We start from the raw sequence: 115343 nt of genomic DNA, 5'->3' as shown, positions 1-115343 counted from the left end.
GCGGCTGGGCCAATCGATGTTTGCGACGGTGGAGACCCAGGTGGCGCGGAATTCACGTGGTGTCGGTGGCGTTTCGCGACTCAGGGGCAGTGAAGGCGGTGGTGCGTTGGCAATGATGGCCGACGGTGCTGGCGGAGTTTTAACGCTGACGGGCGGCGAGCTGCAGGCGCTCAGAACCGCGATGAGCAAGCCAGCCAGCACAGTGCGCACGATGTCTTGGTGATTTTTTTTGAGAAAAGAAAATGAGGCTTGAAGCGAGATCATGCGTCGATAACGGCGAAAACGAAAAGAGCTGTGATGCTACTGCATTCGCCCTGCACAAACCAGCGTTAATCCGCCGCATATGCATACTCCCACCTGTTTTTTCAAAAACAACGGAATGTCCTAATGAAATAAAGGGTGTTTTTACATACTCCGGGGAGTATCTAAATGTCCCTGAGGTGCCCCTGAGATGCTGCCGGAATACCGTTCCGCGATAGCGGCTGGTATGGCGGCAATCCAGATGGGGCATTGTGGCAGACAGGCTGGGGCGAGAGGCACAGGATGGGGTTAATCTCAGCGGCACCATTGTTGCGACAGCACCAATATCAGAACCAGCGAAATCACAGCAGCCGATGCGCTGATAATCAGGCTGATATGTTCTATCGGCAGACCGCGGCGGCGTTTATCGGCGAAGATCATTAACTCGCCGATGGTCGTCAGGCAGCTGACGGCAGCGATAAAGATCGTCATCAGCATCGCAAACGCCTCTTTGTCGCTGAGCTCGCGACAATGCGCCGAATACAAATGCGCCAGCTTAAAAATTCTGTCGTAGCTGACCAATTCAAACAGCAGACCTGCCACGAACAGGGCAATAACCATCAGCGGAATAAACCAGGTCAGGAAATACTTATCGCAGACAGCATCGACGACAATGTTGATACGGCGCTTGATGAAAGCAATCATGAGAGTCTCGTTGTTGACCGGGCTGGTTCGGATCGGAGTAGTTTTACGCGTTCTTTATTCGTCTTCTTTATTCATTGTTGACGATGCTAACATTTTTCAGTCAGTGCCTAATGTTTCTATGGTGAAATGTTCATGTTCGCGCTATGTTTGTCGCTGTTACAACAACACATACGCATGGCGATAAAGAAGTGTTGCCGTCAGCGGAATAGAAATTCTATTAAGATAGGCGACTGAGCAATGAATTCAGACAAGAAATTCAGACAGGAAATCATGATGTTAACGACGGAACAAATCACCCAATTTACACAAGACGGCTACGTCATTGTCCCGGATTTTAAAACTGCAGCCGAGATCGCTGCGCTGCGTGAACGTGCGGCGCAGATTGTCGATGCCTTCGACCCAGCGCAGTCCCGTTCCATCTTCACGACCAAAGAACAGGAACAACATATCGATCACTATTTCTTAAATTCAGCGAATAACATCAGCTGTTTTTTTGAAGAAGAAGCTTTCGATGCGCAAGGCAATCTGCGTCAGGATAAATCGCTGTCGATTAATAAAATCGGCCATGCGATGCACGATCTGGACCCGGTGTTCAGCGCCTTTTCGCGCGGCCCGGCATTGGCACAGGTGGCGCAGCAACTGGGCTTGCAGCAGCCGCAAATCTGGCAGTCGATGTATATTTTTAAACAGCCGGGCATAGGCGGCGAAGTGCGCTGGCATCAGGATGCAACGTATTTTGAAACTGACCCGGTCAGCGTCACGACTTTCTGGTTTGCGCTTGAAGACGCAACGCTGGATAACGGCTGCCTGTGGGCCGAACCGGGCGGCCATCGCACGGCGATGCGCGAGCGTTTTGTGCGCGAAGGCGATCTGGTGCGCGTAGAAAAACTCGATGCCACGCCGTGGCCGGATGACAGCACCGCCGTGCCGCTCGAAGTCAAAGCCGGCAGTCTGGTCTGTTTTCACGGGCTGCTGCCGCACTACAGCGCGCCGAATCGCTCGCCGGTATCGCGTCATGCCTATACCTTGCATGTCACCGATGGCGCAACGCATTATTCGCCACAAAATTGGATACAGCGCGATGCCAGTTTTCCGGTGCGCGGCTTCTGATCAGCATCAACAATCATCAACAAAAATCAAAAACGAGAGACTATGACGACCGCAAATACGATGCACCCGTTTGACGAAGCAATACAACTGACGCCACAGGGCGATCACTACCGTGGCCAGACATCAGCGAAATACGCGAATATGGTCGGCCCGTTTGGTGGCATCACGGCGGCAACCTTGCTGCGCGCCGTGATGGATCACCCCGAATCTCAGGGCGAGCCGCTGGCGCTGACCGTGAATTTCGCGGCACCTATCGCCGATGGTGAATTTGATCTGTTACCCAAGCTGATCCGCACCAACCGTTCGACGCAACACTGGAGTATGGAGTTGCTGCAAAACGGTCAGATCGCGGCGACTGCCACTGCCTTGTTTGCGACGCGACGTGAAACATGGTCGGCGACAGAAGCGCAGTTTCCCGATCTTAGCGATGCAGGTGAGGGCGTGGCGATGCCTGCAACCGGGTTGCCGGTCTGGGTGAATCGCTACCATATCCGCACACTGCGTGGCCATCTTGGTGTGGCCGCAGCGATGCAGGAAACGGCCAGCGACACAGTGACGCAGCAATGGATACGCGATGAGCCGCCACGGGTGATGGATTTCTGTTCGCTGACAGCGATTGCCGATGCGTTTTTTCCGCGTATTTACATCAAACGCAAGCAAGCAGTACCCGCAGGAACAGTTTCACTGACAGTGTATTTTCACGCGGATGCGGCAACGCTGACCGCGCATGGCACACAGCCTGTGCTGGGTTATGCGCGTGCGAATCGTTTTTACAATAATTATTTCGATCAGATTGCCGAACTCTGGACGCCGGACGGCGCATTACTGGCAACGACAACCCAGGTCGTGTATTACAAAGAGTAATTCTGCGTGTGCAGAAAAAAAGGCGGCGCCGCGAGAAATCCGGCGCTGCCTTTTTTATGGCGGTGTTGATTGTTAAGGTTGATGCTGAAATCAGTGCAGTCGTTGGCGTCTCAGGGGCGGCCAGCGGCAACCCAGTTCAGCAATTCATCGAGTGCCGATCTGGCTTTTGCGGCGTCGTCATGGTTAATCATGGCAACAACGATCCACTGCTGATCACGGATATCGCGCACATAGCCGGCAATCGCCGTGGTGTTTTTCAGTGTGCCGGTTTTGATGCGGGCACGCAGCTCGCCAGCGCTGCCTTTCAGGCGTTTGCGCATGGTGCCATCGAGTGCTGCGACCGGCATGCTGGAGCTGAATTCAGGGTTCCATAAACTGCGCGCACCGACCGCTAAAATCGCCGCCATCTGATTCGCGCTGATACGCTCCGTGCGTGATAAGCCTGAGCCGTTTTCCAGCACCAGTCCGGCATCATTGATACCTTGTTTTGCCAGCCAGTTTCTGACGCGGGCATCGGCGGTTTGCACGGTGTTGCCGTTGATTTTGTCGGGGGATTCTGCGCCCAGCGTCAGAAATAAAATCTTTGCCATCGCATTATCGGATTGCTTGTTCACGATACGCAGCGTGTCAGCCAGCGTTTCCGATGCACGTTCATGCAAGAGCGTGGCGTTCGCCGGTACCTGCCCGTCGCGCACTTGTCCTTGCCAGCTGCCGCCCATTTCCTGCCACAGCGTGCGGAACATGTGTGCAATGTATTGATTGCGCTCGATGATGTTCAGGTGCGTGGTGATTTTGCAGCGACGTGGAAAACCGCCGCTGAGCATGATCTCGATCTGGTCTTTACGTTGAAATTCAATGACCGGCGATTTCCATTCGCTTTCCCACTCGGCGCAGGATTTTTCATTGAAATGCAGATGATTGGAAAATTTGATTTTGTCGAGTGGCGTCAGTAAGCGGGTATCGATTTTTTCTGTGGTCGATTCGATGGCGAATGAAAGCAGATTACTGTGGATCAGCAAGGCATCGGGGATGACGTTGTAATACGCGTCGGGATGCTCATCAAACGGTGGCGCGCCGATATCGAGGCGTTCAGGTTGAAAATAACTGCGATCCAGAATCAGATCGCCATTGATTTTGCGTATGCCTTGTGTGCGTAAAGCGCGCAGCATGACGCTGAATTTTTCCCAGGTCAGATTCGGGTCGCCGCCACCGCGCAAATACAGATTACCGTTCAGTACCTCTTTTTTGAGCGGCTTATCGGCAAGAAATTGCGTCTTCCAGCGAAACGTCGGCCCCAGTTCTTCGAGGGCAATCAGGGTCGTCAGCAGCTTCATCGTCGATGCCGGGCTGAAGCTGGCATCGGCATTTTGTTGTAACACCGGCGTGGCGGTTGCAGAAGAAAGCGGTACCACCACAGCACTCATCGCCGCAGACGGCACCGGAGAATTGCGGAAAGCGTCTTCTACTTTGAGCGGCAGCGCCGTTTGTGCCAGCAGGCTGGCTGAATACAGCGTTGAAGATATTATTCCCAGCAAGCATGTCGTCAGTTTCAGCATGGTGATCCTCTTTCTTCGATGCTGCATTGTAGAGGAATGCAGCAGGCAGCAACAGTCTGCGGACGGCCTGCAAGCTATGACAGATTCGCTCTGACCTATGCCAATTCCTTATCGTTAGCTGCGAAAAAACGCTGCTTCAGGACATAAGCCCTTGATTTCGTTATAATTTCGCCCTTCCTTCGTCACCGGTCACCGCCATGAGCTTGCTCGTTAATCAAACTGAACTTTTATCCCCCGCCAAGAATGTTGATATCGGGCGCGAGGCGATCCTGCATGGCGCAGATGCGGTGTATATCGGCGGCCCGTCGTTTGGTGCGCGCCACAATGCAAGTAATGAACTCAGTGATATCGCCGGGCTGGTGCAATTTGCCCATCGCTACCATGCACGTATTTTTGTGACCATGAATACTATATTGCATGAATCCGAACTCGAGCCGGCGCGCAAACAAATCCATCAATTGTACGACGCGGGTGTCGACGCGCTGATCGTGCAAGACATGGGCATACTCGAACTTGATATTCCACCGATACAGTTACACGCGAGTACCCAGTGCGATATCCGTGGTGTGGAGAAAGCAAAATTTCTCGGCGATGTCGGTTTCTCGCAATTGGTGCTGGCGCGTGAACTGACGATAGAACAGATCAAGGCGATCAAAGCCGAAGTGAAAACACCGTTGGAATATTTTGTACACGGCGCTTTGTGCGTCGCTTTTTCCGGCCAGTGTTATATCTCGCATGCCGACAATGGCCGCAGCGCCAATCGTGGCGATTGTTCGCAAGCCTGTCGTTTGCCTTATACCCTGACCGATGGCGAGGGCAGGGTGGTGGCGTATGAAAAACATTTATTGTCGATGAAAGACAATGACCAGAGCCGTAATCTGGAAGCGCTGCTGGATGCGGGTGTGCAATCGCTGAAGATTGAAGGCCGCTACAAAGACATGGGCTACGTCAAAAATATCACCGCGCATTATCGTATCTTGCTTGATGAAATTTTAGAACGCCGCCCGGAATTTACCCGCAGTTCCAGCGGCCATAGTCAGATCGCGTTTACCCCGGATGTTGATAAAAATTTCCATCGTGGTCACACCGATTATTTTGCCAACGGACGCCTCGATAATATCGGCGCGTTTGATTCGCCGAAATATGTCGGCCTGCATCTCGGTTATGTGACGCGCATCGGCACCACCTGGTTTGAGATCGAAGCGAATGAGCCCATGGCGAACGGCGATGGCTTGAACTACATGCACAAACGCGAAGTGATGGGCATACAGGCGAACACCGTCGAGCACATGGGCAAAAATGAGAATGGCGACGTCTGGCGCATTTCTCCGAATGAAAAAGTCAGCGAGCTGGTCGGCTTGAAGGTCGGCATGCTGATCAATCGTAATCGCGATCAGCGCTGGGAACAGGCACTGACCAAAAAATCAGCAGAGCGCCGCGTGCCGGTCTGGCTGACGCTCAACGATGATGCGGATGGCCTGACGCTGACGATGCATGATGAAGATGGTGTCACTTCATCAGTGCACACGGTGCTGGCGCTGGAACCGGCGCAGCAGGCTGACAAAGCTGAAGCATCGCTGCGCGACAGCCTCGCCAAATTGGGCAACACCATGTTTGAAGCGGCGAATGTTGATCTGCGTTTGCGCCAGCCGTGGTTTGTTCCTTCCTCTGTCATCAATGCCTTGCGCCGTGATGCGGTTGCTGCGCATGAGGCGGCGCGGGTCGCGGCATGGCCACGCCAGCCGCGCACACCGGCAGTGGAGCCGCCGGTCGCTTATCCTGAAACCACGCTCAGTTATCTGGCGAATGTGTATAACAGCAAAGCGACGGCATTCTATAAAAAGCATGGCGTACAACTGATCGCTGCCGCGTATGAAGCACATGAAGAAGCAGGCGAGGTGTCGCTGATGATCACCAAACATTGCCTGCGTTTTTCATTTAATCTGTGCCCGAAACAGGCGAAAGGCGTGAAGGGCGTGCAGGGTCAGGTTAAAGCTGAACCGATGACGCTGGTGACGGGCGATGAAAAATACACGCTCAAATTTGATTGCAAGCCCTGCGAAATGCATATCATAGGCGCGATGAAAAAACACATACTGCAATCGCCGCCACCATCGTCTGTGCCCTACAGCCCTATGGTGTTTCACAAAACCCGGCCAGCGGCAAACTAGTCTTTACGGTATGCATTAAGGCTACATTAAGCGTAAAAAAAGGCTGAACATGTTCAGCCTTTTTTTATACCTTTGCTGGATCAGCGCATATCAAATAATTCCTGATGGAAGTCATTACCAGACAGGCCTTTTGCCAGCATATCCTGGCGCAGCGCTTTACCGAAATTTTTCGGTCCGCAGAACCAGATGCTGGCGGATGTCCATGCCGGAACCGTTGTGCAAAGTCGATCCGCGTTCAGTCTGCCATCGGCATCCGAACGTAAGACATGCAAATGCACGCCAGCTTTGTCGGCACTGGCCTGCACCTTGGCAATGAAGCCTTCATCCGGTGCTGCCGTGCTGTAAAACAAATCGATCTCACGTGCGTCGGCCTGCTCTGCCAGTGACTGCATACGGGCGATGAACGGGGTGATGCCGATGCCACCGGCAACCCAGATCTGGCGCGATTTATTATCGTCAAAGGCGAAGCGTCCATACGGGCCTTCCACTTTGACCAGATCACCGGTTTTCAATGTTGCCGGTAAGCTTGCGGTGTAATCGCCTATGCCTTTAATCAGAAACGTCAGCCTGCCATCGTCATTCCAGGCCGAAGAAATTGTGAACGGATGCGGGCCTTCACTCGTGTTAAACGTCAGGAACGCAAACTGACCGGCAACATGGCCACTCCAGCGGTCTTTCAGATTGATCACCACTTTCAGGACGCGATTATCGGTGTGATACTGAATCTCTTCGATCGCACCGACTGCCTGCCGTTGCGCGCCAACTTTACGGAACAGCGACATCAATGCAGCGATGGTGCCACCCGCCATCAGGACTGCCATCAGCGGCGCGATCAGGTGATCCCAATAGGTGTACTTCATCAGTACCGTGGAATGGAATACCAGCACCAGATATGCAATCGCCAGCAAGCGATGCGTTTTAAAGAAATAGCGATACGGGAAACGTTTGATCAGTGCCAGAGCTATCAACAGCACCATCGCGTAAAACGCCCATTCACCGATCTCTTCAGCAAAGTGACGCTGGCTTTGAAAAAACTGAAATAAGGGCACGGTCTGCTCTGCTGCTGGTTTGCGCGCTGGCCGCGTCAGCCAGCCCCAGCCGACCATCCACTTCGGCCCCTTTGCCCACAGCCAGTGGATAACGGCAATCACTAACGCCGTGATGCCCAGCCATTTATGCAGGCGATACGATTTATCCAGGCCGCCCAGCAGGTTTTCCGCAATCGCCGGTCGTATCGCCAGCAGCATGCCTATACTCATCACACCGATGCCGATAATGCCGGTGTAATTCATGACAGAAGTACGTAAGGTAAAGAAATTATAAGGGTCGCTCAGCACCGTATCGGCGAGCAGCCACAAGACGCTCAACAGCGCGATGAGCAGCAGATATATCCTTTGAATATTTTTCATTGTTAACTTTCAGCATCAGACTTTCAGCCAGCCCTGCTTCATAGAAAAGCCAAGAATCATCAGCAACGTTGCGCTGTAATACATGGCTTTCCAGAGCAGGCCGGGCTTCTCTTGCGATGCGTCACCGGTACGGGTTGAAAACTGGAAAATGCCGCGATGCCTGAACGTGCAAATGGCAAACAGGATAAAGGCGGCACCGGTGAGCGCCTGCGGCAGTAACTGCATTTTCCAGGCATTGTACAAATCGTAAGCGCCGAGCAGGCCGAAAAAAATAAGCCAGACCCACGCATGCGGTGAGCCATCTTTTTTTGCTTGAGGTGTAGCCATGAAGAGTGCCTTGAATTTTTTTAATACCAGTGGCGACGCCGCTAAAGCGGGCTGAAGGTCGCCGGATTTTGCCGGACATTGATGCCTGCGTTGATGCACGACGCTGAGCATTGCAGCATCTCGCCAACGACATCGTCTGCGGCATTGTTGGCGCCGGCAGCGGCGGTTGTTACTGTAGATTGTTGCTTCAATATACTACTGGGGAGTATATTTTGACGCCCTTATTCTACGCTGAGAATAAGGGCAAAATCGAAGATACTCCCCCGTTTTTACTCTATGCCGGGCATTCAGCACGACATATTTATGTCTTTTTATCGATGCCGTTGTGTTCTGCTTCACTTTTTCCACGGCAGCATACGCAGCATCGTGCCATCTTTGACGATGAAGTGATGCCACAATGCCGCCAGAACGTGGAAGCCGACCACAAAATAAATCGCTTCGCCCACGGTTTCATGGAGTTCCTTGATGCTGCTTTTCAGTTCAGGATTCGGTGCGATCAGTTGCGGCAACAGCATGCCGAAGAAACTGACATCGCGTCCGCCCGCCTGATAAAACAGCACGCCGCTCAAAGGCAAACCCAGCATCATCAGATACAGCACCAGATGCACCAGATGTGCACTACCGGTTTGCCAACGCGGTCCCGGTAAAGCGGCCGGTGCTTTGAAGGTTAAGCGCAGCGCCAGACGAACCAGTACAAATAAAAACACCAGTTGTCCTGCCAGCATGTGCACCGACTTCAACGTGTCGCGCAAAGGCTCGCCTTTCGGAATATCTTCTCTGACCTGAATTGCTGCGAGCGCGACGGCGATCAGAATGAACATCAGCCAATGTAAGGCTGCCGAGAGTGGGTGATAACGTGAAGTTTGCATATTCTTTGTACCTGGTGAAACACTGTGAAAACACAGCGGGTTGGGGAAAAGAAATGGAATGAAAGCATAGCGCATGGCATCCAGTCAACCCGGCATCATGCGGCGGTGATTCATACTAACCGACCCGTCAGCGGTATGACCAGTACAAAGCTATGATCTGCATCAATACATGCGGAGTAAAAAGCCCTTGATGAATGAGAAGTATTCGCGTAGCCAATCGTTATAACGTATGTAAAGCGGCGTCGTTGCGCCGGCCGTCTGCACCGACGACCAACCCAGCCGACGCGCAATCATGCGTGCCCGCAGCACATGAAAATCACTGCTGACGATGATTATTCCATCGTGCGGTGTCACCGCATTTTTTTCCAGCAAAGGCTGGCTGAACAACAGATTTTCATACGTCGTGGTGCTGCGTTCTTCCTGAATGATGCGTCCGGCCGCCAGCCCATGCGCGCGCAGGTAATCGCCCATGATCTGCGCTTCGGCACACGGCAGCGTCCAGTTTTTTCCACCCGTCACCAGCACCTTCGCCGCAGGCAAACGCCGCGCCCATTCCAGCCCCAGATCCAGCCGCGCCGACAGCGTTGGCGATGCACTGCATTTCAATGAACCCGAGCCCAACACCATGATGGCTTTGACCGCCGCCGTATTTTTGTTGGTCAGCCCGGTGGCATCATTGGTGCGTTGTAAAAAAATGAAAAACAGAATCAGGCTCAGCAACCACGCGCCAGCCAGCAACTGCGCCAGCGTCCAGACTTTCTGTCGCCACACACCTTGTGAACGCCAGCGCCCGAATTGCTGCCATTTCCAGCGTAAGACCATCAGCCCGCAACCGATGCACAGGGGCAGCACCACGCCGAAATTCACCAGCCCGGTGGACATCAGAAAAACCGCATCAACGACGAGCAGCGCGGCGATCAATAAAGTGAAGACGGAAAATAACTGACGTAGAACACTGGCAGACATGGCGTATTTAAAAAAGACAACAGCAGAGGTGTGAGACCTTAGCACGCCGCGTCGATTATTTCATCCGGAACAAATTTCGTTCGCTTGTCAAACATTCGCGTGCTGCTTGGTCGTTGCAAGCAGCCTGCAGTTGTCGAACCGACGGAACGTATTCTTATCTTGATTTACTCACTGTCGTCTTTGCAAATTCTTTCACACCTTTCTTTATCGTCTAGCTCCTTCATACAGCGTTTGTAGCAATCTTTTTTGATTCCAAACGCATAAGACGATAATGCAGACAGGAAGGTAAAACTAATGAATACGAGAATATATTTTTTCATGCTTTCTCCTCATTAAAAAATGAAATAACGATAGATGTAAATTAAAAAATCAGATGTTTATCTATTGAGCAGTTTATTTATCAGTGAGTTGACTCTTGATTATCGCGTCAAAAGCCTTCTCATCAAAACCAGCAACTAATTTATTTTTTGAAACTAATACCGGCACACCTTCTTGTTTTAACTTTTTAAAACTCGTCATTGCCTCTGCAGATTGATCAATAAGTATGTCGTTGTAAGCGATGCCCGATTGCTTCAGAAATGCACGGGCTGAGTGACAATGCGGGCACGTACTTGTCCCATATAAAGTCAGGCGATAAGGCATGTTCTCTATATGGGATGAAAAATCGCCACTTTTAACAGGGCCGCGCCAAGTGTTGATGAGATGCGGTAAATTGCTTCCTATTGCGACCGCAGCGGTTGCAGTGAGCGCCATTAGCACGATATTGACAATCCAATTCTTGATTTGTTTTTTCACTTGTTCATCCTTTTCTGCAGAGTGCCAATAATTACAATTTAATTTCCAAACGCGCGCCAATCTTGGCGGGCGTTCTTTTATTTGTTTGGAGCCTTACTAATTCATCATTGATGGCGTATTCATCGACACGTGTCGATGTTCTGTTCAATAGGTTATCGAGAGTGATAAAAAATCTTACGTTGGAGGTAAATTTCCACGAAGCATTAGCACTCAGATTCATTTTGTTGGCGTAAAAAATGCGCTGAGATATATTGCTACGCACCCAATCGCCCGGCGTCCAGTTAATGTCTGCGCTGAGTTTTAAGGGCCATTCTTTTGCTGAATACGTCAACCCAAATTTTGCGCGCCATGGCGATTGATCTACTAAACGATTATCCGGGGAGGGCAAGCGATCGATTTGTGAACGTGCAAAACCGAGACTGCCTCGAACTTCAAGCTTAGGCGCCTGCTGCCAAATGTCGCGCATCGATAATTGCATTTCCATATCAACACCTTGTACTGTTGCACTCCCGAGATTCGCCGGACGGGCGACATATCTTGGCATGGTCGACCATGGTACCGTTTCTAGTGCGATGTCAGTGCCAATCAGGCGTTCAATTGCACGAGAATAGAGTTCGACACTGAACTGGCTTTCAGCACTAATGCCATGTTCGTAAGATAAATTGAATCCAAGTGCTCGCTCAGCTTGTAAGCCGGGATTGCCGGCAGTATCTGGCGTTTCTATGCCGTTCATGCCGCAAAATCCTTTGGCGACACACATTGCTAATGGATTTATCGTTGGCCTCAGGCTGAGCTGATCCGGGGTCGGTGCTTTATATGTACGTGCAAGGCTGATCCGGAATTGCCGCGATTCATCGCCATCGATTTTTTTTGCGATGTGAACTGATGGCGAAAACAAATGATAGTGTGCCTCGCTATGGAATTTGCCTTCGTTAATGTCGATAGTGCGATCTTCAAATGATAAGCCAGCATTCAGTGCAAGTTCATTGCTCAGGTGCCAGTCATCTTGCATGAAAAGGCGGCGTTGATTTTGCCGGATGTTGCGCCGTTGTCCTAATGCGTCGAGGCTGGCGTCGGGAGCACCATTGATCTGATTATTAAATTCATTGCTGTTTCTGCCGTAGCCAATGTGCCCGCCTGCCTTGAAATCGTGTTGATCCGGCAAACTGACTTTGTAGTTGATACGTAAAAAGTCTGAATCAATGTCTTTGGTTTCATTCCTTTGGCGGAACGTCGTTGCTTGCTGAGAGATCGTTTCTGACTGATGCATTTCTGAGCGGGAGCGTATGCGATTGGAATTCCAGTTCAGCACCAGTTCACTATTGTCGGTTGGTGTATAAGTCCAGTTGAGCGGCAGACCGAGAAATACGAAGGGGCCGGTTGTTCGCTGTTGCAAATGGCGTGAATTTCCATCCGCATAGTTTTTGTATTCCGCACTACCCTGATCAAAATTAGTGCTGCTGATGCCGGGGGAGAAGGTAATTGTGTTACGTGTATTTGCCTTCCATTCGACAGCGCCGTTCGCAGAAAAGTCAGAATTCTGGTTGTAATTAAACACGGAAGCTTTGTAATTAGCCGGCGTCGCCAGCCCAGAACGGCGAATGGTTTGTACCAGCTTACTGTCGGTTGCCGTGGAACGGCGATACGCAGAAATTTGTGCATTGAAACTCAGCGGCGAGCCAGTTTCGTTTTGGTTGATTGAATAAGAAAAATCGCCACTAAGTCTGCCATCGGCATTGTTTGTACCGATGCGTAATTGTTCTGTCTTTTTCCGCTCTATTTTTCGGGTAATTACATTAATCGTGCCGGCAATGCCGAATGGTCCGAACTCCGCGACAGCCGATTTAATAATTTCAATTTTCTCGACACGAACCAGATCCAGTTCATTGATATCTTTCCCCGTTGTCGGCGGCATGCCATCAACCAGTATCTGAGTGTAGCCGGGCAAGCCCATCAAGCCTATGCGACCATCTTTACCAACAGTGATGACGGGTTCACGTTTTAATAGATCTTCGACATTCTGTAAGCCACTTTCTTGAATGCGTTTACGTCCAATAATGATTTTGCCCGCCACAAAGTCACGTCGTGCTTCAATATCAGTATAACTGCCATTGATGATCACATCTCCAGATGTCGGCGGTGTTGGCGGCTCACTCGCCCAGATTGGCGTTGCGTACGGAATCGCAGAAATGATTGCGAGCGAAAATAGTGCTGGTGTTTTTATGATGCGACCTTCTCAACTAGGTGGTTTTTATGGACTATCAGCAGCGAAGAAACGCTGATAGTCCAGCAAAATTCAATTTAAAATCTTAACAGCCACAGATACGTTTGCATTTTGCTTGGGAGATGCCCTCCAAACCACAAAGGCCGTAGCAACCAGCGTCACAAGTAACGTAATCGTTGTATTCGTTTCCTTCGGCATAAGCCGCAGACACGCCAGTAAAAAATACAAATATTATTGCCAAACGACGAATCATTTGATTTTTTCTTATATTAGTTAATAGAAGTTAAATATTGTCGCATGAATAATAAATTGCTTTAATGTTAATTTTTGTGAGAATAATCACCATAATTTATAAATGAACTGAGTCTACGATAATTAATAGTTTGAACTATGTCTTGTGTGCTTAGTTTTACTAGCCAATCGTGCAGGTTTCTCCGTAAATACATAGCGAATAACAATGATGCATCCAGCAGGTTTACTAAGGTTTTTGCTTGGTGTTGCCGTCACTGGCGATATTTCCTGCAACGTCAACATTTGGCTATCTCTCAAAGGAATTGAACATGATTTCCCGGCGGGCATTTACACTTTCGACGCTGGCTGCGGTTGGCGGTTTGACGACGTTGGCGTCGTGTTCTTCGGGAGCAGAGGGGCGTTACGACGTTGCGAGTCGCGAACTCTGGCGGCACAGTGCGGCGATGTCGAATGAAAAAGCGGCGCTCTTGCGTGAGCTGGTGCGCTATGCGACGCTGGCACCGTCGAGTCACAATACGCAATGCTGGAAATTTCATATCGACGACAACGCGATTTCGATACTGCCGGATTTTTCGCGCCGATGTCCGGCGGTTGATCCGGATGATCATCATCTTTTCGTCTCGCTTGGTTGTGCCGCAGAAAATCTGGCGCAGGCAGCGTTGGCGCATGGGCTGATGGCGCACAGCAGCGTTGATGCAGCGGTGGGGAACGCACTGCGCTTATCGCTGGAACCGAGCTTCTCCGCTGTTTCAGGCTATTCCTGCGCGTCAGAGTACCCGTACTGATTACGATGGCAAACCCTTGACGACACAGGAACTCGATTTATTGCAGCGCGCTGGCAGTGGCAACGGTGTGCGCCTGATCTTGCTGACGCAGCGGGCAGCGATGGAGAATGTGCTGGAATACGTTGTTCAAGGCAATACCGCACAGATGCAGGATCATGCTTTCATTGCAGAACTGAAGAAGTGGATGCGTTTTAATGCGGATGATGCGATGCAAATGGGCGATGGGCTGTACTCGGCCTTGTCCGGCAATCCATCGCTGCCTTCGTCGTTGGGCAGCGTTTTATTTGATTTGTTTTTCACGCCCAAAAGCGAGAACGATAAATATGCGAAACAGGTGCGCAGTTCAGCGGGGATTGCGGTGTTCGTTGCCGATGGCAGCAGCCCTGCCGATTGGCTGGCAGTGGGGCGCTGCTATGAACGCTTTGCGCTGCAATCTTCTGCGCTGGATATACGTAATGCATTTTTAAATCAGCCGGTCGAGGTGTCTGCATTGCGCCCCCAGTTTGCCAATTTCCTTGGTATCGCGCCGCGCAGACCTGATCTGGTGGTGCGTTTTGGCCACGGCCCCAAAATGGCATCGTCGATGCGGCGGCCAGTGCAATCGGTGCTGATCTGAGATAATTGAACGCCGTGAATGGCATCATTTCATGACGACGGCACGTTTTTCAAGGACTTGTTTTTTTGATTGCTCAGCGTTCAATTCGTCGCCTATGAAAAATCTCTGCCTCATATTTCTCATACTGTTTCCCCCGTTCTGACTACACGCATCAGCGTCGACGATGAGGGTGTTTTGTGCCAACATCACAGTTACTTTTGAAGTTCGCTTGCTACCCTTTTTGAAAGCTTGCCTCAACATGATCAAACGTATTGTGCTTGTGATCGCTGGTTTCAGCGTTTCTGTTTCCGCGCTGGCGATGTGTGAATCCGAAGAAAAATCTGCTAAATATCATGGTGTCTTGTTTGATGCGATGGCGCAGATTGATCGTGGAATGTACGATCAGGTATTGGCGAAGATGGATAAATCGGGTGTGCAGGGGATGGCACTGTTCGGGCGCATCACAGGTAAAAGCAATGGTGACGGCGATGTTCTGGCGCTGAAGAAAAATTTTCCGCAGAAATTTATTATCGGTACGCCCAAATGGTTTGATCTGAGGGGCGATGTGTCAGCGTTGTATCAGCGTCAGACTTTGTCCGGGTTACGGGACGGGCCGTATCAGTTTGTCGGCGAAATCATGTTTGCGCATGGCGATAAATCTCATGGTGAACAAACTGCCAGCGGGGAGCGTTACGTTTCCGCTGACAAACCGAATGTCTTGCAACTGATGCAGGAGCTGCAAACATTGCAGGCACCGGTGATGACGCATTGGGAAGTGTATAACTGGAACCGCGACTGGCCTGCGTTTCACGCCTTATACAGAAAATTTCCGCAACTGACATTTATCTGGCCGCACGCTGGCTTTGGCTCGGCGGCGCAGGTAGAAACGGTGTTGTCACAACATGAGAACCTCATCATCAGCTTGTCGAAAACAGAAAAAGACCAGCGCAGCCTCAGCAGCGAAGAAAAATCTGCGCAACTTGGCGGCGCGATGATTGATGATTGTGGCGTGATTCTTCCTGAATGGCGCGCCTTGCTTGATCGTTTTCCGACACGCTTTATGTTTGCCACCGATGCCCACAAAGATTTTCGCTGGGATAAATACGGCCACATCGTCAGTCGCTGGCGTCATATTCTCGGCCAACTGCCAGATGAACAAGCGCAAATGATCGCCTGGAAAAATGCAGAACGCGTTTATGGCAAGCCGCGCTGAACGATGCGTTTAGATAGACGGGTATAAACAAAAAAAGTGTGAATAAAGAGGTCATGCAACGGAACGACTTAGGTCGCTCGTGAGCAATGATGTATGCCGGAATTGGTTTTGATGCCTTCAATATACTCGGGGGGAGTATATTTAAAACCCCTTGTTTTACGCTGACAATAAGGCGAAAAACGCAGATACTCCCCTGAAAATGCTGATTACGGGAGTATCACCAGCCCAGAATGCTGATGGGAATTGCGGTCGCCGCGACGGTAGCTGCGATACAGGAATTTGCCATCGGTATGGCTGCTGCATAGTGTGCAGGAATGGCCTTTGTCGATATGCCGCAAACCTGCTTTTTGTAATTCGATGACGGCAATCGCATTCAGATCCAGATGGCAACTGCATGTTTCCCCGAAGACGCTTCCTTTATTTCCTGTGAGCTGCATGGGTGAAGCACGACTGCTTTTCGTGACGTACGTTGATAAAGTCTGGATGTTACTCAGCAAAAACGCTGGAAGGTAGATACGGTCAGGCCAAGTACTCATCTTGCAGAAGTTGATATTGATCAATAACCCAGTTTTGCTTCGCTAGTCGGAATTAGCTAATAGATAATCCAATAAGTCAAATTAATTTCTAAAGTGAGTCAAAATTGTAACTATTACCACAAAAAACTTAAATTTAATTGATTTTGTGCAACAATAAAAATGTGTTTTTGGTAATTGTAAATATCAAATGATCACTTTTATTGATTAACTTATTTTAAAAAATAAGTCTATTTTGCATAAAAAGAGATGCCGCTAAGTAGCCGCATTCCTGCAATGGTATCGTCAGCGCTGTTTGTTTGCGTCATTCAATACGCACCAGGCGCATGGGCAAATGTTGGAGGCACGGTGGTTATCTCCGATCAGACAGACTGCTCTGACGGTCACCAATCTGCTGCATGCGGGTGGGATGGGATGCCCGATCTCTCGCCGTCAAATGGCGATGGCGGCGGCGGTAGTGACGGCGGTCGTTCGGAAGCGCCAGCGAAGCGTACAGCAGAACAAAAGGCCGCGGATGCCGCAAAATGTAAGGAACAGAAAACAGAAAACAGAAAGCGAAGGGCAAGCCAGCCGCATGTACGACTCGTTGATGCAAGTGTGTGCCAGCGCAAATAGTAGCGCGCTAGGCAATTATCTTCAGCTATGGTTGAAATTCGTTCCTGAGTTACTTGGTTATCCAGGGCGAGACTGCGCAACCGTCAACACAAGAGCTTATAGCGATGCGCTAGATATCTTTTCTAAAAAATATGATATGTGTTACACGAACGGACAGAGAGACTAATTATGCCCATCCGACGACTCTATTTAAGCCTGTTTGCTATTCTTTTAGCGGTCAGTGCACTTTTATATGTCACAAGGCAATCAAGGGATGCATCGGATACTAATCTGGCACCCGAGATCCGGCCAACAATCCGTTCAACCTATACAGAACCGAACCAAGCCAGTGCTGGTGGCTTGGCGAATGTGACAGTCGACAATGCGCAGAAGAAAATTCCCGTCAATCCACTCATTGGTCGAGTCTTAGATTGGAACAAGTATCCCGGCACACTGGATAGCCAGATTCATCGTGTACTTGATAGCCATAATGGAGAAATGGCGCTTGATGTCGCTGCCAAGCTGTGGAATTGCAAGTTTGTAGCTGGCGTGTTGGACTCGGCGTATGCTTCGCAGAAGTCGTCATCGGAAGATATGGCGATGCAGGAATCAAGGCTTAGAGTGATACAAAATACTCAAAGGGAGAACGCTGATTGTCAAACGGTGGCAGGTGACCGGGATCAATGGCGATTGCGCGTATTAGATGTGGCAATAGAGCAGAAAATGGCTGGTGCAGCGATCGAGAGTTTTAATCAAGGTGTGCGCCGACCGGAAGTAATTCAACGTGTCGTGCAAGATGCGCAGGCTGGCGACATTAAATCGCTTACCGATGTGGCTTACCACAAAGCTGCAACTTTTGAGATATCTGCTGATACGCAACGTGCGATACGGTATGCATTGGTACTCGCTTCGCAAGACCCGGTTGTCGGAAAAATGGTACACCCCTATCTGAACATCGCAGAAACGACCTCTGTGCCAGTCGGTGGGGAAGCGAAACCAAAATTTGACGACGCTAATCTGAGTGATGATGTGCACAAGGAAGCGAATGCGATCGCAGAACGCCTGGTCAGTCGCATCAAAAGAAGAGAGCAGTAACATCAAGCAAGGCTCCTTTTCACCTGAGCTTTGCTTATCCGTTCAACTGACCACGATATCGCAACGTATCTAATTCAAAGAAAGAAGAATGATCACTATCCAACGACCTTGCTTAGCCATATTGGCGATCTTATTGGCGAGAAGTGCGCTTCTTTTTATCACTCGGCAGTCGGACGACGTATCGGTGACTACGCAAATACCTGATACTCGGTCTGCCGCTACTTTCGGAAATACAGCATCTCCTTCGACCAATACCAGAACTATCACGGCAGAAGACGAAAGTCGAAATAAACCGCAAGCCCCACTCCCTGGAACTGGTCGACACTTAGACTGGAACAAGTACCCCGGCACACTCGACAGTCATGATGGACAACTGGCTATGGATGTCGCTGCGAAGCTGTGGGAATGCAAGGTCGCGACTCTGATGCTCGATCCAGCATATTCCTCGCCATCGGAAGATCCTGGGATTCGTGCTGCAACGGTTGAACGCACTCAAAAATATCAAAGGATAAATGCTGATTGTCAAACCATCGCCGGGGATCGGGATCAATGGCGATTACGTGTTCTGGATGTGGCAATAGAACAGAAAATAGCGGGTGCGGCGGTGGAGAGTTTTAATCAAGGTGTGCGCCGACCAGACGTGCTGCAAAGTGTGGTGCAAGATGCACAGGCTGGTGATATTAAATCGCTTACTAATATCGCTTACCATAAGGCTGAAACTTTTGATATATCGGCTGATACGCAACGTGCAAGCCGATATGCGCTGGAAATCGCTTCGAAAGACCCGGTTGTCGGAGAAATGGTACGACCATATTTGCGGACAGCCGAAATAATTTCCGTGCCGGTTGGTGGAGAAGCAAAACCAAAATTTGACGACTCCAATCTGAGCGACGAAGTGCGCAAAGAAGGCAAAGCGATCGCGGAACGGCTGATCAGTCGTATCAAAAGAGGTGGACAGTAATAGCAATCCGGGCTCCATTTTTAATGGAGTCTGGGTTGTTTCTGCTAACTTGCCATGTTACCGATTGTATTGAGTTCTGATTACGGGAGTATCACCAAACCAGAATGCTGATGGGAATTGCGGTCGCCGCGACGGTAGCTGCGATACATGAATTTGCCATCGGTGTGGCTGCTGCATAGCGTGCAGGAATGGCCTTTATCGATATGCTGCAAGCCAGCTTTTTGTAATTCGATGACCGCAATCGCGTTCAGATCCAGATGCTGGTACGACGGCGTGATCAGTTCTGCCGGATGATCGGCAAACGCGCCGACAAATTCCTGTGCGAGTTCTTCGCTGACTTCAAAACAACAAGCGTTGATATGCGAACCGATGGCGGCAACCCAGTCTGCCGGGTCTTCCCCTTCGGCGCGCAGTCGTTGCCACAACGCGCCAATCACGCCATAACGCAGACCGCGCCAGCCCGCATGCACAGCGGCAATCGCTTTACCGTCGCGCCGCGCAAACAGCACGGGCACACAATCGGCGGTAATTACGGTGACGGGAATGCCCGGCTGGCGGGTATAAAAGCCGTCGGCACCGCCGCACATTTGTTGTCCGGTGGTGATCTCAACGATCTCCGTTCCATGCACCTGCGTTTTCTCCGGCACGTGATGCCAATAGGGGCTGAGCGCGCTGGGCACCAGATGGCGCGCCGTGCCGAAACCATATTGAATACCGGGAATAGCAGCGAGCAACGGAGAGGTCAGGGACATGATCTAGGTGAATAAAAAGTACGACACAATTCAGCGAATTCGGTTCTGTGCACGGTGATATAGCGATAAGGCCATTGTCGTGGCGAATTCACGCATTGCATGTTTGTGAGTTTGCTGGTCGCCGCTATTTTAATCCAGGCACAGCATTTGCAGACGCCCATTATTTTTTTATGCGGCTATGCGCGCGCAAAAAAAAGCCTGGTTGCGCATCACATACCCCTGAAACGGAATTGATAACGCTGGCTTACCGGCAGACGGGCACTGTGCTCACGCAGACTGAGCCATAGTGCATCATTCACATCGCGGTTAACGCTGGCAATGCGTTTCACTGCGACGAGGTAGCCACGATGAATTTGCCAGAATCCGGCATCGTCCAGCGTGCTGGCGAGCTCTTTCAAAGGAGTGCGTATGTGCGCCTCGATAGTATCTGTCACCACGCGGGTATATTTCAATTCGGCACAAAAATAGATGACGTCGCTGAGGTCAATAAAGTGGATAGTATTGCCGACCGCTGCCTGCAACCAAGCTGGTGGTGCTGTCTTGTGCTGCTGACGTTCCTGAATGTTTTGCATGACACGGCTGATGTCTGGTGGCGGTGTCGTCAGGCGTTCGCGTACTCTGGCAATGGTACGCGCCAGTCGGGCCGGGCTGCTGGGTTTCACGACGTAATCGAGTGCGCCTTCTTCAAAGGCAGCAATCGCATGTTCCTGAAATGCAGTGACGAATACCACGTGCGTGCGGTTCGCAAACGTCTTTGCAACGTCTAACCCGTTCAGGCCAGGCATACGAATATCCAGAAAGGCGACATCCGGCAACATTTCTCTTGCCATGTGCAGAGCTTCAAATCCATCGGCAGCTTCAGCGACGATCTCCGCTTCCGGCCATAGCAACGCAAGCGACTCGCGTAATTCTGCCCTGAGCAGCGGCTCATCGTCCGCGATCAGCACACGTGGTTTTTTCTCAGAATTGTCAGGACTATTCATGATTCATTTTTACTTGCAGACATAAGAACGCTATTAAACCATTAGCAATGCCGGCGCTCATGTTATGGATGAAACGCATGGCACGATCAGTTCCGCCACCGTGCGCTGCTCAGGTGTCATGCGTAATTCAAATTGTGCCTGGTCGGCGTATAGAGCATGCAGACGTTCACGCAAATTCCGTAAGCCTACACCATGCCCCATGATGGTTTGTTCCAGTCCTGCGCCACTATCGCTGACGATCACGTGCAGGTAGCCGTTCTTTTGATGTGCTTGCAGCAGAATGTCGACTTGCCCGGGCTGGCGTTCGACACCATGCTGCACGGCATTTTCCACCAGCGACATCAGCATCATCGGAGGCAAGGCGATGTCGGTGATCTCTGGCACATAATCGAGTTGAAAACGCATGCGCTCGCCAAAGCGGATGGCCATCAGTGCCAGATAGTTTTCAGCCAGTTTAAATTCTCTGCCGACGGTTGACATCGGTTGGCGTAAATCGGGAAGTGCGCTTTGCAGATAGGCGATCAGATGATCCAGCATCTGCACCGCCTTATCCGGATCGTGGCGAGCCAGATAGCGGCTATTCGCCAGCGTATTATAAAGAAAGTGTGGTTCCACCTGCGCCTGCAAAGCTTTCAGTTCAGCGGCTAAAGCTAGTTGTTTTAAATTTGCGATCTGAACGTCACGCGATTGTGTCTGGGTTCTCCATAAAGGCAGACCGAGTAACAGGCAGGTGAACATCTGAGCGCTGACGAATGCCTGAAGGGAAGTCAACCCTTCGGACTCATTCATATTGACCCACCATTCATAGGCTTGTACCGCTGCCCATGATGTCAAGCAGGACAGTGACAGCAGCCCGAACCATACCAGCAGCCAGTTACGTCCTTTTTTTAACAGCCGCATACTGAGCAACAGTGTCCACGCCGTTAAACACAGGGGAAACGCCAGCAATCCGAATAATCCCAGCCAGGCCTGCGCATGCCATTGTATCGCCAGCAAAATCACGGCAGCCAACATCAAGATACTCAGAATTAGCTGTGGTAATGAAAAACCCAGTAGTGCTACTACTGCCGATCCAGCATCGTCAGCAATGTGCTGGGCGCGTCTTTTCGATGGGCTGTGCCACAGCAGGCGCTTGCCTGCAGTGACCAGAGTTGAAAACGATGTTAACTTCACAGCACAGGTTTGGTTGGCAATGATTTGACTGGCTTCATTTTATCCACAGGTATATCAGTACTGACAATTTCCAGTTGTAAATCGTCTAACCAGACCTGACCTTTTCCTTCATCAATGACGCCAAACGCAATCGCTTTTGCATCAGCAGGCACGTCCAGCACCACGCTGCGTAATTGCCAATCGGTCGTGCCTTTGATGGGTTTATCCTGGCTATTGTAAAAAGGGGAATCTTCTCTTGACGTTGTATCGATACGCATCCACAAGCCAGCCCAGTTATCGACATCTTTTGTTTTTATTCTTGCCTGAAAACGTATCCGCTTGCCACGATACTGATCAGCCGCAATCATTTGCATCAGCGTTCCCCAACTGCTTTCATCGCCGCTGACATAGCGGATAAATTTACTGCCTTTACCAGAGATGGTCTGGTTATGGTCGATTCCTATCTGGTAGGACTTCGGCGTCTTACCAGCCAAATCCCAGGGGGCTGCCAGTTTTTCTACTGATTCTGCTGCGAGTGCATATAACGATGAGGCGGCGAGCACTGACAAAATAATATATCCGGGTTTCATGTTTTCTCCTTTTCATGACGACATGTCATGGAGTGACTGTGCCAGAGCTAAGTACAGTCATGGCGGGCTTGTGACAGGCGCATGATTTTAACGATAAACGCGGTCACTGGACGATAAATGAACTCCGGGTAATCTCATCTATTCTTATTTGCCCATTATTTTTTCTTTATCACGGTCATCAGCTCACTGAAATAAGTCTGGTTCGCTTCTTGCATGTTCGCTTTCTGTTTAGTTTTTTTAAAAGCATTCCGCTGACCATGCCATTTTCTAAGTCTGATCCCTTGCCAGAACATAGCAGCCTGAAGATCGTGGTCGTCAATACTGTGAATTTGCAGGATGACGCGCACCAGCCGGATGCGGATGCACGCGCGGCGCTGGAGGCACAGCTGGCGCGGTCGCGGGCGCTGCGTATAGGTTTGCTGCAGGCGGGGTACAACATCATCGCCTCGATTCCGGGTGATATTTACATGATAGAGCGCATTGCGCAGTTGCAGCCGGACATGATCATCATCGATGCCGAATCCGATGCCCGCGATGTGCTGGAACACATGGTCTTTGCGACGCGCGATGCGCCGCGCCCTATCGTTTTATTTACTGAAGACGGCAATCCTTCGCAACTGGCGGCGGCGATGGAAGCGGGCGTGTCGGCGTATGTGGTGGCGGGTTTGCAGACGGAGCGCGTGAAGCCGGTGCTCGACGTGGCGATGGCAAGGTTTCATGCAGATCAGAAGCTGCGCACGGAATTATCCGACACCAAAGCCCGGCTGGCGGAGCGTAAAACCATAGAGCGTGCCAAAGGTTATCTGATGGAGCGCCATCATTTATCTGAGAACGATGCTTACCAGCGTTTGCGTAAGCAGGCGATGGAAAAAAACATGAAACTGGTTGATCTTGCCCAGCGTTTGCTGGATGCCTCGGATTTATTGGGATAGCGTCGCAAGGATGTTCTGCTTTGGTGCGCCGCACAACTAAAGTGCGTTGGGCGTTGCTGGCAACCTTGCTTTTTCACCTTATTTCACTCTGGGCGCTTGCTGGCACAGCAATTGCTCATACAAAGTCAAGCGCCAACGATGGCGTCAGTAAAATGCAGGACCAATCAACCGGCGAACGAAATTGCCGGGAATACAGCGTTCACCGCTAACGGCGGCGGTGTCGTTCAGACAAAGGTGTCTTTCCATCTGTTTTTTAAAAACGGATGGCAGGCACCTTTTTTGTTTTTTGATTAGGACTTACGCAAATTTGTCCCGGCAAGGCATGGCGATGAAGACAGTACGAATAGTACGGCTAAGAGCCATAACGCAGCTGGGGCGGTTTTGCGTAAATCCTGTTGGGATTAATTTTTATTCGCTGGAGTGCACATGACTAAGCCGCAACAACCTCAGAATCAGGAAGCCCACCATGAAGAAGCAACGATTAATTTGCCGCGTCGCAGCTTGTTGCAAAGCGCGGGCGTGTTTGCGGGAGCCAGCATGATGGGCTTATCGACCGGCGGTGTCTGGGCGGCGGGCTCGGATAAACCAGAAAAAACAGAAGTACGCATAGGCTTTATTCCGCTCACGGATTGCGCTTCCGTGGTGATGGCATCGGTGCTGGGCTTTGATAAAAAGTATGGCATCAAGATCGTGCCGACCAAGGAATCATCCTGGGCGAGTGTGCGCGATAAGCTGGTCAATGGCGAGCTGGATGCGGCACATGTTTTATACGGTTTGCTGTATGGCGTGCAGATGGGCATCGGTGGCGCGAAAAAAGATATGTCTGTGCTGATGACGCTGAATAACAATGGTCAGGCGATCACTTTGTCGAAAAAGCTCGCGGATCAGGGTGCGGTGGATGGCGCTGGCCTGGCCAAACTGATGGCACGCGAAAAACGTGAATACACGTTTGCCCAGACTTTCCCTACCGGCACGCATGCGATGTGGCTGTATTACTGGATGGCAGCCAATGGCATTCATCCCTTGAAAGATGCCAAGGTCATTACCGTACCACCGCCGCAGATGGTGGCGAATATGCGGGTTGGCAATATGGATGGCTATTGTGTCGGCGAACCGTGGAATCACCGCGCGATTGCCGATGGCATCGGTATCACGGCGGCAACCACGCAGGATATCTGGAAAGACCATCCGGAAAAAGTGCTCGGCACCACCGATGAGTTCACCAAAAAATATCCGAACACTGCGCGCGCGATGACGGCTGCGATACTGGAAGCGAGCCGCTGGATCGATGCGTCCTTATCGAACAAAACCAAAATGGCAGAAACGATCGCCGACAAATCCTATGTGAATACGTCGGTCGATGTGATTAATCAACGCATTTTAGGGCGTTATCAGAATGGTCTGGGCAAAACCTGGGATGACCCGAATTACATGAAATTCTTTAACGATGGTGCGGTGAATTTCCCGTATTTGTCAGACGGTATGTGGTTCATGACCCAGCATAAACGCTGGGGCTTGCTGAAGACTGATCCGGATTATCTGGCGGTGGCAAAAGCAGTGAACCGGATTGATATCTACAAAGATGCAGCGGCGATGGCGAAAGTGAATGTGCCTAAAGACGTGATGCGCAGCAGCAAGCTGATGGATGGCACGGTGTGGGATGGTAAGAATCCTGCAGCGTATGCCGCCTCGTTCAAAATCAAAGCCTGACACGCGGTTTCGGGAGGAAAGTATGACGACCTTAGTTCATGATGCAATCAGCACTACAGAGAAACTTGCCGCTACCGCGCCAGCGGCTGCTACTGAGGTGAACAGTATCACCACGACGGCAACCGCAGTAGCAACAGCGGCCACTGCGCCAGCGAAGCCACAGCCGCAGCCGCGGTCATTCCGGCCTTTGTTACTCAAAGTATTGCCACCTTTGTTTGGCATCGCACTGATGCTGTTGATCTGGTCAATTATCGCGGTGAAAGATTCTTCTTTTCCTTCGCCGTGGGTGACTTTGCAGGAAGCGATTAAAGTTTTTTCTGATCCGTTTTATCAGAACGGGCCGAATGATCAGGGCATAGGCTGGAATATTTATGCCTCGCTGAAACGCGTCGCGGTGGGCTTCGGGCTGGCAGCCATCGTCGGTATTCCGCTGGGTTTTCTGATCGGGCGTTTTCCGTTTTTATCCGGCATGTTTAATCCTGTCATCAGCTTGCTGAAACCCGTCTCGCCGCTGGCTTGGTTGCCTATCGGTTTGCTGGTATTCAAGTCGGCGCACCCGGCAGCGATCTGGTCGATTTTCATCTGCTCGATCTGGCCTATGGTGATCAACACCGCGATCGGTGTGCAACGTGTGCCGCAGGATTATATGAATGTGGCGCGGGTACTGAATCTGTCGGAATGGAAAATCGTCACCCGCATTTTGTTGCCCAGTGTTTTGCCTTACATGCTGACCGGTGTGCGGCTCGCGATCGGCACTGCATGGCTGGTGATTGTGGCAGCAGAAATGCTGACCGGCGGCGTCGGTATTGGCTTTTGGGTCTGGGATGAATGGAATAACCTGAATGTACCGCACATCATTATTGCCATCATCGTCATCGGCTTGGTTGGTCTGATACTCGAACAGATACTGGTTGCTGCGGCACGCGCATTCACCTACGAAGATACGGGAGCATGAACATGGAAACGATGAGCAATGCCGCAGGCAATAAAATGCGTGAAATCGATCAGAAGTACATAGAAATCAATCAGGTCGAGATGCGTTTCGATACGCGCAAAGGCGGCTTTCATGCGCTGCGCGAGATTAATCTGAATGTCGCTAAAGGGGAATTTGTGACCCTGATTGGTCACTCCGGTTGCGGTAAATCGACCTTGCTGAATCTGATTGCCGGTCTGACCAAAGCCAGCTCCGGCACCTTGCTGTGTGCGCACCGTGAGATTGCCGGGCCTTCACCGGAGCGCGGCGTGGTGTTCCAGAATCATTCGCTGCTGCCGTGGCTGACCTGTTTTGAAAATATTTATCTGGCGGTCGAACGTGTATTCGGGGCGACAGAAAATAAGACCAAATTGATCAAGCGCACCATGCATGCCTTGTCGCTGGTGGGGCTGACACATGCGGAAAAAAGACGTCCGAATGAAATTTCCGGCGGCATGAAACAACGCGTTGGTATCGCACGCGCACTGGCAATCGAACCCAAAGTTTTGCTGATGGACGAGCCTTTCGGTGCGCTTGATGCGCTGACCCGCGCGCATTTGCAGGATGAATTGCTGAAGATCGTTGCCAAGACCGAATCTACGGTTGTGATGGTGACGCACGATGTAGATGAAGCTGTGCTGCTGTCGGATCGCATCGTCATGCTGACCAATGGCCCGGCGGCAACGATAGGCGAAATTCTGCATGTCGATCTGCCACGCCCGCGTGATCGTGTGGCGCTGTCACAGAATCCGCAATATGCCGCGTATCGCAGTGAAGTGCTGGAATTTTTGTATCACCGTCAGTCGCATCCTGCCAAAGATGTGGCGTAAGCCCGGCAATCAAAACAGAACAGGGACATATAATGAAAAAGCTCAAACTGGTGATGGTTGGGAATGGCATGGCGGGTGTACGCACGCTCGAAGAATTACTGAAGATCGCCCCCGATCTGTATGACGTCACGGTCTTCGGTGCCGAACCTTACGCCAATTACAACCGGATTTTGTTGTCGCCGGTACTGGCCGGTGAGCAGACCATCAAAGACATTATGCTCAATGACGTGGATTGGTATGAAGAAAACCATATCACGCTGCATCTGGGGAAAAAAATCGTTCGTATCGATCGTGTGAAACGGCTGGTGATTGCGGACGATGGCACGCAGACCGAATACGACAGACTCTTGCTGGCAACCGGCTCCACGCCGTTCATGCTGCCGGTGCCGGGCAAGGATTTGCAAGGCGTGATCGCCTATCGCGATATCCATGACACGAATGCGATGATTGCCGCTGCCGAGCAGCATACGCATGCAGTGGTGATCGGCGGTGGATTGCTCGGGCTGGAAGCAGCGAATGGCCTGAAAATGCGCGGCATGCAGGTCTCGGTCGTACATTTGCCGGGCTGGCTGATGGAAAGGCAGCTCGACCCGGTAGCAGGCAAGATGCTGCAAAAGTCACTGGAAGACCGTGGCCTGAATTTTTTACTCGAAAAAAATACCGAAGCCATACTCGGCGATGAACAAGGTCAGGTCAAGGCAATACGTTTTACCGATGGGCTGGAAATTCCGGCACAACTGATCGTGATGGCGGTGGGTATACGTCCGAATACGGCGCTGGCCGAATCCGCAGGCTTGTACTGCAATCGCGGCATCATCGTCAATGACACCATGCAAACCTATGACCCGCGTATCTATGCCGTCGGTGAATGCGTGAATCATCGTGGCACGGTGTATGGGCTGGTCGCCCCTTTGTTTGAAATGGCCAAGGTGTGCGCGAATCATCTGGCGAATTTCGGCATCGGTCGTTATCAGGGATCGGTGACATCCACCAAACTCAAAGTCACCGGCATTGATCTGTTTTCCGCTGGTGAATTCATGGGTGGCAACGATACCGAAGAAATCATTCTATCCGACCCGATAGGCGGCGTTTACAAAAAGCTGGTGCTCAAAGATGACAAACTGATCGGCGCTTGTTTGTATGGCGATACGGTGGATGGCAGCTGGTATTTCAAACTGCTGCGCGACGGAAAAAATATCGCAGAGATTCGCGACACGCTGATGTTTGGCGAATCGAATACCGGCGATGTCGGCCACGAAGGACATACCAAAGCCGCAGCGATGCCGGATAACGCCGAGGTCTGCGGCTGCAATGGCGTGTGCAAAGGCACTATCGTCAAGGCGATCAAAGAAAAAGGTTTATTCACACTGGAAGATGTGCGCAAACACACGAAAGCCTCGGCTTCCTGCGGTTCCTGCACCGGGCTGGTCGAGCAGATCATTATGTTCACGGTGGGCGGCGATTATTCATCAACGCCGAAAGCCAAGGCGATGTGCAGTTGCACCGATCATTCACACGCTGTAGTACGGCAAACGATTAAAGAACAGCATTTACTGACGGTGGCAGCCGTGCAGCAATTCATGAACTGGCGCACGCCGAATGGTTGTGCGAGCTGTCGCCCAGCGCTGAATTATTATCTGATTTCGACCTGGCCGCGCGAAGCGATTGATGATCCGCAATCACGATTCATCAATGAACGCTCGCATGCGAATATTCAGAAAGACGGCACTTACTCTGTGATTCCGCGCATGTGGGGCGGCGAAACCAATGCGTCCGAATTGCGCCGGATTGCCGATGTGGTCGATAAATATCAGATACCGACAGTCAAAGTCACCGGCGGTCAGCGGATAGATTTACTCGGTGTGAAAAAACAGGATTTACCGGCGGTGTGGAGCGATCTTGGCATGCCGTGCGGCCTGGCGTATGCCAAAGGTTTGCGTACCGTGAAGACCTGCGTCGGCAGCGAATGGTGTCGCTTCGGCACGCAGAATTCCACCCTCATGGGACAACAACTGGAGCGCGAACTGGCACGCATGTATGCGCCGCATAAGGTCAAGCTGGCGGTATCCGGCTGCCCGCGTAACTGTGCCGAGGCGGGGATTAAAGACGTTGGCGTGATCGGCGTCGATTCCGGTTGGGAAGTGTATGTCGGCGGCAATGGTGGTATCAAAACCGAGGTGGCGCAATTCTTTGTGAAGCTGAAAACGCATGAAGAAGTGATGGAATACACAGGCGCGTTTTTGCAGCTGTATCGCGAGGAAGGCTGGTATCTGGAACGCACCGTGCATTATCTGGCGCGGGTCGGTCTCGACTATGTGAAGAAGATCATTCTGGAAGATGAAGAGCGTCGTCAGGAACTTTACCAGCGCTTGTTGTTTTCTCTGGAAGGCGAGAGCGATCCGTGGCATGCACCTGAAAAAGCGCAAGTCGATACGCGCCAGTTCACCGCATTGACGGTGTGATTCATTCCGCTGATCGCAAAACAGATAAAGGAAACAGCATGTCAGAACAATGGAAAATGGTGTGCCGGGTTGAAGATATTCCTGTGCTTGGTGCGCGTGTTGTCGAGCGCCAGATTAAACCGGATGTGGCGATTTTCAGAAACAGTGAAAACAAGATTTTTGCCTTGCTGGATCGCTGCCCGCATAAAGGCGGCCCTTTGTCGCAGGGGATTGTTTTCGGGGAGCGGGTCGCCTGTCCTTTGCATAACTGGAATATCGAATTGCCGACCGGCTGTGCGGTATCGCCGGATGAAGGTTGCACCCAGCGCTTTCGTCTGAAAGTCGAAAATGAGCAGGTATTTCTGGATGCCGAAGAGTTGCGTACGGCAGCGCCGGAATAAAGAAATACAGATACTCCCCCCTATTTTTTAATATTTGTGCTTAATGTCCTTATAAATAAAGGGCGTTAAAAAATACTCCGGGGGAGTATATTTATAGAGTGCAGGCAGCAAGGGGCAAGCATGACGGAAATAAAATCGACCTGTTGCTATTGTGGCGTCGGCTGCGGCGTGCTGATTGCGACCGATGGCGCGCAGATCACCGGTGTTCGCGGCGACCCCGAACATCCGGCGAATGCAGGAAAATTATGCAGCAAGGGCAGCACTTTGCACTTGTCAGCACAGCCTGTGATTCAGCAGCAAGTGCGGGCGCTGTATCCTGAAATCCGTACACAAAAAAATCTACCGCGCGTGCGCAGCGACTGGGACAGCACGCTGAATCTGATGGCAGAAAAATTCGCCGCGACGATACGCGAGCATGGGCCTGACAGCGTCGGCTTTTATATCTCGGGACAACTGCTGACGGAAGATTATTACGTCTTCAATAAACTCGCCAAAGGCTTGATCGGTACGAATAATATCGACAGCAATTCACGCCTGTGTATGTCGAGCGCCGTTGCAGGGTACAAGCAAACGCTGGGGGCCGACGCGCCGCCGTGCAGTTACGAAGATATCGATCACGCCGAAGTGATTTTTATCGCCGGTTCTAACACGGCTTTTGCGCATCCGGTTTTGTACCGCCGCATCGAGGAAGCACGTAAAAATAATCCGCAGCTTAAAGTTATCGTTGCTGATCCGCGCCGCACCGATACCGCGCGTGACGCCGATCTGCATCTGGCGATTTTGCCGGGTACCGATGTGGCGCTGTTCAACGGCATGCTGCATCTGTGTCTGTGGGAAGAATTGACCGATACCGCGTTTATCGCAGCGCATACCGAAGGCTTTGCCGAGCTGCGGCAAACCGTGCGCGATTACACTCCGGCGATGGTGGCGCAAACCTGCGGCATCAAGGAAGCCGATTTGCTGCAGGCCGCACGCTGGTTTGGCGGCTCGGCAGCATCCTTGTCTTTGTATTGTCAGGGCTTGAATCAGTCCTCATCCGGCACTGCAAAAAATGCCGCGCTGATCAATCTGCATCTGGCAACGCGTCAGATAGGCAAACCCGGTGCCGGGCCGTTTTCGCTGACCGGACAACCGAATGCGATGGGCGGGCGTGAAGTCGGTGGCATGGCGAATCTGATGTCAGCGCATCGTGATCTGAGCAATGCCGCTGACCGTGCCGAGGTCGCGCAATATTGGGGTGTGGATGAGGTGCCGGCAGCGCCGGGGAAAACGGCCGTTGAATTATTTGAAGCCGTGCGCGCAGGGCAGATCCGCCTGCTCTGGATCGTTTGTACCAATCCCGCGCAATCCATGCCCGAGCAAAATCTGATTCGTGAAGCGCTGCAAAAAGCCGACATGGTGATCGTGCAGGAAGCCTATACAACGACGGCGACGGTGCCTTATGCCGATGTGTTGTTACCGGCGACTACCTGGGGCGAAAAATCCGGCACGGTGACGAATTCTGAACGACGTATTTCGCGTGTGAATGCTGCGCTGGCGGCACCGGCAGAAACGAAACACGACTGGCAGATTGCGACTTTGTTTGCGCAAAAACTGGCGCTGTTGCTGGATAAAAGCAAACCGGATTTTGCTTATGAAACGCCGGAACAAATCTGGAATGAACACCGCGACAGCACGCGTGGCCGCGACCTCGATATCACGGGCTTATCGTATGCCTTGTTAGAAGAACAGGGGCCGCAGCAGTGGCCATATCCGCAAGGTGCCAGCGCCGGTAAAGCAAGACTGTATGAAGATCATATTTTCGCGACGCCGAATGGCCGTGCGCGTTTTGTGAATACGACGTATCAGGTGACGGCGGATAAAGTCGACCCGCGCCATCCGTTTGCGTTGATGACAGGGCGTTTGCGCGATCAGTGGCATGGCATGAGTCGCACTGGCACTGTGCCGCAACTGTTTGCCCATGCCGCTGAACCCGTGATCAATATGCATCCGCAGGATATGCAGCGGCGCTTTTTGAAAAACGGCGATCTGGTGCATGTCAGCAATCGTCGTGGTACGCAGATTTTTGCCGTCAGCGAGAGCGATGATCTGCGCGCCGGGCAAACCTTTATTGGCATGCATTGGGGTGAAGAGTTTATTTCTGGTCGCGGGCACGGGCAACATGTGGCGTATGGCGTGAATGCCCTGATGTCGCCAGCGACAGATCCTGTGTCGCGCCAGCCGGAACTCAAACATGCCGCAGTGAAAATTATCAGAGCCGAATTGCCCTGGCGCTTTGTGGTGTTTGGCTGGATGGAGCAGGCGCAGGTCTTTGCCTTGCAACAGGCATTACACCCGTATCTGCGGCAATTTGCGTATGCGAGTTGCGTGCCTTTCGGTCGTGACAAAAGCGGCTTGCTGTTTCGTGCGGCCGATGATGTCGCACCCACTGCTGAACTGGTACAGGAAATCGAAAAATTATTCGGCATCGCTGGTGCTGCCGTGCTGCGTTACGACGATCAGCGGCGCGGCACCGGGCGACATATCGCGATTCGTGACGGACAGTTGCAGGCAGTTGCGCTGACGGGCGATGTCTCTGCCGAAAGCTGGCTGAAACCTTATCTGATGGAGCAGGAACCGGTGGCAAAACTGGGGCGTTTGCTGCTGATGCCAGGTGCGAATACACCGCAAGGTTTTCAGGCAAAAGGTAAAGTGATCTGCACTTGTCTCAATGTCGCGGAAAGCCAGATTGAAGATGCTCTGAACGATGAACTGATGCAGATTGCCACGACGCCTGCTGATGTATTGGCTGGCCTGCAAAGCCGCCTGCGCTGCGGCACCAGTTGCGGCTCATGTGTACCGGAAATCCGCCGCATGATTGCATTGAAAAAAGCGGAAGAGCTTAGCGTGTAAAAAACACCGCGTGACGACGGAGTGCGTCATGCGATGTTTTTAAAACTAATGAACAGATGAATGGTGTGCTGTTGTTAACGAAAACGACGTGTCGTTTCGCGTACGATGAGTTCCACCGGCGGTAGTTCGACATCGACAGGTTTGCCGCCGATCAGACCGAGCAGGGCGGTGGTGGCGATCAGACCCATATCGTACAAAGGTTGGCGTATCGTTGTCAGCGGCGGCGTGGTGTAGAGCGAGCCGGGTAAATCATCGAAACCGATTAAGGAAATGTCTTCCGGTACGCGTATGCCTTTGCGGTACAGGCTCAGGCGCACACCGTAAGCGATCAGATCATTACCGGCGAAAATTGCGCTGAATTGTTGTTGCGTATCAAACAGGCGATTGACGGCCATCAGACCGCTGGCTTCATGGAAATCGCCTTCGACCACGAGGCCGGGTTCAAATGGAATATCGGCACTTTCCAGCGCTTGTTTGTAGCCGGTAAGACGTTCATTCGCATCGGTATTATTCGAGGGGCCGGTCACAAAGGCGATGCGACGATGACCCAGTTCAATCAGATGGCGTACTGCCTGATAGGCGCCGTTTTGGTTGTCCAGTTTGAAACCAATAGCGGTCGAGCTTTTCAGGGAACGCCCGGTCGCTACGATGGGGCGTTGGGTGGCAAATTGCAATACGGCTTTATCTTCGATACGGCCGGATAACAGGATCAGGCCATCGACTTTGCGCGCCAGCAGCAATTTGATGCGTGCCGCTTCTTCACTCGCGTTCCAGTGCCCGCTGACGATCACAGAGGCATAGCCTGTGCTGTTCAGACCGTCATCAACCCCGCGCAGAATTTCAGAGAAAAACGGGCTGGAAATATCCTGCACCACAATGCCGACGGTCATGGAGCGGCCGCTTTTCAGGCTTTGTGCTAAAGGGTTGGGTTCAAAGCCCATTTTTTTGATCGCATCTTCGACCGCTTTACGTTTTACGGCAGAAACCGTTGCGGTGCCATTTAAAATGCGTGATACCGTACTTGGCGAGACGCCAGCTTCGCGCGCAACGTCGAGCAGGGTAACGGGATTGCTGCTAGTTTCATTCTCAGGCACTACTGATTTCTCCATACTAAAAATACGATAACTGAAACTGCAAGCTGAAAAAACAAGTGAAACGACAAGCTTAATGATGATCGCAAGCCGGTTAAAACGGTACCGGCTGGTCTGACTTCACGCCAGAAACAGCCTTGATCAGCCACATTATCATCTGAAATGCGCCGCAGATAGTGAAGTTTTCTGCGGGTACTGTCAATGTGGTTTCAGGCGACTTTGCTATGCGGCGTTGCCATCGCATTCTTGTTGCACAAATGCTCAACCAGCATGCGATGGTCTGGCAGGTTGCCCAATGCCCGTTCCGCCATTTGGGCGATGGTATGAAATTCCCTGCGTGCTTCTTCAAAGCGCGGATGCGACACGGGGTTGGCGTACATCTGCGTCTGAAATTCCATGCCGTACAAGACATATTGCCAGCTCGAAGGCGGATACATTTCAAGATCGGTGACGAAGTCCATTCTGCCTGGTGGGCGGCATTTCCACATCGCCAGTTTTTCCTGCAGGCTTTCCGGTATCGATGCTGCGGCAGCGTTGTCACGCCAGAAAGCGTGATCCTGACGTTGGGTCAGACAATAATGTATCTTGATAAAATCGATGACGCGTTCGTAACGCGCTTTCATATGCGCGTTAAACGTCTTTGCGACTGGCGCAAGATCGCCGTTAAACGGAAACAGATAGCCGATCAGGTAAGCGGCGGTTTCTATCAGTCCGACACCGGACGATTCCAGTGGCTCCAGAAAGCCACCGGACAAACCAACCGCAACGCAATTTTTTATCCATTGTGTTTCGCGATAACCGACATTCAGCTTTAACAGGCGCGGCTCCAGATTGTCGGATGCCGCCCCTAAATAATTGCGCAGGATGTGTTCTGCCCGCTCTTCGCTGGTGTGGCGGCTGGAAAAAACATAACCGGTGCCACGTCTTTGTTGCAGGCCGATATCCCAGGTCCAACCCGCTTCATGCGCAGTGGAAATGGTGTAAGACGGAATAGGTGTGGTTTCCGTTGCATACGGAATCTGCATCGCAAGCGCGCGGTCAACAAACAGCACGTCGCTGAGTGAGCGAAACGGGGAACCCAGCGCATCACCGATCAGGCTGGCGCTGAAACCGGTGCAGTCAATATACAGATCCGCGCTCAGGCGCTGGTCATCGGTAGTGACAATGGCGGCGATGGTGCCATCAGCATCGAGTTCGGTATTTTTTACGGTGGCCAGCACATGCCTGACGCCAAGCGAGCGGGCGTGTTCACCGAGCAAACGGGCAAAACTGCCAGCGTCAAAATGATAGGCGTAATTCATGGGGCCGAGGAAATCTTCATCGCTGAAACGCTTCGGTGCGCGGAACGCATCGGCAACCCGTTTTTGCATACTGACCGCCTGCGCAAATGGAATGTTGCTGCCGGCAGCGCCTTGCAACCAGTAGCTTAATAATTCAGGCCCGCCGGGGCGCTGACTCGGACTATTAAATGGATGAAAATAATGATCGTGTCCGGGAGTTCCGTGCGGGCGTACCCAGTCTACGAATTTGACACCTTGCTTGAACGTCGCATTGCATTCGCGCACAAAACGCGCTTCATCGATACCTATGGCGGCAAGGGTGCCGCGTATCGAGGGAAAACTGCCTTCGCCGACACCAATGATGCCGATTTCCCTGGATTCGATCAGTGTGATCTGTATGCCGTTCTGTGCCTGACTACCCAGCGTGCGTGCGAGAAATGCTGCAGTGAGCCAGCCTGCTGTGCCACCGCCGACGATGAGGACATTTTTGATTGGTTTCATCCTTGTCTCCTGTAAATTTATTCACGCACTGCTGCGCATTATTGTTGTAATAACGTCATACTGAATTGATTTTACGGTATTTTTGAAAACGTTACCATTTTTGATTTGACACCGATTTAAAACGATAGGTATTATGAAAACGATTTCAAATTAATTCAGCTTAACTAGAAATCACGGCCGGATAAATTACATCGATCGACGAGTTCATCGCGACAAACATTAATATCAGGAGACATATGAAAAACCGCATCCATCAAGCCCCGATGCCCGTGGGCAGTCCTATCCAATTGGCGATCCTTACCCTGATAGCGAGCATAGGCTCGGCACAGGCGCAAGAACAAACGCCAAGCGCTGCAGAGAAAAAGGCAGCCAGCGACAGTACGGCAATTTCTGAAGTGATCGTGACAGGCACCAAGCGCGCCACATCCTTGCAGCGCACGCCAGTGGCAATTACCGCCATCGGTGCGGCAGCGCTGGATGATGCGCACGTACAGACGATTCAGGACGTGGTCAATCTGGTGCCTGGCTTTCAGGCAACCTCGCAGGGTGACCATGGTGTGATTACGATGACTTTGCGTGGCGTCGGTAACGACAGCGCAAAGACAGAGTATGCAGATCCTGAAGTCGCATCCTTCGTCAACGGCGTGTATTCACCACGTCCGGAAGGCGCAACTTCTTTATTGTTTGATCTGGAAGGTATTGAAGTGTTGCGCGGCCCACAAGGTACGTTGTGGGGACGGAATGCGACAGTTGGTGCGGTTAATATGCAAACAGCAAAACCGGTTATCGGGCAGTCTTCCGGGACTTTTGAAGGCGGTCTGGGTAGCTACAAACGCACAGGTGTGCGTGGCGCGTTCAACGTGCCGGTCAGCGACACCATGGCGTTGCGCTTTGCTTTCGTGAATGAAAAGCATGATGGCTATGTCGATTATCAAGGTGTGCCAAATATTCCGCTGGCAAGCCAGCAGGCCGCGTTTCTGGCGGGCGGCGGCAAATTAGCCGATTTCAAACCTATCGATCCTAATCTGTTTGTACAGGATGGCGCCAAATATGGTGCACAGGATCAGAGTGCAGCGCGGATCAGCGTATTGTGGAAACCGATGCCAGCGCTGAAAATCGATGCGTCCTATGAGAAGTTTATGGATCGCGGCACACCATCCATGAATCTGTTGCAAACACCACGCGCAGGTTACTCATTGTGGTCGGCGTTGATTGACACTGCACCGGCGCTGAAACGTGATACCGACGCGGTGCGCGGCCGTATCGAATATGCGCTGAATGATTCTATGAATGTGGTCTATGTCGGTGGCTATTCGAAATTCAGTGGCTCGTCGAAATTCGATCAGGATGGCGGCGCGAAAGTTCCGACCAGCTTCACCACCAACGGCGTGTATCAGGCGAATAACACGGTGTCGTCCAACTACACCAATTACAGCCATGAACTGAATCTGCAATCGGTCGGCAAACGCGATATCGATTGGCAGCTTGGCTTGTACTATGGTTCAGAAACGAACGACATGCGCTTCGACATTCCTATCATGAATGGTACGCAACAGGGGACGGTCAGCTGGCAAGGTTCTTTCATCCAACCAAAAGAAACCGTGGAATCTTCTGCGGCATTTGGTCAGGCAACGTGGAATGTTTCCGATGCGCTGCATCTGACCGGCGGATTGCGTTACACCTCTGATAAGCGTGCGAACATTGGCGGCCGTGGTTATGGCTGGACTGGTAATGCTGCGCTGACACAGGCAGCGATCACACCGAATGTTGATCCACGTGATCCTAATAGTAACTTCGCTGTCAGCTCTCTGAACGACGGTAATTACAGCAGCAACAAAGTCACTGGTTTGTTACGTGCAGCTTACGATGTCAATCAGGATCACATGATTTATGGCAGCGTTTCGACTGGCTATAAATCTGGTGGCCTGCAAGACGGCGGCAAACCTTACGGCCCTGAGACGCTGACCAGCTATGAATTCGGTAGTAAGAGTTCGTTCCTGGGTGGCAGCGTGAAATGGAATAACGCGCTCTACTATCAGGACTTCAAAGACTTCCAGTTCAGCGCACCGATCACGAATCCGGATGGTTCGCATGGCCTGGCAACCAGCAATGCAGAAGGGGCGAAGATTTACGGTTTCGAATCTGAATTGGCTGCAAAGCTGACGAAAGAAGATAAGCTGCAGATTTCGCTGGCAATCACCAAGGCAAAACTGGGTAATCTGATCGGTGGTTCTAACGACTACTCTTTGCCAGTGTGTAAAGTGCCAGGCATCAGCAACTGTCTGGACGTCAGCAACAATACCATGCCGCATGCACCAACGTTTTCAGCGCAGGTCATGTATCAGCACACATTTAATCTGAGCCATGGCACTCTGACACCACGCATCAGCCTGCATTATGAAACCAGCAGTTGGCTCAGCGTGTTCAATCTTGGTGAGGGCGACAAGCAAAATGCTTACACTCGCACCGATCTGGGATTGCGCTACGCCGCTTCTGGCAAAACTGCGTGGTATGTCGATGCGTTTGTTCGCAATGCTGGCGACGGCAACGTCAAGACCAGTGCATTGAATGGCTTTGGCCCATGGATGGCGCAGTATTTGCCACCACGTACTTACGGTATCAATGTCGGGCTTGATTTCTGATTGATTTCTGATCAGTGAAAATCTGGGAAAACCTCGCAAGTACTGGCGAGGTTTTCTTTTTTTTATTTATGTAAAAATAGCGTTCTTTTACGTATTGAACGGCGTTTTTTCTGACGGGAACTGGTTCCCGCCCGCAATACCCCATCGCTAGGATCACAAATGAAACCCGGCCAGACTTCAAAGTAAGCTCGCCATAGCAAAGATAATTTCGCAGATGACTTCGCAGATAACATCACCAACCCCATCGTTTTTCCCAGCCTCATCCTTAGCAGAAAAATCAACCCGTATCGCATTTTTTATCGCAGGCTTCGGCACTTCTGCCTGGGCACCGATGGTGCCCTTCGTGAAGGAGCGTCTGGCGATTCATGAAGGATATCTGGGTCTGTTATTGCTGTGTCTGGGCGCAGGTTCTATTCTGACGATGCCAGTCGCGGGTGCACTGACATCACGCATAGGCTGTCGCAAGGTGCTGCTATTCGCGACACTGGTGATGTGTGCTGCCTTGCCTTTGCTGACGCAGATGTCATCCGCCATCGGCTTGGGATTGATCTTGTTTATTTTCGGCGCCGGTGTCGGTGCCCTCGATTGTGCGGTGAATATTCAGGCGACGATACTGGAACGTGGCATCAGTCGCCCACTGATGTCCGGCTTTCACGGTTTATTCAGTCTTGGCGGCCTGATTGGGGCGGGCAGTGTCAGTGCTTTGTTGAGTCTGGGCTGGTCTTTGTTCAACGTGACCGTGGCCGTTGTGGCAGTGATGGCGGTGTTGTTGAGCATCAGCGTCAGACATTGCTTGCCGTATGGCGGAAGGAAGAACGGTGCTGCCTTTGGATTGCCGAAAGGCGTCGTGTTTTATATCGGTGTTGTCTGCTTTATTTTATTTCTAACTGAAGGTGCAGTGCTGGACTGGAGCGCCGTATTTCTGGCAGATGTCCGCGAGATGTCGCCAGCGCATGCCGGACTTGGGTACGCAGCGTTCGCGGCGACGATGACGGTAGGGCGCCTGACCGGTGATCGTCTGGTTCAATTTCTGGGTGCCCGAATTACGGTGGTTGCTGGTGCTTTACTCGCAGCGGCAGGCCTGATCTGCGCCACAGTGTTGCCATCGTGGGAGTTTGCTTTGCTGGGTTATGCCTTGCTGGGAATAGGTTGTGCGAATATCGTTCCGGTGATGTTTTCTCTTGCAGGCAAACAGAGCGTCATGCCTGAGAGCGTTGCTGTACCGGCTGTATCGAGTATGGGCTATGCTGGCATATTAATGGGGCCAGCCTTCATCGGTTTCGTCGCACAAGGGATCAGCCTGTCGATTGCTTTGCTGGCATTGTCTGTTTTGCTCATCGGTGTTGCTGCTGGCATTCGCATGTTGCGTATGTTGCCGTAACGGCTTTATAACGGCAGAGAAAAAAAGGCAGTGCATCTGAATTCAGTGCAGTAAAGATGTTCAGCGTAAAAAAAAGCATCAGATACCAATTTTCCGGGGCGGTATCTGATGCTAAAAGTCAGCATCGTTGCAGTGAGTAATTTGCTGCGACTGGAGTGCTCGCTCAGGTAAGCTTACTCAGTTTTCTGCAACTGTTGACTCACAAAATTCCGATACCAGTGGGCGCTGGCTTTTAGGGTGCGTTGCTGTGTCGCGTAATCGACATAGACCAGCCCGAAGCGTTTCGCGTAACCGGAATTCCACTCGAAATTATCCAGCAGACTCCAATAAAAATAGCCTTTGACGTTGACGCCTTGTTCTATTGCCGCATGGATTGCATCCAGATGCGCATGAACATAGGCAATGCGAGGCTGATCATCGATCTCGCCATCGATGAGTTTGTCCGCGACTGCCATACCATTTTCAGTGATATAGATCGGTGGCAAATTCGTATAATCATTCTTATGGCGCAGCAGTATGTCCGTTAACCCCAACGGGTAAATCTCCCAGCCCATATCCGTGACACCCATCGCCGCTTGTGGTTTCTTTGGTGGTGAATCGGTGCTGATAAATTCCCGTGTGTAGTAATTTACTCCCAGAAAATCGATAGGCTGGTGAATGATATTCATATCCTCTGCTTCGGTATGAAATTGCGACATGTCCATGCGATCCAGTGCTTTTTGTGGATAGCGACCTTTAAATATTGGATCCATGAACCATTGCACTGAGCGTGCGTATTCCCATTCCGCCTCTGCCACATCACGTGCAGAATCGGTCGCCGGCATGGCTGGCCATTGATTCAGCACGATGCCTAGTTTTGCAGAGCTAGCCACGCGACGCATGGCTTTTATCGCCAAACCATGTGACAGTAATAAGTGGTGGGACACCTGTATAGAGAGGGCTTTATCCGCAACGCCCGGCGCAAATTGCGCATTGCCAAAACCCAGATTTGCGGTACACCACGGTTCATTATGCGTGGCAATCGAAGCGACTCTGTTACCAAAACGATGGGCGATTTCTGCTGCATAGTCGGCAAAATGAGCGGTCGTATCGCGATTCAGCCAGCCACCCTGATCTTGCAACGCTTGTGGTAAATCCCAGTGATACAAAGTCAGATGGGGCGTGATGTTTTTTTCGGCCAGCTTATCTAATAAATTGGAATAGAACTCAAAGCCCTTTTCATTCCATGCGCCATAACCCAAGGGCTGCACACGAGACCATGAGACCGAGAATCGATAGGCTTTCACCCCGAGTGAGGCGATGATGTCCACATCTTCGGGATAGCGATGGTAGTGATCACAGGCGATGTCGCCATTGCTGCCGTCAATAATTTTTCCGGGAGTATGCGAAAACGTGTCCCAGATCGATGGGCCGCGGCCATCTTCTGCTGCTGCGCCTTCAATCTGGTAAGCACTGGTCGCCACGCCCCATTCAAAGTCATGGGGAAAGTGATTCATTGGATGGGCGTTTGTCATATAAGTGTGTAGATAAATCGGTTATTTGAAAACGTTTTCTTTTACTTGTCTGCATGGGTGAAACGTAGAACCTACATGCGTTTTTCATCGTAAAACCGGAAAAATGTATCGATATGCGGTGTATTTGCCGCCGGGTGATTGTAATTGAAAACGATTTCAAGTCAAATAAATTTTTCGCAAAACGATATTGATCGTGATGCGCGCTCTGGTGACAGGTCTCGGAACGAAGAAAGTAAGGTATTTGAGCTGAAACAGGGATCTGTACGATCCATTGTCGAAAAGATGTCCAATTTAGCATCTGCTCAGAAACGGGCTTCAAACATGCGGATATGCAAGATTTGCGGTCAGAATATCGATGAAATGGCCGTGATGCGGGACGTTAGAACGGTTTTTCGTCTGTACGAGGAGAGCCGTGATTATTTTGTGCGGTTGTCAGCCCTTAACAAACTTGAATGATGCCGCGTGCTAAAAATGATTTTTAAAATAAAAAATTATGTTATTCTGTTTATGAAAAGGTTTTCATGGAATTGAATTTCCTTTTTAAAATATAAGAAAACTGCAGCAATTTCTCGTTCCAAACGGCGGTCCGACAGAGCTACCGCACGGTATCAGATGAAATTGGTGACAAGTGAATAAAATGAGAAAGCAGACATGCTAGAGACAAAGTCAAAAAAATCCCCTTTACTGTGGGTGCCAACGACGTATTTCACGATGGCACTGACCTACATGACGCTGACCAGCGTTACGGCCATCATGTTCAAAAACATGGGCATGGACAACGGCAGAGCGGCTGAATATGCGAGTTACCTGATTCTCGCTTACACCATCAAGCCGCTGTTCGCCTCATTCGTCGAGATGTACCGCACCAAAAAGGCTTTTGTGATACTGACAGAAATCGCGATATTTTTTGGCTTTCTGGCGGTTGCACTGGCGATGGCATTACCGAACTATATGGTGTTGCTGATGGGCTTATTCTGGGTCATCTCGTTTCTTGGCGCGACCCAGGATATTGCCGCTGACGGCGTATACGTCACTTCTCTCGATAGCAAAGCCCAGTCTTTATATTGCGGCGTGCAGAGCCTCAGTTGGAATCTTGGTCCTATTATTGCATCCGGTGGCCTGGTGTATCTCAGTGGCAAATTGCATGCAGAATATTTTCATCATGATCCTGCGGTTTTTGGTGCCGATTGGGTGGATGCCTGGCGTGTGATTTTCTTTATCGTTGCTGCGATCACGGTGTTGATGGCGCTTTGGCACTGGCGGGTGATGCCGGATGGCGCACGGGCTGAAAATACTCCCACCAATTTTTCTGCGGCAATGGATATTTTGAAAGATTCTTTCGTCAGTTTCTTTCAAAAGAAAGATGTCTGGCTGATGATTGCCTTCGCTTTTCTATTTCGCCTCAGCATAGGTTTTCTGGAAAAAATCGGGCCTTTTTTCATGGTTGATCCTGTCGCCAAAGGCGGGCTAGGGCTCAGTAACGAGCTGCTTGGCATCATCTACGGAACGTATGGCTTACTCGCTGTATTACTTGGATCGTTGTTAGGTGGCTGGTTTGTAGCGCGTCGCGGTTTGCAGCCTACCTTGTTCCTGTTGTGTTGTGCCGTGAATATCCCGAACGTGACTTTCCTGCTCATGAGTATTTATCAACCAGAGAGCTTACTGGTCGTTACTGCAGGTGTCGCGATAGAGAAATTCTTTTTTGGCTTTGGCTCTGTCGGCTTCATGATTTATCTGATGCAGCAATTAGCACCAGGAAAATACACCACAACGCACTACGCATTCGGCACAGGCCTGATGGGACTTTGCATGATGTTTACCGGTGTGATCAGCGGTCATTTACAGCAAATGCTTGGATACAAGAGTTACTTTGTTTTTGTAATGCTGGCGACGATTCCTTCGTTTATTGTCTGCTGGCTGGCACCTTTTCATCAGAAGGAGAGCGGTGCAACCGATTGAATAAAGCGTCGTATGCAGGTTGTTCGTCGCTGTTAATGAAGTTTCAGAGATTATAAAAAATGAAAAACGTCTCGTCCCAACCGGGTCGTTTTAACGCTTCAATATCCCCTCTTTAAGCCGCCTCTGAGCGGCTATTTTTTTTGATCGATGCCCTGCCAGGCGACGATCACTTTACTCTTTAAAGATCACTGATTTAAATTGTTTCAGCTTCGGGTGCACCATGGGCACAGTCAGCATCGTACTGCCTATCGCCATCAGTAACAGCGCGGTAAATGTTTCATTGGTGATGATGTGTTTATCCAACAGGATGTTGGCGAAGATAATCATGATCAGTGCTTTGGTTTGCAGCAGCCAGCCAATAATGGAAGCCTCTCCTTTTTCCCAGCGGAGTATTTTTCCCGCAAGGTGAATACCGGCTAATTTACCGCCAACCGATGCCAGCAATAACAATGCTGCCGCAATGAAGACCGCTGTTCCGCCAAGATCCCAATTGGTGCGTAAACCCGTACTCAGGAAAAATACTGGCATGATGGTCAGTAACACATGCTCACGCAACAGATCCATCTTACTTTGCTCAAACCAGTGTGCATCCATGACCGCACCGGAAAGAAATGCGCCGACCATGAAATGCAAACCTGCCCAATCCGCGGCAAAACTACAAGCGGCGAGCCAGATCAGGCTGACATACCAGCGATCACGTTCAGATAGCTTCACCATCAATTTGCGGAAGCCGATCATGGCCAAGGCAAACAGCAATAGAAATCCCAGTTGGCGGCCGACGCGTGTCCAATCCATAAGAATAATCGCGAGGACAGCCCAGATCGCAATATCGTCCAGACTGGCGTAACGCAAGATGCGCTGACCGATTGCTTGTCGCAAAATCGTTAACTTTTCCATGAGCAGAATTAGTATCGGCAGCGCTGTCACAGCGCAAGCCATTCCGATACCCAGAATAAATTGCCATGCATGTGCATTTGCGCCTTGCCAACCGTCAAACTTCAGTAAGCCGATGGCTGCAATGCTGCCAAATAAGAGTGGCATACCGAGCGCCAGACTGCCGGTAACGAAGCTTTCCCGTCTGTGTTCCCAGACTTTCTTCAGATCGAGTTCGATACCGGCGATCATGACAAAAATCATCACCGCCCACCACGCAATGCCGTTCAGCGACTGAATGATTTGTGCATTAAAAACGAATTGATAATAGTCGGGAAAAATCCGACCAAGAACACCCGGCCCCATCAGTATGCCGGCGATGATTTGTATGACGACCAGCGGCGCATAATAATCTGTTTTGCCAAGACGCCAGATTAAATATGGAAGGCTGAAAATGAGCAATATCGCGATTAAAAAAATCTCTGTCATGCTCATAGGTGTATTCATTTTTATCCTGAAATTGAACGGTGTCGGAGATTTGACGTAGCGTATTTTAATCGTGAAAAAATATTAATAAATTGTACTGGAAAAAAACAAAAAAGCCGCAGTCTCATACAGAGAACTGCGACTTTCTATATTCCTTTGACCTACTTAAAGCAATTTTCTGCAGGACTTGGCCGAGCCATCATTCTAGTTGGAAAATGCGCTAAAACGCTTAGTGTGCGCGACTTGAACTCATATTTTCACCGTGTCCAGCGGGAACGTTACCATCAATCAAAAAATAAAAAACCACCCGATGAAGCTGGGTGGTTTTACATATTCTGGTGGAGTCGGCGGGAATCGAACCCGCGTCCAGAAGCACTCTACAGACAGTTCTACATACTTAGTGCTGCCATTTAATTTAATCCAGACGACGCGGACGCACACGCTGCGGCTGGACGAGTTACCTTTGATTTAATCCCGAGCCAAGTAACCCGATTCAGGACGATTCCCTATGAATGACTCTACTGCTGTTGCCAGCCCACCCTAGGGAAGAGGCGGTGTAGAGTTAGCAAGCAATTAAGCTGCTAATGCGTACGAGTTATCGTTTGCAGTTATATAGTTCAGATTGTATTTACGAGGTAGTCTGGCCTCGGTATGCCCTGCGCTGCTTTGCAACCCCTGTCGAAACCAGGTCGACCCCAAAGCTTTACTAGTATAACCCATATGCGGTGTTGTACGAAGAATTCAAGAGGGGATGACCTGTAAATGTTTAGCTCTGATTAATTCCAGTAATTCCAGCGGACTGTCGATGATGGCATCTGCTTTCCATTGCTTCGGCTCGGAGGCACCACAATATCCCCAGGCAGCGGCGATACTGGTCATGCCAGCGGCTTCAGCAGCCTGAATATCCCGCAAATCATCACCGATGTACCAGCAATGTTCTGAGCGTATGCCTAGTCGTCTTGCACCTTCCAGTAAGGGAGCCGGATGTGGTTTCGCATGAGGTGTGGTATCCCCGGAAATCACGCAGCGCGCTTCCTGAAGGTCAAGCAAAGAGATCAACGGTTTGGTAAAACGCGTCGCTTTATTTGTCACTATGCCCCATGTCAGGCTCAGGGCGTTCAACCCATGCAGCAGCGTCGTGACATGTTCAAATAAGCGGCTATGTACCGCCATTGCAGATTCATATTGATTCAGAAATTCAATGCGCATCGATTCATAATTCGCATCTTCAGGCGTGATATTAAAACCTGCCGCCAATAAGCCACGGGCACCGGCAGAAGCAAATGGTCTTAGGCTGAGATAATGTATTGGAGCTAAGCCGCGGCGTACGCGCATCGCATTAATGGCAGCAGCCAGATCTGGCGCGGTATCGGCTAAGGTACCATCGAGATCGAATAAAATTGCTTGAGGATTGTGCATAGGCGAATTGGTAAACGTACAAACGGAACTCGGTGTCCGTTTGTACATGATCAGATTTAAGCTGGTTTGGTGCAGGCAATCATGTAGTTGACACTGGTATCGTTATTCAATGAATAGATTTTTGTCAGTGGATTGTAGCTCAAACCTTTCATGGCATTTAATTCAAGACCCGCATTACGAACATCTTGCGAAAGTTCCGCCGGAGTGATGAATTTTGCATAGTCGTGCGTGCCTTTTGGCAATAATTGCAAAACGTACTCAGCACCAAGAATTGCGAACAGATACGATTTAACATTACGGTTCAGGGTGGAGAAAAAGACATGCCCACCTGGTTTCAATAGTTTTGTGCAGGCACGAATGATGGATGATGGATCAGGGACGTGTTCCAGCATTTCCATGCAAGTGACAACGTCGTACTGACCTGCTTCCGCTTCGGCCATCTCTTCGGCGGGGATATTTTTATAACGTACGCTGACGCCTGATTCTAAACCGTGCAAGTCGGCCACTTTCAGTGCTTTTTCTGAAAGATCGATGCCAGTAACAATGGCTCCCTTTTTTGCCATCGATTCGGCGAGTATGCCGCCACCACAGCCGACATCAATGACATTTTTACCTGATAGCGGAACCCGTTGATTAATCCATTCCAGACGCAGCGGGTTGATTTCATGTAAAGGGCGGAACTCTGAACTTGGATCCCACCAGCGATGAGCTAGGTCACTGAATTTCTGAATTTCTGCTGGATCTGCATTTAGTGTCGGCATGATGTGTGCGGATATTTCTGTGTTGAGAGGGGATAGATTAATGGCGTATTGTAGGCGATCCGGGTATTTACCGCACTTAGTCAGATCAAGACAAGTACAGTTTCAGGATATTCTCCGGTAGCTGTAGTTGTTGCAGGGGTATTGAGTTTCTATTTAATCTATTCTTATGGCGTATTTTTGCGGGGTAAATGCAGATTTGGTACGAGAAATAAAAAGTAAAAAACCCCGCCGAAGCGGGGTTTTTACATAATTAAAACGGAGTTTAATTATTTGTTGCGTGTACCAACAACTTCGATTTCTACGCGACGGTTTTTAGCGCGGCCTTCTGCTGTTTTGTTATCAGCAACTGGTTGTTTTTCGCCTTTGCCTTCAGTGTAAACACGGTTAGCTTCGATACCTTTGCTTACGAGGTAAGCTTTAACTGCTTCTGCGCGGCGGATAGACAGTTTTTGGTTGTATGCATCTGTACCAACGGAGTCAGTATGACCAACAGCGATAACAACTTCCAGATTGATCGATTTCAATTTAGAAACCATATCGTCAAGCTGTGTTTTGCCTTCAGCTTTCAATACTGATTTGTCGAAGTCAAACAATGCGCTGGCAGCGAAAGTAACTTTTTCAGATGTTGGAGCAGCAGGAGCAACAACTTTAGCTGGTGCTGGAGCAGCAACAGGAGCTGGAGCAGCAACAGGAGCTGGAGCAGCTTCTTTTACCAATGGAGCGTCGCAACCTGGCACTGCATCAGCAGGTGTCCAGTAGCCAGTACGCCAGCACAGGCCGAATGCATCACGAACAATGACGCCACGACCATCTTGTACATAAGCACTGTGTGGAGTGTTCGCTTTGATGTCTTGTTGTGCGGATGCAGAAAAGGAAGCAACTGCGGACGCTGCGATAACGAGCTTAACTAGAATTTTCATATTTATCCTCTCGACTGAGATTTAATTATCGCAGATAAACTGCGCAAATTACTGCTTAAAACCTGATGATACCACGCGCTTGATGACATTACTATTTCGTCAAACGAACAACGCTGTTATTAATCAATATTTTGCCATAGATGACGTCAATCCGGCATGACTTGTTAAATCGCTAAAGTAACACTTCGTTAAATATGTCGTGCATGGGCAACAATTGCACAGCGGTTTTCAGGTGAAATCCACTTAAGAAATTGCAAAAAAATAACTTGCTTTGATGAGCTAACTTATTGAAGTTATCGATTTTGCGGTGTTTTTGATTGTCAGAGTCAGTTTGTTGGTTTCTTATTGATAGTCGAGATGGTGAAAATTATTCAAGTAATTTGCCTTGTGTTGCTTTCAGGTTGTTTATTGGTAATGAATCCTCAATCTCATACGAATATTTTCTCGGACACGATCTGACGCCAGAGCGTAGGCTCTGCTATTGCTTGCGGGTATTTGTGTTTTGCTATTTTGTGACGTTTGACCTGTTGAGCATGGTAAAATCAAGAGCTAAACATTCGAAAAAACGTGTACCTGACTTTCGTATTGCCTCTGTGAAAGCGATGTTTTGCTGACATGGTGCATTACGGTACTACGATTAGCGGCAGCTGTTTTTCGTGATGTTATCATTTAACCAAGCTCTAATTTGCCGGCATGCCAATGGATCAATTCGCAAAAGAAACACTCCCGATTTCCCTTGAAGAAGAAATGCGCAAGAGCTACCTCGATTACGCGATGAGCGTGATTGTTGGTCGAGCCTTGCCGGATGTGCGTGATGGCTTGAAGCCTGTGCATCGACGCGTTTTATTCGCGATGCATGAGATGAACAATGTCTATAACCGTCCATTCGTCAAATGCGCGCGCGTTGTCGGTGAAGTCATGGGTAAATACCATCCGCACGGCGACGCTTCTATTTATGACACGCTTGTACGTATGGCGCAGGATTTTTCCTTGCGCTACACACTGGTCGATGGTCAGGGTAACTTCGGTTCTATTGATGGCGACAGTGCCGCTGCGATGCGTTACACCGAATGTCGCTTAGATAAAATTGCTAACGAAATCCTGGCGGATATCGAAAAAGAAACGGTCGATTTCGTACCGAACTATGACGGTAAAGAAAAAGAACCGTCGGTTTTGCCTACCCGTATCCCTAACTTACTGATCAACGGTGCCTCTGGTATCGCGGTCGGTATGGCGACCAATATTCCACCGCACAACATTACCGAAATTATCAACGGTGCCCTGCACTTGTTGCGGAATGATGATTGCACGATAGATGAGTTGATAGAGATTATCCCTGCACCGGATTTCCCGACTGGCGGCATTATCTATGGTGTTTCCGGTGTGCGTGACGGTTACCGCACTGGTCGCGGTCGTGTCGTGATGCGTGCGAAAACGCATTTTGAGGAGTTTGGCAAAGAGAATCGTACCGCGCTGATCATTGATGAGCTGCCGTACCAGGTTAATAAGAAATCTTTGCTTGAGCGTATTGCAGAATTAGTGCGCGATAAAAAGCTCGACGGCATTTCAGATATCCGCGACGAATCCGATAAATCCGGCATGCGCGTGGTGATTGAGCTCAAACGTGGTGAAGTGCCGGATGTGGTATTGAACAATCTGTATAAGCAGACGCAATTGCAGGACACTTTCGGTATGAATATGGTGGCGCTGGTCAATGGCCAGCCTAAGCTGCTGAATCTGAAAGAGATGTTGTCGTGCTTCCTGTCACATCGCCGCGAAGTTGTCACGCGTCGTACCGTGTTTGAGCTGCGCAAAGCGCGCGAACGCGGTCACGTGCTCGAAGGTCTGGCAGTAGCATTGGCGAATATCGACGATTTCATCGCTATCATCAAAGCGGCGCCGACACCTCCACTGGCGAAACAGGAATTGATGACGCGCGCCTGGGATAGTTCCATGGTACGTGAGATGCTGACGCGCACTGCTGCTGATAATCCTGGTGGTATTGACGCTTTCCGTCCTGAGAGTTTGCCTAAACATTACGGTATTCAGCCGGATGGCCTGTACAAATTATCCGATGATCAGGCGCAGGAAATTCTGCAAATGCGTTTGCAACGTCTGACTGGTCTGGAGCAGGATAAGATCGTCAACGAATACAAAGACGTGATGGCTGAAATCGCCGATTTGCTCGATATTCTGTCTAAGCCTGAACGTGTCACAACGATTATTACGGATGAACTGACACTCGCCAGAAATGAGTATGGTGAAGGAAATAAAGACGTTCGCCGTTCTGAAATTACACACAACGCGACCGACCTGGAAACCGAAGATCTGATCACGCCGGTAGATATGGTGGTGACCTTGTCGCACACCGGCTATATGAAGTCGCAACCCTTGTCTGAATACCGTGCGCAGAAACGTGGCGGCCGTGGCAAACAAGCGACTGCAACGAAGGATGATGACTGGATTGAGCAGTTATTCGTTGCGAATACCCACGATTACATCCTGTGCTTCAGTAACCGTGGCCGTCTCTACTGGCTCAAGGTATGGGAAGTACCGCAAGGTTCGCGCAGTTCACGCGGCAAACCTATCGTGAATATGTTCCCGCTGCAGGATGGCGAAAAAATTACCGTCATTCTGCCTTTGTCGGGTGACAACCGCAGCTTCCCTGAAGACCGTTATATTTTCATGGCAACCAGCCTTGGTACTGTGAAGAAAACACCGTTGGCGGATTTCAGTAATCCACGTAAAGCCGGCATTATCGCTGTGGATCTGGATGACGGCGACTTCCTGATCGGTGCGGCGCTGACCGACGGCAAGCATGATGTGATGTTGTTCTCCGATGCGGGTAAGGCTGTACGTTTCGATGAAAATGATGTGCGTCCTATGGGGCGTACTGCACGTGGTGTGCGCGGCATGAATCTCGATGAAACGCAACAAGTCATCGCCTTGCTGGTGGCGGAAAACGAGCAGCAATCGGTATTGACTGCAACAGAAAATGGCTTTGGCAAACGTACACCGATTACTGAATATACCCGTCATGGTCGCGGTACCAAAGGCATGATTGCGATTCAGACTTCTGAGCGTAACGGCAAAGTTGTTGCTGCGACTCTGGTTGAAACGACCGATGAAATCATGCTGATCACGACCGGTGGCGTTTTGATCAGGACCCGTGTCTCTGAGATTCGTGAAATGGGACGCGCAACACAAGGTGTCACACTGATCGCGGTTGAAGACGGAACTACCTTGTCCGGCTTACAGCGTATCGTTGAAACGGATGCTGATCAGGATGAAACTGAATCAGGCGCAACGACTGTCGATGGCGACACTAATGCCGCTGATGATGCGACTGGTGATATAGCGGAGTAAAACCATGACCACCATCTACAATTTTTCGGCGGGCCCGGCAGTTTTGCCTAAAGAGGTTTTGCAGCAGGCTGCTGCAGAAATGCTGGATTGGCATGGCAGCGGTATGTCGGTCATGGAGATGAGTCATCGCGGCGCGGAATTCATGTCGATCATGGATGCCGCCCAGCGTGATTTACGTGATTTGCTGGCGATTCCGGACAATTACAAAATCTTGTTTTTACAAGGTGGTGGTCTCGGTGAAAATGCCATCGTTCCCATGAACCTGATGGGGCGTCGTCCCGATGCGCCGGTGGATTTCATTCATACCGGTTCATGGAGCGGTAAGTCAATTAAAGAAGCGCAAAAATACGCCACAGTGAATGTGGCGGCATCCGCTGCCAGCAATGGTTTTACGGCGATTCCTGCAAGGGACAGTTGGCAGTTGTCGAAAGACGCGGCCTATGTACATCTCTGCACCAATGAAACGATAGACGGTGTTGAATATCATTTCGTGCCCGATGTAGCGGAACAGACCGGTGGCGCACCGATAGTGGCGGATATGTCTTCCCATATTTTGTCGCGCGTGATCGATGTGTCTGCCTACGGTGTGATTTTTGGCGGCGCGCAAAAGAATATTGGCCCGGCTGGCCTGACGCTGGTGATCGTGCGCGAAGATTTGCTCGGACATGCTTTGCCTGTATGCCCATCCGCCTTTGACTGGAAAATTGTTGCCGACAACGGCTCCATGTACAACACGCCACCAACCTATGCGATCTATATCGCTGGTCTGGTATTTCAATGGTTGAAACGCCAGGGCGGCGTGGCAGCGATGGAAGCGCAAAACATTGCGAAGGCAACGTTGTTGTACGATTACCTTGATTCCACTGATTTTTATGAAAATCGTGTGGCGAAAGAATGTCGTTCGCGTATGAACGTACCATTTTTTCTGAAAGACGAATCTCTGAATGCAGAATTTCTGGCTAGTGCAAAAGCGCAGGGTTTGTTGCAACTGAAGGGGCATAAATCGGTCGGCGGTATGCGTGCCTCAATTTACAACGCGATGCCGCTCGCCGGAGTGCAGGCACTGGTTGGTTTCATGCACGAGTTTGCCAGCGCGCATTCCTGAGTGTAAAAGTAGTAGCGTGTAGTCTTCTCCTCAAGCGGCAGCCCTTTCTGAACATGGCATAACCCATCACCTGGAAACCGTGGCGCTGTCGAACCAGATCAAAAGCCTGGTGAGGAATCAAATAATGTAAAGCGGCAGGCGCGACTATTCACGGTCGTGCACCGCTGTCACAGTGTACAAAAACGGTTTTTAGGTTAGTTATGAGCGACAACAAATTACTTCCCCTGCGCATTAAGATTGATACGATCGATGCCCAGATTCTCGATTTGCTGAATCAACGTGCCCGTGTGGCTGAAGAAGTCGGTCACGTCAAAGCCGAAACCAATGCACCGGTGTTTCGCCCTGAGCGCGAGGCGCAGGTATTGCGCGGAGTCGCTGAGCGCAATCCTGGCCCTTTGCTGAACGAAGATATCCAGCTGATTTTCCGCGAAATCATGTCCGCCTGCCGCGCATTGGAACGACGCGTGGTGGTGGCATTTCTCGGCCCGGTCGGCACTTTCAGCGAACAAGCCGTGTACAAGCAGTTTGGTCATGCGATTCAGGCTTTGCCTTGCGTTTCAATTGACGAGGTTTTCCGCGCCACGGAAGCGGGCACGGCTGATTTCGGCGTCGTGCCGATTGAAAATTCTTCCGAAGGTGCGATCAATCGCACACTCGATTTATTGCTGCAAACCAGTCTGGCGATCAGTGGCGAACTGGCGATTCCGGTGCAGCACAGCCTGATGAGCAAATCCGGCAACATGGAAGGCGTGAGCCGCATCTGCGCTCACTCGCAGGCATTGGCGCAATGCCAAGCCTGGCTGAATCAACATTATCCGCACATCGAACGGCAGGCTGTCGCATCCAATGCCGAAGCGGCGCGCATGGCAAGCGGTGATTACACCGTTGCTGCGATCGCCAGTGAAATCGCTGGTACCCAATATAACCTCGGCATCGTCAGTGCACACATTCAGGACGATCCGCATAACCGTACGCGCTTTGCGGTGATTGGCCGTCTGCATACAACACCTAGCGGCAAAGATCAGACCTCGATTGTGCTGGCGACGCCGAACAAAGCTGGTGCTGTTTATGATTTGCTGGCGCCCTTATCCAAACACGGCGTTTCGATGACCCGTTTTGAATCGCGTCCCGCCCGCACCGGTAACTGGGAATATTACTTCTATGTCGATGTCGAAGGACACGTCATGGATGAAAGAGTTGCAGCGGCGATGGCAGAGCTCGATGCAAAAGCGGCGTTCTTCAAAGTCCTGGGTTCTTATCCTTGTACGTTGTGAGATCGTGATGCCTAACGTGTCGAATGTTTTTAAGCGTGTTGCGATTTTTGGCGTTGGTCTGATCGGTGGCTCATTTGCGCTGGCATTGAAAAAAGCTGGCGCTGTGCAGCACATCGTTGGCGTCGGGCGTAGTCATGCATCGCTGGAACGAGCATTGCAGCTCGGTATTATCGACAGTATCGCGACCTCGCCTGAAGCAGCGGTCAAGGATGCTGATCTGGTGCTGATTGCCGCGCCAGTCGCGCAAACCAAAGCGATTCTGGATTCAATACAGCCGCATTTATCACCAACAACCATTGTTACCGACGCTGGCAGTACCAAATCTGATGTCGTCGAGGCGGCAAAAGAAGCGCTGGGTGCAAAGTTGCGCCAGTTTGTACCAGCGCATCCGATTGCCGGTCGCGAGTTGAATGGGCCAGAAGCAGCACTCATTGATTTATATGTCGGTAAAAAAGCCGTCATCACACGCCTGCCGGAAAACAGCGATGCCGATGTGGCGCGGGTTGCCTGGGCCTGGCAACAATGCGGCGCGATAATTCATTATCTTGATCCGGCCGGGCATGACGCGGTGTTTGCGGCAGTCAGTCATTTGCCGCATCTGCTTGCTTATGCATTGGTGGATGATATCGCCCGTCAAGAACATGCTGACACGCTGTTTCAATACGCAGCGAGCGGCTTTCGTGATTTCACCCGGATTGCCGGTTCGTCGCCGGAAATGTGGCGCGATATCACGCTGGCAAACAGGCACGCGATGTTGCAGGAATTAGACTCTTACACCGCGCGTCTGGCGGTGTTGCGCCAGCATTTAGTCAATGCTGATGCAGCGGGCATCGAAGGTATTTATGCGAACGCGCAACGCGCCCGCCACAACTGGATTTCCGCGATCGAAGCCGCTGAAAAACAGCAACGTGAAGGTGGCGATTAACATCGGCTCTGTTCTCGTTTTCATCCTGGATGACGACGGACGAATTCTGATCTGTTTAGATTGCCACTGATCGGAGTTCATCTGTCATTCGTCTGTTATTCTTTTGGATGGATGCAAAGTTGTCCCGGCAAGGCATGGCGACGAAGACAGTACGAGTAGTACGGCGAGCAGCCATAACGCCGCTGGGGCGGTTTTGCATCAATCCTGTCTTTGTCGAAAATAAATTATCTGCATTCCGGATCAGATTCCGGATGTTTTCCGAATAAGTTCATCACTATGACCCAACAAAGCAAACACTATCCGCCATACATTGATTTGCAGCCAATAATGCAGGTGCAGGGCACGGTGCGCTTGCCCGGCTCCAAGAGCATTTCCAACCGCACCTTGCTGCTCGCAGCACTGGCGCAGGGGACGACGGAAATCAAAGATTTACTGGCATCCGACGATACGCTGGTGATGCTGAACGCCTTGCAGCAACTGGGCGTGCACTGGGAGCAAGAAGGTGACAGCCAGAACTACACGGTCCGCGGTGTTAACGGTCAGCTTCCTCGCCATCAGGCCGATCTTTTTATGGGAAATGCGGGCACTGCGATTCGCCCATTGGTCGCAACGCTGGCAGTGCTGGGTGGTGATTACACAGTGCATGGCGTCGCGCGTATGCATGAGCGGCCGATTGGCGATCTGGTCGATGCCCTGAATACCGCTGGTGCGCAGGTCGAGTACACCGGCAATCCCGGCTATCCACCTTTACACATTCGTCGTGGCCATATTCATGCGCAGCGTTTGCAGGTGAAAGGCAATGTCTCCAGCCAGTTTCTGACGGCCTTGCTGATGGCGGCGCCATTGATGGCGAAAGAGCACGACATCGTGATTGATGTCGTCGGCGAATTAATTTCCAAGCCGTATATTGAAATTACCCTGAATCTGATGCAGCGTTTTGGTGTAGCCGTCGAACGCGATGGCTGGCAGGCGTTCACCGTCAAACGTGGGCAGCATTATGTGTCACCGGGCGTGGTGCATGTTGAGGGGGACGCTTCGTCTGCTTCCTACTTTCTGGCGGCTGGCGCCATCGCCGGCGGCCCGGTGCGGGTCGAAGGCGTAGGGCGCGACAGCATACAGGGCGATGTCCGTTTTGCCGAGGCGCTGGAAAAAATGGGGGCAACCATCACCAGCAGCGATAATTGGATAGAAGCCACGTCGAATGGCGCATTGCAGGCGATAGACATGGATTTCAATCATATTCCCGACGCCGCAATGACGATCGCAATGGCAGCCTTGTATGCAAATGGCACCACGACGCTGCGCAATATTGCGAGCTGGCGCGTCAAAGAGACGGATCGCTTGTCAGCGATGGCGACAGAATTAAGAAAACTCGGCGCAACCGTGGAAGAGGGCGCGGATTACATGCGCGTCACACCACCGGCGCAGATATTGTCCGCGACCATAGATACCTATGATGATCACCGCATGGCGATGTGTTTTTCTCTTGCCAGTCTGGATGGTAAGGCTCGGCGCGGCGCAGCGATGCGGATTAACGAACCACATTGTGTGGCCAAGACTTTCCCTGATTATTTTGAGGTTTTTGCCAAAATTAACCATCAGGAGCTGTTTTAATACTCCCCCCAGTATATAAAAGCGGCCTTTGTTTATGCCGACAATAGAGCAAAATTGAAGGATACTCCCCCAAAATGACAAATAAGTATGCCGTAATTACGATTGATGGGCCGACTGCTTCCGGTAAAGGAACCGTCGCCCATCGCGTTGCCAAACATCTGGGTTTTCATTACCTCGATTCTGGCGCGTTGTACCGTTTAACTGCCCTGATGGCGCAACGAAAAAATGTCTCGCTTGACGATGAAACCAGCATTGCTGCATTTGCACGCGCCTTGCCCTGTCGTTTCGTTCACGGCCACGTCATGCTGGAAGACGACGATGTGACTGACGATGTGCGCGCCGAAGCGATAGGCGTTGCCGCATCACGCATAGCGGTGCTGCCGGAAGTCCGTAAAGCTTTGGTGGACTTGCAATTGTCATTCCGCAATGCTCCCGGCCTGGTGGCGGACGGGCGTGATATGGGCAGTGTGATTTTCCCCGATGCCAGTCTCAAAATTTTCCTGACAGCAAGTGCAGAGGCACGCGCGAGTCGTCGATATAAGCAATTGATTGAAAAGGGAATTTCTGCTAATATGGAAGACTTGGTGAAAGATTTGATGGAACGTGATGCGAGAGACAGTACCCGCGCAGCCGCCCCACTCAAACCTGCATCAGGTGCAATTATTCTGGATACCTCAGAACTTACTGCTGAACAAGCGGTGAATCAGGTGCTGGAATGGTATGCAGAAGCACAGGAAAGCAAGCCGTTGTCATAGTAGACGGTTCGATTGCTAAATGTGCAGTAAGTCCCTTTGATAAAGCAAGTTTATTGAAGGGTTGTTCAACCTAACCCGGTAAACAGCGCCTTTGTTCTGTTCCGGCTAACTCAAAAATATTATGTCTACTGTATTCATGTCCCAAGATTTCGCAACCGGTGCAGACAGCTTCGCAGCTTTGTTCGAAGAGTCCCTGTCACGTCAGGATATGCGTTCCGGTGAAGTGATTTCTGCTGAAGTCGTTCGTATCGACCACAACTTCGTGATCGTGAACGCAGGCTTGAAGTCTGAAGCCTTCATCCCTGTTGAAGAATTCAAAAACGACCAGGGCGACCTGGAAGTTAATATCGGCGATTTCGTTTCCGTAGCGATTGATTCGCTGGAAAACGGTTTCGGCGACACTATCCTGTCCCGTGACAAAGCAAAACGTCTGGCATCCTGGCTCGCGCTCGAAAAAGCGCTGGAGTCTGGCGAGATCGTTACTGGTACAGTTAACGGCAAAGTTAAAGGTGGTCTGACTGTTCTGACGAACGGCATCCGCGCTTTCTTGCCAGGTTCTTTGGTTGATACACGCCCAGTGAAGGATACAACTCCTTACGAAGGCAAAACTATGGAATTCAAAGTCATCAAGCTCGACCGCAAGCGTAACAACGTTGTGCTGTCCCGCCGCGCTGTTGTTGAAGCGTCTATGGGCGAAGAGCGTCAAAAACTGATGGAAACCCTGAAAGAAGGCACAGTGGTTACTGGTATCGTTAAAAATATCACTGACTACGGCGCGTTCGTTGATCTGGGCGGCATCGATGGCTTGTTGCACATCACTGATCTGGCATGGCGTCGTGTACGTCACCCTTCCGAGGTGTTGACGGTTGGTCAGGAAATCACTGCAAAAGTATTGAAATTCGACCAAGAGAAAAACCGTGTGTCCCTGGGCGTAAAACAATTGGGCGACGACCCATGGACAGGCTTGTCCCGTCGTTACCCAGCGAACACACGTCTGTTCGGTAAAGTAACTAACCTGACCGACTACGGTGCGTTCGTTGAAGTCGAACAAGGTATCGAAGGTCTGGTTCACGTTTCCGAAATGGACTGGACTAACAAAAACGTGGCACCAAACAAAGTTGTTCAATTGGGCGACGAAGTTGAAGTTATGGTTCTGGAAATCGACGAAGAACGTCGTCGTATCAGCCTGGGCATGAAACAGTGCAAAGCTAATCCTTGGGATGATTTCGCGATCAACCACAAGAAAGGTGACAAAGTTCGCGGCGCGATCAAGTCCATCACTGATTTCGGCGTATTTATCGGTTTGTCTGGCAACATCGACGGTCTGGTACATTTGTCTGATCTGTCCTGGAACGAAACAGGCGAAGAAGCAGTGCGTCGCTTCAAGAAAGGTGACGAACTGGAAGCCATCGTTCTGGCTATCGACGTTGAACGCGAGCGCGTTTCCCTGGGTGTTAAACAACTCGAAGGCGACCCATTCAATAACTACTGCGCAATGAACGACAAAGGCGCAATCGTTACTGGTACAGTGAAATCTGTTGAGCCAAAAGGCGCAGTGATCCAACTGGCTGACGACGTTGAAGGCTACCTGCGTGCATCCGAAATCTCCCGCGACCGCGTGGAAGATGCTGGTACACATCTGAAAGTCGGCGACAGTGTTGAAGCGTTGGTGTTGAACATCGACCGTAAAGCACGTGGTATCCAGTTGTCTATCAAAGCAAAAGACAGCGCTGAAACACAAGAAGCAATGCAAAAAATGTCTACTGCTGTAGATTCCAATGCAGCTTCTGGTACTACCAGCCTGGGCGCGTTGTTGAAAGCTAAACTCGACAACAAAAACTAAGCTCAATCTCAGTCATAAGGTTTTATAAATATGACGAAGTCGGAGCTGATAGCTCGTCTGGCGGAGCGATATCCACAACTGGTTGCAAAAGATGTGGATGTCGCTGTCAAAACCATCTTAGATGCAATGACCGATGCTCTGGCAACAGGGCAGCGGATAGAAATCAGGGGTTTTGGCAGTTTTTCTCTGAACAGTCGTCCACCACGGATAGGTCGTAATCCTAAATCTGGTGACAAAGTGATGGTGCCTGAAAAACGGGTACCACATTTCAAACCGGGTAAAGAATTGCGCGAACGTGTCGATGCCATGGTTGGGCAGCCGATACACGATGACTAGACGGGTCATCGGGCCTCGCGATTGATGCAAATTAAAAAACGGTATATCGGTTTTTCCGGTATGCCGTTTTTTTTCAGTACAATGGTCGCTTTGCAGACACAGTAAAGCAACAGCGTTCGTTAATGCCGCTTTTACTCATTAGGATGTAACCATGAAATATATTTCCAGATTGCTTGCTGCGATACTTTTCATCATCTTTTTTGGCTTTGCCTTAAAGAATGATCAGATCGTCACGCTTCAGTATTTCTTCGGTTATCAACAATCAGCACCTTTGGTGATTATGCTGTTGGTTTTTTTCGTAGCGGGTGCCGTGTTGGGCGCTCTGGCGATGGTTCCTATGGTGTTCAGACACCGTCGTGATCTTTCTCGTCACAAGAAAACGCTGGCGGAAATTGAGAAAGAGCGTCTGCTTGCCGAGCAGGCAAGTATGCAGGCACCACAACCAGATAGTGTCCGGAACGATTAGTCTTCACGTGCCGGCTTTACCCTGAAATGTGAATGCAGAGAGGAACGAAGCTTGTCTCTCGCTGACATTATTCAGGCAGATACTTACTATCTTGAAAAACATTACAGAAAATAAGAAAAATGGAATTTGAAATTTGGTGGTTGCTTGGCATCCCCTTGTTTTTTACTCTTGGCTGGCTGGCTGCCCGGATCGATATCCGCCAGTTGCTTTCCGAGTCGCGCAGTCTGCCGCGTGGCTATTTTAAGGGGCTTAATTTTTTACTCAACGAACAGCCCGATAAAGCAATTGATGCGTTTATCGATATTGTTCGTCTTGATCCTGAAGCTGTTGAATTGCATTTTGCGTTGGGAAATTTATTTCGCCGCCGTGGTGAAACCGAGCGCGCAATTCGTGTGCATCAAAATCTCGTCCAGCGCCCTGATTTGCCTTCCGATCAAAAGACGCAGGCAATGTTCGAGCTGGGGCAGGATTACTTAAAAGCAGGCTTATTAGATCGTGCTGAGGAAACATTTAATCAGCTTGTTTCCGGACCTTTTGAAGTTCAGGCTCGCCGTGCTTTGCTCGAAATATATCAGCGTGAAAAAGAATGGGCGCGTGCGATCGATGCCGCATACGCGTTGCAAGAAGCAGGTGCGGGTGGCAGACAAAAAGAGATCGCGCAGTTTTATTGTGAAATTGCGCAGGATGAGCTGGCGCGCTGCAATACTGAGGCAGCGCTTGCCGTATTAGAAAAAGCGCTGGCGATAGACCGTTTGAGTGTCCGTGCCGTGATATTGATGGGCGACGTCTATCAGTCAATAGGTGAAACAGAAAAAGCCGTTACTGCCTGGTTGCGTGTGGAGCAGCAAAGTGTGCCGCACGTGGCGCTGGTTGCGCAACGCCTGATGGATGCATATCGTAAGCTGGAGCGCCCGCAGGAAGGCCTGAATCTGTTGAAAAATTACCTCGAAGAAGCACCGTCTGTGGATTTGCTCGAGGTGGTCTTTAAAGCGACGATAGAGCTTGATACGGTAGCGGCAGCAAATCAGCTGGTTAGTGACGAATTACGCAGAACACCAACTTTGCTCGGGCTGGAAAAATTACTGGACGCCCGTTTGATTGAGGTTTCTCCGGAGTTCCGGCCAGAACTGTCGCTGGTCAAAAATCTGGTACATGGTTATGCGCAGAAATTGTCACGCTATCAGTGTTCTCATTGTGGCTTTAAGACGAGGCAGTTTTACTGGCATTGTCCAGGTTGCAGTCGCTGGGAGACTTATCCGCCGCGACGTACAGAAGAGTTAAATGTAATGAATTAATTGTATTCCTCTGCATGCGGCATCTTGTTCGTATCAAGGAACGATGGCTCTCGCAGGAATACGGCACTATTTATTTGGGACTGAGATCGCAAAATGAAAATTACTATTATTGGTACTGGTTATGTTGGCCTCGTGACGGGTGCCTGTCTCGCGGAATTGGGAAACGACGTATTTTGTCTTGATGTTGATCAGCGCAAAATCGACATCCTGAACAATGGGGAAATTCCTATCCATGAACCGGGACTGGAAGAAGTGGTAGCGCGTAACCGCGCGGCTGGACGCATCCGTTTTTCGACTGATGTCGAGGCAAGCGTAGCGCATGGCGATATCCAGTTTATTGCGGTCGGTACACCTCCCGATGAAGACGGCTCCGCTGATTTGCAATATGTGCTGGCAGCGGCACGTAATATCGGTAAATACATGACTGGCTTTAAAGTCATCGTCGATAAATCGACCGTTCCTGTTGGTACCGCTGACCGCGTCAGCGTTGCTGTGCAAGAGGAGTTGGCTGCGCGCGCAGCAACTGCAACTTTTTCGGTTGTGTCCAATCCTGAGTTCCTGAAAGAAGGTGCTGCAGTTGAGGATTTTATGCGTCCTGATCGTATTGTGATTGGTTGCGATGCGACGCCTCAGGGTGAAAAAGCGCGCGATATGATGAAAAAGTTGTACACGCCATTTAATCGCAATCGCGAACGCACTTACTGGATGGATGTCCGTTCTGCTGAATTCACGAAATATGCAGCAAATGCGATGCTGGCGACGCGTATTTCGTTTATGAATGAACTCGCCAATCTGGCTGATCATGTCGGTGCTGATATCGAAGCCGTACGCCACGGGATAGGCTCTGACCCCCGTATCGGCCATAGTTTTTTATATGCGGGCTGTGGTTATGGTGGATCTTGCTTTCCAAAAGACGTACAGGCACTGGAACGTACCGCGCAGGACTATGGTCTGAACCTGTTGATTTTGCAGGCGGTTGAAGAAGTGAATGCGCGCCAGAAGCAGATTCTAGGTGCCAAGATCATGCAGCGCTTTGACAATCAGATTGTCGGTAAACATTTTGCAATCTGGGGTCTCGCATTTAAGCCAAACACGGATGATATGCGTGCTGCCTCGTCGCGCGTGTTAATCGGCGAATTGCTGCGCAATGGCGCGACGGTGGCTGTTTATGATCCGGTTTCTATGGAAGAAGCTAAACGCGTGTTTGAACTCGATTTTTATGACGCACCGGAATTACTCGTGTCGATCCGTTATGCTGAAAATCCTATGGATGCGCTGAATGGTGCAGATGCCCTGGCGATTGTTACGGAATGGAAGGCTTTCCGCAGCCCTGATTTTGATCAGGTTAAGCAGCGTTTGAAACAGGCAGTGATTTTTGATGGTAGAAATCTGTTTGAACCCGCGGTGATGACGGAGTTGGACATTGAATATCACGGCATTGGCCGCTCTGTACTCACGCGTAAGTGAGGTCGTTTTTGATGAGTGAGCAAGTGAAAAAGCAAATTCTGATCGCTGGCGATGTCATGCTCGATCGTTACTGGTTTGGTGAGGTGAACCGGATATCGCCTGAAGCCCCGGTGCCCATCGTTCGCGTCGAGCGTCGTGAAGAACGTCTTGGTGGCGCTGCAAATGTGGCTTTAAATGCAGTTGCTCTTGGTGTGAACGCAGGACTAATGGGCATCATCGGTGATGATGAGGCGGGCAACAGTATTGAAAATCTGTTGAAAAAAGCCGGTATTTCCAGTTACCTCAGCCGCGACAAACAAATATCAACGATCATCAAATTACGTGTGATCGGTCGCCAGCAACAACTGATACGTATTGATTTTGAGGAAAAGCCAACAGAAATTGTTCTCAGAGACAAACTGAATCGTTTCAATGCCTTGCTGAGTGCGTATGACGTCGTCATTTTTTCGGATTATGCCAAAGGCGGTCTGATGAATGTGAAGGCGATGATACAAGCCGCAAAGGAGGCTGGTAAGCTTGTTCTGGTGGATCCTAAAGGCAGTGATTTCGCCCGCTATGCAGGAGCAACATTATTAACGCCGAATAAATCAGAACTGAAACTGATTATCGGCGAATGGGCGAACGAGGCTGAACTGACTGAAAAAGCACAAAATTTACGGCGCGAATTAGATTTGCAAGGTTTGTTATTGACGCGTTCTGAAGAGGGAATGACCCTATTTACCGAAGAAGATGTCACGCATGTGCCTGCAATGGCTCGCGAAGTTTTTGATGTTTCCGGTGCCGGAGATACTGTCATCGCGACGATGGCAGTGATGATGGCGAATGGTATGCGTATGCAGGATGCCGTAGTGATCGCTAATCGGGCTGGCGGTATCGTGGTTGGTAAACTGGGTACAGCGACTGTGACAAAAGAAGAATTATTCTCAGGGGTGTAGTTTTCTCTCAATCTGCTGAAAATAAGTCAACCCTTATGTGCTTTTACCGTTAATAATTATGTTTCGTTTTCTGGCATTTTAGAAAATGAAACATGATCATTAAAGTTCATCACTTTTTGGGGAGTCTTCATATGTTCAAAAAATTATTATTAGCAGTGGCTGCAATGGTTGCCACCATGGGTTTTGCGTTTGCCGACGTTGATGTCAATAAAGGCGATCAGGCTGCTCTGGATGGAATTAAAGGCATAGGTCCTGCCAAATCCAAGGCGATTATCGAAGAGCGCACAAAAAATGGCAGTTTCAAAGACTGGGCTGATTTCGAAGCACGTGTGAAGGGAATTGGCGATAAAAATTCTACCAAGCTGTCCGAAGCTGGGCTGACCGTGAATGGACAGGCAAAGCCAGGCGCACCAGCTAAACCAGCTGCTGCAGACAAGTCAGCAAGCAAACCTGCAAAAGCAGCAAAAGAACCTAAAGCGGATGCTAAGCCTGCGGATGCACCTGCAAAAGCAACAAAAGCCGATGATAAGGCGACAGAAAAAACACCGGAAAAACCAGTAAAAGCATCAAAAGCAGAGAAAAAAGCAGCGAAAGCAGAAAAAGCGGATGCTACTGAGAAAGCGGCCGCCAGTGCAAAAGAAGGCAAAGCAAAATAATCTGATTAAATAGTCTTATTTTCAGATCTCGATCTTCACCGTCGTCGCCTGTGTTTTACGTAAAAGCCTCCGATTTTGAATCATCGGAGGCTTTTTTATTAGCTTATGCGAATTATGTATAAGGAATATATCTGTTTCTGAATGCTGTCAGCTGCGATATTTACCTGTGAAAACAGTGAGATAGCGCTGTTTTGTGGTCTGACACGCCGCAATAAGCGCCATGCGTCAGAATTCAAGTGCGTTTAGAATAAGCCTGTGTTTCACGACTATTGATAACTATGTCTTACCTGACTATTGAAGACACGATTGGTAACACCCCTTTAGTACGTTTACAAAGAATACCGGGTGAGGAAAATCGGCGTCGCAACAACATTATATTAGGCAAACTGGAAGGTAATAATCCAGCTGGCTCAGTCAAAGACAGACCCGCATTAATGATGATCAGGCGCGCTGAAGAGCGGGGTCAACTGAAACCTGGTGATACCCTGATTGAGGCGACCAGTGGCAATACTGGTATTGCACTGGCAATGGTAGCCGCCATGCGTGGTTACAAAATGATTTTACTGATGCCGGAAAATCTGAGTATCGAGCGTCGTCAGAGTATGGCTGCATACGGTGCCGAGATCATACTGACACCAAAAACCGGCGGCATGGAGTATGCGCGGGATCTGGCCGAACAAATGCAAAAAGAAGGCAAGGGTTTGATTCTAGATCAGTTCGCGAATCCGGATAATCCTCTTGCGCATGTTGAAGGTACCGGACCGGAAATCTGGCGGGATACGAAGGGAAAAGTCACTCATTTTGTCAGCGCAATGGGGACGACCGGAACGATCATGGGAGTTTCCGCTTATCTGAAGCAGCAAAATCCGCAGATTCAGATTATTGGCGCCCAGCCAGAAGAGGGCTCGCAAATCCCCGGCATTCGCAAATGGCCGGAAGCGTACATGCCTAAGATTTTTGATAAAGCCAAAGTTGACCAAGTGGAATCAGTAAGCCAAGGGGATGCCGAGCACATGGCGCGCAGACTCGCTGCGGAAGAGGGAATTTTTTGCGGTATTTCAGCGGCGGGTGCCTGTGAAATTGCACTGAGAATTGCGGAGACAGTAGAAAACGCAACGATCGTGTTTATCGTATGTGACCGTGGCGATCGTTATTTATCGACTGGTGTCTTCCCCGCCTGAGTCTCCGGCAAGTCTGGGCGCAGATACGCTCAGTTAATGTTGTCACCCCCAAAAAAATACCGAAATTACTCTCACAAGTAGTTTCGGTATTTTGCTTTATCTGTCGCCGGGGATTGCCCGGAAAGCATTTAAGCTGCGTCTTTTGGCTTGAATTGCTTGTCGCTGATGCGGAATTTCGCACGACGGTCACCCATCAGTTCGCGTAATTCTTTGATGCTGATATCGCTGATTTCATGCATGCGGATCAACAACGAAGCGCCTACAGGCAGACGACGATGTCTGATTTTGCTGATGACCGGTGGTGCAACTTCTAACGCTCTTGAGAGTGCTGCGTCATTTTTCAAATGCAATTGCTTGATCAGAGTATCTAAAAGATTGTTGGGATCGTAGTCGATCTCATCTGATTCAAGCTGGGTTAAATTTGCCATAATTACCTCGCTGTCTAGTCTATTGATGCTGGATTTAATTGCTTCAATGAGAATTAATCAAACGGTAACATTGTAACTTTAAAATAGAATTTGCTTTTAGCAAGAATAGCAAACCATTGTTAAATCCCTATTCAAACTTAGCATCAAACATGCATTAGTATTAATAAGACAATATCACTGTAGATTAATTTGCAATTAATCTCAACGCTTGTTTTTAAAAAAGCATGCAATGGATGGTTATTTCCGTCTTTTGCATGCTAGCAATTACTTACGAATATAGTATTGGGTAAAAAGTACCTTAAATCAATTGGTGAAAACGAAACATATTGTTAAAAAGTTTTGTTCAAGCTGACATATACCTATTTTTCTTTTGCCGCACTGATGATTCGCCCCAGATCAAACACCGACATGGCATAAAAATAACTCCGGTTATATTGTGTAATCGCGAAGAAATTATCAGTTGCCAGCCAGTATTCGGTGGCTTCGTCACCATTCTGTAGGTCGATAACGCCATACTGTATGTTGCTCGGTGCATCACTGCTTGCCGTGCTGATAAAGGTTTTTAATTCCGCCAGAGAATAGCTGGCACGTAATCCCTGGCTCAGCGCTGTCTGTAATAACGCTGGGTTTGCTTCGCTTGAAATCAGGGTAGCCGGGAAGGTGACAGGGAGATTTCTTTTCCAGCCATGCATCGCCAGGTAGTGAGCAACGCTGCCGATAGCATCGATGGGGGAATCGGTCAGATTGATGCTGCCATCGCCGTCAAAATCGACTGCAAATTTACGTATGCTGCCTGGCATGAATTGCGGCCAGCCTATCGCACCTGCGTAAGAGCTTTTAAATGCAAAGGGGTCGACGCCAGATTCTCTTGCCATCAGCAGCATGTTTTCCAGCTCATTGCGGAAGAACTGCATGCGGGCATCTCTCGTTGGCGTGTCAGGATAGTCAAAGGCCAGCGTTGTCAGCGCATCCATGACCCGGAATTTTCCGGTGTTTTTTCCAAAAATGGTTTCCACACCGATTAGGCCGACGATGATCTCCGGCGGTACACCGTATTGCTGCCGTGCGCGCTCCAGCGCATCTGCATATTTATTCCAGAATGCGACGCCAGCCTCTATCCTGTAGGGTTCCACAAAACGGGCGCGATAGGCTTTCCAGTTTTTAGGTTTCCCTGCCGGAGCGGGTCTCATCAGTTGCCTTGCGCTTTCAACGTAGCGCACTTGTTCAAATACGGTTTGTAACTGCGCTTTGTCAAACTGATGTTTATCCACCATTTCCGTAATGAATGCAGAGACTTCTTTCCATTCATTAAATCGGACATTTTCTTGCATCACCGGTGTCGCAGAGGCGACCTTAGCACTGCGCTTGGCAGACGTTTTGTTTACTGAAGGTGTCGCGCTTAATGCCGGTATAGCAATGCTGCTGATGATCGCAGCACAGAAGCAACTGCGGACGAGGTATTGAATAGATTTCACAATGGTCGATGTCAAGTGCTTGTTCAGTAAATTAGCGACAGGCTGCTAACAGGATTTTCAGTTGGCGTATACGCTGGCTTTCCGGAGCGGTGGTTTGTCCATATTTCGCATTGATATAGGTGCGCAGGAATTTTTCCACCGGTGGAATATCTTTTGCTGGCAATATTTTTTTCAATCTTTGCAGATACGCATATGGCCCCTCATCCACTGCGCGGGGCGGTGTTTTCTTTGCCATTTTTTTGCAGAACGCCAAGTATACTCTATCCATTGCCGGGATCGAAGGTCTGTTCAGCATCAACGGCAGGGCAATTGCGCCGATAATGAGAGTGCCCGTGATAAAAAACAGCAAACTGATGCGCGACCAGTCTATGTTTTTAAAGCCTAAGGAGCTGAGAAAGTTTTTCTGCGTTTGCTGGTTGTAATTGAGTACCCACTGATTCCAGGAGTTATTGATGGCGTCGAGGCGCATGCGCATAGCTTGGCTCCATGAATTGCCGGACAAGGCAAAATTCATCAGCCCTGCAAAGCCGCGTTTGGGAATCGCCTGATTCAGATTTTGCATAACCCGTTCTGGCGCGACGGCGGCCGTCGGGTCGACGCGGACCCAGCCCTGACCTCCGAGCCACACTTCCGTCCACGCATGCGCATCGGATTGCCGGACTTCAAAATAGCCATCAACTTCATTCAGCGTACCGCCCTGATAACCCGTTACGATTCTTGCCGGAATACCGGCCAGCCGCATCAGATTCACAAACGCACTCGCATAATGTTCGCAAAACCCGGCTCTGCTCTTGAACAAGAAATCGTCAATACTGTTGATGCCCAGCAGCGGCGGTTCCAGCGTGTAAGTAAATGCTTCCTTGCGAAAGTACTGTAAAACCGCATTGATCAGAGCGCTGTCATCGCTGTATTGACGCCGTAGCGCGTCCGCAAAGGCCGCGCTACGCGGATTGTAACCGGCAGGTATTTCCAATGCCCGGTGTAAATCGCGCAGATTGTTTTCGACGAGGTAACGATATTGCGGATAAGACGTCACCTGATAACGCAGACGCTGGCTGATGATGTCATTGCTGCGCAGTTCCATTTGCCGATTGATACTGGCGATAGTGTTGCCATCGATTTGCGGTGCTGCCGCTGGTAAATCGAGAGCAAACAACCAGCGCTGGCTCTGTGGTTCCAGGATAATTTCCTGCGTGATCGGTGTTCCTGCGTACTGCGCAATATCACCGTTATTCTTTTGCAAAAAGCGAGCCGGCGACCAGGTTTTGCCATCGAATTCCGTCATCACGATACCGCGCCAGTAAAGCAGTGATTTATTCGGTGCCGGTTGCGAAAATTTCACCCTGAAGGCGATCTCTTCTGACAAGACCAGATCGCTGATACCGCCCGGTGACATCGTTTCCGATAAGCCTGAGCGTCCACTATGTGCATCACCCGGCAAACCCCAGAGCGGGCCTTGTATTCGGGGGAAAAGAAAGAACGCACACAAGGTCAGCGGAATTGCCAGTGCCATCATGCCTAAGCCTAATTTCAGGCGTTGTTTCAGGGATGGGAAAAGACCTGTGTAGTGGAACGACAATTGTGCTGTGAGCAGCAGACTCACTGAGACTAGTGTCATGAATGCTGCCGCGATGGTTTGCTGATAAAAAAAGCTGGTCAGCAATAAAAAAAATCCGAGAAACAGTACGACAAACAGATCCCGCTTTGCATGCATCTCCAATAATTTACAGGTCAGCAGCAGTACCAGCATGGTGACGCCAGCCTCACGTCCAAAGAAGGTTTTATGATTCAGATAGACGCCCAGCATCATCAGTGCCGACACCGGAATCAGTATCCATCCCGGTGGCAGGCGGCGACCGGTCAGCGTCAGCCAGCCACGCCACATTAGCAGCCCAACACAACTGACACTGACCCATGTTCCCAGATGCGAAAAATGCGGCAGCAGCACACTCAGGCAGGCAACGATTAACAGCAGCGTATCTGCTTTATCGCGACTGAAAACGGGCAGGGAAAGAGTCCGGCGCATAGTCACCTGATCACAATTCGTAAAGCGCTAAGGCGCGCAGGCACGCATCGCGATGTGCCGGTCCCTGTGCCGGGGCGTAATTTTCCTGCCCGAGCTTAAAACCGTACTGCAACCCGGCCTGATCTGCTTCCAGCACCCATCGGGTCATGCGCGAGAGTTTGAGTTCCAGATTCATCGTTCTTGGCAGGGCAGAAAAATCCAGCAGAATATCGTTGCCAGCACCACCGATAAATTGTTTGGTCACCAGTTGCCCGCCGAGCGCAGGATCTACGCGGGCGATTTGTTTCCACGCCAGATGTTTCAGTGCGTCGCCCGGCTGATACGCCCGCACACCCGAGAAATCCTCGTTGCCACCCTGGCCTTCGAGTTCATTCGATGGTGCGCCAGAAGTCGGTAGCGGCGGCGCATGTTCTTCCGGCTCCGGATACACCAGTGCCCGTGCGTCTGGCAGCCAGGTGCTCCAGGCGCGTAACAAGCCAAGTGGGAACCAGGTTTGCAGGCGCACCCGTGGAATCGCCTGCCAGCCACGGCTGCGCGTCGGATAGTTCAGGTGTATGCTGGTTCGGCTGTCTGGGGCAATATCCACCGCTTTTTCCGGTGCGTTTTTTTCGTTGAAGCCGACCCAGATCGCGTAGCGCTGATATTTGCGCCGATTGATCAGAAAAATGGTGAAGTGCGTTTCTTCGCCAGCAAACACGGCTTGCGCCGGGCCCGTATCGAGATGCAGGTAGGCGAGATTTCTGAAGCAAAAGAAAACATTCACCAGAGCGACGCTGCCGAGTACAAACGTCAATGCAAAACCCAGACTGAGATTGTAATTGGTGGCGGAAATAAACAAGATCAGCAGCATCAGCAAAAACATCCAGCCTGCCTTGCTTGGCAACGTGAAGACGCGGCGTTGTTTCAGAAAAACTTCACCACTCTCAGGTTGATGCTCAAGAAAAATGATCTTGTGCAAGCGTGCTTTCCAGCGTTCAGATAAAGCGGTCAGCATGGCATCCGTTTTCCGGTCTCCGGTTCAGTACACATCAGACGGCAACGCGCTTGATCACGTGCGCCAGTAAATCTGCGCTGGCGCTGGCTTTACCATTGACTGATTTAAGCGGACGCAGGCGGTGCGCAATCACCGGAATCATGATGGCCTGCACGTCTTCCGGCAGTACGTGATCACGCCCCTCAAGTGCCGCCCAGGCACGCGCTGCCTGCAACAAGGCGAGCGATGCGCGCGGGCTCATGCCTTCGGCAAAGACATCGCCCTGACGGGTTGCCTGTGCCAGCGCCTGCACATAATCAACCAACGACGGCGAGGTGTGTATTTGTTTGAGTTGCTGCTGCGCCTGCAATAACTCGCTGGCCTGCATCAATGCTGGCAGCTTTGACAGCAAAGCGCGACGGTCTTCGCCCAATAACAGCGCACGCTCTGCCGCCGCGTCCGGGTAGCCGAGTGACAGACACATCAGAAAACGGTCCAGCTGTGATTCTGGTAACGGAAAGGTGCCGACCTGATGCGCTGGATTTTGCGTTGCGATCACGAAAAATGGGGCAGGCAGTTTGCGTGTCTGGCCTTCGGCAGAAACCTGATGCTCTTCCATCGCTTCGAGCAGGGAAGACTGTGTTTTTGGTGTGGCGCGGTTAATTTCATCGGCCAGCAAGACCTGGGTGAATACCGGGCCGGGGTGAAAGATAAACTGATTTTTTTCGCGGTCAAAAATCGATACACCAATGACATCGGCGGGTAGTAAATCGCTGGTGAATTGCAGACGGTTAAATTTCAGGCCCAGCGAAATCGCGAGAGCGTGCGCGAGTGTGGTTTTACCGACGCCGGGCAAATCTTCGATTAACAAATGACCTCCAGCGAGCAAACAGGCCAGCGCCTGACGGATTTGCAGCTCTTTACCGATAATGACGTTATTGACTTGTTTTGCAACTTTATGCAATTGGGAAAACATGTATTTCCTCGCGTAAAAATCAGCGCACAGTGTAGCCGAATTAAACCGGCTTGTTGTAATCCCTGCACTGGCCGGACAGGCGCATTTGCAAAAGCAGCTAAATAAGGTGAAACTGATAGCTAAATCTACAAAAATCCGAGACATGACAACCGCGTATTACACCCATGCAGATTGCAAACGCCATGAAATGGGATCATGGCATCCGGAATCACCAGAACGTTTGCAGGCGATAGAAGACCAACTGATCGCCAGCCGCATCAGCACCTTGCTGGATCACCGCGATGCACCGTCGGCAGAAGAAAGCGACCTGGCGCGGGTGCACACAGCGGATGCGATTTACCGGATACGCGAAAATTGTCCGTCCGAACATTCCGAATACGATCACTTTCCACTCGATGCCGACACTGCTTTAAATAGCTACACCTGGCGTGCCTGTCTGCGCGCGGCAGGGGCGGCGATCGCCGCAACCGATGCGGTGATCGATGCCGAAATCGAAAATGCTTTTTGCGCTGTACGGCCACCGGGACATCACGCCAGCCGCAAAGAGTCGATGGGATTCTGTATGTTTAACAACGTCGCGATTGCTGCCCGTCATGCGCTCGATGTGCGCGGCTTGCAGCGTGTCGCCATCGTTGATTTCGATGTGCATCACGGCAATGGTACCGAAGATATTTTCCGTGATGACCCGCAAGTGCTGATGGTGAGTTTTTTTCAGCATCCTTTTTATCCGTATTCCGGCGATAGCGAACCGGCCAGTAACATGGTCAACGTGCCCGTGCCGGCGCATAGCTATGGCGATGTGATCCGCACGCTGGTCACTGAAAAGTGGTTGCCAGCCTTGCGCGCATTTCAGCCGGAAATGATTTTTATCTCGGCCGGGTTTGACGCGCACCGTGAAGACGATATGGGGCAGCTGGGGCTGACGGAAGCCGATTTTGCCTGGCTGACCAGACAGGTGATGGCGGTCGCGAAAGACTATTCCAAAGGCCGCATCGTCAGTTGTCTGGAAGGCGGCTACAACCTCTCGGCGCTTGCCCGTAGCGTGACTGCGCATTTGAAAGTTCTTGCTGATCTTGAATAAATGATGGCAAGCCATCGTTTTTCTGCTGTTTTGCCTCTTTAAATACTGGGGGGAGTATTCTGCAAAGCCCTTTGTTTGTAAGGACAATTGAGCGAAAACAGCAGATACTCCCCTTTTTTTCTTTCCGCAGACAATTTTTCGGACCGCTTTTCAGCGGCTGACACAACACGCCGATGGCTTTCTGAATGGCGTTGTGCCCGGGCTGTTATCTGCAAATTGGTTTCGTTGCAGGTTGGCGACAAAATGATGTCAATGACGATATCGTTTCAAACTTCTTTAACATTTGTACGCTGTTATTTCGCCTGCATACTCCTTACACTCAGCATCGTTTACTTTATTTCGTATGTATTCGTATCGCATTTGCGGTACGACGATTCTGAGGGCAAATCTGTCGAAAGGCAGAGACGCAAAGCCTCCGGCCTACAGCGCAGACGCGCCACGGTAGCGGGGTTGCTGACTATCCTGTGATGTCATCAGGTATTTCGCGTGGCCCTCGCTAACAACAGAGAGCTGAGCCCATGCCTGTCACCCGTCCTGTCACCAAACCTGTCCCCCGGATTCTTTCTGCCAGCCTGCTTGCCTTGCTGAGTGCCTGTGGCAGTAATTCTGGCAGTAATTCTGATAACGCGTCGCTGAATCAGGCACCTGCCGCGATTGCGACTGCGACCACGACACTCAGTGCAGATGTTGCCCAATTACCGGAAACGGCAGCGGCGCAGATTGCACAACCGACGTTTCACGTTGCCCCTGTGTTGCTCGATACGCCAACCGATATCGATGCGTTTAACAGCAGCGCGTCTGCGCTGATGGGACCGCGTCAACAGGCGATACCTGAAGAATTTCAGCAATTATCCGATCGTGGCCTGACCGTGACTGCGATGCAGGAAGTGCAGGCGCAACAGGGCGCGCGCGTCCGCTCTTTACCGGGCAACAGCGTGATACAACCGCAAGCCACGTCCAGCGTTGTATCGACTTATACGCCAGCGCAGATCCGCGCGGCATACGGTCTCGCCGCACTGCCTGCGAGCATGACAGGGCTGACAGCTGCGCAAGCCGCGCAACTCGGTGCCGGTCAAACGATTTATATCGTTGATGCGTATCACGATCCGAATGTTGCCGCCGAACTGGCGGCATTCAATCAAAAATTCGGTTTGCCTGGTTGTACTGCGAAAACTCTGGCGGCCACCAGCACCTTGCCGTTGGCAGCACCGGCGACCAACGCTTGTGAATTGGTGGTCGCCTACAACACCGCAAGCGGCACACTGACTGGCACTGCTCCGGCATACAACTCTGGCTGGGCGACTGAGATCACACTTGATGTGCAGTGGGCGCATGCAACCGCACCGCTGGCAAGGATAGTGCTGATCGAAGCCGCCGATGCATCGCTGAATAGCTTACTCGGTGCGGTCAAATTGGCGAATGCGATGGGGCCGGGCGTGGTGTCGATGAGTTTCGGCGCGGCAGAAGGTAACTGGACTGCATCGGTCGATGCTGCTTTCAGCGCGGCAAAAATGACTTATCTGGCAGCGACCGGTGATTCCGGTGCCGCCGTCAGCTGGCCATCGGTTTCGCCGTATGTGGTGGCGGTTGGCGGCACATCGCTGACCTATTCCGGTAGCGGCACGCGGGTTGAAAGTGGCTGGTCAGGTACTGGCGGCGGCACCAGCGCCTACACGCCTTTGCCGACTTATCAGAACAGCAGTGTTCCAGGCATGGGCACGCTCGCCCGCCGCACTGTCGCTGACGTGGCATTTAATGCGGACCCATCGACTGGTCAGTATGTGGCTGTCATCAATCCTGGCAGCACGACCGTCAATTGGATCAGTGCCGGTGGCACCAGCTTATCGACTCCTCAATGGGCGGGTATCGTCGCGGTGGCAAATGCGACCCGTGCGCAATTGGCAAAAGCGCCGCTGGGTCAGCCACACAGCCTGTTGTATGGTCAGATTTCTACGGTGCCGGGAACGTACGCCAGCACGTTTGCTGACATTGTCAAAGGCTCGGACGGAACCTGTGCCACTTGCTATGCGAAGACGGGCTACGATCAACTGACGGGCCTGGGAACGCCGAATATCGGCAATTTGATCAGCACGCTGACAGGAACCGCAATCGCACCGACTGCCCCCGTGGTGACTGGCGCTGCGATCAGTGGGCAGGTTGGTACAGCACTGACTTTCACCGTTTCGGCAACGGCGACAAATCCGCTGACGTATGCGCTGAGCGGTGCACCGTCGGGCATGACGATTGCCAGCACAGGCGTCGTGACATGGACGACACCTGTAGCGGGAACCTATGCGGTGACGGTCACTGCAACCGACAGCAAAACAGCGCTGAGTGGCAAAGCGGTTTACAACATCACGATTGCCGCCGCGAAGGCACCGGTGGTGACTGGCGGCACGATCAGCGCGAAAGCAGGCACACCATTGTCATTCTCCGTCGTGTTAACTGCTGCTAACCCTGTGACGTATAGCCTCAGTGGCGCACCGGCCGGTATGGCGGTCAGCACCAGCGGTTTCGTCAGCTGGGCAGCACCAGTGGTCGGCACGTATAACGTGACTGCGATAGCTAAGGACAGCAAAACAGGACTCAGTGGTCAGGCGGTATACACCATTGTTGTGTCAGCAGCGGCAGTCAGTGGTCCTGTGATTACGGCTCCGGCGATGAAGGGTGTGGCAGGTAAAGCGCTGACAGGGCAGATCAGTATTTCTGATCCGGGCGTCAGCTGGGTATCGATATCGATTTCCGGCGTGCCTCTGGGAATGAGCTTTTCCATGAACAGCAGTCTGGCGATCACGGCCAGCTGGCCAACTCCGGTGACAGGGAGCTATACCCTGAAAGTCGTGGTGACCGATTCCGCCGGACGTACGGCACAGGCATCGGTGCCAGTCACGATTGCAGCGAAGTAAAACAACACGGCTGCGCATCGTCACGATGCCAGCCGATGAGATTGATACAAAAACGCCCGTGTGATTCAGACACGGGCGTTTTTTATTTCGCTCTCTGATGAGTTGAGCTATGCGTTGAACTCAACGGTATTTTCAGGCAAATTTGCAGCCAGTGCTTCTGCCTCAAGGATGTGGCGCAACGACCATGGCCGTCATTTTTCTGACCACGGGCAGAATCAGCAGCAAGACGGGAAAGGCAACGAGCCATGAAATTCCCCATGAGCCCATCCACATAGCGACGAAATTATTCGCCAGACCGACGCTGCGCAATGTGCTGATGGCAGAGACGATGCAGGTCATGATGATAGATAAAAAGAAGGGCATGACGATGCTGGCATAACGTGCCGGTAGTCTGGGTAAGCCGGATGGCTTGCGTGGTGATGTTGAGGGCATAAAAAATCCAAAATTCGGGCGATGATCTGGTAACAAAGTCAGATCATCGCAGCTTCTTTTTTCAGGGTATTGCGGAGGACGTACTGCTGACAGCTTTTCCGCCAGATGCAGAGTGCGCTTATCTTACAAGAGCACAGAAAAAGACGCAGACATTTACTTTTCGCCGCTGTCTTCCTGTTGGCACAGACGATCAACCGGTATCGGGCCGAATACTTTTTGCAGGCCGCCGATACCGCCGACCTGTTTGATGAATACCTGCTGGCGCGACTGGTGCACGGCCAGCGTGTAATGATAGCTGTCTGAAATTCTCGGGCCGGTCGTTGGCATCGCAGTCACCACGACGAGTTCGCTATCCGGCGGCAATGCTGCTGTTTGCGGAAACGCATGAGCGGCTGCCTGCGTCACACCGACAGTCTGAAAGCAGGGCGACAAATTGCGGATGATTTTTTCTGTCAGGTGGCGATCGTTGGAATTCGCAGGCTCTTTCATCATGGTCTCGGCATAGATATTGGTGGATAGCAGCGCGGCGCACAGCAACGCCGCAAGGTGTTTAAGCATGCGTGTCAGCAGAGTGGTGGTGGACGGCATCATTTTTCCTGGCGATGTGGAGAAGACAGCTTCAACCGGATATTGCATCGGCAATATCACAATATAAACGAAAAACCGCCAGCGCATTGCCGCATCATTGCCACATAACAGCGATCAGCATACCGGTTGCGCTCAGCGGCTCAGAATAGCGTTATTCCGGTCGCCTAAGGCCAAAAAATACTGGGGGGAGTATATTTTAAAGCCCTTTATTTACTTAGAGATTAAGGCAAAAATCGCATATACCCCCCGATTTATGCCTATTTCTGGGGTAAAACACAAACTTCTGCGCAGATTCTGCGTGGAGCGGGGCAGAGTTCCGTACAATATCGCTTTGTTTTTGCTGATAAGAAGAATACGCATGTCGATACAATGGTTCCCCGGCCACATGAACGCTGCCCGCAAGAAGGCGGCGGAAACCATGGAAAACACCGATCTGGTGATAGAAGTGCTGGATGCCCGCATTCCGCAGGCGAGTTGCAATCCTATGGTGGAGCAACTGCGCGTTTTCCGCCAACGCCCTTGCCTGAAAATTTTAAACAAAGCCGATCTGGCTGATCCGAATGCCACTAAATTCTGGCTGGATTACTACAACGCCCAGAAAGACGTGTTTGCCGTGGCCATGAGCTGCAAAAAACCGGCAGACGTTGCCAAGGTGCCCGGTTTTGCGCTGAAACTCGCACCGCATCGTGGCGTGCCGACCAAGCCTTTGCGCATGATGATCATGGGTATTCCTAACGTTGGTAAATCGACGCTGATGAATGCCTTGCTGAAAAAACGCGTCGCCAATGTCGGTGATGAACCTGCGGTGACCAAGACGCAGCAACGCCTGTATCTCGGTAAAAACATGATATTGACCGATACGCCCGGCATGTTGTGGCCGAAGATAGAACATCCTACCGATGGCCTGATGCTGGCAGCCAGCCATGCGATCGGTATCAATGCGCTGATCGAAGAAGAAATTGCGACTTTCCTTGCCGAGCAATTGCTGATTCACTATCCGAAGTCGCTGGTGACCCGCTATGGTTTCAATCTGGAAGGCATGGATGCGGTGGCTGTGATTGAAGGCATCGCAAAAAAACGCGGCTACAAACTCAAGGGTGGCGATTGGGATTTTGAAAAAGCCTCGCATACCTTGTTGCTCGATTACCGCAGCGGCGCTTTGGGCCGCATCAGTCTGGAAACGCCCGCCAGCCGTGAGCATCTGCTGGCGACCTATGTGCCGCCAGTCTTGCTGGGACAGGGCAAGAGTGTGCAAACCGGTATGGAGCCGGAAGCCGACGAGCAAGAGTAAGCCGTGCCATCGTGGCATTAACGATGGCAGACCATTCAGACTACGCCGCGTCCGCAAGTGTCAGCGGCGTATTTTTTTATCCAGCTTAAACACCGCCAGAGCCTGTACGACTTTGATGGTTTGCTCCTGCAGACTGTTGGCGGCAGCAGCAGCTTCTTCGACCAGTGCGGCATTTTGTATGGTCACATCATCCATGTGGCGGACGGCGGCATTCACCTTGGCGATACCGGCACTCTGTTCGCGTGATGCCGCGGCAATTTCACCCATGACATTACGGACATTTTGTACTGAGCTGATGATGTCGCGCATGGTGTCGCCGGCGGCTCCGGCCAATGACGTGCCCGCATCAATTTTTTCGGCGGAAAGCTGAATCAGATCTTTGATTTCTTTTGCGGCATTCGCACTGCGTTGTGCCAGATGCCGCACTTCGGTGGCAACCACGGCAAAGCCACGCCCTTGTTCGCCTGCGCGCGCCGCTTCAACGGCCGCATTGAGCGCCAGAATATTTGTCTGGAATGCGATACCCTCAATCAGGCTGACGATATCGACCACTTTTTTGGAAGACGTATTAATGTCATTCATGGTCGATACAACCTGTGACACGATGGCGCCGCCTTTGTCAGCGACCAGCGATGCATCACCTGCCATCTGGTTTGCCTGTACTGCGTGCGCCGTATTGTGATCGACGGTCGCGGCCAGTTGATTCATGCTGGAAGCAGTCTCTTCCAGTGCCGCGGCCTGCGATTCGGTACGTTCCGATAAATCCATATTGCCAGCGGCGATTTCGCTGGTGGCGATGCGGGTTTGGTCTGAACTGCGGCGCACATCACCGACAATCGAATACAGATTGATATTTAACTGGCGCAAGGCGCGCAGCAATTGACCCATATCGTCTTTGCCGTGGCTGTCGATTTCCTGCGTCAGATCGCCGCCCGCCATGATCTGACTGGCTTTCAGCGCATGATGCAAAGGCACGATCACGGCGCGATGCAAGGCGTGCCAGAAATTGAGTGCGGTGACAATGCCGATCGCGGACAAGGCTGTCAGCCAACCCGAGGGCTCAGGATTGAAAAACAGATTCTGTAGCAGCATGGCACTCATCAGCAGAATCAGAAAGCCAAGATTCCAGTTGGCGCGCTGCTGCAGTGACAGATAACGCAATGCATTCAATACACCAGCGATGCCGGTCAGTTTGACGCTGCCGCGACTGATTTTAACTTTACGTGGATTGCCCGCTTTGATTTCTTTATACAAGGCCGCGGTTTGCTGTACCAGTTCACGTCCCGGTTTCGTCCGCACCGACATGTAGCCGACCGGACGACCATCTTCGACGACAGGCGTGACATTCGCCAGCACCCAGTAAAAATCACCGTTCTTACAGCGGTTTTTGACCATGCCGGTCCACGGCTGCCCGCTTTTGATGGTGGCCCATAAATCGGCAAATGCTTCGGCTGGCATATCTGGATGACGCAGAATATTTTGTGGCTGACCGATTAATTCATCTTCGGTATAACCGCTCACCTGAACGAAATAGGGGTTGGCGTAGGTGATGTTGCCTTGAAGATCGGTAGTCGAGACAATGGTTTCAGTGTCGCTGAGTATGTACTCGTGATTGGTGACGGGCGTGTTAAGACGCATAGTATTTTATTCTGCATGTGAAGGGGAGACGGATAGCCGGGTACTAAGCCCGGCCGTTTTTTTAGTTCACGCGATGTCCATTGAACATCGCAGCCAACGTGAGGCAAATATTGGCGCAGGTTCAGGGCGACCAAAGTAATATCCCTGCGCGTGATCGCAATCGAGCTCGAGCAAGCTTGTTGCCTGCTCCGGAGTTTCTACTCCTTCGGCGATCGCTTTGAGGCCGAGGTTGCGCGCCATACCAATGATGGTGGTAACAATGGTATGGTCATGATGCTCATTGAGCATGTCACGAATAAAAGAGATATCAATTTTTAATGTGTCCACAGGGAAACATTTTAAATAGGAAAGAGAAGAATAGCCAGTGCCAAAATCATCGATCGACAAAGCAAATCCCATTATCTTCAGCGATTTCATGATATCGATAGACTGCGCTACGTTATGCATCAGGCTGCTTTCTGTCAGTTCCAGCTCTATGCATGCCGGACTGAGACCTGCGTTCCGCACGGTTTGCAGGATTTTGTGGGCCAGTTCCGGGTCGCTGAGTTGCTGGGCTGACAGATTGATCGCCAATCGGCCATGAAAATGGTAGCCCGCCGTTCGCCACGCACAAATCTGACGACAGGCTCGTTCGAGCACCCATAAGCCTAACTGCGCCATCATGCCGCGCGCTTCTGCAATCGGAATAAATTGCGCCGGGCTGATCCAGCCGCGCTCTGCATCGTTCCAGCGCAACAAGGCTTCCGCGCCGTCAATCTCGCCGGTCTTCAGATTGATTTTGGGTTGGTAATACAACTCTAATTTATCCGCGTTCATTGCCTGATTCAGAGTTCTGGCAATGTGCATCTGCTCATTCAGGTCGGCACTCATTTTTGCCTGATATGCGATATAACCTGCGCCTGTTGTTTTCGCTTTATACATGGCGATGTCGGCGCACTTCATCAGGTCATCGGCATTGTCGCTGTCTTCAGGATAAAACGATAAACCTATGCTGACCCCGACGGAAAAATGATCATTACCGATGTGCAGCGGGGTCGCCAGCGTCTGTTGCAGACGCTCGGCTATCATCGCTGCGGCAACCTGATCTTCAACTTCGGTGACGATGATGAATTCATCTCCGCCCAGCCGCGCCAGTGTCTTTTCGCCGCGTAGCGTTGCTTCAAAACGCTGTGCGACTTGTATCAATACCTGATCGCCGACATCGTGGCCTTGCGTATCATTGATTTCTTTAAAGCGGTTCAGGTCCAGGAACAGGATCGCCAATCGTCGTTGATAACGGCTGGCATTGCTGATCGCTTGCCTCAGCCTGTCCATGAACAGCGTGCGGTTTGGCAGTCTGGTCAGGCTGTCGTATAAAGCCAGATGACGGATTTTTTCTTCAGTCGCTTTGCGCTCGGTGATATCGGTATTAATAATAAGAATCGATTTGGGCCGCTTGTTTTCATCCCTGACCAGCGTGCGCTGGCTCTCTACAACGAATGGTGTGCCATCTTTGTGTCGCTGCGATATTTCACCGCGCCATTCACCGTCTTCTATCGTTAGACGCGTTACTTCATTAAACGCTGCTTCATCATCCCACAATAAATTTTCCGGGGAATTACCAAGCGCTTCGTTGCACGTCCAGCCATATAGCTTTTCTGCCGCCTTATTCCAATACGAAATATGATGATTGATACCAATCACAATAATCGCGTCGCTGGCTTTATCGAGCAACGATGCCTGATTGCGGTGGTGGGCGGCATTCGCCAGAGTCTCTTCGCGCAAGCGATGCTCTTCGGTGATGTCTTCGACTGTGATCAGTGAGTGTTGTTGCGCATGGTCGCCGACGATATCCGTGAGGGTGATGCGCAACTGGCTTTTTTCGTGAGGAATACTCAGATAGCGTTTTCCTGTTTTACCCGACAGAAACGGATGTAACACATGCGGAGATTCGAGTGCCGGTAACAGTGTGCGCAAATGCTGGCCAGCCATCTGATTGGTACGATCAAGCCCGAGAATTTTGCAGACGCAATCATTCACGCTCAACACCAGCAGAGCTTCATCGATAATGATGAGCCCCACATTCAGGCTGGCGACGATACTGTCTGCATACGGTTGCAGCGAGCTGCCAGGCCTCGTATTTTCCGGTTTGTTGATGGCGTGCGAGGGCAGTGGTGCTGGCGCTGATGATGTCGTATCAGCGACAGGTATTTTCTTGAGCAGTCTGGCTATCATGATCAGCTTCTGTTCTGTCCGGCCATCACATTCACCTCGTATAGTTTATTTCTTCATGCAATACGATTGAACCGGAGAGGGCGCTGTCATGCTGCGTTTCTCCGGAGTTCCGTTATGATCAGTCGTGGAGCATCGCTTGTGAAGTGCGAGCTCCGGCCAGGATAGTTAAGTGTTAGTCAGACGTTTTGCCGGATTCTGCATCATCGGACGCCGGACTGCTGTAGCGGCTTTTTGCGTGTGCGATACCGCCGTGCTGGCTGCGTTTGCCACGATCTGTGTGCTGTCTATCCGGAATACATCGACTAATTCCGACAGATTCGCTGCCTGATCTTCGAGACTGGCTGCGGCTGCAGCAGCTTCTTCGACCAGCGCTGCATTTTGTTGTGTCACTTCATCCATCTGCGCGATCGCCTGATTGACTTGCTCTATTCCTGTGCTTTGTTCATGGCTCGCTGCGGTAATTTCCGCCATGATGTCGGTGACGCGGCGAACGCTGTTGACGACCTCGCTCATTGTCGTGCCGGCTTTATTGACCAGCAGCGTACCTGCCGACACCTGATCGACGGAGTCACCGATCAGCACGGTAATTTCTTTCGCGGCAGCAGCGCTGCGCTGAGCGAGATTGCGGACTTCGCTGGCAACGACGGCGAAGCCACGGCCTTGTTCGCCAGCACGCGCTGCTTCGACAGCGGCATTGAGCGCCAGAATGTTGGTCTGGAATGCGATGCCATCAATGACGCTGATGATATCAACGATTTTTTTCGATGAATTATTGATGGATGACATGGTGCTGACGACTTCAGAGACCACATCGCCGCCTTTCATCGCCACATCAGACGCTTCTGCTGCGAGTTGATTTGCCTGACGCGCATTATCGGCATTCTGCTTGACGGTACTGGTCAGCTCTTCCATTGATGCCGCGGTTTCTTCTAATGAACTGGCCTGTTCCTCGGTGCGCGATGACAGATCCAGATTACCGGCAGCAATCTGTGTTGAAGCGGAAGCGATGGTGTCGGTTCCTGTTCTGACCTGCGCCACGACTCTGGCCAGACTGTTATTCATGTCTTTTAAGGCCTGCAGCAACTGACCTGTTTCATCAGTGGATTCGACTTGAATCTTGCTGGTGAGATCACCATCGGCAATCGTGCGGGCTATCTGCACTGCCTGATTCAATGGCCGGGTAATGCTGCGTGTTGTCCAGTAAGCGAAGCCGCACGCCAGCAGGATCGCGATGATCGCGATGCCCGATAGCATATTTCTGCTGTTCTGATAATTTTTCTCAGCATCTTCACCACTTTTGACCATGATGGTGCCAATCAGCGCGATCAGGTTTTGTACCTGAGAAAAATATGCAGTCTGCGCCTGTACGACAGACGACAACAGATATTCACCCGCTTCCTGTTTTTTTCCTTCGCCGATTAATTTCAGATATTCGTTTTGAGTCACTACATATTTACTACGAGCTTCTTTCACCTCATTGAAAACCTGCTTGCCCTTTTCAGTTGAAATCGTTTTGTCGAGTTGAGCAATTTTTTCGCCGACACGGGTAACGTTAGATTTAATTTCGCTGAGTGCTGCTTTAATTTTTTCAGGATCTTCAGTGATCAGTAAATTTCGCATCGCAAGTGCATTGAAATTAATTCCATCAAGTATTTCATTGGCGAGTACCACTTTAGGGTAACGGTCGTTGACCAGCAGACTGGTGCCGTCGTTGAGAGAACTCATGCGATTAATGCCAAACAAGGTCATACCGATCAACAGCATCACGACGATACCAAAACCTATGCCTAATCTTGTGCCGACTTTCATATTCATGTTCATTTGTATTCTCTTCTGGTGAGTGAGTTGATACGGGCTCGTCTGTCTTCATCCGATGGCGAAGATTATTCAGAGAGCTGTTCTATCAAACCCATATCACCGCTGGAAATGAGTTTGTCTATGTCGATCAGAATCAGCATGCGGTCATCTAATGTGCCGACGCCAATTAAATGGCCGGTATTGAGCGAGCCGATATCGGGTGCTGGCTTGACTTGTTCTTGCACCAGATTGATGACGTCGGAAACACTGTCGACGACCATGCCTATCACACGCTGGCAGACGTGAAGAATAATGACAACGGTGAATTCATCGTAGGCAGGATTGTCCAGGTTGAATTTGATGCGCATATCGACGATGGGCACTATCACCCCGCGCAGATTGATCACGCCTTTGATAAAGTCCGGCGCATTGGCAATCCGTGTCACCGCCTCGTAGCCGCGAATTTCCTGCACCCGCTGAATATCGATGCCGTACTCTTCTTTGCCCAGCGTGAATGCCAGAAATTCCAGCGAGCCCAGTCCGGCGACGGGGTTCTGGGTGGCGTTGATGTTGTCGGTCAGTTGCATCACTATCCTTCGCATTCAGTGAAAGATATTTCTCTTTTCATCTGATTCAGCGGTCATGCGGCAAAGCATGTTGCTCACCTGTGAGGAGAGTGGTGTCCAGCTGGCAGATATGTTGAGGAAAATATCGGATCAGAATCGTGCTGTTAGCGCGCTAACAGCACAGAATTTATTTCCAGATGGCAATGCTAAGGCTTTTGAATATATCGAGTCAATCGAATTTATCGATTTGTTGTTTGCGGGAGAATCTGCATTTACAAAATGTGTATTGTTTTACATCAAGGTTTTTTGCTGTTGATGTCGAAAATATCGGCAATGGTTGTCAGTAGTGCTGATGCGGCAACCGGCTTGGTGAAGTAATGCCTTATTCCTTTGCGAAGGGCTTCATCGCGGTCTAAGCCATCACTGTATCCAGTACACAGTATCACTGGTAAATCGGGTTGCATGCTGTGTAGGTAGCGGGCCAGGGTCACGCCAGTGATGCCTGGCATAGTCTGATCGGTGATCAGTAAGTCGATGGCAATCTCTTCGTTGGCAAGTGCATTCATCACCTTGTACGGATCGGTAAATAGTTCCACCTGATAACCAGCACCTTCGAGCAATTCCCGCAAAAATCCGCCGACAGCGGGTTCGTCATCCACGACCCAGATGCGTTGTCCGGTTCCGGTGACACCGACTGCACTGGAATTTTTTGCGGCTTGCGATTTGCATTCTGACGCCGGAACGATGGAAAACAGAAGCCGGAAGCGGCTTCCGAGGTTAGCACCGGACTCCACCAAAATATGGGCATCCGAGCGCCGCAGTATGCCCTGTACCATAGACAAACCCAGCCCGGTTCCTTTGCCCACTTCCTTGGTCGTAAAAAAGGGATCGAATAAGCGCGACATATTTTCGGGAGAGATGCCGCCGCCATTGTCAGAGACATCGATCGCCAGGTATTTACCGGATAACCTTTGCTGACTGATGGCACAGATTTCCCCGTGTAACTCTGTCTGATGCAGATGAATGTCAATCACGCCATGGGTATCAATCGCATCGCGCGCATTGATGACGAGATTCAACAGGATCTGGCTTAATTCTCCTGCGTCCATACGGATGCACAGATCATCTTCGATATGGCTTTGTAACTGTATGCTGGAAGGCAGCGACGGCAACATCATTGCCACTACTTCCTGTATTACTGAGGCGGGAGAAATCAGGTTCACGCCTGTGCTGGCCTGGGTGCGGGTGAAGGTCAGCATTTTGGCGATCAGATCCCGCGCGCGTTCGCTGGCCGTAATGACTTCTTTCAGATAGATTGCCAGTTTGCTTTGTTTATCAGGCACGAAGCGTTCCAGCGCCAGATTGGAATAGCCAAGAATAGCGGCCAGAATATTATTGAAATCATGCGCAATGCCGCCCGTCAGTTGTCCCAATGCCTGTATTTTTTGCGATTGCTGTAACTGCCGTTCCAGCCCCTGTTTGATCGTTTCCGCTTTCTCCCGTTCGGATATGTCACGTGTAAAAATAAAGAAATGCCTGGATTCCGGATCGTAAGTGACGGAAGCTTCAACGCTGAAGATGTGACCATCCTGATGGCGATGATATGTTTCAAACTGATCCCGGCCTTGTGCTCTGATTTTTTGCAGGTGATCCTGAATATTTGCTGTGTCGTGTATCACGTTAAGCTGATTGATACGCATAGTCAGCAATTGTTCCATCGTATAGCCCGACATTTTTACGTACGCATCATTGACTTCAAGTAGGTTGCCCTGATCATCGACAATCAGAAAACCGTCAATCGCGGTATCGAGCACGCGTTTGTGTCGCAATAAGGCTTTGGTGCTTTCTGTGACATTTTCGCCAACGGAAACATATCCCTCAATGATTCCATTGTCATTCAACAGGGGCGTGACGGTACGATTGATGATGAAGCTTTCTCCGTTACATTTTGTGACGTTGATGGAGCCTCGCCAGATTCGCCCCGCCTCAACGGTCTTTCTTAACTCTGCTGCGACCTTAGGATCGGGTGTGATAGGGGCGGAAAACAAGCATGCCTGACCAGCAAGCTCAGAGGCATCCGGAGGAAGAATGGCGCGCGATGCTGGATTTCTCCAGCGCAGTAAGCCATTTTCGTCGGTAAGAAAAATCGGCGTTGCGGAGGATTCCAGTGCCATTGCCTGCGAACGCAAAGTTTCATTGATTTTTTGTACTGTTTCTGCATGCATCGCCAGCGTCTGATATGGCTTACGCACAATCACTACAAACATCGCGCGATAAATCAGCGCATAACTGACGAATTTGTAAAAATGTCCGATGACATTCGATGTGTCACTGATGACGACGTAGTCTGCAAAAAAAAATTCACTCATCGCCGCGATGGCAATTGCCGCGAACATCAGTGTTGAAAATTCCTGACCAGATGCGCGTGCGAGACGATAGTAACGGAAGGCGGCGATGGACAGTGCTGCGGTGATCAGCCATTCAGTGACGATCTTGAACTGGCTTAATCCAGTGTTTTCATTGTATGTAATGACCAGGCTGTTTTCCTGAAAAAAGACCAGCCACAAAATCCCCAGGTTAATGACGCTGAATGCGACCAGCACGGTATATCTGAAGCGCCGTCCGGGCGGATGCAGATTGGGGAAAAAGCTGATAAACAAAATAATACCGGCGAACAGTATCCGCGCAAAAAGCCAGAAAGCAATCGACTTTTGTGGCGAGGATGGCGTGATCAGATCAGGCATTCCTTTGTAGGACATGACATGCGCAAAATCGAGCCAGCCAGCGGCGAGTAAAGTGACGGCGATCAGCAGCAGGGAAGTGGAGACTTCTTTTTCCGGTGTGTGCCAGACTGCCGCAAAAATCAGAAATGCAAACAGAATGGCCGCAAATTCCAGCAAGGTATGCAGAGGAAGATAATACTGGTGCGGAATATGAATATCCGTCAGAGGCAAAAACATCGCCAGCAAAAATAAGGCGGCAAAGACCGCGACCAGATATAGCTGCCGGCTTAACAGCTTGTGCTTTGCCTCTACTCCAGGGATGAGCATGATGTCATTCATTCAGCGTGCATTCAACGTTCATCGTGGCATCAGTTTTATTCATCGTCAGCATGACCGTAAGAATAATACAAGCTAAGCAGAAAGAAGATCATCGATGGCGAGTGTATCGATGTATGAAGCCTATTCTGACATGGTCAGATGTTGAAGCCTATGACCTGAAACAAACGTGCAGTATCGATAGGTTTTGAAAAGCAGCATTCGACACCGACGGAGAGAAGCTCCGCTTCGTTTTCCGGGCTCAGATATCCGCTCATGGCGATAATTCTGACATTGGCTTGCCCCGGTATTTCCTTGATCTGACGGCAGACTTCGGTACCTTTGATGCCCGGCATCATCAGATCGAGCAAGACAATATCCGGGGAAAAAGTATGTACTTTACGGCCTGCATCAAAGCCATCGTAGGCGGCTTCGACCACCATAGGCTGTTCACCTTCGCCAAGTAATTCCATCAGGAAGCCAGCGAAAGCCTTATTGTCATCGACGATCAGAATTCGCTGTGGCCCCTTGTTTCCGGCGGGATTCCACTGGCGGGCAAAGCGTTCGACTTCTTCCAGACGAAAACGACGATGTCCACCCGGCGTGACTTCGGCCTGCAATAAACCTCTTTGTGCCCAGCTACGCACAGTAATTGGCGACACCATCATCCATTGCGCGACTTCATTCGGCGTCAGGTAAGGTTTCTTTTTGTAGTCTTCAGTCATAAAAACAATGAATTCGATAATTTACAGATGTGCCCAATTATGTCACTTTATTGATTTTGAGAAATAAAATAATGTTTCTGTCGGCCTCTGTCAGCGTGCTTTGAATGCAATGATCAAACGTATCAGCGTATGCCCCAGACAAACGGATCTTCCTCATTCAGCAGTATGTCTGCTTCCATGTTGACAAAGGCCATTCCACGTAAGCTCGGCAATATCCGTCCGCTTGCCTGACTGTCAGGCGGGGCTGGCAACTGATACGACGCTTCGAAGACGCTGCCGATAATACTCTCCTGACGCCACACTTCGCCCGGAGCCAGTTTATTGTCTGCCGCGAGGCAAGCAAGCTTGGCGCTGGTGCCGGTGCCGCAAGGCGAACGGTCATAGGCTTTGCCGGGGCAGAGCACAAAGTTCTGAGTGTGATTATTCGCTTTGGTCGCGGCGCCAAACAATTCAATATGATCGATGAGCGCATTGTTCTCGCCCGTAATCTGGCTGGCTTCCAATGCTTGCCTCACGCGCCATGCATAGTCGGTCAGGCGCTCAACGTTCGACAGATGCAATTCTTCTCCGTGCTGATTGATCAGGAAGAACCAGTTGCCACCCCACGCGATATCGCCGGAGATTTTGCCTATCCCCGGCACATCTACGCTGACAGCTGTTCTGTAACGATAAGCGGGAACATTGTGCACGGTAACGCTGTGATCGTCATGTAACTCAACATTCACGATACCGACCGGTGTTTCTATGCGATGCTGTCCGGCCTTGATCTTTCCTTGGTGGGCCAGAGTTGCGACAAAACCGATCATGCCATGACCGCACATGCCGAGATAGCCGACATTATTAAAGAAAATAATCCCTGCCACACAAGACGGATCTGCCGGTGTGCACGCCAGTCCGCCGACGACGACATCTGAGCCACGCGGTTCGCAGGCGGTGGCGCTGCGATAGTGGTCAAACTTGTCGCGAAAAACTTGCAGACGTTCGGCGAGTGAGCCGAGGCCTAAGTCGGGGCCGCCACCGACGATAATGCGGGTGGGTTCGCCACCGGTGTGTGAATCAATGATGGAGATTTTTTTCAACATGCGTTTCTTTCTGCGTGCGGATATCAGTGATGGTATGGTGCCATAGTATAAATGCCTGACGTTTGTTTTATCCGGGACGTTAATTTTTTTTCCGGCAAACGCCTGCAATTCTCAGGTCAGAATCTGCAACAATATGGATTGCCGAGCATGCGATAATGAGGCTTGGCGACGAGCGCATCATAAGACAACATCGCCAGTTCCCGGTTTTTGATTAACTTGCAATTTAGCCGAATTTTCCACTATCTGCTGCATGAATCTGTTTCCAGCCAAAACTGAACATCAATTGCCTGATGAGATTAAAAAACGCCTGACTGGCGGCTTGTTGATTTCTTTGTTGGTGCATGCATTCATCCTGTCGTTGCAGTTTGGCTTACCGGGTGTCGGCTTACCGGGTCTCGAAGTACCCTGGGATAAACGCCGGGCAGAAACACCTGAACTCAGTGTGCAAATTGCGGATGTTGTTCCTGCGGCAGCCACGACAGCCTCACCTGCTGCGGTGACCAGTTCTGACCCTGTTGCAAGTGCAAACCTAAAAGCTGAAACGAACACCGTTTCGCCATCAACGGAGCCCGCAGTCTCTGCGGCTCCGCTTGCTACTCCGCCTGCCCTGGCAATGACTGAGGCGCCGAAATCAACGGCGACCCAGGGCATACAGTTGTTGGCACCGTCGATTGCTGTTGCCAGCGTCGCTGCACCGGAGAAAAAAACACGCACCAAAGCCGCGAAAGCGAAAAAATCGGTGACCCGGATACCTGTTGCTATGTCACGTCCGCCACGGGTTGTCGCGGTGGATGTACCTGACATTATTACTCAGAATAATTTCAGGAGCGACACTTTCAGCGTCGCGGTTCGTGATCCGGAAGAAAGTAAAAAAGAGCTTACGCAGAATGAAGAGCAGAGAATGTTTCCTGACCCCGTAAGCCAGTCAGTTGAAGAGCTGACTGATCTGCCGCCGGTCGCGGTCAGTCGCTTTGAGCCGGATGCACAGCAGCGAGAGCGGCGCGAACAAAAAATACTGCAGGCGACGAAAGAATTGTTGCAAGAAAAAATTGCAGCACCTGCATCCACGCAGCAAAGTGTGAAGCAGATGGAAGACGCCAGCCGCAAGCAAATAGCTGAAGCAGTGCGCAAGGAGGCTGACGCCGCGTTGGCAATGAAACAGCAAGAAGCACAGCAACAGCATGAAGCCGAGCAGCAACAGCAACGTATTTTGCAAGAAGCCAGCAAAGCCAATGCCAGTGCCCTGGCGGCAACCGCGTTGCAACGTATCGACAATATGAAACTTGTTGATGATAGCTTGAAGCAGCAAATGCAGGCTGAACTTGTTCAGCGCGAACAACAACGCAAAGAGCGCCAGACAGCCATGCTCACTGCGCGTCAGCAGGCAGAGGAGCGCGAGGATGAATTGAAGCGGCAACGCGAAGAGGCGTTGCGCAAACAACAGCAGATGGAAATGCAAATTGCTCAGGCAAAAAATGAGGAATTGCTGGAACGCCAGAAAATGGAAAAACTGGCAGAACAACGGGTGCAGCAACAAGTGCAGCAACAAGTGCAAGAGGCTCAACAAAAAGCGCAACAAGAGCGTCTTGATAAACAGCGCGCCGAGTCCGCTCGCCAACAGGCTGAACAGGCGCTGGCGCAGCAACGTGAGCGCGAACAGGCCGCCATCGCTGCGGCAAAAGCTGCTGGTACGAATAAGCTGGCGAATGCCAATGATCATCCGCTCACCGCTGGCAAGGCGGATGGCAATAGTGCCGTTGGCAAGACCAGCGTGTCCGGTAGCCACAGTAATTCTGCAGGATCAACTGCCAGCAATGCTGCGGGAAGTGGCGACAAGACTGCTGCTTTTGTTTTGCCGCAAAGCTTACTCAGCAGCGATCTGGCGAACCGGTCGCGTGAACAGGCGCGTGGCTTAGATTTGTTGCGTGGCGCGCCGCCATTGCCGCGTGCCGATACTGAAGAACGGCCACGCCGCCGCAGTGTGTTAGGCAGTGCGGAAAAAGATATCCAACTGCGTATGTACATCGATAGCTGGAAGCAAAAAATCGAGAGAAACGGGAATCTGAATTTTTCACAGACATCACGCGATAAAGCGCGCGGTGATCCTGTCGTCACGGTGGCGATCCGCAGCGATGGCAGTGTTGAGGAAATTACGATACACCGATCGAGCGGGCGAGCTGATCTGGATCAGGCCGTGCGCAATATTGTTCGTATCAACGCCAAGTACGCTGCATTTCCACCGAATATCGCTGCACAATATGACGTGATAGAAGTGCGTCGTGTATGGAATTTTGATGATGGTTTGCGCATACTCGAAGAGTTGCGCTGATCCTCGACGAAGCTGATTCTTTGACGCACTTTTGTTTTATCACCGCCATTGCTGTTTGCAGTTATGCCGTTCGGCGCTGATTGTTCAACGCTGTGAACTGAGAACGGTGATGGGAAAGTGATGCAAGGTCATCTGATGAAAAAATATTTAACGAGGCTGATATGCGTATTCTGATCACAGGTGGTACCGGGTTAATCGGCCGCCGTTTATGCTTGTCCTTACTTGATCACGGACATGTGCTGACTGTGTTCAGCCGTCATCCCGAAACGGTCAGATCTTTGTGTGGTAATGCCGTCCATGCGATGCAATCGCTGGATGAATATCATGTCGATACCGAGTTTGATGCCATCATTAATCTTGCTGGCGAACCTATCGTCGATAAACGCTGGACCTCCGCCCGGCAAAAAGTTTTACGTGACAGCCGGATCGCCCTGACTGAAAAGCTGCTGCAAAAAATTTCTGCCGCCAATTTCAAGCCTGAAGTTTTTCTGAGTGGTTCTGCGGTGGGCATTTATGGTAATGGCGGTGATCAGTTGTTCAGTGAGCAGGCCGCTGTGGGTAAAGATTTCGGCGCTCATCTGTGCGCTGACTGGGAAGCGGCTGCAAACAGGGCGGCAGACATGGGAATTCGTGTTTGCATCTTACGTACAGGACTGGTGCTGGACGCTGCCGGTGGCATACTGAAGAAAATGCATCTGCCATTCAGTCTCGCTCTGGGAGCACGGATAGCGGATGGCAAACAATGGATGAGCTGGATTCATGTGCAGGATTATGTGGCCATCGTGCGCTATTTACTGGACGATAAAAATGCAGCTGGGCCCTACAATATGGTGGCACCGCATCCGGTAACGAACCGCGAATTCACCCAGACCCTGGCCGCTGCTTTACACCGTCCCGCGCTGTTTGTTGCGCCGGCATTTCTGTTGAAACTGGCGATGGGCGACATGGCTGAGTTACTGACCGGCGGGCAACGCGTGCAGCCCATGCACGTTGCTGAGTTGGGCTACGAATTTCAGTATCCTTATCTGGCGGAAGCGCTGCATGATTTACTTTGAGCGATATCTCGCATCGATCAGTTCAGTCTGTAGCACATTCACATGAACAGTCTTATTGCATGAATTTTTCTGCGATTTCCCCGGCATCAGCTAAACGTGCGATTTGTCAGCGCTGCCTCCGTCCGCAATCTGCTTGTATCTGCAACTGGATAGTACCTGTGAATAACGGGGTAGAAGTATTGATACTGCAGCAACCTCTGGAAGTGAATAATGCGAAAGGCAGCGTACGTCTGCTGGATTTATGTCTGCAGCGTTCACGTGTTCTGACGGGCGAGGTTTTTACCGCCGAAACTTTGATGCAGGCCTTGTATGCACCTGCCGATGTAGCTGCAGATGCGACGATGGATGTCTCAAGTGATACGCGGCCTGTGGCGCAAATTCGGCCTGTGTTGCTCTATCCTGATACGTCTCTCATCGAAGCCGCAGATCTGGCCTTTCCTGTGGGCGAAAAATATCAGGAGAGTGAGCAAATACAAGGACTCCGGCTGGTGATTATCGATGCGACCTGGCGTAAAAGTCGCAAAATGCTGTATCTGAATCCTTTGCTGCAAACCTTGCCACGCCTGAGTCTGGAGCAGATGCCTGCATCGCATTACCGGATACGTAAAGCACACAAAGCAGATCAATTATCGAGTCTGGAAGCCTGTGCGTATGCGCTGATGCGGTTGGAAAATGATGAACACAAATATCAATGTTTGCTGCAGGCATTTGATGGTTTCGTTGATCAGCAACTCGGCAGTATTCCGGCAAATCTCAGGTAAAAAAAAGCCCCGCATCGTGCGGGGCTTTTTTGATATATCAATACTTCAGTTATTACATCAGCACATTGATGATCGCATTCCCGATCCCCATCAATGCGGCACCTGAAATCAGGCCGGCACAGATAGGCTCGCAGCCTTCGACCCAGAATTGATGGCCAGCCGTGCCTTTGACGGTATGCTTGCGCCCCATCCACCAGAACACTGCGGCACCTATCCACATCGCCAGACAGGCATCCGGTGGTAATACAACACCAAGACCAATCGCTACTGCTGACAACGGGACTTTACCCTTGGTGATGATTTTAGCGCCTTCGATGACCACCGCAGCGATAGCGGCGATAACCATCGCAATGACGGCTGACGTCGGCAAACTGCTGATGCCTTTGGCAATCAGTTCGGCCATGCCTTTCCACTGCATCGCGGATGGATGCGAAAACTGGTCGCTGACGATGCTTGCCGTGTCGCGCACACCCTGCGCATCCGCAGGTAAAAACAGCAGGTAGTAAATCGGCACACAAGCGAGTGCGCCAGAGATAATGCCGATGATGTGACCAATCGCTTGTTGGCGAGGTTTTGCACCCAGCATGTAACCCGGTGTGATATCGGATAATAAGTTAGAGGCATTCGATGCTACTTCGGCGGTCATCCCGGCAGGGATCATGTTGCTGGCCGGGTTGACTCTGTCGATCGCGCCCATGGTGATCTGGGTGATTTTTGAGAGCGCGCCGGTTGGTGTCCAGGATGTCAGTGCCATCGAGTTTGCGCAAATCACAGACAGCAGAAGAACTAAGGGTAAAGCAGCAAACGTCAATACCATAGGCACGCCGAAAAAGCTGAAATTCAGCCATGCGCCGAGCATACTGAATGCCGGAATACCGACATAGGAAATCATCAGCGGCAATTCGATATTTTTCAGCAAATCGTTGTTGCTGCTGATCTCTTTCTTTTTACCGAAAGATTTAAATAAGCTGGTAAAAATTTCAGGCTTCGCTGCCAGCGTGACGATAGAACCGACGACCATGATCGATACTGCCCACCACAGACCCCATTGATTCAGAATTTCGACGCGCGAAATCGGTACGACTTTACCGCTGGGGGCGATGCGCTCAACGATATCACCCTGGCGTATCATCAATGGGCCAAGTAAAGCAAAATTCAGCAAGCTGCCGAATAACAAACTGCTGGCAACACGGATACCCATCAGGCCACCGACGCCAATCATCGCGGCATCGACGGTGAAGCGCAAACCCAGTGTGCGGAAATCGATACCCAGAATTTTGGGTATCCATAAATCAAATTTGACCGCTGCCATGTAATAGTATTCATCAAATCTTTCCTGCAGATGCCAGGCTTCTTTCATACCAGCCCATTTATCCATCTGCAGCAGCTTGAATTGCAACAGTTTCATCCAGCCATCGCTGATCAGGAACTGATAGGCACCAGCAAACAGCGTCGTCAATCCCAGCAGTTTTGCCTGACGCATGCCTTCTTTGCCATCGCCGGAATACAAAGTGTCGAGCACCACGCCGCAGGCGCGACCTTCCGGGAACGGCAACTGATCTTCGTTAATGAAACGGCGTTTCAATGGAAACGCAACCAGTACACCAAGAACAGAGCAGACCACCATCCAGATCATCATGTGCCACCAGGGAATAATTTTTCCTGTTACCAGCATGTACGCGGTGATGGGTGCCACCATCGGCATGGTCATATAGCCTGCGGCAGTAGCGATTGATTGCGCGCAGTTATTTTCGAGAACGGTAAAGTCTTTGGCGATGCCGGTTTTGGACAGAATCCGGAAAAGGGCAAAAGCCAGGATCACGGAAGTGAGGCCAACGCCGATATTCACACCGGATTTCGCCGCGATATACAGCGCTGTTGCAGCCAGAATGCCACCCAATAAAAAGCCAGTCAGCGCTGAACGGAACGTCAGTTGCGGCATGTCGCCACGATAAATATTGTTGAACCACCACTCGTCTTTCTGAGCTCGGGTCCAGGTGCGTACCTGCTCTTCAGATAATTGTTGCAGCGCCATTATGTCTCCGGGATGAAATAGGATACCAACCGCATCAGCGTGCAGATGACGGGCATAGGTATTTGCCAGTTTTATCAACGCTGATGTCGAAATAATGAAAATAATTTTTCAGATGCCGCAGTATCTGAGTCATCAATCTTGCTGTCAAGATGTGTGACGACAAATATCGTTGTTCGTTGATAACATTGATGGCGGACTATTGATGCAAGGCATCAGAGTGGAGTGCCATTCGCATCAGCATCAGGATGCTGAAGGGGGCGACAGCGTGAAATGGAGATTGAAATGAAGATTGAAATGAAAGAACAAATGATGGACGGAAATTCTGTTTTTTTACCTTTTCCGCCAACATGTCGTACTCTGAAATGAAAAAAAGCTCTGCAAAATGATTGCAGAGCTTTTTAGTATGCAGCTCAAACTGAGCAGCAAGCGGTATTACATCATGCCGCCCATACCACCCATGCCGCCCATACCACCCATGTCGCCCATGCCACCAGCTGGTTTGTCTTCAGCCAATTCAGCAACCAGAGCGTCAGTAGTCAGGATCAGGCCAGCAACAGACGCTGCATTTTGCAATGCAGAGCGTGTTACTTTTGCTGGGTCCAGAATACCCATTTCAATCATGTCGCCGTAAGTGTCATTAGCAGCATTGAAACCGTAGTTGCCTGTGCCGTTGATGATCGCGTTGACCACAACAGATGGTTCGCCACCAGCATTTGCAACGATTTCACGCAATGGTGCTTCGATTGCTTTCAACACCAGCTTGATACCAGCTTCTTGATCTGCATTGTCGCCCTTGATCACGCCAGCTGCTGCACGAGCGCGCAACAGAGCAACGCCACCGCCAGGAACCACGCCTTCTTCTACTGCAGCACGAGTTGCATGCAGAGCATCTTCAACGCGCGCTTTTTTCTCTTTCATTTCAACTTCAGTTGCAGCACCGACTTTGATCACAGCAACGCCGCCTGCCAGTTTGGCAACGCGTTCTTGCAGTTTTTCACGGTCGTAATCAGAAGTTGCTTCTTCGATTTGCGCGCGGATTTGTTTTACGCGTCCTTCGATAGCGATAGCCTGACCAGCGCCGTCAATCACTGTCGTGTTTTCTTTACCGATTTCTACACGTTTAGCCTGACCCAGATCTGTCAGAGTTGCTTTTTCCAGTGTCAGACCGACTTCTTCAGCGATCACGTTACCACCAGTCAGGATAGCGATATCTTCCAACATCGCTTTACGACGATCACCAAAGCCTGGCGCTTTTACAGCCGCTGTTTTCAGGATGCCACGGATGTTGTTAACCACCAGAGTTGCCAGTGCTTCACCATCAACATCTTCAGCGATGATCAACAGTGGGCGGCCGGATTTAGCCACTTGTTCCAATACTGGGAGCAGATCACGGATGTTCGAGATTTTTTTGTCGAACAACAGGATGAATGGGTTTTCCAGAATAACGGATTGTTTTTCTGGGTTATTGATGAAGTATGGTGACAGGTAGCCACGGTCAAACTGCATACCTTCAACGATGTCGAGTTCGTTGTTGAGGGATTTGCCATCTTCAACAGTGATCACGCCTTCTTTGCCCACTTTGTCCATTGCGTTTGCAATGATGTCGCCGATGTCAGCGTCAGAGTTTGCAGAGATAGAACCAACCTGAGCGATTTCTTTATTCGTTGTCGTTGGGCGGGACAGTGTTTTGACTTCAGCAACCAAAGCGGTTACTGCTTTGTCGATACCGCGTTTCAAGTCTGTTGGGTTGAAACCCGCTGCAACGTATTTGAAACCTTCGCGAACGATGGCTTGTGCCAGCACGGTCGCTGTTGTTGTACCGTCACCAGCATTGTCGGAAGTGCGGGAAGCCACTTCTTTCACGAGCTGCGCGCCCATGTTTTCCAGCTTGTCTTTCAGTTCGATTTCTTTAGCAACAGAAACGCCGTCTTTAGTTACTGTTGGCGCGCCGAAAGAGCGTTCCAGAACAACGTTACGGCCTTTAGGGCCCAGAGTGACTTTTACTGCATTTGCCAGAATATTTACGCCGTTAACGATTTTCGCACGTGCGTCATCGCCAAAAATTACTTGTTTAGCTGCCATGTTATTTTCTCCAGAATCTTGTGGATTTCTATAGTGCTACAGGGAAAGAATTACTTCTGTACGATCGCGAAGATATCTTCTTCGCGCATTACCAGCACTTCGTTGCCGTCAACTTTGACAGCCTGGCCAGAGTATTTGCCGAACAAAACGCGGTCGCCGACTTTCACTTCCAGTGCGCGGATCGAACCGTTATCCAACTGCTTGCCAGCGCCAACGGCCAATACTTCACCTTGATCTGGTTTTTCAGCTGCTGCGTCAGGCAGAACGATACCGGATGCAGTTTTTGTTTCTTGATCCAGACGTTTGACGATAATGCGATCGTGCAGGGGACGAAGATTCATATTAACTCCTAAAATAATTACAAAAGTAAAACTACCGAAGTAAAACGGGGCTCATCACAAATTCAGACAGAATGACATTGAAGCATCACCTGATTTGCATAAGTCCCATCAGCAAACAAACAAAAATGTGCGCCGTAGATGGTGTCAGTGTTCGCCACTTTCAAGCCCTTTACTTCACACATACATGTGCTGCACAAGAGCCACCACGCTAACAGCGGCTAAGTTGCCTGCAATGCTGAAACCAGTCGATTTTAACATTGTTAGCACTCTCTTGTGTGGAGTGCTAATTGTATGGACGAGGTCAGGTTTTTTCAAGGAAGAATGTTGAAAAAGCAGTTTTATTTTAAAAATCAGAGGCTTAGCGACGCTTTTGGCTGGTTATCATTTTCAACGTCCACATAACAAGCCCGGCAAGCTCTTGCCAACAGTCTGATAGGCGATTGGGGCAGGTGCATCCTCGTGGGCAAACTTGCTGCATATCTTAATTTTCCCTTCTTCACGCACTGACTGCTTTAAGCAGATGGGCGCGATGTATTTTTGTGCCGGGCGGTGTCAGGCAGTCTCAGGCGTGTTCGATGCCCTCAAAAACCGCAAAATATACTCCCCGGGGTATGTATACAAGCCCAATGTTTCTGCTGAGATTTGGGGTGTTTTTCCAAAAATAGGGGGAGTATGCGGATTTTCGCTTTTTCTTTACCATGCTGTTTGCCCATGCAGGCTTGCTGTGTTGCGGCTGGTGTGATGGCTTCGGGCGTTGTTGCGTTCGCGAACGATAAAAACTGCCTTAGAGGGCGCGGCGTGATCTGTCAGTGTATGATGAACTGGCGCTATCGGTGTATGCCGTAGTTTTGGCTGCAACCAGTGTCTGGAATGTGGATAGGCATGTGCAGGAAAAGCGTCAAAGGCGACATCAGGAAGAGTAATGCGAATCGTGAAATGTTGCTACATGGAAATTAATTGTCTAGTATACGCACGCTTTGAAATACGCATGCTTTGAAACTAAGGCTCTTTTTAATATCAGGCTTTTCCGCTCGCCAGCTTCATTTTCCGGTTGACTTCTGACAATATGAGGGCAATAGCCTTCAATGCACGAACATGCGCCGGGAAAATTCAGAAAGCTCATTTTCTGATCAAACACAGTTCGAATATTTCTTGTGGTAACAAGACCGGTTTTACGTTCTGTCAATTGCTGCTTACTACAATGAAATGCACAGAGAGACGTGGATACTCAGACATTTATTATTTTTTCACTGGTGGTCGATGTCATTCTGATCATCACCATGATTCTGCCGTGGCTACATGAGCGCGATGACTGGCATGCGCTATTCTGGGCCGCGGGTCAGGCTGGCATTACCTGTGGCAGTGGGCTGGCATTTCAGCAATTGCCGCAACAGCTGAATCCTTTGCTTTCTGCCGGTTTGCTGACCATCAGTATCAGCGGATTCTGGGCCGGCACCGAATATTTCATCGGCAATCTGCGTCGTAAGCATGTCATGCCTATCGCGGCTGTATCTGCACTTTTTTGTCTTCTTCTCACGCTGTTTTTTTTCAACGTGCCAGCCATGAGAGAGGCAACAACGAAGATGTTGCTTGGCACCGTGATTTTGTGGTCCGGCATCCGTGTGTTGTACATGCAGCGTCACTTTCGTCTTTTGGGGATGATTTTAATCATTCGCGGTGGCTACAATCTGCTCACTGTGCTGAACCTGATCCCCGACCGTTTGGACGTCTGGTTCATGTTTGGATTAATCGTCAAAACATCGTCAACGCTTTGTCTGATTTATGCGGTACTCGAAAAAATACGTGAACGTTACGCAAGTACCATTGATTGTCTGAGTAATGGCCTGTTGATTCTGAACATGGATGGCATCATTCATGTCATTAACGAACGCGGCGCGCGTTTGCTTGGATATTCCTCAACGAAAGGCATGGTCGGCTCACCCGTGGTGAACCACGTGAACGGGCTGGATGCTCATGCGGTCAAGAGCTATTTCAAACGATTCGCCGCTGCGGCCGGTAATTATCCTTTGGTCGAGAATATTGTCGTTCTGTTGCCAGACAAAGGACAAGTACCCTTAGAGCTGATTTCCTCGCCCTATTATGAACGTGGGCGTCCTTACTGCATGGTGCAGATGATGGATATCAGTGAGCGTAAACAAAAAGAGGCGATACTGCACAAGGCTGCGCACTACGATGATCTGACTGGGCTCTTCAATCGTCATGGCTTTTCCCAGGAGTTGGCGCGGGTGATCGCACAATCGCAGGAAAAGGGGCAAGAGTGCGCTGTGTTGTTGGTGGACATCGACAGGTTTAAACGAATCAATGATTCCTTCGGGCACCTCGCCGGTGAACAGTTGCTGCGGGAAATCGGGGGGCGATTACAGCGCGCGTTACCAGATAACAGCCTGGCCGCCCGTTTCGGCGGCGACGAGTTTGCAATTGCGATGTATGGTCTGGAGCCCGGTTCCGCAGCACAAACAGCAGCGCTCTGCGGCGATGATCTGTTTCAGATACTGACCAGCGGAATACCTTTGTTGCAGCAAAATATACAGTTCTCGGCAAGTATTGGCGTTACATGTATTCCTGAACATGGTACCGATACCGACACCGTTATTCAGCACGCCTATATTGCGATGTATGACGGAAAAAAAGCGGGGCGGAATCACCTGCGTTTTTTTTCTTCCAGCATGATCTCTCATGCGCGGGAGGCGGTCATTGATACCGCGTTGCGCAGCGCTATTTCTTCGGATGAACTCTATCTTTTATATCAACCGGTCGCGAACGCGAAAACGGGCAGAATTGATAAGGTCGAAGCTTTACTCCGTTGGAACAGCCGCACACTTAATAATGTTTCGCCGGATCATTTCATTCCGATTGCAGAGGAAAGCGGAATCATTGTCGAAATCGGCACCTGGGTACTCAATCAGGCATGTTGGCAACTGGCGGAATGGCAGGCCAGTGGCGTGCATCTGACCATGTGTGTCAATGTATCGGCAAGTCAGTTGCTCGACACACGATTCATAACCTATGTGGAGCGCGCACTGCAAATAAATCAGTTAAATCCGGCGCAGCTTGAACTGGAACTGACCGAGCGTGTGCTGATCGACGATGGCGCTCATGTGAGAACGACCTTAAATCATCTCCGCGCGATGGGGGTACGATTGTCGTTGGATGACTTTGGCACCGGATATTCATCGCTGAGTTATCTGACTCAGTTTCATTTGAATACGCTGAAAATCGATCGTTCATTTGTGATGGCGCTGGAAAGCAGTGCGCGACACCAAAGCCTGGTTTCCACCATTATTGCGATGGGGCACAATCTGGATCTGGAACTGGTTGCAGAAGGGGTCGAGACAGAACAGCAAATCAGTATGCTGCAGAAAATGGGATGCCACTATTTGCAGGGGTATTACATTTCCAGACCCATCGCTGCGGAAAACATACCATTGATCTGTTCGTCTCCAGTGAAAATTCATTGATGTCAGCGGAAGAAACATCCCACCATCGATAGTCCGCAATCGATCATTTTCAGGCATGTCGTTGGCATGCATAATGTCTATGTTGCCCGGACTACTCCGCTTTGAGCTGCGGAAGTGTTTTATAATCTCAGCTTTCAGCAGTCAACTTCAGCATTCCACCGCCATCGTCAGTTTATCGATCACCGGATCAACAACCCGGCACCGGCCAGATGCTTCCACATAATAATCTAGAGAACTTGCACCGCCGCTTTCACCAGCGGTGAATACGGTGACGAGGAAAGTTCCGGCAACCGGGCATATCGTCCGGTTTTTGATTCGCTTTGAATAATACTGAAGCTAAGACTTGCGGCGCGTTCGCGTGCAGTTGACATAGCTTCTTCGGATGAACAGATCAGGGGAGTGACATGGCGGGTGAAACTACTGGCGCAGTGCGCTGGATTCTGCGGCTGGAAGGGATATGCGTGCTCGCTGCCACCATCTTTTTTTATCCTGCACCTGATTTTGGCTGGGGATGTTTCGCACTATTCTTTCTTGCGCCCGATCTTTCTCTGCTTGGATATGCGTTCGGATCACGTGTTGGTGCCGGCGCTATTGTTTGCCTCGTCGGCGGGTTCTTGTTCGCGTCACCAGTGTTCTCTTGTGCGGGTGTGATTTGGTGCGCACACATAGGTTTTGACCGGGCGTTGGGCTATGGTCTTAAATATCCGGGTGATTTCAACATGACGCACTTAGGCAGAATTGGTTTTCAATCTGGCCCGAGGTGAAAGGTCGGTATGTTCGCAAATGATCGACCGCTTTTGTGCCGATATTTTGTGCCGATAGGCATTGACTAGGTTTTATTTCGGGAGAAGATATGTGTTGGCTTCGCAGCGTGATCATTTTTAGTCTCAGTCTGGGATATTTCCTTTGCTGTGACGCCGCTGCGATGTCGGTAACATTTCTGAATCCCGGGAAACCGGATGAAGTCTACTGGCTGACGGCGAGTAATAGTATGTTGGCCGCAGCGAAAGATCTGGATGTCAGGCTGGAAGTGTTGTACGCCAACCGTAATCACCTCAATACTTTGACGCAGGCAAAACAGCTGGCAGCCCGTGAGGTGAAAGACCGCCCGGACTATGTCATTCTGTCGAATGATCATGCCGTGGGATTTGAAGTCATCCGCATTCTGGATGCAGCCAATATCAAGACTTTCCTGGCATTCAGCGGTTTGCGCGAACAAAGTGAGCGTCTGCTTGCCACTGTTCCGCGACTACACTTTCCGGGATGGCTGGGTTCACTTGAACCACGCGCAGAAGAAGCTGGTTACCTGACAGCGCGGGCGCTGATTCAACACGGGCAGCAAAATCAACTGCAGGGATCAGACGGTCGTCTGCACATGCTGGCGATTGCCGGTGATCGTTCTACTCCGGCTTCACTTAAACGCAATGAAGGTATGCGCCGTGCGGCCGCCGAAGCAAAAGATGTGGTGGTTGATCAGGAAGTGTATGCAGAGTGGAGTCGCGCCAAAGCGCAGGAACAAAGTGAGTGGCTTTTTCAACGCCACCCCCAGGCAAGGCTGATCTGGGCAGGAAGCGATCTGATGGCATTCGGTGCGATGGACAGCTGGAAAAATAAAGGCGGGCAACCAGGCAAGGATGCTTACTTCAGTGCTGTCAATACTTCATCTGGGGCATTGGCTGCGCTGGAATCGGGTAGTCTGACTGCTCTGGCTGGCGGGCATTTTATCGCTGGTGCCTTTGGTCTTGTGATGCTGTATGACTATCATCATGGTAAAGATTTCAAAGATGAAGGGCTGGAACTGGATCGCTCCATGTTTATTCTTTTTAGCAAGGATGATGCGCGCAGATTTCAGCGCCATTTTGGCAGACTCGATTTTAGCCAGGTTGATTTTAAAAAATTTAGTAAAGTGCTGAATCCGAAGTTAAAAAAATACGACTTTAATTTCCGGCAGATATTAACGCAGGTCGAAAAACATCAATGAAACTCCGATTGTCACAACCTATTGCAAGCTTGCTGTTCCGGCGGGTGTTTAAATGGGTCATTCTGTGTATTTTGCTGTTCAGCAGTTTGCAAGCCTATCTGAATTACAGAGCGATAGAGCGTAACTTTGATATGACCATCAGGGACGTTGCCAACACGCATATCCCCTTGTTATCTCTGGCGATTTGGGACATCGAATTACAGGCAATACACAAGCAGATTTCTTTGCTGACGAAAAACACGAATATTGCTTACGTTGTTATCAAGGCCAGCACTGGACAACAGTTTGTCGGTGGGAATGGTGGGCAATCAATTTCAGATGAACATCTGATGTTTGATATTCCGGCGCCGGACGGTGTCGGTCCGCGTGTCGGAACGATGGAATTAGTTGTTGATCGCAGCGTATTACATCATGAGGTGATGCGCAGCTTTTTTATTGTCCTCGCTGAAGTGCTCTTACTTACGGTATTTATTTTTGCTGCTGTCTTCACAATCTTACGACGCGATCTTGAACGTCCTATGCGTCAATTGGCCGATTTCGTCAAAAATCTTCAGGCAAATAAAATAGCTACCCGCCTTGATTTAGAGCTCGGGCCGCGGCACGTCTACAATGAAATTGATCTGGTAGTGGATGGTTTCCGCACTATGCAGGATCGTTTGCAGAAACACATAGAAAATCAGGATGCCCTGGTGTCAGAGCGGACTACCCAGCTACAACAGGCGATGGACAGATTAAAAAAACTATCGGTGACGGATGTTCTGACCGGCTGTTATAACCGTTTGTTTTTCAACGAACGCATGCCTGGCGAAATGCACAGAGCGATACGCTATGAGCGGGATTTGGCTGTGGTGTTTTGCGACATCGATTTTTTCAAGTCGGTGAATGATCAATATGGCCATGCTGTCGGTGATGACGTGCTGATCGTTTTCGTGGAGTCTTTGCAAAGAGAGTTGCGCGCGGAAATCGACTGGCTGGTACGGTATGGTGGCGAAGAATTTCTGATTGTCTTGCCTGAGACTTCGCTTCCGGCTGCCATTGAAGTCGCCGAGAGAATGCGCCTGAACGTCGAACGGGATCTGAAGGTGCCTTTGCCGGATGGGCAGCATCTGAATATCACCGCCAGTTTCGGTGTTGCCGAAAGATTGGCAGATGACACGCTGGAGACACTGGTTCAACGTGCTGATCAATGGCTCTATTTTTCAAAATCGCTGGGGCGAAATCAAGTACAGCCTGCAAGTGGCCGCGTGACGCAGGACGTGGAGTCACTTTGATGTCGTCGGTGGTCGCGCAGACTGAATTATGGTAAGTTCTCATTCATGAAATCTGGTTCCTGGCGTTTTTTGTTGATTTGTCTGATGCTGGTGCTGCTGCCTTTGCAAGGCTTTGCAGCCACTGGCATGTGGGCATTTGTGCATGGAAATAGTACGCAAACGGCATCAGGTGCAGAGACAAACGATACTGTGAGTCGTCCTGTGCATTGCGATACGATGAAGCAAAGTCAGCAGGTATCTGCGCAGGATGCACACATAGTGAAGCCCGATACCCAGAATCATTGCAAAGGGGCGTCACCTTGCTGCATTGGCATCGCCTTACTACTGCAGCAAGCGGATCAATGCTGTTCACCCGGCACGATCACGGTGTATCCGCTTGATTTTCACTCATTTTCATCAGCTCCTGCGCGTGCGCTGGAACGTCCGCCTAAACATTTTCCCGTTTAAATTGTTTTTGTAACTCAGTTGATTGCTGCCAGACTTCATGTTTTAGGCACGACAATACTGAGTTCAACTATGCCTGAGAGTATCAGGTCAGATTTGACTTTTTAACGAGGACGACATGTCGCCACCTTTACCAAGTTCTTTTGGTGTTGTACTTCCATTCGTGTCAGCCATGTTGCTGGCTGGCTGCACCAGTTTTGAACCGGAACAATCTGTTGATCAAATTAATCAGCAGTTTTCTGCGTTCACACAATCATCGCTGAAACCAGCGTTTAACTCCGAACAAAAATCCCGTTTGCAAGCGACTGCGGATCGTTTGCTTCAAGAACCGATTTCACAAAACGATGCAGTGCAGATTGCACTGACGAATAGCCCGGCATTCCAGGCCATGCTTGCGCAATACTGGGCAAGCGGGGCGAACGCCGCACAGCAAGGGCGAATTGCTAACCCGCTCTTCAGTATTGAGCGCAGCCGCTTCGTCGATGAACTTGAAATTGCGCGCACGATCAGTTTTGGTTTGCTTGATGTACTGAGCTTACCGCGCCGAAGCGCCATTGCACAAAGCAAAATAGAGGTGGCGCAATGGCAGTTCAGCAGTGAGGTGATTGATCGGATTACGCAGGTGCGGGCAGCGTGGGTAAAGGCAGTCGCTGCGCAGCAAATCCTGAGTTATGCGATGCAAGTCAGTGATGCCGCAGAGGCCGGTGCAGAACTGGCGCAACGTATGCGCAGCGCAGGTAATTTCAATCAGTTGCAAGCCGCCAGACAGCGCGCTTTCTATGCGGATGCTGTCGCACAACTGGCGGCAGCACGCCACAGCAATACAGCGGCCCGCGAGGGATTGGTGCGCTTGCTGGGACTGACAAGCGATCAGCTGGCACGTTTGCGTTTGCCCGAGCGTCTGCCCGATTTACCGGCAGCCGTTTATCCAGCTGAAAAAATCGCGGCAGTTGCGACTGAAAATCGCCTCGATGTCCGTATGGCGCAAGCCTTACTGGATACCGTCGCAAAGCAGCAAGGTTTGACGCTGGCGACCAGCATGACGGATATCGAACTCACGATGAAGCGTAATACAATTTTTGATAACCCAAGTAAAACCAGCGATGTAAAACGAGGCGTGGAAATCGGCGTGCGTCTGCCTGTGTTCGACAGCGGACAATTGCAACGTGATGCGATGAATGCAGCGACGCTGGCAGCCAGTTATCGTCTCGAAAATATTATGCGTAACGCGGCCTCTGAGTTGCGTGAGAGTTATTCGGCGTATCGCACCAGTTACGATATTGCACATCAATATCAACATGAAATTCTGCCTTTGCGCAAACGCATTTCACAAGAAAATCAACTCCGCTACAACGGCATGTTCATCAGTGTTTTTGAGCTGTTGGCGGATAGCCGTGAGCAGATCAGCAGCGTGATGGCGGCGATTAACGCTGAACAGCAATTCTGGCTCGCAGATGCCGCTTTGCAGGCATCGCTGATCGGGCGGCCGGAACGTATCAGCGTGACTGGCACTAACAACATCAATGAATCAGCCGCTGCGCACTGATAACGGGGTTGAGAAGGAATAAAAATGAACTCAAGAAGAAACTTTTTCAAATTTGCCGGCATCGCCGGTGGGGCACTGGCAGCCAGCGCAGTGAGTAAAGTCGCGTTGGCCGCATTGCCAGAAATTACGACACAAACCAGCCCGGATACCATGCCGCCTTTAGTGCCTGCGAATGGCCGTCCATACAATCCTGTCGTTACCTTGAACGGCTGGACGCTGCCTTGGCGGATGAAAAATGGGGTGAAGGAATTTCATCTGGTCGCTGAGCCTGTCGTGCGGGAAATGGCACCCGGAATGAAAGCACATTTATGGGGTTATAACGGTCAGAGCCCGGGTCCGACGATAGAGGTGGTGGAAGGTGATCGTGTCCGTATTTTTGTCACCAACCGCTTGCCGGAACACACCAGTGTGCATTGGCATGGGCAACGTGTACCGAATGGCATGGATGGCGTCAGCGGTTTGACACAACCTGCGATTCAACCTGGTAAAACCTTTGTGTATGAATTTGTCGCCCGTCGTCCGGGCACATTCATGTATCACCCGCATGCGGATGAAATGACGCAGATGGCAATGGGTATGATGGGTTCGTGGATCACGCATCCCAAAAATAAACATCCACTGATCGCAGATGTGGACAGGGATTTCGTCTTTTTGCTCAATGCCTATGACGTTGAACCGGGCGCATCGCGACCCAACATCATGACCATGACGGAATTTAATTTGTGGTCGTGGAATAGTCGTGTCTTTCCCGGCATCGATACCCTGAACGTCCGCAAAAATGACAGAGTCAGAATTCGTGTCGGTAATCTGACGATGACGAATCATCCGATACACATTCACGGCCATGAATTTATGGTGACCGGTACCGATGGCGGCCCGATTCCCAAGACCGCGCGCTGGCCGGAAGTGACGACAGATATCGGTGTCGGGCAAATGCGTCAGATCGAATTTATTGCGGATGAAGAGGGTGACTGGGCGTTGCACTGTCACAAAAGCCATCACACCATGAATGCAATGGGACATAGTGTTCCTACCATGATCGGTGTTGATCATAAAGATGTTGCAGATAAGATCAATCGCTTGATTCCGGCTTATATGACGATGGGCGATAAAGGTATGGCGGATATGGGCATGATGGAAATGCCTTTACCTGAAAATACCTTACCGATGATGACAGGCGAAGGTCCGTTTGGCGGAGTAGAAATGGGCGGCATGTTCAGCGTCCTGAAAGTACGTAAGGATCAGAAGCCGGGTGATTACAAAGATCCGGGTTGGTATGTGCATCCGAAAGGAACTGCTGCGTATGAATACCAGGGAGATGCCGTGGGATTAGGTGAACCAGTCAGACCTGCTGCTGCCGATCATGCCAGTATGCATCATCATGCGCCAGAATCGCCACAGAAAGAACTAGAAGTGCAGGTCGTGAAACCCAAGGGCCACGCCGGACACTGATAAATGCACCGTCAGGCGCTGATCTGTTTTAATGCAGCAGAGCAGGATCAGCGCGATCTGAAAAGCGTCAGTCAGCTTTGCTGGTCTGACGTTTTTTTTCTTCGAGCTCGACCACCTTGGAGAGTAACTGCTCTATCGTCCAGTGTCTGCTCAACCATATCGTCAGCGCGCCACCAGATAACTGCTGCCACATGACACCCTCATGCGCATGATGCTGGCGCTGATACGAGGAAGCGACACGCCACGCAAACAAAGTCACCGGCGGTGGCGCATCCTGACCTGCGGCCGACAAAATATACGATACCGGATTTAATGCGACTGATTCAGGCTGCCCCTCATAGCCGGACTCGGCCCAGATTTTTTGCTGCATGTCACCGGAGATCATGTGTGCCGGTAAGTCTGGCTTACCGTCGATATCTTTCAGACCAAGATAATACAAGCCCCATGGAATACTGAAAACAAGAGCGAGAATGAACAGAACGATGGCGATCAGACTGCGTTGCAGGATGCTTAATGTGGGCATGGTGGATGAGTCAACAGAGGTGGATATGGGTGAATAAGGGAGCGCAAAATACAGTGCTGAATCTATGTGATAGACAGCTTTTTTGCCCAAAGCATCGTTGCCTGCTGCCAGAATTCATGCAGATTGCTTGCAGGGCTGAGCTGCAAGCCCAGAAAACGCGCGGCGGGCAGTAACGCTTCATGTAATAAGTCATTATCGCCGCGATCAAATGCCAGTGCGCCGGTTTGTTTCGATAATTTTTCACCGTTGGCATTGGTGACCACGGCAACGTGCAGGTAACTGGGTGTCGGTAAACCAAGTAAGCCTTGTAAATATATCTGACGCGCAGTGGAGTCGATCAGATCGGCACCGCGCACAATATGATTGATTCCTTGCGCCGCATCATCAACGACAACGGCGAGCTGATACGCCCAGAAACCATCGGCGCGCTTTAAAACGAAATCGCCGACTTCCGTTGCCAGGTTCTGACTTTGCGAGCCGCATAAACGATCTTCAAAACAGATGATGCCTTGTTCCGGTTCAGGCACACGCAGACGCCATGCGCGCGCCGTTTTTTCCGGAGCGATGCCATGTCTGCATGTGCCCGGATAGATCTGACTGGCGGTATCGCCGAGACGCAGGCGTGAGTCTGCGATTTCCTTGCGTGAGCAGGCACAGGGATAAACATAGTCGCCCAACTGTCGTAATGCCGCCTCATACAAATCCTGGCGCTGGCTTTGCCAGGTGACTTCACCATCCCATTGCATACCGCAACGTTGCAGTGATTGCAGAATCTGCTGATCTGCACCGGCGACATTTCTGTCGAAATCCAGATCTTCTATACGCAGCAACCATCTGCCCTGATGCGCTTTAGCGTCGAGGTAACTCGCCATGGCGGCGACCAGTGAGCCCATGTGCAGCGGGCCTGTCGGGGAGGGCGCAAAACGCCCGATGTAATCAGTCGTAGCAGACATGTTCGGTCTAATTCATTTTGTAGTATGGCTCAGCGCAACGTCAGTTACCCATCAACATTTTCTGCACTATCGGGTCATTCAGTTTTTGTAAAAACCATTGCAGGGCTTTACCTTTGTTTGTACTGCGCCATACGATGCGGTTGTTACCCAGCAAGCGATTGGCGTTGGTTTTCTTTTCAATCAGCATGCCCGACTGCAAATATGGTTGAGCAATTCTTCGCGGTAAGTGCCCGCAGCCCAAGCCTGCCAGTTGAGCGGAAAGTTTTGCTTGTATTGACGGCACTGTCAGTGTGTCCTGTCCACTCAATAAACCCGCCGTCATTGATGGTAGTGTCAGGCTGGTATCGCCAACCGCAACGGCGCGGTGCTCCAAGATTACTGCATGGCTGAGTGGCTCCGTCGCATTGGCTAAAGGGTGCTCGGGTGCAACCGCAAACACCCAATCAATGTTGCCAAGTGAACGGGTCTGAAACTCTCCCTGCATGCGGATCGCATCGGGGCCATCGTATGCGGCACCGATGGCCAGATCGGCGCGCCCGGTGATGAGACTTTCCCAGACGCCGGATAAAATTTCCTGTGAAATACGGATGCGGGTGCCGCAGCCTTGTTGTTCAAATTCTTTAATTAAGGGGATCAGATCTTCAAAGCGGATGATGCCATCGATCACAATATGAAAGTCTGCTTCCCAGCCGCTCGCTGCGCGTTTGACGCGATTTTCAAGATCCTGTGCCGCATGCAATAAGTTTCTGCCCTGAGTTAACAACTCTTCGCCAGCGCTGGTCAGTTTTGCTCTGTGTCCCCGTCGGTCGTACAGCAAGACATCCAGATCTTCTTCGAGTTTGCGTATGCTGTAAGTAATTGCCGACGGCACTTTATCCAGCGCCGCTGCAGCTGCGGCAAAGCTGCCTTTGCGAGCGATGGCATCGAGAATTTGCAAGGCTTCCAGCGTCAGATTCATTTTATTCAATTAATTTGAATGATGTGTAGAAAATTTTACCCTTATCTTGCCTGGCCTGCATGTATATAGTGCAGGTGCGGCATCAATTATTTTGAATAAGACAGATTTATCCGGGCTGACTTTGTGTGTGCTTGCTTGATGCTGATCGGCCATGTGCTGACGATGGTTTGAACATCGGAATAAAAGATTGTTGACGAGATTCATCGGTTGTCATGGATGCGGATGATTTTTTAATGAACCTAATGAACCAAAAGGAATATGACATGAAAAAAGTAGCGATTGTTTATCACTCAGGTTACGGACACACCACCAAAGCAGCTGAAGCGGTGCAGGCGGGCGTTGCCGCCAATGGCGCGGCAGCAGAATTGATACTGATTGATGCCGAAGGCAATATCACCGAAGCACAATGGGCCAGCCTGGCTGCGGCAGATGCGATAGTGTTTGGCTCACCGACATACATGGGCACCGTTTCGTGGCAATTCAAGAAATTTGCCGATGCGTCATCCAAGCCTTGGTATCACCAGCAATGGAAGAACAAGATTGCGGCGGGTTTCACGAACTCCGCAACGATGAATGGCGACAAACTAAGCACGCTGCAATATCTGTTCACGTTCTCACAGCAGCATTCTATGATCTGGGTGGGTACTGGTCTGATGCCGTCGAACAGTAAAGCTGCGCAACGCAATGATGTAAATTATGTCGGTAGTTTCAGTGGTCTGATGACGCAATCTCCATCAGACTCTTCACCGGAAGAAGGTCCATTGCCAGGTGATCTGGAAACGGCAAAATTGTTTGGTCAGCGTATTGCTGAAGTGGCGAAAAAATTTAGTTAATCGCTCATTTTTGTTTGATCGTATATGAAAAAGTCCGCTGCAACAGCGGACTTTTTTTGCTTCTCGGTTACCAGATCAGTTGCCAGATTCAGTTACCAGATGCTGACACGTTTGTTTTCCGGCAGGTACATGCCGTCACCCGGTTTCACGTTAAATGCGTCATAGAATGTTGTGTTATTTCTGAGGCTGCCATTGACGCGGAATTCACCGGGAGAATGCGGGTCAGTCTTGATCAGGGCGAGCGCACGTTGTTCGCGGGATTTGCTGCGACGTGCTTGTGCAAGGCCGAGGAACAGGCGTTGCTCACCCGACCAGCCATCGAGAATTGGAGATGGTTTCCCTTCCAGCGACAGACGGTAAGCTTTTAAGGCCATCACGATACCGACGTTATCCGCAATGTTTTCACCCAGCGTCAGTTCGCCGTTCAGGAAATGACCCGGAACCGGGCTGTAGCCATTGTATTGTTCAACCAAAACCTTGGTTTTGCGGTTGAATTTTTCACGGTCTTCTTTGGTCCACCAATCACGCAAGTTGCCGTCACCATCGTATTGTGATCCGGCATCGTCAAAGGCATGGCTGATTTCATGACCAATTGAAATACCGAGCGCGCCATAGTTAACCGCATCTTCTGCCTCGACGTTAAACAACGGTGCTTGCAAACGCGCTGCCGGGAACACGATTTCATTCATCTCCGGGCTGTAATAGGCATTCACGGTTTGTGGTGTCATATGCCATTCGCTGCGATCAACCGGGGTTCCCAGTCGCTTCACGTTTTTCTCGAAATCGGCGCTGCGGATACGTTTCAGATTACCAGCCAGATCATCTTTACTGATTTGTATCGCGGAGTAATCTTTCCACTTCTCAGGATAGCCAATCTTCACGCTGATTTTTGAGAGTTTTATCTGTGCCTGTTTTTTTGTTTCGGCGCTCATCCAATCCAGAGACTCTATACTGTCTTTGAATGCTGCCAGAAAATATTTCACCATCTTTTCCGTGCGGACTTTGGTTTCTGGGGCGAAATATTTTTCAACGTACAGCTTGCCAACGGCTTCGCCCAGCATCTGATCTGTCAATGCAACGGCGCGTTGTTCGCGTGTGCGGTTGACTTTGATACCAGCCAGCGTGGTGCCACGGAAGGCAAAATTTTCATTCGCAAATGCGCTGGACAAGTAGGGGCTGTAGGCACTCAGCAGTTGCCATTCGGCATAACTTTTCCAGGCAGATAAAGGAAAACTTTTCAGGGCATGGCTGAATCCGCTCAGATAACTTGGTTGCTGTACCAGAACCTGATCCGCTTTTCCGGCGATACCGTTAGTCTGGAAATAGGATTTCCATTGATAGCCCGGCGCAAGCGTATCGAGTTTTGATACGGTCATTTTGTTATAGGTCTTGAGCGGATCGCGGTTTTCCACATTCGTCCATTGTGCTTTGGCGAGTTCCGTTTCTATCGCCAGTACCTGCTTCGCATTCACTGCAGCATCTTTATCGCCTGCCAGTGTCAGTATTTTTTCCACGTGCGTCAGATAAGCAGCGCGGATATCGCTCATTTTCTTGTCGTCAGTTTTCAGATAATAATCGCGATTCGGTAAGCCTAATCCTGATTGTGCGATATCGACGATGTATTGACTGGATTGCTTGCTGTCTTGTTCAACACGCACTCGGAACGGGGTAGTGACACCGATTTTCTGAAGCTGAGCAAAAAGTACGGCAAGCCCCTCTTTATTTTTCACTGCTGCAATGGTGTCGAGTTCAGATTTCAGTGCCGCTGCACCCAGCGTTTCCAACTTTTCTTCGTTCATGAAGCTGTTGAAAAGATCAGCAATTTTCTGTTTTTCTGTGCCGGCAGGATTTTTATCGTCTTTAGCGACATCGCTGATCAGTGCGTGCAATTGTCGCTGTACGTTTTCACGGGCTTCCATGAAGGAACCCCAGTCTGATTTGTCGGCTGGAATTTCATTGGCTCTTAACCAGCCACCTTGCGCATGTCTGAAAAAATTATCCTGGCCACGAGTCGTCGGTTCAAAATTACGCGGAATGATCCCGGAACCGAGTGTAAATGTGATAGCAGTTGTTGGTGCAGCGGCTGGTTCGGCGGCGTAAACGGCGTTAGACAACAAGCTAAGGGCGAGAGTACTCAGTAAAAAACGTTTCATGGATTAGTCTCGTTTGTATTGTGGATAGATAAAAAGAATGTAGCGCGATTGTGACATGGTGTGGCGCCGGAAGTTCAGGCTCGGAATGAAAAAAGCTCATTTAACGGACTTGCGTCAAATGAGTTTTTATGAAGAAAAACGGAATTATCAAACTTGGGTCTGCGCTGACTCTTTTTTGCAGTGAGGGCAGGATTTACCGGGGACGTACCATGGTGACAGTTGTTCACGCGGAGTGACGACGGCACGGCAGGCAAAGCATTGCTTAGTATCTGTAGCCTCTAACTGCGGATTGAGCGCGGTACGATAGTCAAACACAAAGCAATCGCCGTGATAATGATCGCCACCGACTTCTTCGAAATACTTGAGAATGCCGCCTTCCAGCTGATACACGCTTTCAAAGCCAACGTTTTGCATGTGAATTGCCGCTTTCTCGCAACGAATACCACCAGTGCAGAAGGTCACAACGGTTTTGTCATTCAACACGTCACGATTGGCAGCGATGACTTGCGGGAATTCCGTGAACTTGGTGATGCGATAATCGATCGTATTATCAAAACTGCCGACATCGACTTCAAAATCATTGCGGGTGTCGACCATCACGACCGGCTTGCCGTTATCGTCATGGCCCTGATCCAGCCAGCGTTTCAGAGTTTGCGCATCGACTGAGGGCGCGCGGCCTTCTTCGGGCTTGATCAGCGGCATGCGCATGGTAATGATTTCTGCTTTCAGCTTGACCAGTAATTTGGTGAACGGCTGACGATCAGAGTAACTTTCCTTTGCCACGATATCGGCGAACCTTGGATCACTATGCAACCAGTCCATGTAGGCGTCGATCTCATGACGCAGACCTGCGAGGAACATATTGATGCCTTCCGGCGTCAGCAGAATGGTGCCCTTGAGATTGAGTTCCTGGCATTTATCAATAAACGCCTGCCGCTTTTCAGCGGTGTCGTTGAAGGTGATAAATTTGTAAGCGGAGATATTGACGTAAGGTGTTTCTGGGGATAACTGTGCGACCGGCATAATAGAAGAATTCACTCATTTTCAGTAAGTCATTGATTTATCTAAATTATAGTTGAATTCAATGGTCGCTTGCTGGCAGCAACATGATCAGGTGCGGAATCTCGTCTTCGCGGTAGATATCGGAGACTGTCTGAAAGCCGAAGCTGGCATAAAATTTTTCAAGATAGGCTTGCGCACCGATACGCACAGAGGCAAATGGATAAAGCTGGCGCAGTGCCTTGATGCCGTTCGCAATCAGTTCTTTTCCTACGCCACTTCCACGCCATGGTTGCGTACTCAGAACACGGCCCAGCGATGGTTCTGCATAGCTGACGCCGGGTGGAACTATGCGTAAATAGGCAGCAATCTCATTGTTGTTATCCCAGGCTACGAGATGATGGGATTGCGGATCTTTGCCATCAATATCCTGATACGGGCAATTTTGTTCAACGATAAATACGGCGCACCTGGCCTGATACACCTTGTGTAACTGCTCAGGGTTGAATTCTGAAAAAGCTGATAATTGCCAGCGTAGTTGAGTGAGTTGATTCGTCATGTGCGTTAGGGAATTAGGCAAAGTTGAAGTATTGCGATGGCGATTACATTTGCCGGAATAAATGTGAATAAACTCTGCTGACAGTCAGCTTATCATCGCTATCCTTCAGTTTCAGCGTCATTTTTCCGCTTTCATCTTTGTGGGCGGCGAGAATTTTTTTACTGTTAACCACGGTGCTGCGATGGATCTGCCAGAACACATCGGAATCAATTTGCGGCAATAATTCGCGCAAGCTGCTGCGGATCAGTGATGAATGTTCTTTGGTGACAACGTTAATGTATTTGTCTGTCGCTTCAAAATATAAAACGTCTTCGACCGGGATCATGCGGATCTGATTACCAACAGCGGCACGTATCATATGCAAAGGTTTGTGCACAGCAGATCCGCTGGCGTGTACTTGCCCTGGCATTATGTGGCGCAATTGTTCAAGCACGCGTTCGAGTTCTGTGCCATTTTGCGACTGGTCAGTCAGACGCATCTGCAAACGCTGTACTGTTTTACTGAGACGTTCTTCACTGACTGGCTTGAGTACATAATCTGACGCCGAATGTTCAAATGCCTGAATCGCAAATTCGTCGTAAGCGGTCACATAGACGATCAAAGGGAATGCGCGGTTTTCCGGCCACTCTTCCGCCAGTTCTTGTGCGACTTCTAATCCGGTTTTACCCGGCATTTTAATATCCAGAAATAAAATGTCCGGTGCGTGATGCAAGGCTTCCCGCACGGCTTCAACACCATTTTCCACTACGCTGCAAAATACTAATTCCGGCCAGAGTTTTTCCAGCATTTTTTGCAGGGTGAGTGAGAGTATGACTTCATCTTCAGCAATCAGGGCGCGTATATTCATGATGATGTATGTGGGATAAAAGGGATAGAAATCCGTGCAATCGCGCCTTCCGGCTGATTTGCTTCCAATGTGAATGCGGCTGAAGGGCCAAAGAGTGCCTGCAGGCGTTCACGGAGATTGATATTGCCAAGCCCCAGCCCGGCGTGATGTGTTTCTGGCGACGCTGCATGAGGCGCAGATAATCCAAGACCGGTATCCTTAACGGTCAGATATAGAAAATGCGCATCATTTTCTGCTGCAACATGAATGTTTCCACCGTTGATTTTTGGCTCCAGCCCATGTTTGATCGCGTTTTCTACCAGCGGTTGTAAAAGCATGGGTGGGATGGTTTGTTCCCGCAAATCTGCTGGCAGAGATAAGGTATAAGTCAGACGTTTTCCCATACGTATCGCGAGCAACTCCAGATAGGCTTCGATCAGAGAAAATTCCTGTTGCAAGGTGGTTTTTTCTGCTCTGGAAGCACTCAGTGTATTGCGCAGATACACAATCAACTGCGACAGCATATGTTGCGCGCGTGGCGGGTCAAGTGCGATCAGTCCTT

General features: G+C 50.6%; 96 protein-coding genes, 1 other RNA gene and 1 riboswitch (2 of these 98 running past the window's edge). Of the genes, 48 read left to right on the top strand and 49 right to left on the bottom strand.

Translation table 11 applies throughout. The features are described from left to right. Together Undi14_RS06315 and Undi14_RS06310 are read right to left on the bottom strand one after the other, a co-directional pair. Positions 1–264: the 5' portion of a glycoside hydrolase family 10 protein gene (locus Undi14_RS06315; RefSeq protein WP_200178737.1), read on the bottom strand. It extends 1344 nt beyond the left edge of the window; only the first 264 of its 1608 coding nucleotides appear in the window; it begins with the start codon at positions 262–264; its stop codon lies off the left edge, out of view. 291 nt (positions 265–555) lie between these two features. Beyond that, positions 556–945: a hypothetical protein gene (locus tag Undi14_RS06310; protein ID WP_200178736.1), complete on the bottom strand. Its 390-nt coding sequence runs from the start codon at positions 943–945 to the stop codon at positions 556–558. 270 nt (positions 946–1215) lie between these two features. Between Undi14_RS06310 and Undi14_RS06305 the strand changes: the two genes are divergently transcribed. Further along, the gene (locus tag Undi14_RS06305) at positions 1216–2055 is read left to right on the top strand and encodes a phytanoyl-CoA dioxygenase family protein (protein WP_234030442.1); all 840 of its coding nucleotides are present in this window, start codon (positions 1216–1218) and stop codon (positions 2053–2055) included. Between the two features lie 42 nt (positions 2056–2097). Then, the gene (locus Undi14_RS06300) at positions 2098–2919 is read left to right on the top strand and encodes an acyl-CoA thioesterase II (RefSeq protein WP_200178735.1); all 822 of its coding nucleotides are present in this window, start codon (positions 2098–2100) and stop codon (positions 2917–2919) included. Between the two features lie 110 nt (positions 2920–3029). Here Undi14_RS06300 and dacB read toward each other — a convergent pair whose 3' ends face one another. Then, positions 3030–4475 carry a D-alanyl-D-alanine carboxypeptidase/D-alanyl-D-alanine-endopeptidase gene (gene dacB, locus Undi14_RS06295; protein ID WP_200178734.1) on the bottom strand — a complete coding sequence of 482 codons (1446 nt, stop codon included), beginning with the start codon at positions 4473–4475 and terminating at the stop codon, positions 3030–3032. A gap of 197 nt (positions 4476–4672) precedes the next feature. Here dacB and Undi14_RS06290 point away from each other — a divergent pair, with 197 nt between their 5' ends. Further along, positions 4673–6646 (top strand): U32 family peptidase, encoded by a 1974-nt coding sequence (locus Undi14_RS06290; RefSeq protein WP_200178733.1) that lies wholly within the window; start codon positions 4673–4675, stop codon positions 6644–6646. A gap of 80 nt (positions 6647–6726) precedes the next feature. Here the strand turns inward: Undi14_RS06290 and Undi14_RS06285 are convergent, their stop codons facing one another. From Undi14_RS06285 to Undi14_RS06255, 7 genes are all read right to left on the bottom strand, one after another. Beyond that, complete coding sequence (locus Undi14_RS06285) at positions 6727–8055, bottom strand: ferric reductase-like transmembrane domain-containing protein (RefSeq protein WP_200178732.1); 1329 nt, start codon at positions 8053–8055, stop codon at positions 6727–6729. Positions 8056–8070: 15 nt separating this feature from the next. Further along, entirely contained in the window at positions 8071–8382 is a 312-nt protein-coding gene (locus Undi14_RS06280) for a hypothetical protein (protein ID WP_200178730.1), read from the bottom strand. Between the two features lie 41 nt (positions 8383–8423). Beyond that, positions 8424–8573 carry a hypothetical protein gene (locus Undi14_RS06275; protein WP_200178729.1) on the bottom strand — a complete coding sequence of 50 codons (150 nt, stop codon included), beginning with the start codon at positions 8571–8573 and terminating at the stop codon, positions 8424–8426. Positions 8574–8717: 144 nt separating this feature from the next. Continuing rightward, positions 8718–9251: a cytochrome b gene (locus Undi14_RS06270; RefSeq protein WP_200178727.1), complete on the bottom strand. Its 534-nt coding sequence runs from the start codon at positions 9249–9251 to the stop codon at positions 8718–8720. Positions 9252–9413: 162 nt separating this feature from the next. Beyond that, positions 9414–10217 carry a YdcF family protein gene (locus Undi14_RS06265; RefSeq protein WP_200178725.1) on the bottom strand — a complete coding sequence of 268 codons (804 nt, stop codon included), beginning with the start codon at positions 10215–10217 and terminating at the stop codon, positions 9414–9416. Positions 10218–10610: 393 nt separating this feature from the next. After that, positions 10611–11012, bottom strand: coding sequence for a glutaredoxin domain-containing protein (locus Undi14_RS18500; protein WP_200178724.1), 402 nt, complete (start codon positions 11010–11012; stop codon positions 10611–10613). Positions 11013–11043: 31 nt separating this feature from the next. Further along, a complete protein-coding gene (locus tag Undi14_RS06255) occupies positions 11044–13134 on the bottom strand; it encodes a TonB-dependent receptor domain-containing protein (protein WP_200178723.1) in 2091 nt (696 codons plus the stop codon). On the opposite strand from Undi14_RS06255, the gene Undi14_RS06250 reads away from it, so the two are divergent. The 4 genes from Undi14_RS06250 to Undi14_RS06235 all read left to right on the top strand — a co-directional run bounded on the left by Undi14_RS06250 (position 13127) and on the right by Undi14_RS06235 (position 16081). Beyond that, positions 13127–13294, top strand: a complete 168-nt coding sequence (locus Undi14_RS06250; protein WP_200178722.1) for a hypothetical protein — start codon at positions 13127–13129, stop codon at positions 13292–13294. The genes Undi14_RS06255 and Undi14_RS06250 overlap by 8 nt on opposite strands. A 502-nt stretch (positions 13295–13796) precedes the next feature. Next, a complete protein-coding gene (locus tag Undi14_RS06245; RefSeq protein WP_200178721.1) occupies positions 13797–14273 on the top strand; it encodes a hypothetical protein in 477 nt (158 codons plus the stop codon). Further along, entirely contained in the window at positions 14182–14889 is a 708-nt protein-coding gene (locus Undi14_RS06240; RefSeq protein WP_200178719.1) for a hypothetical protein, read from the top strand. The genes Undi14_RS06245 and Undi14_RS06240 overlap by 92 nt, the downstream gene beginning before the upstream one ends. A 238-nt stretch (positions 14890–15127) precedes the next feature. Next, complete coding sequence (locus Undi14_RS06235; RefSeq protein WP_200178717.1) at positions 15128–16081, top strand: amidohydrolase family protein; 954 nt, start codon at positions 15128–15130, stop codon at positions 16079–16081. Positions 16082–16287: 206 nt separating this feature from the next. Here the strand turns inward: Undi14_RS06235 and Undi14_RS06230 are convergent, their stop codons facing one another. After that, the gene (locus Undi14_RS06230) at positions 16288–16617 is read right to left on the bottom strand and encodes a laccase domain-containing protein (RefSeq protein ID WP_200178716.1); all 330 of its coding nucleotides are present in this window, start codon (positions 16615–16617) and stop codon (positions 16288–16290) included. A 246-nt stretch (positions 16618–16863) separates the two neighbouring features. Here Undi14_RS06230 and Undi14_RS06225 point away from each other — a divergent pair, with 246 nt between their 5' ends. From Undi14_RS06225 to Undi14_RS06215, 3 genes are all read left to right on the top strand, one after another. Continuing rightward, complete coding sequence (locus tag Undi14_RS06225; protein ID WP_200178713.1) at positions 16864–17229, top strand: hypothetical protein; 366 nt, start codon at positions 16864–16866, stop codon at positions 17227–17229. A 168-nt stretch (positions 17230–17397) separates the two neighbouring features. After that, positions 17398–18303, top strand: coding sequence for a hypothetical protein (locus Undi14_RS06220; RefSeq protein WP_200178711.1), 906 nt, complete (start codon positions 17398–17400; stop codon positions 18301–18303). A gap of 88 nt (positions 18304–18391) precedes the next feature. Beyond that, on the top strand, positions 18392–19264 hold the full coding sequence (locus tag Undi14_RS06215; RefSeq protein ID WP_200178710.1) for a hypothetical protein: 873 nt from the start codon (positions 18392–18394) through the stop codon (positions 19262–19264). Between the two features lie 80 nt (positions 19265–19344). On the opposite strand, the gene Undi14_RS06210 is transcribed toward Undi14_RS06215, so the two are convergent. From Undi14_RS06210 to Undi14_RS06195, 4 genes are all read right to left on the bottom strand, one after another. Further along, complete coding sequence (locus Undi14_RS06210) at positions 19345–20016, bottom strand: polyphenol oxidase family protein (protein WP_200178709.1); 672 nt, start codon at positions 20014–20016, stop codon at positions 19345–19347. Positions 20017–20225: 209 nt separating this feature from the next. Then, on the bottom strand, positions 20226–20999 hold the full coding sequence (locus tag Undi14_RS06205) for a LytTR family DNA-binding domain-containing protein (RefSeq protein ID WP_200178708.1): 774 nt from the start codon (positions 20997–20999) through the stop codon (positions 20226–20228). 57 nt (positions 21000–21056) lie between these two features. After that, positions 21057–22172, bottom strand: coding sequence for a histidine kinase (locus Undi14_RS18495; protein ID WP_200178707.1), 1116 nt, complete (start codon positions 22170–22172; stop codon positions 21057–21059). Beyond that, on the bottom strand, positions 22169–22741 hold the full coding sequence (locus tag Undi14_RS06195; RefSeq protein WP_200178706.1) for a transcriptional regulator: 573 nt from the start codon (positions 22739–22741) through the stop codon (positions 22169–22171). Before Undi14_RS06195 ends, Undi14_RS18495 begins: the two co-directional genes overlap by 4 nt. 257 nt (positions 22742–22998) lie before the next feature. Between Undi14_RS06195 and Undi14_RS06190 the strand changes: the two genes are divergently transcribed. The 7 genes from Undi14_RS06190 to Undi14_RS06160 all read left to right on the top strand — a co-directional run bounded on the left by Undi14_RS06190 (position 22999) and on the right by Undi14_RS06160 (position 32920). After that, positions 22999–23673, top strand: coding sequence for an ANTAR domain-containing response regulator (locus Undi14_RS06190; RefSeq protein WP_200178704.1), 675 nt, complete (start codon positions 22999–23001; stop codon positions 23671–23673). A gap of 426 nt (positions 23674–24099) precedes the next feature. Then, entirely contained in the window at positions 24100–25383 is a 1284-nt protein-coding gene (locus Undi14_RS06185) for a CmpA/NrtA family ABC transporter substrate-binding protein (RefSeq protein ID WP_200178702.1), read from the top strand. A 22-nt stretch (positions 25384–25405) separates the two neighbouring features. Beyond that, on the top strand, positions 25406–26338 hold the full coding sequence (gene ntrB / locus Undi14_RS06180; RefSeq protein WP_200178699.1) for a nitrate ABC transporter permease: 933 nt from the start codon (positions 25406–25408) through the stop codon (positions 26336–26338). Between the two features lie 11 nt (positions 26339–26349). After that, the gene (locus Undi14_RS06175; protein ID WP_370589915.1) at positions 26350–27186 is read left to right on the top strand and encodes an ABC transporter ATP-binding protein; all 837 of its coding nucleotides are present in this window, start codon (positions 26350–26352) and stop codon (positions 27184–27186) included. 32 nt (positions 27187–27218) lie between these two features. Further along, entirely contained in the window at positions 27219–29648 is a 2430-nt protein-coding gene (gene nirB, locus Undi14_RS06170; protein ID WP_200178698.1) for a nitrite reductase large subunit NirB, read from the top strand. Positions 29649–29686: 38 nt separating this feature from the next. After that, complete coding sequence (nirD, locus tag Undi14_RS06165; protein ID WP_186883036.1) at positions 29687–30028, top strand: nitrite reductase small subunit NirD; 342 nt, start codon at positions 29687–29689, stop codon at positions 30026–30028. A 120-nt stretch (positions 30029–30148) separates the two neighbouring features. Continuing rightward, positions 30149–32920 (top strand): nitrate reductase, encoded by a 2772-nt coding sequence (locus Undi14_RS06160; RefSeq protein ID WP_200178697.1) that lies wholly within the window; start codon positions 30149–30151, stop codon positions 32918–32920. A gap of 74 nt (positions 32921–32994) precedes the next feature. Here the strand turns inward: Undi14_RS06160 and Undi14_RS06155 are convergent, their stop codons facing one another. Together Undi14_RS06155 and Undi14_RS06150 are read right to left on the bottom strand one after the other, a co-directional pair. Continuing rightward, positions 32995–34029 (bottom strand): LacI family DNA-binding transcriptional regulator, encoded by a 1035-nt coding sequence (locus Undi14_RS06155; RefSeq protein WP_200178696.1) that lies wholly within the window; start codon positions 34027–34029, stop codon positions 32995–32997. 191 nt (positions 34030–34220) lie between these two features. After that, a complete protein-coding gene (locus tag Undi14_RS06150; RefSeq protein ID WP_200178695.1) occupies positions 34221–35792 on the bottom strand; it encodes a tryptophan halogenase family protein in 1572 nt (523 codons plus the stop codon). Positions 35793–36028: 236 nt separating this feature from the next. On the opposite strand from Undi14_RS06150, the gene Undi14_RS06145 reads away from it, so the two are divergent. Together Undi14_RS06145 and Undi14_RS06140 are read left to right on the top strand one after the other, a co-directional pair. After that, a complete protein-coding gene (locus Undi14_RS06145; protein WP_234030441.1) occupies positions 36029–38434 on the top strand; it encodes a TonB-dependent receptor in 2406 nt (801 codons plus the stop codon). A gap of 214 nt (positions 38435–38648) precedes the next feature. Continuing rightward, the gene (locus tag Undi14_RS06140) at positions 38649–39815 is read left to right on the top strand and encodes an MFS transporter (RefSeq protein ID WP_200178694.1); all 1167 of its coding nucleotides are present in this window, start codon (positions 38649–38651) and stop codon (positions 39813–39815) included. Between the two features lie 173 nt (positions 39816–39988). On the opposite strand, the gene Undi14_RS06135 is transcribed toward Undi14_RS06140, so the two are convergent. Next, positions 39989–41311: a GH1 family beta-glucosidase gene (locus tag Undi14_RS06135; RefSeq protein ID WP_200178693.1), complete on the bottom strand. Its 1323-nt coding sequence runs from the start codon at positions 41309–41311 to the stop codon at positions 39989–39991. A gap of 669 nt (positions 41312–41980) precedes the next feature. Between Undi14_RS06135 and Undi14_RS06130 the strand changes: the two genes are divergently transcribed. Next, a complete protein-coding gene (locus tag Undi14_RS06130) occupies positions 41981–43288 on the top strand; it encodes an MFS transporter (RefSeq protein WP_200178692.1) in 1308 nt (435 codons plus the stop codon). Between the two features lie 171 nt (positions 43289–43459). Here the strand turns inward: Undi14_RS06130 and Undi14_RS06125 are convergent, their stop codons facing one another. The 5 genes from Undi14_RS06125 to ompA all read right to left on the bottom strand — a co-directional run bounded on the left by Undi14_RS06125 (position 43460) and on the right by ompA (position 47747). Next, positions 43460–44668 carry a cation:proton antiporter gene (locus Undi14_RS06125; protein ID WP_234030440.1) on the bottom strand — a complete coding sequence of 403 codons (1209 nt, stop codon included), beginning with the start codon at positions 44666–44668 and terminating at the stop codon, positions 43460–43462. Positions 44669–44983: 315 nt separating this feature from the next. Further along, positions 44984–45344, bottom strand: a transfer-messenger RNA (tmRNA) gene (gene ssrA / locus Undi14_RS06120). A gap of 44 nt (positions 45345–45388) precedes the next feature. Next, complete coding sequence (locus Undi14_RS06115; protein ID WP_234030439.1) at positions 45389–46066, bottom strand: HAD family hydrolase; 678 nt, start codon at positions 46064–46066, stop codon at positions 45389–45391. A gap of 56 nt (positions 46067–46122) precedes the next feature. Then, positions 46123–46827, bottom strand: coding sequence for a bifunctional 2-polyprenyl-6-hydroxyphenol methylase/3-demethylubiquinol 3-O-methyltransferase UbiG (gene ubiG, locus Undi14_RS06110; protein ID WP_186883044.1), 705 nt, complete (start codon positions 46825–46827; stop codon positions 46123–46125). A 266-nt stretch (positions 46828–47093) separates the two neighbouring features. Continuing rightward, entirely contained in the window at positions 47094–47747 is a 654-nt protein-coding gene (gene ompA / locus Undi14_RS06105; RefSeq protein ID WP_200178688.1) for an outer membrane protein OmpA, read from the bottom strand. 699 nt (positions 47748–48446) lie between these two features. Here ompA and gyrA point away from each other — a divergent pair. The 14 genes from gyrA (at position 48447) to cysM (ending at position 64965) form a co-directional block, all read left to right on the top strand. Further along, a complete protein-coding gene (gene gyrA / locus Undi14_RS06100; RefSeq protein WP_200178686.1) occupies positions 48447–51113 on the top strand; it encodes a DNA gyrase subunit A in 2667 nt (888 codons plus the stop codon). Between the two features lie 4 nt (positions 51114–51117). Beyond that, the gene (serC, locus tag Undi14_RS06095) at positions 51118–52218 is read left to right on the top strand and encodes a 3-phosphoserine/phosphohydroxythreonine transaminase (RefSeq protein WP_200178685.1); all 1101 of its coding nucleotides are present in this window, start codon (positions 51118–51120) and stop codon (positions 52216–52218) included. A gap of 200 nt (positions 52219–52418) precedes the next feature. After that, positions 52419–53492 carry a prephenate dehydratase gene (gene pheA, locus Undi14_RS06090; protein WP_186883048.1) on the top strand — a complete coding sequence of 358 codons (1074 nt, stop codon included), beginning with the start codon at positions 52419–52421 and terminating at the stop codon, positions 53490–53492. A gap of 16 nt (positions 53493–53508) precedes the next feature. Continuing rightward, positions 53509–54417, top strand: a complete 909-nt coding sequence (locus Undi14_RS06085) for a prephenate dehydrogenase (RefSeq protein ID WP_370589895.1) — start codon at positions 53509–53511, stop codon at positions 54415–54417. Between the two features lie 276 nt (positions 54418–54693). Then, positions 54694–56031 carry a 3-phosphoshikimate 1-carboxyvinyltransferase gene (aroA, locus tag Undi14_RS06080; RefSeq protein ID WP_200178683.1) on the top strand — a complete coding sequence of 446 codons (1338 nt, stop codon included), beginning with the start codon at positions 54694–54696 and terminating at the stop codon, positions 56029–56031. Between the two features lie 74 nt (positions 56032–56105). Beyond that, positions 56106–56786 (top strand): (d)CMP kinase, encoded by a 681-nt coding sequence (cmk, locus tag Undi14_RS06075; RefSeq protein WP_200178682.1) that lies wholly within the window; start codon positions 56106–56108, stop codon positions 56784–56786. A gap of 136 nt (positions 56787–56922) precedes the next feature. After that, a complete protein-coding gene (gene rpsA / locus Undi14_RS06070; RefSeq protein ID WP_186883051.1) occupies positions 56923–58629 on the top strand; it encodes a 30S ribosomal protein S1 in 1707 nt (568 codons plus the stop codon). 30 nt (positions 58630–58659) lie between these two features. Then, positions 58660–58965: an integration host factor subunit beta gene (locus tag Undi14_RS06065; RefSeq protein ID WP_186883052.1), complete on the top strand. Its 306-nt coding sequence runs from the start codon at positions 58660–58662 to the stop codon at positions 58963–58965. 151 nt (positions 58966–59116) lie between these two features. Continuing rightward, a complete protein-coding gene (locus Undi14_RS06060) occupies positions 59117–59431 on the top strand; it encodes a lipopolysaccharide assembly LapA domain-containing protein (protein ID WP_190479294.1) in 315 nt (104 codons plus the stop codon). Positions 59432–59550: 119 nt separating this feature from the next. After that, positions 59551–60726, top strand: coding sequence for a lipopolysaccharide assembly protein LapB (lapB, locus tag Undi14_RS06055; RefSeq protein ID WP_186883054.1), 1176 nt, complete (start codon positions 59551–59553; stop codon positions 60724–60726). A gap of 93 nt (positions 60727–60819) precedes the next feature. Further along, positions 60820–62193 (top strand): UDP-glucose/GDP-mannose dehydrogenase family protein, encoded by a 1374-nt coding sequence (locus Undi14_RS06050; RefSeq protein ID WP_200178681.1) that lies wholly within the window; start codon positions 60820–60822, stop codon positions 62191–62193. A gap of 11 nt (positions 62194–62204) precedes the next feature. After that, positions 62205–63128 carry a D-glycero-beta-D-manno-heptose-7-phosphate kinase gene (gene rfaE1, locus Undi14_RS06045; protein WP_200178679.1) on the top strand — a complete coding sequence of 308 codons (924 nt, stop codon included), beginning with the start codon at positions 62205–62207 and terminating at the stop codon, positions 63126–63128. 131 nt (positions 63129–63259) lie between these two features. Then, the gene (locus Undi14_RS06040) at positions 63260–63784 is read left to right on the top strand and encodes a helix-hairpin-helix domain-containing protein (protein ID WP_186883057.1); all 525 of its coding nucleotides are present in this window, start codon (positions 63260–63262) and stop codon (positions 63782–63784) included. Between the two features lie 278 nt (positions 63785–64062). Beyond that, entirely contained in the window at positions 64063–64965 is a 903-nt protein-coding gene (cysM, locus tag Undi14_RS06035) for a cysteine synthase CysM (protein ID WP_186896820.1), read from the top strand. 128 nt (positions 64966–65093) lie between these two features. Here the strand turns inward: cysM and Undi14_RS06030 are convergent, their stop codons facing one another. The 5 genes from Undi14_RS06030 to Undi14_RS06010 form a co-directional block, all read right to left on the bottom strand. Next, on the bottom strand, positions 65094–65393 hold the full coding sequence (locus Undi14_RS06030; protein WP_186883059.1) for a hypothetical protein: 300 nt from the start codon (positions 65391–65393) through the stop codon (positions 65094–65096). Between the two features lie 359 nt (positions 65394–65752). Further along, positions 65753–66883, bottom strand: a complete 1131-nt coding sequence (mltB, locus tag Undi14_RS06025) for a lytic murein transglycosylase B (RefSeq protein WP_234030438.1) — start codon at positions 66881–66883, stop codon at positions 65753–65755. 16 nt (positions 66884–66899) lie between these two features. Next, positions 66900–68894, bottom strand: a complete 1995-nt coding sequence (locus Undi14_RS06020) for a DUF3488 and transglutaminase-like domain-containing protein (RefSeq protein ID WP_200178677.1) — start codon at positions 68892–68894, stop codon at positions 66900–66902. 10 nt (positions 68895–68904) lie between these two features. Beyond that, positions 68905–69888 carry a DUF58 domain-containing protein gene (locus Undi14_RS06015; protein WP_200178675.1) on the bottom strand — a complete coding sequence of 328 codons (984 nt, stop codon included), beginning with the start codon at positions 69886–69888 and terminating at the stop codon, positions 68905–68907. Between the two features lie 34 nt (positions 69889–69922). Beyond that, a complete protein-coding gene (locus Undi14_RS06010; protein WP_200178673.1) occupies positions 69923–70843 on the bottom strand; it encodes a MoxR family ATPase in 921 nt (306 codons plus the stop codon). 142 nt (positions 70844–70985) lie between these two features. Between Undi14_RS06010 and Undi14_RS06005 the strand changes: the two genes are divergently transcribed. Both Undi14_RS06005 and Undi14_RS06000 read left to right on the top strand, forming a co-directional pair. Further along, on the top strand, positions 70986–71924 hold the full coding sequence (locus tag Undi14_RS06005) for a histone deacetylase family protein (RefSeq protein ID WP_190479307.1): 939 nt from the start codon (positions 70986–70988) through the stop codon (positions 71922–71924). Between the two features lie 371 nt (positions 71925–72295). Continuing rightward, a riboswitch (cyclic di-GMP riboswitch) is annotated at positions 72296–72382 on the top strand. A 60-nt stretch (positions 72383–72442) separates the two neighbouring features. After that, complete coding sequence (locus tag Undi14_RS06000) at positions 72443–74830, top strand: S53 family peptidase (protein WP_200178671.1); 2388 nt, start codon at positions 72443–72445, stop codon at positions 74828–74830. 162 nt (positions 74831–74992) lie between these two features. Here Undi14_RS06000 and Undi14_RS05995 read toward each other — a convergent pair whose 3' ends face one another. Together Undi14_RS05995 and Undi14_RS05990 are read right to left on the bottom strand one after the other, a co-directional pair. Further along, a complete protein-coding gene (locus tag Undi14_RS05995) occupies positions 74993–75262 on the bottom strand; it encodes a DUF2798 domain-containing protein (protein WP_200178670.1) in 270 nt (89 codons plus the stop codon). Positions 75263–75415: 153 nt separating this feature from the next. Then, the gene (locus Undi14_RS05990; protein WP_200178669.1) at positions 75416–75937 is read right to left on the bottom strand and encodes a hypothetical protein; all 522 of its coding nucleotides are present in this window, start codon (positions 75935–75937) and stop codon (positions 75416–75418) included. Positions 75938–76208: 271 nt separating this feature from the next. On the opposite strand from Undi14_RS05990, the gene ylqF reads away from it, so the two are divergent. Beyond that, positions 76209–77141, top strand: a complete 933-nt coding sequence (gene ylqF, locus Undi14_RS05985; protein WP_200178668.1) for a ribosome biogenesis GTPase YlqF — start codon at positions 76209–76211, stop codon at positions 77139–77141. A gap of 60 nt (positions 77142–77201) precedes the next feature. Here ylqF and Undi14_RS05980 read toward each other — a convergent pair whose 3' ends face one another. The 7 genes from Undi14_RS05980 to Undi14_RS05950 all read right to left on the bottom strand — a co-directional run bounded on the left by Undi14_RS05980 (position 77202) and on the right by Undi14_RS05950 (position 88198). Then, a complete protein-coding gene (locus tag Undi14_RS05980; RefSeq protein WP_200178667.1) occupies positions 77202–78779 on the bottom strand; it encodes a PAS domain-containing methyl-accepting chemotaxis protein in 1578 nt (525 codons plus the stop codon). A 66-nt stretch (positions 78780–78845) separates the two neighbouring features. Next, positions 78846–80993: a bifunctional diguanylate cyclase/phosphodiesterase gene (locus Undi14_RS05975; RefSeq protein WP_200178666.1), complete on the bottom strand. Its 2148-nt coding sequence runs from the start codon at positions 80991–80993 to the stop codon at positions 78846–78848. Positions 80994–81158: 165 nt separating this feature from the next. After that, entirely contained in the window at positions 81159–82814 is a 1656-nt protein-coding gene (locus Undi14_RS18450; RefSeq protein ID WP_200178664.1) for a methyl-accepting chemotaxis protein, read from the bottom strand. A gap of 62 nt (positions 82815–82876) precedes the next feature. Next, a complete protein-coding gene (locus tag Undi14_RS05965) occupies positions 82877–83377 on the bottom strand; it encodes a chemotaxis protein CheW (RefSeq protein WP_186896810.1) in 501 nt (166 codons plus the stop codon). 275 nt (positions 83378–83652) lie between these two features. Next, positions 83653–86406: an MASE3 domain-containing protein gene (locus tag Undi14_RS05960; protein WP_200178662.1), complete on the bottom strand. Its 2754-nt coding sequence runs from the start codon at positions 86404–86406 to the stop codon at positions 83653–83655. Positions 86407–86552: 146 nt separating this feature from the next. Further along, the gene (locus tag Undi14_RS05955) at positions 86553–87119 is read right to left on the bottom strand and encodes a response regulator (protein ID WP_186883074.1); all 567 of its coding nucleotides are present in this window, start codon (positions 87117–87119) and stop codon (positions 86553–86555) included. Between the two features lie 122 nt (positions 87120–87241). Continuing rightward, entirely contained in the window at positions 87242–88198 is a 957-nt protein-coding gene (locus Undi14_RS05950; protein WP_370589914.1) for a proline racemase family protein, read from the bottom strand. A 253-nt stretch (positions 88199–88451) separates the two neighbouring features. On the opposite strand from Undi14_RS05950, the gene Undi14_RS05945 reads away from it, so the two are divergent. From Undi14_RS05945 to Undi14_RS05935, 3 genes are all read left to right on the top strand, one after another. Continuing rightward, positions 88452–90530: a TonB family protein gene (locus Undi14_RS05945; RefSeq protein ID WP_200178660.1), complete on the top strand. Its 2079-nt coding sequence runs from the start codon at positions 88452–88454 to the stop codon at positions 90528–90530. A 161-nt stretch (positions 90531–90691) separates the two neighbouring features. Next, complete coding sequence (locus Undi14_RS05940; RefSeq protein ID WP_200178659.1) at positions 90692–91585, top strand: TIGR01777 family oxidoreductase; 894 nt, start codon at positions 90692–90694, stop codon at positions 91583–91585. Positions 91586–91644: 59 nt separating this feature from the next. Further along, positions 91645–92346 (top strand): tRNA-uridine aminocarboxypropyltransferase, encoded by a 702-nt coding sequence (locus Undi14_RS05935; RefSeq protein WP_200178658.1) that lies wholly within the window; start codon positions 91645–91647, stop codon positions 92344–92346. Positions 92347–92398: 52 nt separating this feature from the next. Here Undi14_RS05935 and Undi14_RS05930 read toward each other — a convergent pair whose 3' ends face one another. The 3 genes from Undi14_RS05930 to groES all read right to left on the bottom strand — a co-directional run bounded on the left by Undi14_RS05930 (position 92399) and on the right by groES (position 96804). Beyond that, positions 92399–94381 carry an OPT family oligopeptide transporter gene (locus tag Undi14_RS05930; protein WP_200178656.1) on the bottom strand — a complete coding sequence of 661 codons (1983 nt, stop codon included), beginning with the start codon at positions 94379–94381 and terminating at the stop codon, positions 92399–92401. 432 nt (positions 94382–94813) lie between these two features. After that, on the bottom strand, positions 94814–96463 hold the full coding sequence (gene groL, locus Undi14_RS05925; RefSeq protein ID WP_200178655.1) for a chaperonin GroEL: 1650 nt from the start codon (positions 96461–96463) through the stop codon (positions 94814–94816). Between the two features lie 50 nt (positions 96464–96513). Continuing rightward, complete coding sequence (gene groES / locus Undi14_RS05920) at positions 96514–96804, bottom strand: co-chaperone GroES (RefSeq protein ID WP_186883080.1); 291 nt, start codon at positions 96802–96804, stop codon at positions 96514–96516. Between the two features lie 1220 nt (positions 96805–98024). Here groES and Undi14_RS05915 point away from each other — a divergent pair. Continuing rightward, on the top strand, positions 98025–100283 hold the full coding sequence (locus tag Undi14_RS05915; protein WP_370589894.1) for a putative bifunctional diguanylate cyclase/phosphodiesterase: 2259 nt from the start codon (positions 98025–98027) through the stop codon (positions 100281–100283). 227 nt (positions 100284–100510) lie between these two features. Here Undi14_RS05915 and Undi14_RS05910 read toward each other — a convergent pair whose 3' ends face one another. Beyond that, positions 100511–100654, bottom strand: a complete 144-nt coding sequence (locus tag Undi14_RS05910; protein ID WP_200178654.1) for a hypothetical protein — start codon at positions 100652–100654, stop codon at positions 100511–100513. A 33-nt stretch (positions 100655–100687) separates the two neighbouring features. On the opposite strand from Undi14_RS05910, the gene Undi14_RS05905 reads away from it, so the two are divergent. The 6 genes from Undi14_RS05905 (at position 100688) to Undi14_RS05880 (ending at position 106977) form a co-directional block, all read left to right on the top strand. Further along, the gene (locus Undi14_RS05905) at positions 100688–101047 is read left to right on the top strand and encodes a DUF4260 domain-containing protein (RefSeq protein WP_200178653.1); all 360 of its coding nucleotides are present in this window, start codon (positions 100688–100690) and stop codon (positions 101045–101047) included. Between the two features lie 89 nt (positions 101048–101136). Beyond that, entirely contained in the window at positions 101137–102264 is a 1128-nt protein-coding gene (locus tag Undi14_RS05900; protein ID WP_200178652.1) for an ABC transporter substrate-binding protein, read from the top strand. 8 nt (positions 102265–102272) lie between these two features. Next, a complete protein-coding gene (locus Undi14_RS05895; protein WP_200178650.1) occupies positions 102273–103535 on the top strand; it encodes a sensor domain-containing diguanylate cyclase in 1263 nt (420 codons plus the stop codon). Between the two features lie 45 nt (positions 103536–103580). Next, positions 103581–103982 (top strand): hypothetical protein, encoded by a 402-nt coding sequence (locus tag Undi14_RS05890; protein ID WP_200178642.1) that lies wholly within the window; start codon positions 103581–103583, stop codon positions 103980–103982. A 115-nt stretch (positions 103983–104097) separates the two neighbouring features. Continuing rightward, positions 104098–105525 carry a TolC family protein gene (locus Undi14_RS05885; RefSeq protein WP_200178640.1) on the top strand — a complete coding sequence of 476 codons (1428 nt, stop codon included), beginning with the start codon at positions 104098–104100 and terminating at the stop codon, positions 105523–105525. A 24-nt stretch (positions 105526–105549) separates the two neighbouring features. After that, positions 105550–106977, top strand: coding sequence for a multicopper oxidase family protein (locus Undi14_RS05880; protein ID WP_200178638.1), 1428 nt, complete (start codon positions 105550–105552; stop codon positions 106975–106977). Positions 106978–107044: 67 nt separating this feature from the next. On the opposite strand, the gene Undi14_RS05875 is transcribed toward Undi14_RS05880, so the two are convergent. The 3 genes from Undi14_RS05875 to Undi14_RS05865 all read right to left on the bottom strand — a co-directional run bounded on the left by Undi14_RS05875 (position 107045) and on the right by Undi14_RS05865 (position 109411). Then, positions 107045–107500 carry a hypothetical protein gene (locus Undi14_RS05875; protein WP_200178636.1) on the bottom strand — a complete coding sequence of 152 codons (456 nt, stop codon included), beginning with the start codon at positions 107498–107500 and terminating at the stop codon, positions 107045–107047. A gap of 62 nt (positions 107501–107562) precedes the next feature. Then, positions 107563–108453: a tRNA glutamyl-Q(34) synthetase GluQRS gene (gene gluQRS, locus Undi14_RS05870; protein ID WP_200178634.1), complete on the bottom strand. Its 891-nt coding sequence runs from the start codon at positions 108451–108453 to the stop codon at positions 107563–107565. 40 nt (positions 108454–108493) lie between these two features. Then, the gene (locus Undi14_RS05865) at positions 108494–109411 is read right to left on the bottom strand and encodes a LysR family transcriptional regulator (RefSeq protein ID WP_186897147.1); all 918 of its coding nucleotides are present in this window, start codon (positions 109409–109411) and stop codon (positions 108494–108496) included. A gap of 263 nt (positions 109412–109674) precedes the next feature. On the opposite strand from Undi14_RS05865, the gene Undi14_RS05860 reads away from it, so the two are divergent. Further along, a complete protein-coding gene (locus tag Undi14_RS05860) occupies positions 109675–110244 on the top strand; it encodes a flavodoxin family protein (protein ID WP_186883092.1) in 570 nt (189 codons plus the stop codon). Positions 110245–110336: 92 nt separating this feature from the next. On the opposite strand, the gene Undi14_RS05855 is transcribed toward Undi14_RS05860, so the two are convergent. The 5 genes from Undi14_RS05855 to Undi14_RS05835 all read right to left on the bottom strand — a co-directional run. Next, positions 110337–112397: a M13 family metallopeptidase gene (locus Undi14_RS05855; protein WP_200178632.1), complete on the bottom strand. Its 2061-nt coding sequence runs from the start codon at positions 112395–112397 to the stop codon at positions 110337–110339. A gap of 147 nt (positions 112398–112544) precedes the next feature. Further along, a complete protein-coding gene (locus tag Undi14_RS05850; RefSeq protein ID WP_200179226.1) occupies positions 112545–113420 on the bottom strand; it encodes a sulfurtransferase in 876 nt (291 codons plus the stop codon). A 58-nt stretch (positions 113421–113478) separates the two neighbouring features. Then, positions 113479–113955: a GNAT family N-acetyltransferase gene (locus Undi14_RS05845; RefSeq protein WP_200178630.1), complete on the bottom strand. Its 477-nt coding sequence runs from the start codon at positions 113953–113955 to the stop codon at positions 113479–113481. Positions 113956–113998: 43 nt separating this feature from the next. Further along, entirely contained in the window at positions 113999–114802 is an 804-nt protein-coding gene (locus tag Undi14_RS05840) for a LytTR family DNA-binding domain-containing protein (protein ID WP_200178628.1), read from the bottom strand. Continuing rightward, positions 114799–115343 carry the 3' end of a sensor histidine kinase gene (locus Undi14_RS05835; RefSeq protein WP_200178625.1) on the bottom strand. The gene runs 598 nt beyond the window's last position, so only the last 545 of its 1143 coding nucleotides appear in the window; the start codon falls outside the window, past its right edge; its stop codon occupies positions 114799–114801. Before Undi14_RS05835 ends, Undi14_RS05840 begins: the two co-directional genes overlap by 4 nt.

The organism is Undibacterium sp. 14-3-2, assembly GCF_016595265.1.
GTDB classification, from domain to species: domain Bacteria; phylum Pseudomonadota; class Gammaproteobacteria; order Burkholderiales; family Burkholderiaceae_D; genus Undibacterium; species Undibacterium aquatile.
This window is presented reverse-complemented; position numbering and strand designations above follow the sequence as displayed.

What these genes read in the sequence shown, in the direction of transcription:
- Undi14_RS06310 (WP_200178736.1), bottom strand. Translation starts at nt 945, where the DNA reads ATGATTGCTTTCATCAAGCGCCGTATCAACATTGTCGTCGATGCTGTC.
- Undi14_RS06305 (WP_234030442.1), top strand. Translation starts at nt 1,216, where the DNA reads ATGATGTTAACGACGGAACAAATCACCCAATTTACACAAGACGGCTAC.
- Undi14_RS06300 (WP_200178735.1), top strand. Translation starts at nt 2,098, where the DNA reads ATGACGACCGCAAATACGATGCACCCGTTTGACGAAGCAATACAACTG.
- dacB (WP_200178734.1), bottom strand. Translation starts at nt 4,475, where the DNA reads ATGCTGAAACTGACGACATGCTTGCTGGGAATAATATCTTCAACGCTG.
- Undi14_RS06290 (WP_200178733.1), top strand. Translation starts at nt 4,673, where the DNA reads ATGAGCTTGCTCGTTAATCAAACTGAACTTTTATCCCCCGCCAAGAAT.
- Undi14_RS06285 (WP_200178732.1), bottom strand. Translation starts at nt 8,055, where the DNA reads ATGAAAAATATTCAAAGGATATATCTGCTGCTCATCGCGCTGTTGAGC.
- Undi14_RS06280 (WP_200178730.1), bottom strand. Translation starts at nt 8,382, where the DNA reads ATGGCTACACCTCAAGCAAAAAAAGATGGCTCACCGCATGCGTGGGTC.
- Undi14_RS06270 (WP_200178727.1), bottom strand. Translation starts at nt 9,251, where the DNA reads ATGCAAACTTCACGTTATCACCCACTCTCGGCAGCCTTACATTGGCTG.
- Undi14_RS06265 (WP_200178725.1), bottom strand. Translation starts at nt 10,217, where the DNA reads ATGTCTGCCAGTGTTCTACGTCAGTTATTTTCCGTCTTCACTTTATTG.
- Undi14_RS06250 (WP_200178722.1), top strand. Translation starts at nt 13,127, where the DNA reads ATGATCACATCTCCAGATGTCGGCGGTGTTGGCGGCTCACTCGCCCAG.
- Undi14_RS06245 (WP_200178721.1), top strand. Translation starts at nt 13,797, where the DNA reads ATGATTTCCCGGCGGGCATTTACACTTTCGACGCTGGCTGCGGTTGGC.
- Undi14_RS06240 (WP_200178719.1), top strand. Translation starts at nt 14,182, where the DNA reads ATGCAGCGGTGGGGAACGCACTGCGCTTATCGCTGGAACCGAGCTTCT.
- Undi14_RS06235 (WP_200178717.1), top strand. Translation starts at nt 15,128, where the DNA reads ATGATCAAACGTATTGTGCTTGTGATCGCTGGTTTCAGCGTTTCTGTT.
- Undi14_RS06230 (WP_200178716.1), bottom strand. Translation starts at nt 16,617, where the DNA reads ATGAGTACTTGGCCTGACCGTATCTACCTTCCAGCGTTTTTGCTGAGT.
- Undi14_RS06225 (WP_200178713.1), top strand. Translation starts at nt 16,864, where the DNA reads ATGCCGCTAAGTAGCCGCATTCCTGCAATGGTATCGTCAGCGCTGTTT.
- Undi14_RS06220 (WP_200178711.1), top strand. Translation starts at nt 17,398, where the DNA reads ATGCCCATCCGACGACTCTATTTAAGCCTGTTTGCTATTCTTTTAGCG.
- Undi14_RS06215 (WP_200178710.1), top strand. Translation starts at nt 18,392, where the DNA reads ATGATCACTATCCAACGACCTTGCTTAGCCATATTGGCGATCTTATTG.
- Undi14_RS06210 (WP_200178709.1), bottom strand. Translation starts at nt 20,016, where the DNA reads ATGTCCCTGACCTCTCCGTTGCTCGCTGCTATTCCCGGTATTCAATAT.
- Undi14_RS06205 (WP_200178708.1), bottom strand. Translation starts at nt 20,999, where the DNA reads ATGAATAGTCCTGACAATTCTGAGAAAAAACCACGTGTGCTGATCGCG.
- Undi14_RS06195 (WP_200178706.1), bottom strand. Translation starts at nt 22,741, where the DNA reads ATGAAACCCGGATATATTATTTTGTCAGTGCTCGCCGCCTCATCGTTA.
- Undi14_RS06190 (WP_200178704.1), top strand. Translation starts at nt 22,999, where the DNA reads ATGCCATTTTCTAAGTCTGATCCCTTGCCAGAACATAGCAGCCTGAAG.
- Undi14_RS06185 (WP_200178702.1), top strand. Translation starts at nt 24,100, where the DNA reads ATGACTAAGCCGCAACAACCTCAGAATCAGGAAGCCCACCATGAAGAA.
- ntrB (WP_200178699.1), top strand. Translation starts at nt 25,406, where the DNA reads ATGACGACCTTAGTTCATGATGCAATCAGCACTACAGAGAAACTTGCC.
- Undi14_RS06175 (WP_370589915.1), top strand. Translation starts at nt 26,350, where the DNA reads ATGAGCAATGCCGCAGGCAATAAAATGCGTGAAATCGATCAGAAGTAC.
- nirB (WP_200178698.1), top strand. Translation starts at nt 27,219, where the DNA reads ATGAAAAAGCTCAAACTGGTGATGGTTGGGAATGGCATGGCGGGTGTA.
- nirD (WP_186883036.1), top strand. Translation starts at nt 29,687, where the DNA reads ATGTCAGAACAATGGAAAATGGTGTGCCGGGTTGAAGATATTCCTGTG.
- Undi14_RS06160 (WP_200178697.1), top strand. Translation starts at nt 30,149, where the DNA reads ATGACGGAAATAAAATCGACCTGTTGCTATTGTGGCGTCGGCTGCGGC.
- Undi14_RS06155 (WP_200178696.1), bottom strand. Translation starts at nt 34,029, where the DNA reads ATGGAGAAATCAGTAGTGCCTGAGAATGAAACTAGCAGCAATCCCGTT.
- Undi14_RS06150 (WP_200178695.1), bottom strand. Translation starts at nt 35,792, where the DNA reads ATGAAACCAATCAAAAATGTCCTCATCGTCGGCGGTGGCACAGCAGGC.
- Undi14_RS06145 (WP_234030441.1), top strand. Translation starts at nt 36,029, where the DNA reads ATGAAAAACCGCATCCATCAAGCCCCGATGCCCGTGGGCAGTCCTATC.
- Undi14_RS06140 (WP_200178694.1), top strand. Translation starts at nt 38,649, where the DNA reads ATGACTTCGCAGATAACATCACCAACCCCATCGTTTTTCCCAGCCTCA.
- Undi14_RS06135 (WP_200178693.1), bottom strand. Translation starts at nt 41,311, where the DNA reads ATGAATCACTTTCCCCATGACTTTGAATGGGGCGTGGCGACCAGTGCT.
- Undi14_RS06130 (WP_200178692.1), top strand. Translation starts at nt 41,981, where the DNA reads ATGCTAGAGACAAAGTCAAAAAAATCCCCTTTACTGTGGGTGCCAACG.
- Undi14_RS06125 (WP_234030440.1), bottom strand. Translation starts at nt 44,668, where the DNA reads ATGAATACACCTATGAGCATGACAGAGATTTTTTTAATCGCGATATTG.
- Undi14_RS06115 (WP_234030439.1), bottom strand. Translation starts at nt 46,066, where the DNA reads ATGCACAATCCTCAAGCAATTTTATTCGATCTCGATGGTACCTTAGCC.
- ubiG (WP_186883044.1), bottom strand. Translation starts at nt 46,827, where the DNA reads ATGCCGACACTAAATGCAGATCCAGCAGAAATTCAGAAATTCAGTGAC.
- ompA (WP_200178688.1), bottom strand. Translation starts at nt 47,747, where the DNA reads ATGAAAATTCTAGTTAAGCTCGTTATCGCAGCGTCCGCAGTTGCTTCC.
- gyrA (WP_200178686.1), top strand. Translation starts at nt 48,447, where the DNA reads ATGGATCAATTCGCAAAAGAAACACTCCCGATTTCCCTTGAAGAAGAA.
- serC (WP_200178685.1), top strand. Translation starts at nt 51,118, where the DNA reads ATGACCACCATCTACAATTTTTCGGCGGGCCCGGCAGTTTTGCCTAAA.
- pheA (WP_186883048.1), top strand. Translation starts at nt 52,419, where the DNA reads ATGAGCGACAACAAATTACTTCCCCTGCGCATTAAGATTGATACGATC.
- aroA (WP_200178683.1), top strand. Translation starts at nt 54,694, where the DNA reads ATGACCCAACAAAGCAAACACTATCCGCCATACATTGATTTGCAGCCA.
- cmk (WP_200178682.1), top strand. Translation starts at nt 56,106, where the DNA reads ATGACAAATAAGTATGCCGTAATTACGATTGATGGGCCGACTGCTTCC.
- rpsA (WP_186883051.1), top strand. Translation starts at nt 56,923, where the DNA reads ATGTCCCAAGATTTCGCAACCGGTGCAGACAGCTTCGCAGCTTTGTTC.
- Undi14_RS06065 (WP_186883052.1), top strand. Translation starts at nt 58,660, where the DNA reads ATGACGAAGTCGGAGCTGATAGCTCGTCTGGCGGAGCGATATCCACAA.
- Undi14_RS06060 (WP_190479294.1), top strand. Translation starts at nt 59,117, where the DNA reads ATGAAATATATTTCCAGATTGCTTGCTGCGATACTTTTCATCATCTTT.
- lapB (WP_186883054.1), top strand. Translation starts at nt 59,551, where the DNA reads ATGGAATTTGAAATTTGGTGGTTGCTTGGCATCCCCTTGTTTTTTACT.
- Undi14_RS06050 (WP_200178681.1), top strand. Translation starts at nt 60,820, where the DNA reads ATGAAAATTACTATTATTGGTACTGGTTATGTTGGCCTCGTGACGGGT.
- rfaE1 (WP_200178679.1), top strand. Translation starts at nt 62,205, where the DNA reads ATGAGTGAGCAAGTGAAAAAGCAAATTCTGATCGCTGGCGATGTCATG.
- Undi14_RS06040 (WP_186883057.1), top strand. Translation starts at nt 63,260, where the DNA reads ATGTTCAAAAAATTATTATTAGCAGTGGCTGCAATGGTTGCCACCATG.
- cysM (WP_186896820.1), top strand. Translation starts at nt 64,063, where the DNA reads ATGTCTTACCTGACTATTGAAGACACGATTGGTAACACCCCTTTAGTA.
- Undi14_RS06030 (WP_186883059.1), bottom strand. Translation starts at nt 65,393, where the DNA reads ATGGCAAATTTAACCCAGCTTGAATCAGATGAGATCGACTACGATCCC.
- Undi14_RS06020 (WP_200178677.1), bottom strand. Translation starts at nt 68,894, where the DNA reads ATGCGCCGGACTCTTTCCCTGCCCGTTTTCAGTCGCGATAAAGCAGAT.
- Undi14_RS06015 (WP_200178675.1), bottom strand. Translation starts at nt 69,888, where the DNA reads ATGCTGACCGCTTTATCTGAACGCTGGAAAGCACGCTTGCACAAGATC.
- Undi14_RS06010 (WP_200178673.1), bottom strand. Translation starts at nt 70,843, where the DNA reads ATGTTTTCCCAATTGCATAAAGTTGCAAAACAAGTCAATAACGTCATT.
- Undi14_RS06005 (WP_190479307.1), top strand. Translation starts at nt 70,986, where the DNA reads ATGACAACCGCGTATTACACCCATGCAGATTGCAAACGCCATGAAATG.
- Undi14_RS06000 (WP_200178671.1), top strand. Translation starts at nt 72,443, where the DNA reads ATGCCTGTCACCCGTCCTGTCACCAAACCTGTCCCCCGGATTCTTTCT.
- Undi14_RS05995 (WP_200178670.1), bottom strand. Translation starts at nt 75,262, where the DNA reads ATGCCCTCAACATCACCACGCAAGCCATCCGGCTTACCCAGACTACCG.
- Undi14_RS05990 (WP_200178669.1), bottom strand. Translation starts at nt 75,937, where the DNA reads ATGCGCTGGCGGTTTTTCGTTTATATTGTGATATTGCCGATGCAATAT.
- ylqF (WP_200178668.1), top strand. Translation starts at nt 76,209, where the DNA reads ATGTCGATACAATGGTTCCCCGGCCACATGAACGCTGCCCGCAAGAAG.
- Undi14_RS05980 (WP_200178667.1), bottom strand. Translation starts at nt 78,779, where the DNA reads ATGCGTCTTAACACGCCCGTCACCAATCACGAGTACATACTCAGCGAC.
- Undi14_RS05975 (WP_200178666.1), bottom strand. Translation starts at nt 80,993, where the DNA reads ATGATAGCCAGACTGCTCAAGAAAATACCTGTCGCTGATACGACATCA.
- Undi14_RS18450 (WP_200178664.1), bottom strand. Translation starts at nt 82,814, where the DNA reads ATGAACATGAATATGAAAGTCGGCACAAGATTAGGCATAGGTTTTGGT.
- Undi14_RS05965 (WP_186896810.1), bottom strand. Translation starts at nt 83,377, where the DNA reads ATGCAACTGACCGACAACATCAACGCCACCCAGAACCCCGTCGCCGGA.
- Undi14_RS05960 (WP_200178662.1), bottom strand. Translation starts at nt 86,406, where the DNA reads ATGCTCATCCCTGGAGTAGAGGCAAAGCACAAGCTGTTAAGCCGGCAG.
- Undi14_RS05955 (WP_186883074.1), bottom strand. Translation starts at nt 87,119, where the DNA reads ATGACTGAAGACTACAAAAAGAAACCTTACCTGACGCCGAATGAAGTC.
- Undi14_RS05945 (WP_200178660.1), top strand. Translation starts at nt 88,452, where the DNA reads ATGAATCTGTTTCCAGCCAAAACTGAACATCAATTGCCTGATGAGATT.
- Undi14_RS05940 (WP_200178659.1), top strand. Translation starts at nt 90,692, where the DNA reads ATGCGTATTCTGATCACAGGTGGTACCGGGTTAATCGGCCGCCGTTTA.
- Undi14_RS05935 (WP_200178658.1), top strand. Translation starts at nt 91,645, where the DNA reads ATGAATTTTTCTGCGATTTCCCCGGCATCAGCTAAACGTGCGATTTGT.
- Undi14_RS05930 (WP_200178656.1), bottom strand. Translation starts at nt 94,381, where the DNA reads ATGGCGCTGCAACAATTATCTGAAGAGCAGGTACGCACCTGGACCCGA.
- groL (WP_200178655.1), bottom strand. Translation starts at nt 96,463, where the DNA reads ATGGCAGCTAAACAAGTAATTTTTGGCGATGACGCACGTGCGAAAATC.
- groES (WP_186883080.1), bottom strand. Translation starts at nt 96,804, where the DNA reads ATGAATCTTCGTCCCCTGCACGATCGCATTATCGTCAAACGTCTGGAT.
- Undi14_RS05910 (WP_200178654.1), bottom strand. Translation starts at nt 100,654, where the DNA reads ATGTCAACTGCACGCGAACGCGCCGCAAGTCTTAGCTTCAGTATTATT.
- Undi14_RS05905 (WP_200178653.1), top strand. Translation starts at nt 100,688, where the DNA reads ATGGCGGGTGAAACTACTGGCGCAGTGCGCTGGATTCTGCGGCTGGAA.
- Undi14_RS05900 (WP_200178652.1), top strand. Translation starts at nt 101,137, where the DNA reads ATGTGTTGGCTTCGCAGCGTGATCATTTTTAGTCTCAGTCTGGGATAT.
- Undi14_RS05890 (WP_200178642.1), top strand. Translation starts at nt 103,581, where the DNA reads ATGAAATCTGGTTCCTGGCGTTTTTTGTTGATTTGTCTGATGCTGGTG.
- Undi14_RS05885 (WP_200178640.1), top strand. Translation starts at nt 104,098, where the DNA reads ATGTCGCCACCTTTACCAAGTTCTTTTGGTGTTGTACTTCCATTCGTG.
- Undi14_RS05880 (WP_200178638.1), top strand. Translation starts at nt 105,550, where the DNA reads ATGAACTCAAGAAGAAACTTTTTCAAATTTGCCGGCATCGCCGGTGGG.
- Undi14_RS05875 (WP_200178636.1), bottom strand. Translation starts at nt 107,500, where the DNA reads ATGCCCACATTAAGCATCCTGCAACGCAGTCTGATCGCCATCGTTCTG.
- gluQRS (WP_200178634.1), bottom strand. Translation starts at nt 108,453, where the DNA reads ATGTCTGCTACGACTGATTACATCGGGCGTTTTGCGCCCTCCCCGACA.
- Undi14_RS05865 (WP_186897147.1), bottom strand. Translation starts at nt 109,411, where the DNA reads ATGAATCTGACGCTGGAAGCCTTGCAAATTCTCGATGCCATCGCTCGC.
- Undi14_RS05860 (WP_186883092.1), top strand. Translation starts at nt 109,675, where the DNA reads ATGAAAAAAGTAGCGATTGTTTATCACTCAGGTTACGGACACACCACC.
- Undi14_RS05855 (WP_200178632.1), bottom strand. Translation starts at nt 112,397, where the DNA reads ATGAAACGTTTTTTACTGAGTACTCTCGCCCTTAGCTTGTTGTCTAAC.
- Undi14_RS05850 (WP_200179226.1), bottom strand. Translation starts at nt 113,420, where the DNA reads ATGCCGGTCGCACAGTTATCCCCAGAAACACCTTACGTCAATATCTCC.
- Undi14_RS05845 (WP_200178630.1), bottom strand. Translation starts at nt 113,955, where the DNA reads ATGACGAATCAACTCACTCAACTACGCTGGCAATTATCAGCTTTTTCA.
- Undi14_RS05840 (WP_200178628.1), bottom strand. Translation starts at nt 114,802, where the DNA reads ATGAATATACGCGCCCTGATTGCTGAAGATGAAGTCATACTCTCACTC.